Annotated in this window: 107 protein-coding genes and 3 tRNA genes (2 of these 110 cut by a window edge); 65 read left to right on the top strand and 45 right to left on the bottom strand. The window is 57.6% G+C overall.

Features of this window, described 5'->3' with window-relative positions; genetic code table 11:
• From betC to AC2FJC_RS01105, 3 genes are all read left to right on the top strand, one after another.
• Nucleotides 1-1,427: the 3' portion of a choline-sulfatase gene (gene betC / locus AC2FJC_RS01115; protein ID WP_496738090.1), read on the top strand. 82 nt of this gene lie to the left of the window's left edge; the window shows 1,427 of its 1,509 coding nt (coding positions 83-1,509); its start codon lies off the left edge, out of view; it ends in the stop codon at nt 1,425-1,427.
• 73 nt (nt 1,428-1,500) lie between these two features.
• Nucleotides 1,501-3,159 (top strand): choline dehydrogenase, encoded by a 1,659-nt coding sequence (gene betA / locus AC2FJC_RS01110; RefSeq protein ID WP_496738089.1) that lies wholly within the window; start codon nt 1,501-1,503, stop codon nt 3,157-3,159.
• A 91-nt stretch (nt 3,160-3,250) separates the two neighbouring features.
• On the top strand, nt 3,251-3,490 hold the full coding sequence (locus AC2FJC_RS01105; protein ID WP_496724279.1) for an HP1242/YdcH family protein: 240 nt from the start codon (nt 3,251-3,253) through the stop codon (nt 3,488-3,490).
• A gap of 66 nt (nt 3,491-3,556) precedes the next feature.
• Here the strand turns inward: AC2FJC_RS01105 and AC2FJC_RS01100 are convergent, their stop codons facing one another.
• Both AC2FJC_RS01100 and AC2FJC_RS01095 read right to left on the bottom strand, forming a co-directional pair.
• A complete protein-coding gene (locus tag AC2FJC_RS01100) occupies nt 3,557-4,957 on the bottom strand; it encodes a helix-turn-helix domain-containing protein (protein WP_496738088.1) in 1,401 nt (466 codons plus the stop codon).
• Between the two features lie 65 nt (nt 4,958-5,022).
• The gene (locus tag AC2FJC_RS01095) at nt 5,023-6,228 is read right to left on the bottom strand and encodes a multidrug effflux MFS transporter (protein ID WP_496738087.1); all 1,206 of its coding nucleotides are present in this window, start codon (nt 6,226-6,228) and stop codon (nt 5,023-5,025) included.
• A 183-nt stretch (nt 6,229-6,411) separates the two neighbouring features.
• Here AC2FJC_RS01095 and AC2FJC_RS01090 point away from each other — a divergent pair, with 183 nt between their 5' ends.
• The 3 genes from AC2FJC_RS01090 to AC2FJC_RS01080 all read left to right on the top strand — a co-directional run bounded on the left by AC2FJC_RS01090 (nt 6,412) and on the right by AC2FJC_RS01080 (nt 9,030).
• The gene (locus tag AC2FJC_RS01090; protein ID WP_496738086.1) at nt 6,412-7,944 is read left to right on the top strand and encodes an acyl-CoA carboxylase subunit beta; all 1,533 of its coding nucleotides are present in this window, start codon (nt 6,412-6,414) and stop codon (nt 7,942-7,944) included.
• 218 nt (nt 7,945-8,162) lie between these two features.
• Entirely contained in the window at nt 8,163-8,540 is a 378-nt protein-coding gene (locus tag AC2FJC_RS01085; RefSeq protein WP_496738085.1) for a DUF6497 family protein, read from the top strand.
• Between the two features lie 136 nt (nt 8,541-8,676).
• A complete protein-coding gene (locus AC2FJC_RS01080) occupies nt 8,677-9,030 on the top strand; it encodes a hypothetical protein (protein ID WP_058276835.1) in 354 nt (117 codons plus the stop codon).
• Between the two features lie 86 nt (nt 9,031-9,116).
• On the opposite strand, the gene AC2FJC_RS01075 is transcribed toward AC2FJC_RS01080, so the two are convergent.
• Entirely contained in the window at nt 9,117-10,274 is a 1,158-nt protein-coding gene (locus AC2FJC_RS01075; protein ID WP_496738084.1) for a DcaP family trimeric outer membrane transporter, read from the bottom strand.
• 650 nt (nt 10,275-10,924) lie between these two features.
• Here AC2FJC_RS01075 and AC2FJC_RS01070 point away from each other — a divergent pair.
• Together AC2FJC_RS01070 and AC2FJC_RS01065 are read left to right on the top strand one after the other, a co-directional pair.
• The gene (locus AC2FJC_RS01070) at nt 10,925-11,128 is read left to right on the top strand and encodes a hypothetical protein (RefSeq protein WP_058275656.1); all 204 of its coding nucleotides are present in this window, start codon (nt 10,925-10,927) and stop codon (nt 11,126-11,128) included.
• Nucleotides 11,129-11,245: 117 nt separating this feature from the next.
• Complete coding sequence (locus tag AC2FJC_RS01065) at nt 11,246-13,291, top strand: ATP-binding protein (protein ID WP_496738083.1); 2,046 nt, start codon at nt 11,246-11,248, stop codon at nt 13,289-13,291.
• A gap of 76 nt (nt 13,292-13,367) precedes the next feature.
• Here the strand turns inward: AC2FJC_RS01065 and AC2FJC_RS01060 are convergent, their stop codons facing one another.
• Nucleotides 13,368-13,814, bottom strand: coding sequence for a DUF4174 domain-containing protein (locus AC2FJC_RS01060; protein ID WP_058275658.1), 447 nt, complete (start codon nt 13,812-13,814; stop codon nt 13,368-13,370).
• Between the two features lie 168 nt (nt 13,815-13,982).
• Between AC2FJC_RS01060 and scpA the strand changes: the two genes are divergently transcribed.
• From scpA to AC2FJC_RS01030, 6 genes are all read left to right on the top strand, one after another.
• Complete coding sequence (scpA, locus tag AC2FJC_RS01055; RefSeq protein ID WP_496738082.1) at nt 13,983-16,109, top strand: methylmalonyl-CoA mutase; 2,127 nt, start codon at nt 13,983-13,985, stop codon at nt 16,107-16,109.
• 104 nt (nt 16,110-16,213) lie between these two features.
• Entirely contained in the window at nt 16,214-16,816 is a 603-nt protein-coding gene (locus AC2FJC_RS01050; protein ID WP_496738081.1) for a VOC family protein, read from the top strand.
• On the top strand, nt 16,813-17,337 hold the full coding sequence (locus AC2FJC_RS01045) for a GNAT family N-acetyltransferase (RefSeq protein WP_496738080.1): 525 nt from the start codon (nt 16,813-16,815) through the stop codon (nt 17,335-17,337). The genes AC2FJC_RS01050 and AC2FJC_RS01045 overlap by 4 nt, the downstream gene beginning before the upstream one ends.
• A 9-nt stretch (nt 17,338-17,346) precedes the next feature.
• A complete protein-coding gene (locus AC2FJC_RS01040; RefSeq protein ID WP_058275662.1) occupies nt 17,347-18,027 on the top strand; it encodes a molecular chaperone DjiA in 681 nt (226 codons plus the stop codon).
• 3 nt (nt 18,028-18,030) lie between these two features.
• Entirely contained in the window at nt 18,031-19,026 is a 996-nt protein-coding gene (locus AC2FJC_RS01035) for an endonuclease/exonuclease/phosphatase family protein (protein WP_496738079.1), read from the top strand.
• Nucleotides 19,027-19,063: 37 nt separating this feature from the next.
• Entirely contained in the window at nt 19,064-19,438 is a 375-nt protein-coding gene (locus tag AC2FJC_RS01030; protein WP_496738078.1) for a hypothetical protein, read from the top strand.
• Between the two features lie 3 nt (nt 19,439-19,441).
• On the opposite strand, the gene AC2FJC_RS01025 is transcribed toward AC2FJC_RS01030, so the two are convergent.
• The 5 genes from AC2FJC_RS01025 to AC2FJC_RS01005 form a co-directional block, all read right to left on the bottom strand.
• Nucleotides 19,442-20,986 carry a Ppx/GppA family phosphatase gene (locus AC2FJC_RS01025; protein WP_496738077.1) on the bottom strand — a complete coding sequence of 515 codons (1,545 nt, stop codon included), beginning with the start codon at nt 20,984-20,986 and terminating at the stop codon, nt 19,442-19,444.
• 49 nt (nt 20,987-21,035) lie between these two features.
• On the bottom strand, nt 21,036-21,725 hold the full coding sequence (locus AC2FJC_RS01020) for an HdaA/DnaA family protein (RefSeq protein ID WP_496738076.1): 690 nt from the start codon (nt 21,723-21,725) through the stop codon (nt 21,036-21,038).
• A 1-nt stretch (nt 21,726) separates the two neighbouring features.
• On the bottom strand, nt 21,727-22,800 hold the full coding sequence (locus AC2FJC_RS01015) for an AI-2E family transporter (protein WP_058276846.1): 1,074 nt from the start codon (nt 22,798-22,800) through the stop codon (nt 21,727-21,729).
• Between the two features lie 90 nt (nt 22,801-22,890).
• On the bottom strand, nt 22,891-23,865 hold the full coding sequence (locus AC2FJC_RS01010) for an isopenicillin N synthase family dioxygenase (RefSeq protein ID WP_496738075.1): 975 nt from the start codon (nt 23,863-23,865) through the stop codon (nt 22,891-22,893).
• Nucleotides 23,865-25,229 carry an FAD-dependent oxidoreductase gene (locus tag AC2FJC_RS01005; RefSeq protein ID WP_496738074.1) on the bottom strand — a complete coding sequence of 455 codons (1,365 nt, stop codon included), beginning with the start codon at nt 25,227-25,229 and terminating at the stop codon, nt 23,865-23,867. Before AC2FJC_RS01005 ends, AC2FJC_RS01010 begins: the two co-directional genes overlap by 1 nt.
• 168 nt (nt 25,230-25,397) lie before the next feature.
• On the opposite strand from AC2FJC_RS01005, the gene proS reads away from it, so the two are divergent.
• Together proS and AC2FJC_RS00995 are read left to right on the top strand one after the other, a co-directional pair.
• On the top strand, nt 25,398-26,738 hold the full coding sequence (gene proS / locus AC2FJC_RS01000) for a proline--tRNA ligase (protein WP_496738073.1): 1,341 nt from the start codon (nt 25,398-25,400) through the stop codon (nt 26,736-26,738).
• A complete protein-coding gene (locus tag AC2FJC_RS00995; RefSeq protein WP_496738072.1) occupies nt 26,722-27,615 on the top strand; it encodes a glycosyltransferase family 2 protein in 894 nt (297 codons plus the stop codon). Before proS ends, AC2FJC_RS00995 begins: the two co-directional genes overlap by 17 nt.
• Nucleotides 27,616-27,620: 5 nt before the next feature.
• Here AC2FJC_RS00995 and AC2FJC_RS00990 read toward each other — a convergent pair whose 3' ends face one another.
• Nucleotides 27,621-27,971 (bottom strand): hypothetical protein, encoded by a 351-nt coding sequence (locus AC2FJC_RS00990; protein ID WP_496738071.1) that lies wholly within the window; start codon nt 27,969-27,971, stop codon nt 27,621-27,623.
• 337 nt (nt 27,972-28,308) lie between these two features.
• Here AC2FJC_RS00990 and AC2FJC_RS00985 point away from each other — a divergent pair, with 337 nt between their 5' ends.
• The 3 genes from AC2FJC_RS00985 (at nt 28,309) to AC2FJC_RS00975 (ending at nt 31,334) form a co-directional block, all read left to right on the top strand.
• The gene (locus AC2FJC_RS00985; RefSeq protein ID WP_496738070.1) at nt 28,309-29,295 is read left to right on the top strand and encodes a DUF6492 family protein; all 987 of its coding nucleotides are present in this window, start codon (nt 28,309-28,311) and stop codon (nt 29,293-29,295) included.
• Between the two features lie 64 nt (nt 29,296-29,359).
• Nucleotides 29,360-30,655 carry a lipoprotein-releasing ABC transporter permease subunit gene (locus AC2FJC_RS00980; RefSeq protein WP_496738069.1) on the top strand — a complete coding sequence of 432 codons (1,296 nt, stop codon included), beginning with the start codon at nt 29,360-29,362 and terminating at the stop codon, nt 30,653-30,655.
• Nucleotides 30,648-31,334 carry an ABC transporter ATP-binding protein gene (locus AC2FJC_RS00975; RefSeq protein ID WP_496738068.1) on the top strand — a complete coding sequence of 229 codons (687 nt, stop codon included), beginning with the start codon at nt 30,648-30,650 and terminating at the stop codon, nt 31,332-31,334. The genes AC2FJC_RS00980 and AC2FJC_RS00975 overlap by 8 nt, the downstream gene beginning before the upstream one ends.
• On the opposite strand, the gene AC2FJC_RS00970 is transcribed toward AC2FJC_RS00975, so the two are convergent.
• On the bottom strand, nt 31,318-31,755 hold the full coding sequence (locus tag AC2FJC_RS00970; protein WP_496738067.1) for a DMT family transporter: 438 nt from the start codon (nt 31,753-31,755) through the stop codon (nt 31,318-31,320). The two genes, AC2FJC_RS00975 and AC2FJC_RS00970, sit on opposite strands and share 17 nt — an antisense overlap.
• A gap of 92 nt (nt 31,756-31,847) precedes the next feature.
• On the opposite strand from AC2FJC_RS00970, the gene AC2FJC_RS00965 reads away from it, so the two are divergent.
• Complete coding sequence (locus AC2FJC_RS00965) at nt 31,848-32,246, top strand: c-type cytochrome (protein ID WP_496738066.1); 399 nt, start codon at nt 31,848-31,850, stop codon at nt 32,244-32,246.
• 3 nt (nt 32,247-32,249) lie between these two features.
• Here the strand turns inward: AC2FJC_RS00965 and AC2FJC_RS00960 are convergent, their stop codons facing one another.
• Nucleotides 32,250-32,942 carry a hypothetical protein gene (locus AC2FJC_RS00960; protein WP_496734097.1) on the bottom strand — a complete coding sequence of 231 codons (693 nt, stop codon included), beginning with the start codon at nt 32,940-32,942 and terminating at the stop codon, nt 32,250-32,252.
• Nucleotides 32,943-32,983: 41 nt separating this feature from the next.
• Nucleotides 32,984-33,646, bottom strand: a complete 663-nt coding sequence (locus AC2FJC_RS00955) for a DNA-3-methyladenine glycosylase I (RefSeq protein WP_496734099.1) — start codon at nt 33,644-33,646, stop codon at nt 32,984-32,986.
• A 415-nt stretch (nt 33,647-34,061) separates the two neighbouring features.
• On the opposite strand from AC2FJC_RS00955, the gene AC2FJC_RS00950 reads away from it, so the two are divergent.
• From AC2FJC_RS00950 to AC2FJC_RS00920, 7 genes are all read left to right on the top strand, one after another.
• The gene (locus AC2FJC_RS00950) at nt 34,062-35,012 is read left to right on the top strand and encodes an ABC transporter substrate-binding protein (RefSeq protein ID WP_058275748.1); all 951 of its coding nucleotides are present in this window, start codon (nt 34,062-34,064) and stop codon (nt 35,010-35,012) included.
• A gap of 10 nt (nt 35,013-35,022) precedes the next feature.
• Complete coding sequence (locus AC2FJC_RS00945) at nt 35,023-36,072, top strand: quaternary amine ABC transporter ATP-binding protein (RefSeq protein ID WP_496724332.1); 1,050 nt, start codon at nt 35,023-35,025, stop codon at nt 36,070-36,072.
• Nucleotides 36,069-38,135, top strand: coding sequence for an ABC transporter permease (locus AC2FJC_RS00940; RefSeq protein ID WP_496738065.1), 2,067 nt, complete (start codon nt 36,069-36,071; stop codon nt 38,133-38,135). Before AC2FJC_RS00945 ends, AC2FJC_RS00940 begins: the two co-directional genes overlap by 4 nt.
• 108 nt (nt 38,136-38,243) lie before the next feature.
• Complete coding sequence (locus tag AC2FJC_RS00935; protein WP_496738064.1) at nt 38,244-38,909, top strand: NnrU family protein; 666 nt, start codon at nt 38,244-38,246, stop codon at nt 38,907-38,909.
• 72 nt (nt 38,910-38,981) lie between these two features.
• A complete protein-coding gene (locus tag AC2FJC_RS00930) occupies nt 38,982-39,503 on the top strand; it encodes a DUF2478 domain-containing protein (RefSeq protein WP_058276861.1) in 522 nt (173 codons plus the stop codon).
• An 86-nt stretch (nt 39,504-39,589) separates the two neighbouring features.
• Complete coding sequence (locus AC2FJC_RS00925; RefSeq protein ID WP_496738063.1) at nt 39,590-40,837, top strand: D-arabinono-1,4-lactone oxidase; 1,248 nt, start codon at nt 39,590-39,592, stop codon at nt 40,835-40,837.
• Nucleotides 40,834-41,955, top strand: a complete 1,122-nt coding sequence (locus tag AC2FJC_RS00920) for an alanine racemase (RefSeq protein ID WP_496738062.1) — start codon at nt 40,834-40,836, stop codon at nt 41,953-41,955. Before AC2FJC_RS00925 ends, AC2FJC_RS00920 begins: the two co-directional genes overlap by 4 nt.
• A 7-nt stretch (nt 41,956-41,962) precedes the next feature.
• Here AC2FJC_RS00920 and AC2FJC_RS00915 read toward each other — a convergent pair whose 3' ends face one another.
• Together AC2FJC_RS00915 and AC2FJC_RS00910 are read right to left on the bottom strand one after the other, a co-directional pair.
• Nucleotides 41,963-43,444, bottom strand: a complete 1,482-nt coding sequence (locus AC2FJC_RS00915; protein WP_496738061.1) for a hypothetical protein — start codon at nt 43,442-43,444, stop codon at nt 41,963-41,965.
• A 227-nt stretch (nt 43,445-43,671) separates the two neighbouring features.
• Nucleotides 43,672-43,755: transfer RNA gene (locus AC2FJC_RS00910), tRNA-Tyr, on the bottom strand.
• A 116-nt stretch (nt 43,756-43,871) separates the two neighbouring features.
• Between AC2FJC_RS00910 and rlmB the strand changes: the two genes are divergently transcribed.
• From rlmB to AC2FJC_RS00890, 4 genes are all read left to right on the top strand, one after another.
• Nucleotides 43,872-44,645 (top strand): 23S rRNA (guanosine(2251)-2'-O)-methyltransferase RlmB, encoded by a 774-nt coding sequence (rlmB, locus tag AC2FJC_RS00905; protein WP_496738060.1) that lies wholly within the window; start codon nt 43,872-43,874, stop codon nt 44,643-44,645.
• Complete coding sequence (locus tag AC2FJC_RS00900) at nt 44,626-44,940, top strand: hypothetical protein (RefSeq protein WP_496738328.1); 315 nt, start codon at nt 44,626-44,628, stop codon at nt 44,938-44,940. Before rlmB ends, AC2FJC_RS00900 begins: the two co-directional genes overlap by 20 nt.
• Before the next feature lie 104 nt (nt 44,941-45,044).
• A complete protein-coding gene (locus tag AC2FJC_RS00895; protein WP_496724343.1) occupies nt 45,045-45,497 on the top strand; it encodes a YHS domain-containing (seleno)protein in 453 nt (150 codons plus the stop codon).
• Between the two features lie 198 nt (nt 45,498-45,695).
• The gene (locus AC2FJC_RS00890) at nt 45,696-46,166 is read left to right on the top strand and encodes a CoA-binding protein (RefSeq protein WP_496738059.1); all 471 of its coding nucleotides are present in this window, start codon (nt 45,696-45,698) and stop codon (nt 46,164-46,166) included.
• Nucleotides 46,167-46,169: 3 nt separating this feature from the next.
• On the opposite strand, the gene AC2FJC_RS00885 is transcribed toward AC2FJC_RS00890, so the two are convergent.
• The 4 genes from AC2FJC_RS00885 to AC2FJC_RS00870 form a co-directional block, all read right to left on the bottom strand.
• Nucleotides 46,170-46,745, bottom strand: coding sequence for a hypothetical protein (locus AC2FJC_RS00885; RefSeq protein ID WP_496724347.1), 576 nt, complete (start codon nt 46,743-46,745; stop codon nt 46,170-46,172).
• Between the two features lie 72 nt (nt 46,746-46,817).
• Complete coding sequence (locus AC2FJC_RS00880; RefSeq protein WP_496738058.1) at nt 46,818-47,135, bottom strand: phosphoribosyl-ATP diphosphatase; 318 nt, start codon at nt 47,133-47,135, stop codon at nt 46,818-46,820.
• Nucleotides 47,132-47,893: an imidazole glycerol phosphate synthase subunit HisF gene (gene hisF / locus AC2FJC_RS00875; protein WP_496738057.1), complete on the bottom strand. Its 762-nt coding sequence runs from the start codon at nt 47,891-47,893 to the stop codon at nt 47,132-47,134. The genes AC2FJC_RS00880 and hisF overlap by 4 nt, the downstream gene beginning before the upstream one ends.
• Nucleotides 47,894-48,046: 153 nt before the next feature.
• On the bottom strand, nt 48,047-50,263 hold the full coding sequence (locus AC2FJC_RS00870; RefSeq protein WP_496738056.1) for a spermidine synthase: 2,217 nt from the start codon (nt 50,261-50,263) through the stop codon (nt 48,047-48,049).
• A 243-nt stretch (nt 50,264-50,506) separates the two neighbouring features.
• Between AC2FJC_RS00870 and AC2FJC_RS00865 the strand changes: the two genes are divergently transcribed.
• Complete coding sequence (locus tag AC2FJC_RS00865) at nt 50,507-50,953, top strand: DUF302 domain-containing protein (protein WP_496724353.1); 447 nt, start codon at nt 50,507-50,509, stop codon at nt 50,951-50,953.
• Here the strand turns inward: AC2FJC_RS00865 and hisA are convergent, their stop codons facing one another.
• Nucleotides 50,954-51,673 carry a 1-(5-phosphoribosyl)-5-[(5-phosphoribosylamino)methylideneamino]imidazole-4-carboxamide isomerase gene (hisA, locus tag AC2FJC_RS00860; RefSeq protein WP_496724355.1) on the bottom strand — a complete coding sequence of 240 codons (720 nt, stop codon included), beginning with the start codon at nt 51,671-51,673 and terminating at the stop codon, nt 50,954-50,956. It abuts the gene before it with no gap.
• A 134-nt stretch (nt 51,674-51,807) separates the two neighbouring features.
• Between hisA and AC2FJC_RS00855 the strand changes: the two genes are divergently transcribed.
• Nucleotides 51,808-52,209: a DUF2147 domain-containing protein gene (locus AC2FJC_RS00855; protein ID WP_496720577.1), complete on the top strand. Its 402-nt coding sequence runs from the start codon at nt 51,808-51,810 to the stop codon at nt 52,207-52,209.
• A gap of 4 nt (nt 52,210-52,213) precedes the next feature.
• Here AC2FJC_RS00855 and hisH read toward each other — a convergent pair whose 3' ends face one another.
• The gene (gene hisH, locus AC2FJC_RS00850) at nt 52,214-52,852 is read right to left on the bottom strand and encodes an imidazole glycerol phosphate synthase subunit HisH (RefSeq protein WP_496738055.1); all 639 of its coding nucleotides are present in this window, start codon (nt 52,850-52,852) and stop codon (nt 52,214-52,216) included.
• The gene (hisB, locus tag AC2FJC_RS00845; RefSeq protein ID WP_496738054.1) at nt 52,853-53,440 is read right to left on the bottom strand and encodes an imidazoleglycerol-phosphate dehydratase HisB; all 588 of its coding nucleotides are present in this window, start codon (nt 53,438-53,440) and stop codon (nt 52,853-52,855) included.
• Between the two features lie 153 nt (nt 53,441-53,593).
• Here hisB and AC2FJC_RS00840 point away from each other — a divergent pair, with 153 nt between their 5' ends.
• Nucleotides 53,594-53,833, top strand: coding sequence for an Lrp/AsnC ligand binding domain-containing protein (locus AC2FJC_RS00840; protein ID WP_496738053.1), 240 nt, complete (start codon nt 53,594-53,596; stop codon nt 53,831-53,833).
• A 1-nt stretch (nt 53,834) separates the two neighbouring features.
• Here AC2FJC_RS00840 and AC2FJC_RS00835 read toward each other — a convergent pair whose 3' ends face one another.
• The 4 genes from AC2FJC_RS00835 to AC2FJC_RS00820 all read right to left on the bottom strand — a co-directional run bounded on the left by AC2FJC_RS00835 (nt 53,835) and on the right by AC2FJC_RS00820 (nt 55,629).
• On the bottom strand, nt 53,835-54,437 hold the full coding sequence (locus AC2FJC_RS00835; protein ID WP_496738052.1) for a hypothetical protein: 603 nt from the start codon (nt 54,435-54,437) through the stop codon (nt 53,835-53,837).
• 55 nt (nt 54,438-54,492) lie between these two features.
• Nucleotides 54,493-55,359: a GNAT family N-acetyltransferase gene (locus tag AC2FJC_RS00830; protein ID WP_496738051.1), complete on the bottom strand. Its 867-nt coding sequence runs from the start codon at nt 55,357-55,359 to the stop codon at nt 54,493-54,495.
• Between the two features lie 85 nt (nt 55,360-55,444).
• Nucleotides 55,445-55,519: transfer RNA gene (locus tag AC2FJC_RS00825), tRNA-Gly, on the bottom strand.
• 35 nt (nt 55,520-55,554) lie between these two features.
• A tRNA-Gly gene (locus AC2FJC_RS00820) sits at nt 55,555-55,629 on the bottom strand.
• A gap of 149 nt (nt 55,630-55,778) precedes the next feature.
• On the opposite strand from AC2FJC_RS00820, the gene AC2FJC_RS00815 reads away from it, so the two are divergent.
• A complete protein-coding gene (locus AC2FJC_RS00815; protein ID WP_496738050.1) occupies nt 55,779-55,931 on the top strand; it encodes a hypothetical protein in 153 nt (50 codons plus the stop codon).
• Between the two features lie 15 nt (nt 55,932-55,946).
• On the opposite strand, the gene AC2FJC_RS00810 is transcribed toward AC2FJC_RS00815, so the two are convergent.
• From AC2FJC_RS00810 to AC2FJC_RS00795, 4 genes are all read right to left on the bottom strand, one after another.
• Nucleotides 55,947-56,330 carry an MAPEG family protein gene (locus tag AC2FJC_RS00810; RefSeq protein ID WP_496724367.1) on the bottom strand — a complete coding sequence of 128 codons (384 nt, stop codon included), beginning with the start codon at nt 56,328-56,330 and terminating at the stop codon, nt 55,947-55,949.
• 76 nt (nt 56,331-56,406) lie between these two features.
• Nucleotides 56,407-59,844 (bottom strand): pyruvate carboxylase, encoded by a 3,438-nt coding sequence (locus AC2FJC_RS00805; protein ID WP_496738049.1) that lies wholly within the window; start codon nt 59,842-59,844, stop codon nt 56,407-56,409.
• A 124-nt stretch (nt 59,845-59,968) separates the two neighbouring features.
• On the bottom strand, nt 59,969-61,126 hold the full coding sequence (locus AC2FJC_RS00800) for an alpha-hydroxy acid oxidase (protein WP_496738048.1): 1,158 nt from the start codon (nt 61,124-61,126) through the stop codon (nt 59,969-59,971).
• Between the two features lie 39 nt (nt 61,127-61,165).
• Nucleotides 61,166-62,950: a sensor domain-containing diguanylate cyclase gene (locus AC2FJC_RS00795; protein WP_496738047.1), complete on the bottom strand. Its 1,785-nt coding sequence runs from the start codon at nt 62,948-62,950 to the stop codon at nt 61,166-61,168.
• A gap of 181 nt (nt 62,951-63,131) precedes the next feature.
• Here AC2FJC_RS00795 and AC2FJC_RS00790 point away from each other — a divergent pair, with 181 nt between their 5' ends.
• Nucleotides 63,132-65,627, top strand: a complete 2,496-nt coding sequence (locus AC2FJC_RS00790; protein WP_496738046.1) for an ATP-dependent helicase — start codon at nt 63,132-63,134, stop codon at nt 65,625-65,627.
• A gap of 3 nt (nt 65,628-65,630) precedes the next feature.
• On the opposite strand, the gene AC2FJC_RS00785 is transcribed toward AC2FJC_RS00790, so the two are convergent.
• The gene (locus AC2FJC_RS00785; protein ID WP_496738045.1) at nt 65,631-65,921 is read right to left on the bottom strand and encodes a DUF1330 domain-containing protein; all 291 of its coding nucleotides are present in this window, start codon (nt 65,919-65,921) and stop codon (nt 65,631-65,633) included.
• A 374-nt stretch (nt 65,922-66,295) separates the two neighbouring features.
• Nucleotides 66,296-66,520, bottom strand: coding sequence for a DUF1127 domain-containing protein (locus tag AC2FJC_RS00780; RefSeq protein ID WP_108859440.1), 225 nt, complete (start codon nt 66,518-66,520; stop codon nt 66,296-66,298).
• 908 nt (nt 66,521-67,428) lie between these two features.
• On the opposite strand from AC2FJC_RS00780, the gene mraZ reads away from it, so the two are divergent.
• The 9 genes from mraZ (at nt 67,429) to AC2FJC_RS00735 (ending at nt 77,121) form a co-directional block, all read left to right on the top strand.
• Complete coding sequence (gene mraZ, locus AC2FJC_RS00775) at nt 67,429-67,932, top strand: division/cell wall cluster transcriptional repressor MraZ (protein WP_496724377.1); 504 nt, start codon at nt 67,429-67,431, stop codon at nt 67,930-67,932.
• Nucleotides 67,933-67,936: 4 nt separating this feature from the next.
• Complete coding sequence (gene rsmH, locus AC2FJC_RS00770; RefSeq protein ID WP_496738044.1) at nt 67,937-68,929, top strand: 16S rRNA (cytosine(1402)-N(4))-methyltransferase RsmH; 993 nt, start codon at nt 67,937-67,939, stop codon at nt 68,927-68,929.
• Nucleotides 68,926-69,294 carry a cell division protein FtsL gene (gene ftsL, locus AC2FJC_RS00765; RefSeq protein ID WP_496738043.1) on the top strand — a complete coding sequence of 123 codons (369 nt, stop codon included), beginning with the start codon at nt 68,926-68,928 and terminating at the stop codon, nt 69,292-69,294. The genes rsmH and ftsL overlap by 4 nt, the downstream gene beginning before the upstream one ends.
• Nucleotides 69,291-71,078, top strand: a complete 1,788-nt coding sequence (locus tag AC2FJC_RS00760; RefSeq protein ID WP_496738042.1) for a peptidoglycan D,D-transpeptidase FtsI family protein — start codon at nt 69,291-69,293, stop codon at nt 71,076-71,078. Before ftsL ends, AC2FJC_RS00760 begins: the two co-directional genes overlap by 4 nt.
• Nucleotides 71,079-71,099: 21 nt before the next feature.
• Nucleotides 71,100-72,581 carry a UDP-N-acetylmuramoyl-L-alanyl-D-glutamate--2,6-diaminopimelate ligase gene (locus tag AC2FJC_RS00755; protein WP_496738041.1) on the top strand — a complete coding sequence of 494 codons (1,482 nt, stop codon included), beginning with the start codon at nt 71,100-71,102 and terminating at the stop codon, nt 72,579-72,581.
• Nucleotides 72,578-73,969 carry a UDP-N-acetylmuramoyl-tripeptide--D-alanyl-D-alanine ligase gene (locus tag AC2FJC_RS00750; RefSeq protein ID WP_282119128.1) on the top strand — a complete coding sequence of 464 codons (1,392 nt, stop codon included), beginning with the start codon at nt 72,578-72,580 and terminating at the stop codon, nt 73,967-73,969. The genes AC2FJC_RS00755 and AC2FJC_RS00750 overlap by 4 nt, the downstream gene beginning before the upstream one ends.
• A gap of 39 nt (nt 73,970-74,008) precedes the next feature.
• A complete protein-coding gene (mraY, locus tag AC2FJC_RS00745) occupies nt 74,009-75,091 on the top strand; it encodes a phospho-N-acetylmuramoyl-pentapeptide-transferase (RefSeq protein WP_108859445.1) in 1,083 nt (360 codons plus the stop codon).
• A gap of 149 nt (nt 75,092-75,240) precedes the next feature.
• Nucleotides 75,241-76,641, top strand: coding sequence for a UDP-N-acetylmuramoyl-L-alanine--D-glutamate ligase (murD, locus tag AC2FJC_RS00740; protein WP_496738040.1), 1,401 nt, complete (start codon nt 75,241-75,243; stop codon nt 76,639-76,641).
• A gap of 105 nt (nt 76,642-76,746) precedes the next feature.
• Nucleotides 76,747-77,121 (top strand): glycine zipper family protein, encoded by a 375-nt coding sequence (locus AC2FJC_RS00735; RefSeq protein WP_233493524.1) that lies wholly within the window; start codon nt 76,747-76,749, stop codon nt 77,119-77,121.
• On the opposite strand, the gene AC2FJC_RS00730 is transcribed toward AC2FJC_RS00735, so the two are convergent.
• Nucleotides 77,118-78,299 carry a BaiN/RdsA family NAD(P)/FAD-dependent oxidoreductase gene (locus AC2FJC_RS00730; RefSeq protein WP_496738327.1) on the bottom strand — a complete coding sequence of 394 codons (1,182 nt, stop codon included), beginning with the start codon at nt 78,297-78,299 and terminating at the stop codon, nt 77,118-77,120. The two genes, AC2FJC_RS00735 and AC2FJC_RS00730, sit on opposite strands and share 4 nt — an antisense overlap.
• Nucleotides 78,300-78,551: 252 nt before the next feature.
• Between AC2FJC_RS00730 and AC2FJC_RS00725 the strand changes: the two genes are divergently transcribed.
• The 16 genes from AC2FJC_RS00725 to AC2FJC_RS00650 all read left to right on the top strand — a co-directional run bounded on the left by AC2FJC_RS00725 (nt 78,552) and on the right by AC2FJC_RS00650 (nt 96,149).
• Nucleotides 78,552-79,181, top strand: a complete 630-nt coding sequence (locus AC2FJC_RS00725; protein WP_496738039.1) for a hypothetical protein — start codon at nt 78,552-78,554, stop codon at nt 79,179-79,181.
• A gap of 137 nt (nt 79,182-79,318) precedes the next feature.
• Nucleotides 79,319-80,482: a putative lipid II flippase FtsW gene (gene ftsW / locus AC2FJC_RS00720; RefSeq protein WP_058279575.1), complete on the top strand. Its 1,164-nt coding sequence runs from the start codon at nt 79,319-79,321 to the stop codon at nt 80,480-80,482.
• The gene (locus AC2FJC_RS00715; RefSeq protein ID WP_496738038.1) at nt 80,482-81,579 is read left to right on the top strand and encodes a UDP-N-acetylglucosamine--N-acetylmuramyl-(pentapeptide) pyrophosphoryl-undecaprenol N-acetylglucosamine transferase; all 1,098 of its coding nucleotides are present in this window, start codon (nt 80,482-80,484) and stop codon (nt 81,577-81,579) included. Before ftsW ends, AC2FJC_RS00715 begins: the two co-directional genes overlap by 1 nt.
• Nucleotides 81,576-82,985, top strand: a complete 1,410-nt coding sequence (gene murC, locus AC2FJC_RS00710; RefSeq protein WP_496738037.1) for a UDP-N-acetylmuramate--L-alanine ligase — start codon at nt 81,576-81,578, stop codon at nt 82,983-82,985. The genes AC2FJC_RS00715 and murC overlap by 4 nt, the downstream gene beginning before the upstream one ends.
• Nucleotides 82,986-83,061: 76 nt before the next feature.
• Nucleotides 83,062-83,310, top strand: coding sequence for a DUF2484 family protein (locus tag AC2FJC_RS00705; RefSeq protein WP_496724398.1), 249 nt, complete (start codon nt 83,062-83,064; stop codon nt 83,308-83,310).
• Complete coding sequence (locus AC2FJC_RS00700; RefSeq protein WP_496724400.1) at nt 83,307-83,555, top strand: DUF2484 family protein; 249 nt, start codon at nt 83,307-83,309, stop codon at nt 83,553-83,555. The genes AC2FJC_RS00705 and AC2FJC_RS00700 overlap by 4 nt, the downstream gene beginning before the upstream one ends.
• 368 nt (nt 83,556-83,923) lie before the next feature.
• On the top strand, nt 83,924-84,853 hold the full coding sequence (gene murB / locus AC2FJC_RS00695) for a UDP-N-acetylmuramate dehydrogenase (protein ID WP_496738326.1): 930 nt from the start codon (nt 83,924-83,926) through the stop codon (nt 84,851-84,853).
• A 144-nt stretch (nt 84,854-84,997) separates the two neighbouring features.
• Entirely contained in the window at nt 84,998-85,879 is an 882-nt protein-coding gene (locus tag AC2FJC_RS00690; RefSeq protein WP_496738036.1) for a D-alanine--D-alanine ligase, read from the top strand.
• Nucleotides 85,867-86,862, top strand: a complete 996-nt coding sequence (locus AC2FJC_RS00685; protein WP_496738035.1) for a cell division protein FtsQ/DivIB — start codon at nt 85,867-85,869, stop codon at nt 86,860-86,862. Before AC2FJC_RS00690 ends, AC2FJC_RS00685 begins: the two co-directional genes overlap by 13 nt.
• Nucleotides 86,863-86,870: 8 nt before the next feature.
• The gene (ftsA, locus tag AC2FJC_RS00680) at nt 86,871-88,205 is read left to right on the top strand and encodes a cell division protein FtsA (RefSeq protein WP_058279582.1); all 1,335 of its coding nucleotides are present in this window, start codon (nt 86,871-86,873) and stop codon (nt 88,203-88,205) included.
• Nucleotides 88,192-88,605, top strand: coding sequence for a hypothetical protein (locus AC2FJC_RS00675; protein WP_496695898.1), 414 nt, complete (start codon nt 88,192-88,194; stop codon nt 88,603-88,605). Before ftsA ends, AC2FJC_RS00675 begins: the two co-directional genes overlap by 14 nt.
• Before the next feature lie 349 nt (nt 88,606-88,954).
• Complete coding sequence (gene ftsZ / locus AC2FJC_RS00670) at nt 88,955-90,574, top strand: cell division protein FtsZ (RefSeq protein ID WP_496738034.1); 1,620 nt, start codon at nt 88,955-88,957, stop codon at nt 90,572-90,574.
• 213 nt (nt 90,575-90,787) lie between these two features.
• Entirely contained in the window at nt 90,788-91,708 is a 921-nt protein-coding gene (gene lpxC / locus AC2FJC_RS00665) for a UDP-3-O-acyl-N-acetylglucosamine deacetylase (protein WP_108859456.1), read from the top strand.
• Between the two features lie 127 nt (nt 91,709-91,835).
• Nucleotides 91,836-92,678: an outer membrane protein assembly factor BamD gene (locus AC2FJC_RS00660; protein WP_496724414.1), complete on the top strand. Its 843-nt coding sequence runs from the start codon at nt 91,836-91,838 to the stop codon at nt 92,676-92,678.
• A gap of 35 nt (nt 92,679-92,713) precedes the next feature.
• Entirely contained in the window at nt 92,714-94,363 is a 1,650-nt protein-coding gene (recN, locus tag AC2FJC_RS00655; protein ID WP_496738033.1) for a DNA repair protein RecN, read from the top strand.
• A gap of 100 nt (nt 94,364-94,463) precedes the next feature.
• On the top strand, nt 94,464-96,149 hold the full coding sequence (locus AC2FJC_RS00650) for a chloride channel protein (protein WP_282119140.1): 1,686 nt from the start codon (nt 94,464-94,466) through the stop codon (nt 96,147-96,149).
• On the opposite strand, the gene AC2FJC_RS00645 is transcribed toward AC2FJC_RS00650, so the two are convergent.
• The 5 genes from AC2FJC_RS00645 to cobS form a co-directional block, all read right to left on the bottom strand.
• Entirely contained in the window at nt 96,146-97,513 is a 1,368-nt protein-coding gene (locus AC2FJC_RS00645) for a DUF3179 domain-containing protein (RefSeq protein ID WP_496738032.1), read from the bottom strand. The two genes, AC2FJC_RS00650 and AC2FJC_RS00645, sit on opposite strands and share 4 nt — an antisense overlap.
• Nucleotides 97,514-97,909: 396 nt before the next feature.
• Nucleotides 97,910-98,251, bottom strand: coding sequence for a DUF427 domain-containing protein (locus tag AC2FJC_RS00640; protein ID WP_058274347.1), 342 nt, complete (start codon nt 98,249-98,251; stop codon nt 97,910-97,912).
• Between the two features lie 65 nt (nt 98,252-98,316).
• A complete protein-coding gene (locus AC2FJC_RS00635) occupies nt 98,317-100,107 on the bottom strand; it encodes an aminopeptidase P family protein (RefSeq protein WP_496738031.1) in 1,791 nt (596 codons plus the stop codon).
• A 74-nt stretch (nt 100,108-100,181) separates the two neighbouring features.
• Nucleotides 100,182-102,059 carry a cobaltochelatase subunit CobT gene (gene cobT / locus AC2FJC_RS00630; protein WP_496738030.1) on the bottom strand — a complete coding sequence of 626 codons (1,878 nt, stop codon included), beginning with the start codon at nt 102,057-102,059 and terminating at the stop codon, nt 100,182-100,184.
• A 180-nt stretch (nt 102,060-102,239) separates the two neighbouring features.
• On the bottom strand, nt 102,240-103,226 hold the full coding sequence (gene cobS / locus AC2FJC_RS00625) for a cobaltochelatase subunit CobS (protein ID WP_058274350.1): 987 nt from the start codon (nt 103,224-103,226) through the stop codon (nt 102,240-102,242).
• A 320-nt stretch (nt 103,227-103,546) separates the two neighbouring features.
• Here cobS and AC2FJC_RS00620 point away from each other — a divergent pair, with 320 nt between their 5' ends.
• Nucleotides 103,547-104,455 carry a Hint domain-containing protein gene (locus AC2FJC_RS00620; protein ID WP_496738029.1) on the top strand — a complete coding sequence of 303 codons (909 nt, stop codon included), beginning with the start codon at nt 103,547-103,549 and terminating at the stop codon, nt 104,453-104,455.
• 5 nt (nt 104,456-104,460) lie between these two features.
• Here AC2FJC_RS00620 and AC2FJC_RS00615 read toward each other — a convergent pair whose 3' ends face one another.
• Nucleotides 104,461-105,087, bottom strand: coding sequence for a J domain-containing protein (locus tag AC2FJC_RS00615; RefSeq protein ID WP_058274352.1), 627 nt, complete (start codon nt 105,085-105,087; stop codon nt 104,461-104,463).
• A 108-nt stretch (nt 105,088-105,195) separates the two neighbouring features.
• Between AC2FJC_RS00615 and AC2FJC_RS00610 the strand changes: the two genes are divergently transcribed.
• Nucleotides 105,196-105,450 (top strand): BolA family protein, encoded by a 255-nt coding sequence (locus AC2FJC_RS00610; protein ID WP_058279592.1) that lies wholly within the window; start codon nt 105,196-105,198, stop codon nt 105,448-105,450.
• Between the two features lie 20 nt (nt 105,451-105,470).
• Here the strand turns inward: AC2FJC_RS00610 and AC2FJC_RS00605 are convergent, their stop codons facing one another.
• Nucleotides 105,471-106,007 carry a winged helix-turn-helix transcriptional regulator gene (locus AC2FJC_RS00605; protein ID WP_496738028.1) on the bottom strand — a complete coding sequence of 179 codons (537 nt, stop codon included), beginning with the start codon at nt 106,005-106,007 and terminating at the stop codon, nt 105,471-105,473.
• Nucleotides 106,008-106,047: 40 nt separating this feature from the next.
• On the opposite strand from AC2FJC_RS00605, the gene AC2FJC_RS00600 reads away from it, so the two are divergent.
• On the top strand, nt 106,048-106,437 hold the full coding sequence (locus AC2FJC_RS00600) for a VOC family protein (protein ID WP_058274355.1): 390 nt from the start codon (nt 106,048-106,050) through the stop codon (nt 106,435-106,437).
• 37 nt (nt 106,438-106,474) lie between these two features.
• On the opposite strand, the gene AC2FJC_RS00595 is transcribed toward AC2FJC_RS00600, so the two are convergent.
• From AC2FJC_RS00595 to pepN, 5 genes are all read right to left on the bottom strand, one after another.
• A complete protein-coding gene (locus AC2FJC_RS00595; protein WP_496738027.1) occupies nt 106,475-106,885 on the bottom strand; it encodes a DUF4177 domain-containing protein in 411 nt (136 codons plus the stop codon).
• Between the two features lie 172 nt (nt 106,886-107,057).
• Entirely contained in the window at nt 107,058-108,569 is a 1,512-nt protein-coding gene (gene gatB, locus AC2FJC_RS00590; RefSeq protein WP_496738026.1) for an Asp-tRNA(Asn)/Glu-tRNA(Gln) amidotransferase subunit GatB, read from the bottom strand.
• 70 nt (nt 108,570-108,639) lie between these two features.
• Nucleotides 108,640-109,902 (bottom strand): hypothetical protein, encoded by a 1,263-nt coding sequence (locus AC2FJC_RS00585; protein ID WP_496738025.1) that lies wholly within the window; start codon nt 109,900-109,902, stop codon nt 108,640-108,642.
• Between the two features lie 130 nt (nt 109,903-110,032).
• Complete coding sequence (locus AC2FJC_RS00580) at nt 110,033-110,461, bottom strand: hypothetical protein (RefSeq protein ID WP_496738024.1); 429 nt, start codon at nt 110,459-110,461, stop codon at nt 110,033-110,035.
• A complete protein-coding gene (gene pepN / locus AC2FJC_RS00575) occupies nt 110,458-113,010 on the bottom strand; it encodes an aminopeptidase N (protein WP_496738023.1) in 2,553 nt (850 codons plus the stop codon). Before pepN ends, AC2FJC_RS00580 begins: the two co-directional genes overlap by 4 nt.
• Nucleotides 113,011-113,216: 206 nt before the next feature.
• Here pepN and AC2FJC_RS00570 point away from each other — a divergent pair, with 206 nt between their 5' ends.
• Nucleotides 113,217-114,173: the 5' end (the start) of a malate synthase G gene (locus AC2FJC_RS00570; protein ID WP_496738022.1), read on the top strand. Its footprint extends 1,176 nt past the window's final position; 957 of the gene's 2,133 nt are visible here — the first part of the coding sequence; the start codon lies at nt 113,217-113,219; its stop codon lies beyond the right edge, outside the window.

Raw genomic sequence — 114,173 nt, 5'->3', positions numbered from 1 at the left:
ACGCTCCGAACCTGAAGAAGCTGGCTGAACGGTCGACCCGGTTTGCCAACGCCTATACCGCGTCGCCTCTGTGCGCGCCGGGGCGGGCCAGCTTTATGTCCGGTCAGCTGCCTTCGCGCACGGGTGTTTATGACAACGCCGCAGAATTCCGCAGCGACATCCCGACCTATGCGCACCATCTGCGGCGCGCGGGCTATTACACCTGCCTGTCCGGTAAGATGCACTTTGTCGGCCCAGATCAGATGCACGGGTTTGAGGACCGCCTGACAACCGATATCTACCCGGCTGATTTTGGCTGGACGCCGGATTACCGCAAGCCCGGTGAACGGATTGACTGGTGGTACCACAATATGGGCTCGGTGACGGGCGCAGGCGTGGCCGAGATTTCCAACCAGATGGAGTATGACGACGAGGTCGCCTACAACGCCAAGGCCAAGCTCTATGATCTGGCGCGTGGCAAGGATGACCGCCCGTGGTGTGTGACCGTCAGCTTTACCCACCCGCATGATCCTTACGTGGCGCGCCGCAAGTATTGGGATCTGTACGAAGACTGTGAGCACCTGCAGCCCGAGATTGCGGACATTGGTTATGACAATCAGGATCCGCACTCAAAGCGTATCTTTGATGCCAATGATTGGCGCAGCTTCGACATCACAGAAGAAGACATCTGCAAGTCGCGCCGCGCGTACTTTTCCAATATCTCATATCTGGACGACAAGATCGGTGAAATCCTAGAGGTGCTGGAAACAACCCGGCAAGAGGCGATCATCATGTTTGTCTCGGATCACGGCGACATGCTGGGTGAACGGGGCCTGTGGTTCAAAATGAACTTCTACGAAGGGTCGGCACGCGTGCCGTTGATGATTGCCGCGCCGGATATGCCGGCAGGCCGTATCGACACATCGGTTTCGACAATCGACGTCACGCCAACCCTTGGTGCACTGGCGGGTGTAGATATGGCCGAGATCGCGCCGTGGACCGATGGCGAAGACCTTGTACCACTGGCCAATGGCACCGAACGGACTGCTCCGGTGAAGATGGAATACGCGGCCGAAGGCTCGTATGCGCCGCTGGTTTCGCTGCGCTATGGCAAGTGGAAATACAATCGCTGCGCATTGGACCCAGATCAGCTGTACGATCTTGAGGCCGATCCGCATGAGTTGGAAAACCTCGCGGAAAACCCCGAACACGCAGGCACGCTGGAAACTTTGCGCGCGAATTCTCAGGCGCGTTGGGACTTGGATAAATTCGACGCGGATGTCCGTGCCAGCCAGGCGCGCCGCTGGGTTGTTTACGAGGCGCTGCGGCAGGGCGGGTATTACCCATGGGATTACCAGCCACTGCAGAAGGCATCCGAGCGCTACATGCGCAATCACATGGATCTGAATGTCGTCGAGGAAAACGCCCGCTACCCGCGCGGCGAGTAACCTCTTCACCTTTTCGAAAATACGCCTGCCGGACGATCAGAAATTTGGTTCGGCGGGATATGGAGACCTGAAAATGGAAGCAGATTTCGTCATCGTTGGCGCAGGATCGGCAGGCTGCGCAATGGCGTATCGCCTGAGCGAGGCCGGAGCCTCGGTATTGGTGATCGAACACGGCGGGACTGATGCTGGCCCGTTCATCCAGATGCCAGCGGCATTGAGCTATCCGATGAACATGCCGATGTATGACTGGGGTTACCGGTCAGAGCCCGAGCCGCACCTGAATAACCGCGAACTGGCTTGTCCGCGCGGCAAGGTTATTGGTGGATCGTCATCGATCAACGGCATGGTTTACGTACGTGGCCACGCGCGTGATTTTGACACTTGGGCCGAGATGGGCGCCGATGGCTGGTCCTATGCGGATGTGCTGCCCTATTACAAACGCATGGAGACCTGGCATGACGGTGGACATGGTGGTGATCCGACATGGCGTGGCACCGATGGCCCGCTGCATGTTTCGCGCGGACCGCGTGAGAACCCTCTGTTTCAGGCTTTCGTCGATGCGGGACAGCAGGCGGGATACGAAGTTACCGGCGACTATAACGGTGAAAAGCAGGAAGGCTTCGGCCCGATGGAGCAAACCGTCTGGAAAGGACGGCGTTGGTCGGCGGCGAATGCGTATCTGAAACCCGCGCTCAAGCGCGATAACTGCGATATCGTGCGCGGACTGGCCTCAAAGGTGGTCATGGAAAACGGCCGCGCAATCGGGGTCGAATTGATCAGAGGTGGCAAGACTGAGGTCATCCGCGCCCGGCGCGAGGTGGTTCTTGCCGCGTCCTCCATCAACTCTCCCAAGCTGCTGATGCTGTCTGGCATCGGTCCGGCGGCGCACTTGGCTGAACACGGGATAGACGTTGTCGCAGATCGCCCGGGTGTGGGTGCGAACCTTCAGGACCATCTGGAGCTTTACATTCAGCAAGCGTCCTTGCAGCCGATCACGCTGTACAAACATTGGAACCTGATCAGCAAAGGTCTGATCGGGGCGCAGTGGCTGTTCACAAAGACCGGTCTGGGTGCATCCAACCAATTCGAAAGTGCGGCGTTTATTCGCTCCAAGCCGGGCGTAGAATATCCGGATATTCAATATCACTTCCTGCCAATTGCCGTTCGCTATGATGGCCAGGCCGCAGCCGAAGGTCATGGTTTCCAGGCGCATGTCGGGCCGATGCGCTCGCCGTCGCGCGGGGCGGTGACGCTGCGGTCGGCCAAGGTCGAAGACGCGCCGGTGATCCGCTTCAACTACATGAGCCATGAAGAGGATTGGGCGGATTTCCGCACCTGTATTCGCCTGACGCGTGAGATTTTCGGGCAGGATGCGTTCAAACCTTATTCGGGAAAAGAAATCCAGCCGGGTGCGGACGTGCAGTCTGACGAAGCGCTCAATGCCTTTATCGCGGAACATGCCGAAAGCGCGTATCACCCTTGTGGAACCTGCCGGATGGGTCGGGCAGATGACAAAAACGCTGTGGTCGATCCCGAGGGACGCGTTATTGGCGTGGACGGTCTGCGCGTTGCCGACAGTTCAATCTTCCCACAGATTACCAATGGCAATCTAAACGCGCCGTCTATCATGGTGGGTGAGAAGATGTCCGATCATCTGCTGGGTAAGGATGCCCTGCCAGCAGCCAATGACCAACCTTGGATTAATCCCCAATGGGCGGTTGCGCAGCGATGATCGAAAGCATGATTTGATCCGCGTCAAAGATTGACGGGGACCGGACGAATAGACTTGAATCGCAACAACATATTTTGAGGAGCGAACAGGAATGTCCCATACCCCGCACGAACTGGCCGAAGAGTTTCCGGACAAGGTTGAGCTGATGAGCCAGCTTAAGCAAACAGACGCTCATTTTTCACGGCTGGCGGACGAGTATCATGAGATCAACCGCGAGGTTCATCGTGCCGAAACCAATGTAGAACCGATGGATGATATCGCTGAGACAGATCTGCGTAAAAGACGTGCGGTTCTGAAAGACGAGATCTGGGCGATCTTGTCCAAGCCCTGAAAAACAGCGGGGGCTCTGCCCCCGTCGCGGCACGCCTTCCGCGGGATATTTTAGGTCAGGTGAAGATCAGGTGACTTCATAGGGCAAGGTGCCGCGGGTATGGGCGTCGATTGTCAGACGTCTTTCCAATGGCGGGACCGATCGCTGATGACAATTCGGCCGCTCGCAGATACGGCAGGATATGCCAATTGGCTCGTAAGCGCTGGCGTTGTTGAAATCCAGATTGTCGGCATAAACCAGCGCCTCGGCGTGGCGCACCTCGCAACCTAGTGCAATCGCATAACGGCGCACAGGTGCGCCGAATGAGCCGCCCGATTTCGACACGTCCCGAGCCAAAGATATATACTGAACACCATCGGGTGTTTCTGCCAGTTGTCGCAGGAAATGGCCGGGTGTTTCGAAAGCGCGGTGCACGTTCCATAGGGGGCAGGCGCCGCCGAACCGGGCAAATTGAAGGCGCGTGGCCGAGTGTCTTTTGGTGATCGTACCAGCCTGATCGACGCGCACGAAAAAAAACGGAATGCCTTTGGCGCCAGGGCGTTGCAGGGTCGAAAGCCTGTGCGCCACCTGTTCGATTGACGCGCCAAACCGGTTGCTAAGCAGTTCAAGATCGTGACGATATTCCTGAGCTGTGGCCAGAAATTTGGCATAAGGCATCAACGATGCGCCGGCGAAATAGTTTGCCAGCCCGATCTTGGCAATGGCACGGGCTTCGTCGCTGTGAAATTTGGCAAAATCCAGCGTTGCTTCAAGAAGTTTATCCTGGCTGATCAGTGCAACCTGCAACAACAACTGAAACACCTGAGTTTGTGGTGCGGTTCTGGACGAAAGCCGCAGTGTTTTGTTCTCTGCGTCGTACTTTCGGGTTTCATCGATGTCCGGGAATTGTACCCGAATGCCGCGCTCGGCGAGGCTGTCCAGGGCTGCCGCACGTATGCCGCCTGCATCCCCGGCGCGCCCGGCAAATCGTTCAGCCGCGCGGTCCACCGCGTCGATGTAGTTGTCGCAATAGTGGAAGAAGTCCCGCACTTCCTCCCATGGGCTAGCCTGGATTTGTGCGTCTTCGCGCCCCAATGCTTCGTCAAGGGAGGCCAGGCGTTCATGCGTCTGACGATAGGTGCGGTGCAGGGCAATGAAGGCCCGTGCCAGAGCAGGTGCGTTTGAAGCCGTGAGGCGGAGATCGGCGAGCGGTGGAACAGCGTCGTCAAAGACCGGATCGGCCAATGCTTCGCGCATGTCCGAGACCAGACGCTCACTGTCGCCGGTGCTCAACTCGGTGACATCCATTCCGAATTCTTGCGCCAGCGCCAGAACGACCGTAGTCGAAATCGGACGGTTGTTGTTCTCCATCTGGTTCAGATAGGGCAGGGAAACACCCAGTTTAGCGGCAAATTCCTTTTGGGTAAGTGACAAGCGCGTACGCATTTCACGCAGCTTTGCACCTGCATAAAGTTTCTGAGTCGCCATGTTGAGCCTTTGCAACTTTCCTAAATCGGTAAGCTAACTTTGCAAACCGTCATAGGCAAGCCGTGTCAAAGGCCTAGTTGCCGTTCGCGTCGAATGACAGACAAAATTGCGCAGACCGCCAGGACCGAGGTTGTCAGCATTAGCCAGAGCAAGGGCATTGCACCGGTTTCGTGCGTTAGCAAAGCTCCTGCAAGGGCGCTGAGGCCCGCGCCGCCGCCCAGCATGATCGCTCCACTCAGTCCGGATGCTGTGGCGGCCAGATGCGGTCGCACCGAAAGCGCGCCGGATGTCGCGTTGGGAATCGTCATGCCGTTTCCAATGCCGACGAAGGTCATGAATCCAAAAAAGCTGAGCGCTGTTCCGAAGCCGGCCAGAAACAAGATGGCGGACATTGCAACGCCTGCTGCGTTCAGCCAGCAGCCCCAAAGTACCATTCGATTGACGCCGAAGTGAACGGAATAGCGACCGCTGAAGAAGTTACCAAAAAAGTACCCTACGGCTGGGGCGCCAAAGTAGATGCCGACCTCGGCGGCGCTGAGGCCGAAGAGTTCGGTGCCTATAAAAGGAGCGCCGCCCAGATAGGCAAAGAAGGCACCAGACGACAGCGCGGATGATAGCGAATAACCCCAAAATCGCGGGGAACCCAGTAGTTCGGGGTATTCCCGAAATTGTTGAACCAGTGTTTTGCCACTCTTGGCTGAGGTTTCGCCAAAATCTAAGTAAGTTAGCACCAGCGTCATTACGCCAAGAACGAAGGGCAGCCAGAAGTTGGCTTTCCAGCCAAAGCTCTCCTCCAACAGGCCCCCGATCGCGGGTCCGATCATGGGGACAATGGCCATGCCCATCGTTACATAACCGATCATCGACGCCGCCTGGTCCTGATCATATAGGTCCCGAACCGCCGCACGGCTAAGAACCATGCCGACCACGATGATTGCCTGACACATTCTGAAAACAAGAAAAACCTGGACGTTGGGTGCATAGATGCAGCCCAACGTAGCCACTAAAAAAAGGACCAACCCCCAAAGTAGAACGGGACGGCGCCCCGCCTTGTCGGCAATTGGTCCGATCAGGATCTGAAGCACCGCATTGACCAGCAGGTACAGGGCAATCGACAGTTGCATGACCTTGTAGTCGGCCTGAAAGTGCAGTGCCATATTGGGCAGGCTCGGCAAAAACAGATTGAGGCTGAGCGCGGACAATCCGGACAGCAAAACCAGAGTGGTAATTTTAGGAGGCGAGCGATGCGCCGACGAAGAACTAAACTGCATAGTTCACGTGTATAGTCACCACGGATCAGAATGCCATCCATCACGCGTTTTGTGAGTGAAAATTAGCAAATTTACAATATTCACCAAGATGATTGGATAAGATTTGCAAATTTGCCGAAAGATACTTTGGTCTCGCGGCATCTGCGTATAGTGTCCGGCCAGATTTTACAGGGGATCATCGTTATGAAAGACATCCTTTCCGAACTTGAAGACCGTCGCGACAACGCGCGGCTGGGTGGTGGACAAAAGCGCATCGACGCACAGCACTCGCGCGGCAAACTGACTGCGCGGGAACGGGTCGAACTGTTGCTGGATGAAGGCAGCTTTGAAGAATTTGACATGTTTGTCAGCCATCGGTGTACCGATTTCGGGATGGAGAAGCAAAGGCCAGCGGGTGACGGTGTCGTTACTGGCTGGGGTACGATCAATGGTCGCATGGTTTATGTGTTCAGCCAGGACTTTACAGTCTTTGGCGGCTCACTTTCGGAAACCCATGCTCAGAAGATCTGCAAGATCATGGATATGGCCGTTCAGAACGGTGCACCGGTGATCGGCATCAACGACTCGGGCGGAGCGCGAATTCAGGAAGGCGTGGCGTCGCTGGCTGGTTATGCCGAGGTGTTCCAGCGCAACATCATGGCGTCAGGCGTGGTTCCGCAGATCAGCGTGATCATGGGGCCCTGTGCTGGCGGCGCAGTCTACAGCCCGGCGATGACCGACTTTATCTTCATGGTCAAAGACACCTCGTACATGTTTGTGACCGGCCCCGACGTGGTCAAGACGGTCACAAACGAAGTCGTTACCGCCGAGGAACTTGGTGGGGCGTCGACCCATACCAAGAAATCCTCAGTTGCTGACGGAGCGTTTGAGAACGACGTTGAAGCACTGGCCGAGGTGCGCCGTTTGGTTGATTTCCTGCCGCTCAACAACCGCGAAAAACCGCCAGTGCGCCCGTTCTTTGACGAACCCGACCGTCTGGAAACCTCGCTGGATACATTGATCCCCGACAACCCTAATACGCCGTACGACATGAAGGAACTCATCACCAAAGTGGCGGATGAGGGCGATTTCTACGAAATTCAGGAGGATTTTGCCAAAAACATCATCACCGGGTTCATCCGGCTTGAAGGACAGACAGTGGGCGTTGTAGCCAATCAGCCGATGATTCTGGCGGGTTGTCTGGACATCGACAGCTCGCGCAAGGCCGCGCGGTTTGTGCGGTTCTGCGATTGCTTCGAAATTCCGATCCTGACGCTGGTAGATGTGCCTGGATTCCTGCCGGGGACGTCGCAGGAATATGGCGGAGTGATCAAGCACGGCGCCAAGCTGTTGTTTGCCTACGGTGAAGCCACGGTGCCAAAAGTTACCGTCATCACCCGTAAGGCTTATGGTGGTGCCTATGACGTTATGGCGTCCAAGCACCTGCGCGGTGACTTCAACTATGCGTGGCCTACAGCCGAAATCGCGGTGATGGGCGCAAAGGGCGCGACCGAGATCATTCACCGTGCCGATCTGGGCGATGACGAGAAAATTGTACAGCACACGCAGGACTACGAGGACAGGTTTGCGAACCCGTTTGTCGCGGCCGAGCGTGGCTTTATCGATGAGGTGATCATGCCGCAATCGACCCGCCGTCGCGTTTCGCGGGCCTTTGCCAGCTTGCGGAACAAGCAGCTGAAGAACCCGTGGAAAAAGCACGATAACATTCCCCTTTAAGGGAATATGCCAAGAAATCTTCCCGGCCGGAACGGTTTAGGCGGCGTCTCGGACAACCGGTCAGGGCAGATTACTTGGGTGCAAAATTGACTTTGAGGCCACAACTGCTAATGAGTTGCCCAATCAGACATAGAACAGCGCGGGCCGAAAGCCAGGCGCGCGCGATCCCGGAGAGAGGAGCTCGCCTGAGGCGGGTCCGGGATCGCGCCTTAGCTGTTGTGCTGTCTGTTTTTGCGACCCCCGTTCTGGCTGATATCGAAAACCTGTTGCCGGTCCCGTCCGGACAGCCAGTGCATCTGAGCGACGTTCTGCTGGACAACAACCCCGGTGAGCTTTGGGTGCGGTTTCGCTTTATTGCGCCCAAGATCGGTTCGGACATTGGCCGGATCGGGTACGATGTCGCCTCGGTCGACATGGAACATCTGTGCCAGACGCTGGCGGTTGCCTATGTGGCCAAATACGAACTGGACGCCGCCCGGGTGGTCATTTCCCTGTCTGACCGGCCCATCGAATTCGGCCGTACATCCCCTGATGCCACGCAGTTCTTTGAAGCCTACCGACTGGAACAGTCCCGGTGTATCTGGGAGGGGCTTTGACCATGAATCGCGCTATTCATCCCGTCAGGGCATTTCTGAACAGTTACGCGGCTTTGGAGGTGCGCACCATGACATCATCCTGTGACGGATGTGAATATCTGATCCCCATGACCCCTTATGCAACTGAGGTGGAACCATGCTGAAACATCGCGGATTTCCCGGGCGCCTGCCGGGTACTGACTTTCAGTTCATCATTCGTCGGGCCAATCCCAAAGGCGTGACGCCCCTGACCCGCCGCGAGCGGTTTCGAGATCGTAAACCCGCGGATAAGCGCGCGGATGCAGCCTTTATGGAAGCCCTGTGGGCGCATTTTGGCGACCAACCGTTTGAGCGGGGCAATTTGGATGCCGGTCGTCTTTGCTGGCTTTTCGAACGCGAGGTCATTCCGGCCGAAGATCCGTTTGATCCGGCTAGTTATGATGCGCTTTTGGTAATTGATCCGAATGTGGGCCGGATTTCCTTCCCCGAAATTTTCGACGGGGTGCGCTGATCGTGCAAACCGCTGTCGCACATACCTTCGTGGTGCCGTCAGAGCCCGGAACCCTGCCCACATCGGGGCAGGGCCGGAATGTGCGGTCAGAAGTTCAACTGGGCTGCCAGTTGAATGCGATTGCTGTCAAATGTGCGCCCGGTCGGTGCGTCGTTTCGTTCGCCGTAGAAAAATTCGGCGCTAAGGGTCAGATTGTCGGTCGCCTTGTAGAAGGCGTTCACGTGGATCGTTTCAACTTCGGTAAAGGACAGGGTCCCGGTCGAGGTCGGCAGATCATAGTTTTCTTGCCCGTAGGCGATGCCGACATTCCATTTGGGGCTCAGTTCCTGGCGGAATTCCACAGTGAATCCGTCCACGTCGTTGGCCTGTCCGTTGACGATGGCGTCACCGGCAGCGATCAGGTAGGGGCCCAAAGCCTCGCCGTCGACATAGTTGACCTGAAACAGACCGCCTTGCCAGGGCCGGATGCCAGCCGAGAGGGTATAGCCGGTCTGATCCACTTCGACCGCGCCGGATTGCGCCTTACCATACAAAGCCGAGGCGCGGGCCAGGTAGGTACCGTTGTTGTATTCGATGGAGCCGGTCAGGACGGGATCATTCGAATCCGAGCCGCCAACGTTCTCCTCGATCGCCACCGCAAAGGTTGTGTCAGAACCCAGCGTGTTCGTATAGCGCACTTGAGGAACGCGGGCGAAAGGAATGCCAACGGGGCCGTTGAATTCGACGGTTGTCGGGTAGGTGTCGAGCGGCTGGAAGTTGGTCCAGAATTGACCGATCAACCAATTGTCACCGATGCGGATATTGGCGTGGCGCAGGCGCAGTTCAGCAGGCCCATCCGTCCCGCCGGAAAACAGGTCCAGTTCCAGCTGGCCCGCAATATCGCCGATGGCAGACGGCGTATTGGTCCGAAGCCCGATGCGCGATTGGCGCACGGTGGCCCCAAAGGTGCCGCTGGTGGCGTTTGCTGGCTCGCCAATTCGGGTCGCATCGGCAAGGTCGCCCAGTTCAAAGTCGGTGTCGTAGAAGAAATCAGCCTTAACGTACCCATAAACATCAAGCGTGGTGTTTCCGATTCGAAGATCGCCAGTGCCAGCGCCGGGTTTTGCGGCCTCGAGGGCCTCGACGCGGGCACGCAGGGCATCAAGTTCCGTTTGCGTCTGGGCGTCTTGGGCGAAAGCAGCCGCGCCGGATATGCCAAGCGCGGATACGGCAAGCAGCAACGCCGTTTTTCTCTTTGCAATCATGTGGATGTTTCCTTGTGTGCGAGTGTGCACGGGTACCGTTCCACGCAAGAGAACTTGAGGGAAATCACGAGAACGGGATGGAAAGCGCCTAGTTTCTCAAGGAAACGTGCAAAACTTCCGAACCGTTTTCACCCTATGGTGAACAGATCGGTTAACCCTTTGCGTTTGAGAAGAGAATTTCTAACGACCTTTTCCGCAACCCGTGATGTTGCAGGTGCAGAAACGGATCAATTGCTGAGGAAAAGTAACAGCAACGTGACGGCATTGGCCTCGCGTTTCTCACCTAAAACTGCACCTGATCTCGGCACGAATCTGCGCGCAGGTTCGCCCAATGGGCGATTTCCAGCCGGAATCCTGACCGGAAACAATACGTTGTTTACGCATTTAATTGTGCCAAGCAACCTGACCAAGCCGTGCGGCTCTACTTTGCCTGCGTCGCACAAGCACCTACTATTCCGTACCCCTTCCTTCCGCGGGCAGGCTTGTGATGTTCACAAAGTCCTGCCCGCGTTTTTCTTTGCGCATGATCCAAGCGTAAAGCGGCACAAATTTGCGCAAATCTCCGTTCAGGACTGCCTGTTATTGAATAACAAGGTCGAAATCGGACATCTGCCCCGGAACGCATCAAGAATTCCAAAGGGGCAGATATCATGCGAATCTCGAAACTCGTTCTTGCAATGGCGACCTGCGCAGGCCTTGCCGCCTGTGGTGACACGACGGGCGAACAGGCGCTGCTTGGCGGCGGCGCAGGCGCCGTCGGGGCGGCTGTTGTCAGCGCCGACCCGCTGTTCGGCGCGGTTGTCGGCGCGGCGGGCAACGTCCTGTACTGCAAGACACAAAACAACTGTAGGTAATACCGGGTTTTTCGGGGCGCGCGTCGCCCCGACCGTAATCGCGCATCACGCCGCCGTGGGGAACGTTCCCTGCGGCGGCGTTTTGCGTTCTCAGAACATCAAGACAAAGGACGTTCCATGTTTAACAAGATCCTGATCGCCAACCGGGGCGAGATCGCCTGCCGGGTCATCAAGACAGCCCGCAAGATGGGTATCGGCACCGTTGCCATCTATTCGGATGCAGACAAGAACGCCTTGCATGTGTCGATGGCGGATGAATCGGTGCATATCGGCCCGCCGCCTGCGAACCAGTCCTATATCGTGATCGACAAGGTCATGGATGCCATTCGCCAGAGTGGGGCCCAGGCGGTGCATCCTGGTTATGGCTTCCTGTCGGAAAACTCGAAATTCGCCGAGGCGCTTGAGGCTGAAGGCGTTGCATTTGTTGGTCCACCGGTTCGGGCAATCGAAAGCATGGGCGACAAGATCACCTCGAAGAAGATCGCGCAAGAAGCCGGTGTTTCCACTGTTCCCGGTTACATGGGGCTGATCGAAGACGCAGAAGAGGCCGTCAAGATTTCCAACGAAGTCGGCTATCCGGTCATGATCAAGGCCAGTGCCGGCGGCGGCGGCAAGGGCATGCGGATCGCGTGGAATGACGAAGAAGCGCGCGAGGGGTTCCAGTCGTCCAAAAACGAGGCGGCAAACTCGTTCGGTGATGACCGTATCTTTATTGAAAAATTCGTGACCCAGCCGCGTCACATCGAGATTCAGGTTCTATTCGACAGCCACGGCAACGGGATTTATCTGGGCGAGCGTGAATGCTCGATCCAGCGTCGGAACCAGAAAGTGGTCGAAGAAGCACCGTCACCTTTCCTTGACGAAGCGACCCGTAAGGCGATGGGCGAACAGGCCGTGGCACTGGCCAAGGCCGTGGACTATGCCAGCGCCGGTACGGTTGAATTCATCGTCGATGGCGAAAAGAACTTCTACTTCTTGGAAATGAACACGCGTCTGCAGGTGGAACACCCGGTCACCGAACTGATCACCGGTGTCGATCTGGTTGAGCAGATGATCCGAGTGGCGGCGGGTGAAAAGCTGTCGATCACACAGGACGACGTGACCCTGACCGGCTGGGCCATCGAAAACCGTCTGTATGCCGAAGATCCGTATCGTGGCTTCCTACCGTCGATTGGTCGTCTGACCCGCTATCGCCCGCCGCAAGAGATTGCCTCTGGTCCGTTGTTGGTGAACGATAAATGGCAAGGTGAAGCGCCCGAAGGTGAAGCTGCCGTGCGGAACGATACCGGCGTTTATGAAGGCGGCGAGATCAGCATGTACTATGACCCGATGATCGCCAAGCTGTGCACATGGGCTCCGACGCGGGAACAGGCGATCGAGGCGATGCGCGTAGCGCTGGACAGCTTTGAGGTCGAAGGCATTGGCCACAACTTGCCATTCCTGTCGGCTGTGATGGACCATCCGAAATTCGTCAGCGGAGACATGACCACGGCCTTTATCGCCGAGGAGTATCCGGAAGGGTTCGAAGGCGTTGAACTGCCCGAGGCAGACTTGCGCCGGATCGCGGCGTCCTGTGCCGCGATGCACCGCGTGGCCGAGATTCGCCGCACCCGCGTTTCTGGCCGGATGGACAATCACGAGCGCAAGGTCGGCTCTGATTGGGTCGTCACACTGCAAGGGCAGGGATATGCAGTTGAGATTGATGCGGATCGCGATGGGTCAACCGTGACGTTCTCGGACGGTACCACCATGCGGGTCACTTCGGACTGGACGCCGGGCGATCACTTGGCGGTGCTGGACGTCGATGGCAGCCCGCTGGTTCTGAAAGTCGGAAAAATCTCGGGCGGGTTCCGTATTCGCAACCGGGGCGCAGACCTCAAGGTCCATGTCCGCACGACGCGTCAGGCCGAACTGGCCCGTATGATGCCCGAAAAGCTGCCGCCGGATACTTCGAAAATGCTGCTGTGCCCGATGCCCGGCCTGATCGTGAAGATCGATGTCGAAGTGGGGCAGGAAGTGCAGGAAGGTCAGGCGCTGTGCACTGTTGAGGCGATGAAGATGGAAAACATCCTGCGCGCCGAGAAAAAAGGTGTCGTGTCCAAAGTCAACGCAGCCGCCGGCGACAACCTCGCCGTGGACGACGTGATCATCGAGTTCGAGTGATCATGATCGCGTTTTCCCCATATCTCCATGGTTTCCCGGCGGTTCGCGCCGGGAGCTTTGGGCGTGGCGAAAGCGCTCAACCGCCCTCGCGTCGTTCGCGGATTTCACGTTCGCGCAGGGGCGTTTTGTCGATGGAACGGCCGATTTCACGTGTGCTCCACGGCGAAGGTTTGCGCAGTTTGACCACGCCGTCCTTGTCGACGAACACCATCTGGAAGCCGCGCGGGCGCAATTGTGACCGGATCGGAGATCGGGCGGACGGATCGGTATCGGTCAGCACGACCACATCCCGGTCGCGCATGGCTTCTTCGCCTTCCAGAAGCATGTCGATTTGCTGCCGGAAACGCGGGTCGGCTGGGGTATCGGCAAAGACAACGATGGGCCGGTTGACCCATAAGTATTCGCTCAGCTCGCTATCACCAGCGGGGCGGACAAAATCTTCATCGGCGGGCGCAGACCCATCTGCCGCCATAGCGACCAGCGGGAATAGTGCCGAGAAAACAAGGGCAAGCGTTCGTGTCATAGGGCCTCCTGTTCGTTTGAATATAGCCTCTGCGCCGGTGAATGCGACCGGCGAAATGCACGAAGGCTTCAAAATAACGCGTTTACACCTGCCGCGACGCGCGGCACCGAACGTTAAAACGCGCAGGCCAAGCCTGTTCGCGACCCGAATTGAGAAAAGGAATACGCAATGACCGATACGAAAGACTGGCAGGCGCTGGCCGAGAAAGAGCTGCGCGGACGCCCGTTGGACGACCTGACCAAAGAGACTTTGGAAGGTATCGACGTCAAACCTCTTTACACGCAGGAAGACACCGCTGAGCTGCCGCATATGGGGTCGCTGCCTGGGTTCGGTCCTTTTACGCGCGGTGTGAAGGCGACCATGTATGCGGGCCGCCCTTGGACGATCCGCCAATATGCAGGCTTCTCGACCGCCGAAGAATCAAACGCGTTCTATCGCCGCAATCTGGCGGCCGGTCAGCAGGGTGTGTCGGTCGCTTTCGATCTGGCGACGCACCGCGGCTATGACAGTGACCATCCGCGCGTTGTCGGTGACGTGGGCAAGGCCGGTGTGGCAATCGACAGCGTCGAGGACATGAAGATCCTGTTCGACGGTATTCCGTTGGACAAGGTTTCGGTCTCGATGACCATGAACGGCGCGGTGGTTCCAATTCTGGCCAGTTTCATCGTTGCAGGCGAAGAGCAGGGGCACGACAAATCCGTCCTGTCCGGCACCATTCAGAATGACATTCTGAAAGAGTTCATGGTGCGCAACACTTACATCTACCCGCCTGAGCCTTCGATGAAGATCATCTCGGACATCATTGAGTTCACGTCGAACGAGATGCCGAAATTCAATTCGATCTCGATCTCTGGCTACCACATGCAAGAGGCTGGGGCGAACCTTGTGCAAGAGCTGGCCTATACGCTGGCTGACGGTCGGGAATACGTCCGTGCCGCCACGCAGGCTGGCATGGATGTCGACAAGTTCGCTGGGCGTTTGTCCTTCTTCTTTGCTATCGGCATGAATTTCTTTATGGAAATCGCCAAACTGCGCGCCGCGCGTACGCTGTGGCACCGGGTGATGACGGATTTTGGTGCGAAATCCGAACGCTCCAAAATGCTGCGGACTCATTGCCAGACTTCGGGCGTGTCGCTGCAGGAACAGGACCCGTATAACAACGTGATCCGTACCGCCTATGAAGCGATGAGCGCGGTTCTAGGCGGCACGCAGTCGCTGCACACCAATGCTCTGGACGAGGCGATTGCGCTGCCCACTGATTTCTCGGCCCGAATCGCGCGGAACACGCAGCTGGTTCTGCAAGAGGAAACCGGTGTGACCGATGTGGTCGATCCGCTAGCCGGTTCGTATTACATCGAAAGCCTGACCAACGAGTTGATCGAAAAAGCCTGGGCCTTGATGGAAGAGGTCGAGGAAATGGGCGGCATGACCAAGGCCGTTGCCAGCGGTATGCCCAAGCTGCGCATCGAGGAAAGCGCCGCCCGCCGTCAGGCCATGATTGACCGCGGTGATGAGGTCATCGTCGGTGTCAATAAGTACCGCAAGGAACAGGAAGACCCGATCGACATTCTGGATGTCGACAACGTCGCCGTGCGCGAAGCTCAGGTCGCGCGATTGGATCGTATCCGCGCCACCCGCGACGAGGCCGCCTGTCAAGCGGCGCTGGACGCGCTGACCAAGACCGCCAGTGAAGGTGGAAATCTGCTGGCCGCCGCCGTCGAGGCCGCCCGCGCCCGTGCATCCGTAGGAGAGATCAGCATGGCAATGGAAAAGGAATTCGGCCGCCACCGCGCCGAAGTGAAAACGCTGGCCGGTGTCTATGGCGCAGCCTACGAAGGCGACGAAGGCTTTGCCGCGATCCAGAAGTCCATCGAAGAATTTGCCGAGGCCGAAGGCCGCCGTCCACGCCTGCTTGTGGTCAAGATGGGGCAAGACGGGCATGACCGCGGTGCTAAGGTGATCGCAACCGCCTTTGCGGATATCGGTTTTGACGTGGATGTAGGTCCGCTGTTCCAAACCCCAGCTGAGGCCGCGCAGGACGCCGTGGACAATGACGTGCACGTCATCGGTATTTCGTCGCAGGCAGCGGGGCACAAAACATTGGCGCCGCAGTTGGTAGAAGAGCTGAAGAAAGCCGGTGCCGAGGACATTCTTGTAATCTGCGGCGGGGTGATCCCGCAGCAGGATTATCAATTCCTATATGATCACGGCGTCAAAGCGATCTTTGGCCCGGGCACCAACATCCCCGAAGCCGCTCAGGACATCCTGCGCCTGATCGGTGAAGCGAAAGGCTGAGGCTTTCAAAGATTTTCGTCGAAAAATCTTGTGATCCACCGCCTTTAAGGAAAACATGCGACCAGATCCGATAGGGTTTGGTCGTTTTTCATAGGAGGCGCTGCGTGTTACTGGATCATCTGGCGGTTGCGGGCGAAACGCTCGAAGAAGCGTCTGCCCATGTCGAACAGGCATTGGGAGTACCGCTGCAGGAAGGCGGCAAGCATGAAAGATTCGGCACATATAACCGCCTGTTAGGATTGCGAGACGGCTTTTATCTTGAGGCCATCGCGATTGACCCACAGGCACCGAATCCGCAAAGAACCAGATGGTTCGATCTGGACCGGTTCAAGGGTGCGCCGCGCCTTACCAACTGGATATGCCGGGTGCCGGACATTTCAGCCTCGTTGACCGTGTTTCCGGATGGGGTGGGCCACCCGATCGACCTGGCCCGCGGGGCGTTACGCTGGCAAATGGCGGTTCCGCCAAACGGGCGTCTGCCCTTCGACAATCTGTTCCCGGCGCTTATTCAATGGCACGGAGATTTGCATCCGGCAAATATGCTGCAGGATAGCGGCTGCCGTTTGCGTCGGTTGGTGGTTTTTCACCCGGACGCGCTGGAGCTTGCCAGGCTGCTAGGCGAAATGGACGCTGTGGTTTTCGACACTGGCCCGGCCGCATTGCGGGCAGAGTTCGAAACTCCGCATGGGAAACGCGTTTTGGAATGAAAATCAGACAAGCCAAAGCCGCGGACGCCAAAGAGATAGCTGCGATCACCAACGCAATCATCCGCGACACGCTGGTAACATTCACAACCGACGAACGCAGTGCAGGCAGCATTGCACGTGACATCGAAGCGCGCGGTCCGGCCTATCTTGTGGCAGAACAGGACGACCAGATTCTTGGGTTTGCCACCTATGGTCCGTTTCGATCCGGTCCGGGATACGCGCAGTGCCGAGAGCTAACGATCCAACTGGCCACTGATGCGCGTGAACAAGGTACGGGGCGCGTTTTGATGCGGGCGCTTGAGGCCGCCGCCCGGGCAGAGGGAACTCATGCACTGGTGGCGGGGATTTCTTCGGCAAATCCGGGGGCAGTATCTTTTCACGCGGCCGTGGGCTTTGTCGAGGTCGGGCGCATGCCCGAGGTTGGGTTCAAGTGGGGGAAACGTCTGGACCTTGTGCTGATGCAGAAAATTCTTGCCGCAGACGGTTTGGTTGCACCTGACAGTCCCGATTTGGGACGCTAGGGTGCGCTCATGTCGATCTGGATCCGTATATCCGATGCGCTAAGCGCGCTTGCCCAGGGTGAAAGCCTTACCGCAGTCTTTGAAAAGCTGCGCTCGCCGCCCGAACGGTCGGTGGCCTTCACCATCGCTGTGATCGCATTGGGTGCGAAAATGGCCAAGGCGGATGGGCAGGTGACGCGAGATGAGGTCACGGCGTTTCGCGACGTGTTCCAGATTGCCCGCGATGATGAGGAAGGCGCGGCACGCGTGTTCAACATGGCCCGCACGGATGTTGCAGGCTATCAGGATTATGCCCGCAAGATCGCGCGCATGTTTTCTGAGGACAGCACCACGCTGTGCGATTTGATGGAGGGGCTGTTCCACATCGCCATGGCGGACGGGTTCTATCACCCCAACGAAAACGAGTTTCTGGAAGAGGTCAGCCATATTTTCGGCCAGACCGATGCGCAGTTCATGGCCTTGCGTGCCCGTTTTGTGCCTGATGCGCCCAATGATCCTTACACGGTTCTTGGGGTGCCACGGGACATGCCGTTACCCGATATTCGCAAGGTTTGGCGGCAACTTGTGCGCGAAACACATCCCGATGCGATGTTGGCACGTGGAGTTCCCGAAGAGGCCGTACGTTTGGCAGAAAAGAAGATGATCGACATCAACCGCGCCTGGGACGAAATCAACGGCGCGCAGGCCTGAGGCATGCGCCTCGCGACTTATAACATCGAGTGGTTCGCCAATCTGTTTGATCGTCATGACGAACTGATCACCGATGACAGTTGGTCAGGTCGCCATGATGTCACCAAGGCGCAGCAGATCGAGGCTATCGCCAAGGTTCTGACAGCGATCGATGCGGATGCTGTGCTGGTTGTCGAAGCACCAAACACAGGGAAATCTCAGAACACGGTCCGCGCACTGCAAAACTTTGCCGAGGCTTTCGATCTGCGCACCAGCGAAGCCGTGATGGGATTTGCCAACGATACACATCAAGAACTGGCTTTGTTGTATGACCCGCGCGTTCTGACGGTGCGACATGATCCAAAAGACGGAGGGCAACGGGCTCCGCGTTTCGATCACGTGTTTCACATCGACCTCGATATCGACGCAACCGAGGATCAGGTGCAGTTTTCCAAACCGCCTATGGAATTGGCAGTTGAAACCAAGGCAGGCGAACGGTTCCGTCTTATTGGCGCGCATCTGAAGTCAAAGGCGCCTCATGGGGCGGAAACCCGCGATGCGGCGATCCGCATCTCGATCGCCAATCGTCGGAAACAGCTGGCTCAGGCGATCTGGCTGGGCAGGCGGATCAAGGCGCATCTGGCGGCTGATGAACAGGTGATCTTAATGGGCGATCTGAACGATGGTCCGGGGCTGGACGAATTCGAAAACCTGTTTGGTCGCTCATCGGTTGAAATCCTGCTGCAATCGGGGGTGTTTGATCCCCACGCGGATACGGCCTTCAGGTCAGAACCGGGTGAACGCCCGTCGACCGCGCGTTTTTATCGGCCCCAAGATCGCGGGTATCTTGAGGCGTTGCTGGACTATATTATGATCAGCGATGGGTTAAAGGATCGTCGCCCGGACTGGCGCATATGGCATCCGTTTCGCGATCCGGCTTGCCGTGATGCGCAGGATCTACATGCAGCGTTGCTAACCGCGTCTGACCATTTCCCTGTCACTCTGGATATCGAGCTGTGATCTTTCAACCGCGTTTCAGTTGCCCTATATTTTCGATATGAAACGTTTCATTCCAATCTGCGCGCTGACCGTCACTTTTGCCCTTCCGGCCTCTGCCGAGGAAGAGGGGAACAAATCCCTGATGGAGCAGGGGGCAGAGCTGTTCTTTGAAGGCTTGCGCCAGGAGATGGAGCCTGCATTGGATGAACTGCTGGGCCTGGCCGAACAGTTTGGCCCTGCAATGCAGTCATTTATTGCGGAAATGGGGCCCGCCTTGGCCGAGCTGGCAGATGAGATTGAGGATTGGAGCGCCTATGAAGCACCCGAGATCCTGCCTAACGGCGATATAATTATCCGCAAAAAGCCGCCGCAGGACCCAGAGATACAGCCAGAGATCCCTGAAGGCCCGCCCGAGGGCGAAACCGAGATTTGATATCTAGCCCCGGATGATGACGCGGGTTTCGGATTTCAAAGCGTTCCCGAGTGATTTTAGCCGCGCCTCGGCCACTTCGTTGAACAGGGGGCGTGCTGCAGTTGGCAAGAACAGGTCCAGTTGTTGCTTCTTGGGGTAAAATTTTAAAGTCGCCATCGGCGCATCGTTCTGCATCCACAGCATAGCACCAAACCGCATGGCCTTTCCCAAAATCTCGGCCTGTTTTTGATCTTTCTCGTCTAGGAGTTCGTACAATGCGGTGAAGCGGTTGCCCTCGCGTTTGTTGCGATACCGGTGTTGTAGAGCCAGCCCGATATAGACTCGTTCTGAGTGCTTCAAGCCGCCCAGATTGGCTCGTGTGACGTAGTCGAAACAGACCTCGGCGCGATAGTCAGGATGTGCGCGCCAGCTGACGTCGTGCAACAGACAGGCCGCCTTTATCAGGCGGATGCGCGCGGGTGGGGCTGATTTGAACAGCGGCATCACGAAATCGAGCAGATGTTTTCCGAAACCGGGCAGGCGGGCGTCCTTGGCTTCGGAAAAACGGCTCGCCTCGATCAACGGATCGCGGTCCCGCAGGTTTTGTGGCATCTGCTCGTAAAGCAGACCCTCGCGGATACCATAGCTGGAAATGGCGATATCCTTGGGTTTGAACGTGCGAATCAAGCGTGCCAGCACATCCATCGCATAGGGGATCAGCGCCATCCGTGATCCCGACACACCGGCTTTGCTGCGCAGCTTTTCCGGGTCACCTTTTTCGATGAATTTAATGGTCTCGCGCACCTGCTTGGTGGTCATGCGATATTCATGCAGCACGTTCAGGGGATAACCCCGGCGCAGCATGTCCAGACGCGCAAATGCTCGCCAGCTTCCGCCCACAAGGAACAGGCGATCGCGTTGCGGCCCCATCTGGTCGCGCAGATCCTCCATCGTGGATTTGATGTGCGCCTTGCGTGCACGCCGGCCACCTTTGATGTCCCGCAGTTTCAGCGGCCCCAGCGCTGAGGTCAGGCACCGGCCGACACCGCCGTCTCCTATCTCGGCCAATTCCATCGAGGACCCGCCGATGTCACAGATCAGGCCATATGCGCCGGGCCATCCAAGCAGGACACCCTGCGCGGACAGGCGAGCCTCTTCATCGCCGTTAATGACCGATACGGTCAGGCCGGTTTCGGCTTTGACCTCGGCACAAAACTCGGGGCCATCCTCGGCCTCGCGCACGGCTGCGGTGGCGACGACATGCAGGCCGGGCAGGCCAAGGTCATCGGAGAGTTGGGCAAACCGGCCCAAAGCGGCCAGGGCGCGTTTGCGGCCCGTCGGGTTGAGCCGCCCTGTGTCCGAAAGGCCCGCGCCGAGCTCGCACATCACTTTCTCATTGTAGAAATAAGCCGGTGAGCGCGCGGCACCGTCAAAAATCACCATCCGGACTGAGTTTGATCCGACGTCAACCACGCCCACGCGTGACAGAGCTCGGGCTTGGGGGTCATCAAAGAGGGGTTTTCCGAACGGACCCCAGTCAGGGATTTCGGTAACGACAGTCTGATCCATGTCTCTTCCAGATATTCCGCGTGCAGAATGCGAGATGACCCGGCGTGGGTCAATTCCCAGATTGGATATCATCCAAATCTGCGCTCAAAACACGCACCGCCAAGGCGCGGGTAATGTCGCGCTTTTCCGATAGCGCAAGCTGGTCCAGTTGCGCCACGACACTGGCGGCAGTTTCAAAGCGCCGGTCCATATGTTTGACCAAATAGGCGATGACCTCAGGGCTGGGGTTCAATTGCCGGTCCACGAACAGCTTGGCCAGAACCGCGCCCAGCAATGCATCATCCGGAGGATCCAGTGCCACGTGATGCGCGCCCTCGATCCGGCTTTGGAGATCGGGCAACGGAAGTTGCCAGAAATTAGGGGCAAGCCGTCCAGTCATAAGAAGGGCGTTGCCTTCGGCCAACACAAGATTGTGCAAGTGAAACAGTGTTTTCTGTTGTTTTAAGTCGTCCGCGATCATCGGGACGTCTTCAACCGCGACAGGCGCGCGTGCCAGATCCGGCACGTCTTCGTGACGCACATCCGCGGCCTGAATGATCCGACCACCGGTTTCCGCCGCCCAGACATGTGCCAGATGGGTTTTACCTGCGCCCGCAGGGCCGCTCAGAACCAGTTTGTTGCCCGGCCAGGACGTGGCCGAGATCATTGCAACCGCCAGTGCATTCGCGGGAGAGACGAAAAAATCCTCACGCCCCAGCGCAGTTTTCGCCGGAAGATCAAAGCTTAGCTGAAGGGCCATATTACAGGTCTTCCTGATCCGCGCTTTCGAGGCCGGTATACAGGCGGCTGCCCAAATAGACCGATGTTGCATACCGCGCCAGCACTCCCAGCGCTGCGGCAACGGGCACCGCGATCAGCATCCCGACAAAGCCGAACAAGGCACCGAAAACTGACAGAGCCAGCAGCAACCATACTGGGTGCAAACCCACTGAGCTACCTACCAGCTTTGGCGTCAGGAAATTGCCTTCGGTTACCTGACCCAGCGCAAAGATCCCGGCAACCAGACCGATCTGCGCCCAATCCCCCCAGAACTGGAACAGCGCCAAACCAATTGCCAGCGTGCCGCCGATCAGGGCGCCGAGGTAGGGAATGAATGTGACCAGACCCGCGATGAAACCGACGATCAGTCCGAACTGCAGGCCGACCGCCATCAGTGCCACGGCGTAATAGGTGCCAAGGATCAGGCAGACCGTGCCCATGCCGCGCACGAATGAGGCCAGAACCGCGTCAATTTCACCGGCCAGTCGTTTGATCGTCGGGGCGTGATCGCGGGGCAGTAGATCACCGATCCGGGCGATCATGCGGTCCCAGTCCAACAGCATGTAGACGGCCACAACCGGAACAATGACCAACAGAACGACGACGTTGATCGCCGAACCCAATGAGGCAGCGACGGATTGCAAGACATCGCCTGTTTTGGATTTCAGCGTTTCACCCAGTGAGACGAGGAATTGGTGCGAATTGGATTCGCGGTCCAGAAGGGACGGGAACTGTTGTTCGATGAAGCTGCGCAGCTGTTGGAACAGGCTTGGCATAACTTCGACCAACTCGATCAACTGGGTAATCAGCGCGGGAACAACCATCAGGATTGCCAGAGCAAAGCCCAGAATGCCAACAACTGTGATGATCGCAGTGGCTGCCATGCGCGACAGGCCCAGATTTTCAAGACGATCTGCAATCGGGTCAAGGAAATAGGCGATTGCACCGCCAATCACAAAGGGTAGCAAAACGTCTCCAAGTGCCCATAGGCAAAGCACAAAAATGGCAGCCGCGACGCCCCAATACCTGAGTTGATCCTTTACCGGCAAGGCCATGCTTGTCCCCTTGTTTTTGGCTCTTACCGGTGTTCTTGGCTTAACCGGTCCCGCGATGCAAGCGGTTCATGCCTTGGGGATTTCCAGGAATTATGAGTCCAGCGTTCCGAGCTCGGGCGTATCAGCCGTGGCGGTTTCATCGGGCCAGTTTGTGCGCCATATTTCTGCGGACCAATGCCCGCAGTGAACCGCAGGGCGATCAAAGCCGGGCAGCGGCGATAACAGTAGCTCGACGATCACGTCGTGACGCGGAACCGCGAAATAAGGGAAGGAATAGCGTTCTTTGCCAGATTTGTTGACCACCCGATGCGGCGTTGATTTCAACCGTCCACCCGACCACAGCTCAAGCATGTCGCCGATATTCACGATAAACCCGCCGGGTGGGCAATCCGGGGTGATCCATCCGCCATCGCGGGTCTGCACTTCTAGCCCGCCAACGGGGTCGGGGGCGATAATCGTCAGGGCATCCGTGTCCTTGTGGGGATGAATGCCAAAGCCTTCCTCATCCGGTGCCTGCGGCGGATAGTGCAACAGCGTCATGTTTGTCATGGGGGTGGCAAAGGCCTCTTTCAGGACGTTGGGCTTCAAACTCAGCCCAATTTCAAGCGCGCCCAGCAGCAGTTCGGCCACGTGGTCCAGTTGCGACCAATACTCCAATATCACTTCCCGCGCGCCCGGTACCTCCGCTGGCCAGAGGTTCGGGCCATAAAGCGCACAGTCATCACGAACCGGGTGGTCCTCGGAAACTTCGAAATGAAGCTTGTAACCTTCGTATTTGTCCGCCTTGCCCGAGCCATCATTGGGCGTGAAGAAACCCATGGGGATATATCCGCGATAATTGTTGCGGGTGATGGCCTGATCCCACTTGCTCTGTTCATCGATGTCAAAGATCGCGCGCGTCTTGGCACGGACCTGATTAACGGTGTCAGGCGAAACCCCAGTGCCTGTGATGGAGAGAAAGCCGATGTCAGTGCAGGCGTTCAATATCCGCTGAACGGTTGCGTCATGGTCCGGATGGGCCGTGTCTTGCAGCGGAGAGATGTCGATCGTGGGGATTGACTGCATCAGTGAACCCTCACGCCCTGCCGGTCCAGTTCCGCGTGAACAGGGGCAAGGTTCATCGCGTGTAGGTCCTGGTTGCCTTTCAGCGACAGGGCCGCGGCAATTCCTGCACCCTGTCCCATGACCGCGCAACAGGCCATGTTGCGCGTTGCGGCGTGGGCCACCTTGTCCGCACCGTGTGAACGGCCCGCGACCAGCAGGCCTTTGATGCCCTTGGGCAGCATCGAGCGATAGGGCACTTGCATATACCGCCCCGTGGTCGGCAGGATCAGTATGCCATAGCCGTCGATGAATTCGGGATAGATACCGATTGTATCCTCGAACCGGCCCTGATGGCGGGCGTCATCTTCAGTCATGTTATAGACCGCGTCGATCTTCCGCGTGTCGCGAATGCCGATGGTCATCCCAAAGTTTCGCAGCCGTGCGTTTTCACAACCGGGCATGAACCGGCGCAGCGCCTCAATGGCAAGCATCGACTGGCGGCGGCCCTCAATCTCGCCACGTGTCAAACTGTCGGGGTCGGTCCCGTCGATCTCGGCCAGGTGGATGAGGTTCATATAGGTCAGCTCACCCGTGTCATGCATTGCACCCCAGGTGCCCGCGATAGTGTTCAGATGCGGGGGGATAAGCCCTTGATCGATGGCTTGCTGGAATGGTTTGTGAACGAAGGGCGAAAACATGTCGTCTTCTTTGCCGCTCGTCTCGATATTCCACTCACCGCCGCCGCCCCAGTCCTTGTAGGTCTGGGGATCTGCCTTGACGCCCTCCATAAAGGCGCGTTTGTCGACCCCGGCCAGATGGAACATGACCGAAGCGGCCATCATGTCTTCGCGGGCGGTCTTGTGCGTCGGCGCGCCTGCGCGGTGGGCAACATCGGCGTCGCCGGTGGCGTCGATCACAACCTTTGCCAGGATCGCCTCGCGCCCCGCTTTGGATTCAGTAATGATGCCGGTGATCCGGTCACCTTCCATGATCGGAGCGACGAATTGCCGGTGCAGCATCGGATGAACGCCTGCCTCTTCAACCAGCTTGTCGGCCACTAGCTTAAAACCTTCGCTATCCAACTCATAGCTCAGCGACTGGCTTTCGGGCACCGCGGCGCCCATGTCCTTAGCACGGGTCTCGAACTCCATGCCGATTCCGCCAGCTTCGACCGTCTGTTCATGGCGATACCAGGCGAAGCCCTCAACGCCCACGGCGGTGATGTTGCCACCCATACAGCCAAAGCGGTCGACCAACGACACCTCAACACCGGCGCGCGCCGCAGCCAGCGCGGCGGCTAGTCCGGCTGGGCCTGATCCAACAACAAGAACGTCCGTTTGGTGTACCACGGGAATCTTACGAGCGGGTTCCTGAATTGTCTGCATAGGCGCCTCATGGGATTCACTTTCCCGCTACAATTGAAAACCCTGACTGGCGGGTCAATCAAAAAACCGACTGGCCCGAGGTCGCAAATTAACCAATGCATGATTGCCCCCGGCGGGGCTTTGGCATAAGCAACTTTGAAGTCCAAATTCACCTTCAAAGGTTCACCAATGCGCCTCAGCCGTTACTTTCTGCCCGTTCTCAAGGAAAACCCCTCCGAGGCCCAGATCGTCAGCCACCGGCTGATGCTGCGCGCCGGGATGATCAAGCAAGCTGCTGCCGGAATTTATTCGTGGTTGCCGCTGGGTTTCAAAGTGCTGCGTAAGCTGGAAAACATCATCCATGAAGAGCAGGCACGCGCTGGCCACATCGCGATCCAGATGCCCATCATCCAGTCGGCGGATCTGTGGCGCGAATCCGGGCGGTATGATGACTACGGTCAGGAAATGCTGCGCATGAAAGACCGGCATGACCGGGATATGCTATTCACGCCGACTGCCGAAGAGCTGGTCACTGACATCTTCCGCGGTCATGTGAGCAGCTACAAAGACCTGCCGCTGACGCTGTACCAAATCCAGTGGAAGTTCCGCGATGAGATCCGCCCGCGCTTTGGCGTGATGCGTGGACGCGAGTTCTACATGAAGGACGGTTATAATTTCGACCTGACCAAAGAGGATTCGCTGCACGCCTACAACCGCCATCTGGTCACCTATCTGCGCACCTATGAGCGCATGGGACTGCAAGCCATCCCGATGCGCGCCGATTCCGGCCCCATCGGTGGCGACAACACGCACGAGTTCCTCGTTCTGGCCGACACCGGTGAATCTGAGGTGTTCTATGACAGTGCAGTCACCGATCTGACTTTTGGTGATCGTCAAATCGACTACGACAGCCGCGAGCAGTGCCAGGCGATCCTCGAAGAGTTCACCTCGAAATACGCGCGCACGGATGAAACCCATGACGAGGCGCTGTTCAACCAAGTCCCTGAAGAGCGTCGCCGCGTGGCGCGCGGGATCGAGGTTGGTCAGATCTTCTACTTCGGCACCAAGTACTCCGAAGCCATGGGTGCAACTGTACAAAGCCCCGATGGCAAACCCGTTCCGGTTCATATGGGCAGCCACGGTATTGGCGTCAGCCGCCTGATCGGAGCGATCATTGAAGCTAGCCATGACGACAAGGGCATCATCTGGCCCGAAGGCGTGACGCCGTTCCATTGCGGTATCGTCAACCTTAAACAGGGTGATGACGAGGCCGACGCCGCCTGTAACAAGATCTACGGCGCGCTGACTGCGCTGGGCCTCGACCCATTGTATGATGACCGTAAGGAACGGGCAGGGGGCAAGTTCGCCACCATGGACCTGATCGGTCTGCCCTGGCGCATCACCGTTGGCCCGCGCGGTCTGAAAAACGGAGTGGTTGAATTGACCTGTCGCCGTACCGGTGAAAGCGAAGAGATGTCCCCCGAAGCCGCCGTCACTAAGATCGCCGAGATCTATGAGCGCATCGCCTGATACCCAAGACGCGCCGCTGATCTCGGTCATTACCGCGACCTATGACCTGCTGTCGCAAGGGCGGCAGGACAGTTTTGGCGAGGTGATCGAGTGCATGGTCCGTCAGAACTGCGACCGGGCTGAGCATATCATTCAGGATGGGGCGTCGAGTGATGGCACGGTCGAGTTTCTACAGAACCTGACTGCGGACAAGGCCCGTACCCGGCTGATTAGCGAACCGGATACCGGTTTGTATGACGCGATGAACAAGGGCGCGCAGGCCGCGCGAGGGGAATATCTGTTGTTCCTAAACTCGGATGACTCGCTGGCGTCCGACGACATTTTGAACATTGTCGCTGGTCGGCTTGAGGCGACACAGCCGGATTTCCTGTTCGGTTCGACCCTGCGCCGGTTCGAGGATGGATCAGAAAGCCGAGAGAAACGGATGTCGCTGACAGCGATTCTGCAGCGGATGCCGTTCTGCCATAACTCGGTGTTGCTGAAGCGGGATGTGTTTTTGGCGCTGGGCGGACATGACACTCAGTTTAGCGTCGCGGCCGATTACGATCTGATGTTGCGCCTTTTGACCGAAGGGTATCAGGGCGAGCGCATTGAAGATCCGATATCCATGTTCTGGCGTAGGGGCGCCACGAGCGACGATGCCGCAACAGCGGAAGACTACGCCCGTGTCTGGATGAATTACTATGGCGGGTACAGGTCGACCGATGGTCTGACACAGTCCGATTTCGTTCGGTATTACCAACGCGGTCACATGCCCGTGGCACTGATCCTTGAGCGACTGCTAAAGCCCGGCACGTCGGATGCCATCAAAGCCGCCGCGCGCCACAGTCTGTGGAAGACGACGCGCCGATCCGTTCAGTTCTGGCGCAGCTTTTAGGCGCGTCAGGCTGTCGGTCGGGCGGTCAGAACATCTCCGTCTGCCTCATGGCCCCGTGCGACAACGACTGGACGGCCCAGCCGTCGCACCAGATCCCTGAACTCAAGGCCCAGAAAACGCAGACCGCAAATCCGGTCTCCGGTGGTTTGATCGGTTAGGCACATCCGTCCATCCCGGAAGACCAGGCAATACCCCTTGTCGTTTAGGATGTCGGTCAAACCAGCCCAGCTTGCCGCGCTGGCAAAGATCGGAAGGATCGTTGCACGCAGTAGAACTGCGGATTCACAATCCAGTTCGGTTGATGTTTGTCGGACCGAAAATGCGTCCGGTTGTTCAGTTTCAATTCGAATACTCATGAGCGACCCCCGCTCTGTAAAATGAATTCCCCCATAGTCAGGGTGACAAAGTTTCCAAAAATAAGCAAAACGCGAAATAAAATTGCGCTAATAATGTTGCATTTTGAGGTCAGTTTGCCTCGCCATGCTCACATTAACTTCATACCTGAAACAATACCGGGCTGTATGTGAAGAGCGTCACAACCGGCGGTATATTTTAATGGCGGATGATCTCCTTTAGTTCGAGTGTCCGTTTGACCGGTGGCGTTGCTGATTCGCAATTTCGGGGCTTTGAGAGCGAATTTGACCGCGCCGAAATTGCTGATAAACCGGGCAAAACGATGAAAGGGCCCGCGCTGTGCTGAGTTTCGCGACCGTCGTGTATTCCAAGGACTTTCCCCTGCTTGAACTTCAGGCGCTGTCTTTTGCCCGTTTTGTCGATCAAGACATGGTTTCGTCGATTCACGTGATCATGAATGACTGCGACGAAGATACGCTCAGGGCAAAAATCGAACCCCTTTTGGCTTCATACGGCCCACTGCGATCCAAGGTTCAGGTCCTGGGCGGCGATGACCTTTTGTTGCAGCCCGGTCAGTACGCGCGGCGATCCTTGTCGGATCGGATCATGATCGAAAATCGGTTTCGTATTCCCGGCATTCGCAGGCAGGGGTGGCGCGGGTCCAACGGGTATCGCAGTCAGCAAGTTCTGAAGCTGGGTGCCGCGCGCGTTGCGGCGTCTGAGAACATGGTTATCCTGGACACCAAGAACGTCTTTCTGCGTAGCTTTGATCCGGCTGAGTTCTTTTCTGACAACGGTGCTGCGCGTATCGCTTTCATCGACGTCCAAAGCGATTACCATCGCAATTGGCTGATCGAGAGCCTTGATGCTCTGGGCGCGTCAGGTACCGACCTCAACGGGTTAAGGACCACGACATTTGCGACCCCTTTCGCGCTGCGCCGATCTTTGGCCTTGGCGCTGTTGGACGAGATCAACGATCGGTATGGCTCGGTGCAGGCGCTGTTCGGATCGCGCAGGCGACCGTCCGAGTTCATGTTGCTGAATGCGTTCTGCCTCAAATCGCCGGATGGCTATGCACCGTTGTTCGAGGACCACGCGCAATGCAACATCGGGCTTTGGCCGACCTATTCGCCCGAGGAAATGGCATCGCAGTTGGCGATGCTGGATGATCCCGCTGCATTGACGTTGGGTCTGCATAACCGCGCCTTGTCGCTGTTGCCCGGCGATCTGCGGGATCGTGTGTTTTCCGAGTTGGAAAACAGGGGTATTTGTACCCGACCGCGCGCCGAAGAGGTGTTAAACTGCGCGGCAACGCTGACCGGCTGACAACCGGCTTGACCATCCGGTGAAATGCCGAAAGGGTCGCGACAACAAAATAACCGGAGCAGGCATGGCCAGAACACCCCCGCCCTTTGCCCCATTTGAGTGGAAAATCGCGTGGCGTTACCTGCGCGCGCGCCGTGCCGAAGGTGGCGTGAGCGTCATGACGTGGATTTCCCTGATCGGGATCACGCTGGCCGTCTTTGCCCTGATTGCCACTCTGGCCGTCCGTTCTGGATTTCGGTCTGAGTTTGTCGGCACAATTCTGGGCGCAAACGCCCATGTGACTGTGTACTCCGCCGGAGAGTTTGATGCGCAGGGCCGCGTGGACCGCACGATCGCGGAATATGAAGAGATGACCAGCCGGATCGCGCAGGTTCCGGGCGTGGAACGCGCGGCTCCGCTGGTCAAAGGACAGGTCCTGATTACCAATCGCGACCGCAGCAGCGGGGTCGAGGTCTTTGGTATCCGCCCTGACGACCTGCGCGATCTGCCCGGCGTCGCGCAAAGCGAACAGGCCGTAGGTGATCTGACCCAGTTTCAAGACGGTAAGGATGTGATTGCCATTGGGTCCGGTGTGGCGCGCAGCATCGGAGCGACGGTTGGTGACACGGTCAAACTGACCTCACCCAATGGGGTGAAAACCGCCTTTGGGACGTCTCCACGTGTGAACGCTTATCAGGTGGTCTATGTGTTCTCGGCCGGGCGGTATGACATCGACCGCACCCGCGTTTACATGCCGTTCACGCAAGCTCAGAGCTTTTTCAACCGTGACGGTGTGGCCGACGAGATCGAAGTGATGGTCGAACGGCCCGAGGAAATGACCCCGGTTCTGATCCCCATCCTCGAGGCCGCAGGCGGGCGCAGCCAGATCTGGACGTGGCAGGATGCTTCGGGCGGCTTTCTGCGTGCGCTCGAGGTTGAGGACAATGTGATGTTCATCATCCTGTCGATCCTCGTCTTGATCGCGGCAATGAATATCGTGTCGGGCCTGATCATGCTGGTGAAAAACAAGGGGCGCGATATTGGTATCCTGCGCACCATTGGCCTGAGCGAAGGGTCGATCCTGCGGGTCTTTTTTATCTGTGGTGCGTTCACTGGCATCATCGGCACCGTTATGGGGGTGATCCTCGGTTGCCTGTTTGCCATCTATATCGACCCGATATTCTCCTTCGTGAACTACGTCATGGGTGGCGGCGTCTGGGATCCGTCCATTCGCGGCATCTATTCCCTACCCGCCGAGTTGCACCTTTCAGACGTTCTCAAGGCGATTGGGCTATCGTTGGGGCTGTCGTTCATTGTCACCTATTTCCCGGCCCGCCGCGCGGCGCGGCTGAACCCGGTTGAGGCGCTGCGCTATGAATGACCTGACAATGCGGCTGAACGGTCTGACCAAAACCTATCTCAAGGGCACTCCGGGCGAGGTTCAGGTGTTGCGCGGTGTCGATCTGGAACTGCGTGCTGGCGAAGCCGTGGCGATGGTCGCGCCATCCGGGGCAGGCAAATCGACACTGTTGCACATTGCCGGACTACTGGACAAACCAGATGAAGGAACGGTCGAGATCGCGGGCCAGAATGTAGCTGGCAGGGGGGATCGAACCCGTACAGCGCTTAGACGACAGGACGTTGGGTTCGTGTACCAGTTCCATCATTTGTTGCCCGAGTTTACCGCGCTGGAAAACATCACCCTGCCGCAACTGGCGAATGGCGTATCCGAGAAGGCTGCACAGGACAGGGCGATGACGTTGCTGGACCGCGTCGGCGTTGCAGCGCGTGCCAAACACCGCCCCGCCGCCCTGTCAGGGGGCGAGCAGCAGCGTGTTGCGTTTTGTCGGGCCTTGGCAAACAAGCCACGCGTTTTGCTGGCGGATGAACCGACCGGTAACCTGGATCCCGAAACCTCGGATCAGGTATTTGGTGCTCTGATGTCGTTGGTCCGGGACGAAGACCTTTCGGCGTTGATTGCGACACATAACATGGATCTGGCCGCGCGGATGGACCGAAAGCTGCGGCTGGAGGCGGGTGTTCTTAAGGCAGTTGAGTGATGGCGACACCGGCCGCCATCACGGCTATGCCCCCGGCCCGAATCCACGTCAGCGGCGTGACCTGAGCGCCAAACAGGCCAAAATGGTCGATGGCCGCCGTGCTGATCAACTGCCCCAGCAGAACAAAGAACACTGCGTTGCCGACTCCAAAATGGGGGGCAACATGCGTGATCGACAAAACATAAAACGCAATCAAAACACCGGCCAGCAACAGGTGCTTCGGGGCTTGAGCCACCTTGGATAGCGCTTCCATTCCCGGGAACAGCAGCATGACCAGGGCTGACGCCAGGAACGCGATGGCAAACAGGACAACGGCGGCGGTTGTTGGTGATCCGATCAGCTTGCCCAAAGCGGCGTTCAAAGCCGCCAGAATCGGAACCCCGATCCCAGCCGCCAGCATAATGGCTGCGTATTGTGTCATTGCCCGTATCCTCCCGCTTCGTTGATCTGGATCATTGCGCCAAGCCGCCCAGCGGGCAAGCCTGCAAATGTCAATCGTGACAGGAGGATGCGATGATCAGACCGATGTTCAGGGCCGTTTGTGCGAGTGTTGCTGTGTTGGCGTCTCAGGCTATGGCGCAGAACGTTGAAACCGGTGCCGAACTCTATCAGCATTATTGCGCGACTTGTCATGGGATCGATGCGACCGGGCAGGGGCCAATGGCTGGTGTTTTGGTGATCCAGCCGACTGATCTGACACAGCTGGCATCCGGGGATGGAATGTTCCCAACAGCCCGCGTTGTGGCGCGTATCGACGGGCGTGATCCCTTGGTAAGTCATGGCAGCCCGATGCCGGTTTACGGTCCCTATTTCGACGGGCAGGATACCACGATGAAAACCCCAGACGGTCAGCCTATCCTGACCAGTCAGCCGATTGTGGATCTGGTGGCATATCTGGAGACGCTGCAATAAGGCTTAGCCTTCGCGGCAAATCCCTTCGACCTTCGCTCCGCTCCATGGAATTACAACGGCACGCTCGCGCTGCGCGCCAGGCAGCGGTGACAAGTCGAAATGCGCGCCCAACATGTCATGCAAGCGCTGGGTCCGCGGTGCAGTAGGGTCCAATGAGCGGCAGCAGACGTATTCCTCGACGATCGCCCCCTGTTGTTCGAATCCATAGGATAGAAAATCCGGCGATGTCTGCAGGTCGAACAAGTACGGGTCCTTGCTTCCGCCATGTTCGGCGGCCGCACGCAGGGGGTGGTAACCAGTGGACTGGCGGTTCTGCCATTGCCAGACGTGGGTCAGCTCGTGTGCAAGCAACATCCCGGCAATCAAGTCCATCTGTTCCGGGAAGTCGGACATATAGTCCTCAAGGTACCAGTCCTTGTTAAAATAGACCTTGTTGAACAACGCAACAGCGGCGGGTTTCGCCGTGACGACACCTTCTTCGGTTGGTGGCAGGATACGTTCCCGACAGGCCAAGCGCGGCCGGTCTTTGCGGTAAAACGTGATCGGCGTTACCGGCGCACCTTCGACAAGTCGCACGCGATCCAAATCCAGCGTGTCGCCTTGAACGGCACTTGCAAATGCGCGTTCCTGATCCGTCAAAGGGCGACCACAGGCAGCAAGCAAAATTAATAGCGTCATCAAAATACGAAAGGCCATAATCAAAGCCTAATGCGAAGTGCCCGCGCTGCAACCCGTTTTCACAGGCTCATTGCCAAAACCCTGCTGATTTCGGTCAGCGATCGGCCGGATTGTTTCATCCATGTATTAAAGGCCTCTTGCACCGCAGCCATCGCCTTTTTTGATGTTGGGGCCTTGTCGACCACGCCTTCGGCAATCAATCGCGCGGTGACGTCTTGCGAGAGGATAAAGCTGTCGCGCCCTGCAAATCGCATGGCGTATTGGGCCGAAGCCCCGCCCAGACGCGACCCTCGCTTGCCCAGCATCGCTAGCAGCCCGGCAAAGTCGTCCGATGGCCAACCCCCAAGAACCTGACCCGCACCGCCTTCGTCACGAAGCTCCAGCAAAAATGCGGCATTGTCACGAACGGTCGCGATCTTGGTTCCGTTGCGCACAATGCGGGTATCCTGTAGCAAGGCGTCGAATTTCTCATCGTCCATGAAGGCGCAGCGTCCGACATCGAAACCGTCAAATGCGATTTCAAACCCGTCCCACTTGTTTTCGATGACCTTCCAGTTGAACCCCGCCTGAAAGATGGATTTGGTGATAATCGAAAGCCAGCGATCTTCCGGCATCTCAGCAAGCTCGGCCAGACTTTTGGGTTTGCTCAACTTTTCATTCAACGCATCCGGGCCACCATGGCGATTGGCAGCCATTACAAAAATTTCATCGAAATGATGCATAAATCATGTCCTCCACCGATAAAGTTGCTTGTTGATCGCTTCGTTGCAAGGTCTCAAAGAGAGTGAGTTTTTGGACATTTGGTGCGTCTGAGATCAAAAAATGCAAAAAAATTGAACATCGGGAAAAGAAATACTCGACAAAACAGGGGATTCGGGTTTGTGATTGACTCGTCAATCAAAGACATGCGCCAAATATTTGTGTTAAGCAAAAACGCGCGCGATCAGTACAACGCAGCGGGTGGGGACTTGCAGCTTAGTACAAGGCGAAAAATTCCGCCTTTGTTCAAAGAGTTCACTTCCCTTTTGCGGCTAATTTTGTGCATGTTGCGACATGGTATTGTCGTCTGTTCAACCTTCCGGCGCGCACCTGTGCGCTGAGGTGGACGAAAAACAAAAAAAGACAGGGAGAATGTCGATGAAAAAACTCAGTGTCAGCCTGTTGGCTATGATGGTAGCCGGTTCCGCTTACGCCGCCGATATGGGGGCCGTGGACGAGCCGATCAAACTGGCGATCAACGAATGGACCGGTCAGCACGTAACGACCCAAGTAGCGGGCGAGATGCTGAAAGCCGCTGGTTACAACGTCGAATACGTGACCGCCGGAATGATGAACCAGTTCCAGGCAATCGCGGATGGCGACATCACTGCGACGCTGGAAATCTGGTCGTCCAACGTCTCGGACGAATATGCCAAGAAAATTGACGAAGGCACCGTCGTCGAGATCGGCGATCTGGGTCTGGATGCCAAGGAAGGCATCGCTTATCCGGCACACGTGGCCGATCTGTGCCCCGGTCTGCCGGCATGGGAAGCGCTGAAGGATTGCGCGCAGGTCTTCGCGACCGCTGAAACTCTGCCCGGTGGTCGTCTGGTCGACTATCCTGCTGATTGGGGTACGCCCGGCGCCGACCGTATGACCGGTCTTGAACTGCCGTTCAAAGCTGTGCCTGCCGGTTCCGAAGGTGCCCTGATCGCAGAATTGCGCGCCTCGACCGAGCGCAAGTCGCCGCTGCTGATCACTTTCTGGCAGCCGCATTGGGCGATGTCGGCCTATGACGTTCAGTTCGTTGAATTACCTGCCGGTGAAGAAGCCTGCTTTAACGATCCGGCATGGGGCCCGAACCCGAATGCTGTGAATGACTGCGATTTCTCGCCCTCGCGCATCTTCAAAGCCAGCTGGAACGGGATGGAAGAAAAATGGCCTGCGGCCTATGAAATCCTGTCCAACTATCAATTGGCGGTCGAGGACCAGCAGCCGATGATGGGCGCGATCGACGTTGACGGCGGTAAAGTCGAAGAAGTTGTCGCCGAATGGATGGCTGCGAACGAAGACAAATGGCGTCCGGTTGTTGACGCGGCAACGCAGTGAGTTCGCATAAGTGACTGACGCGAATACGCCAGCCATTACCTGCCAGAATCTCTGGCAGGTTTTTGGTCAAGGCGCAGACAAAGCCCTGACCGACGCGCTGTCTCGGTCAGGGAATGATGCAGACCAAGCCGCCGCCGATCTGCGCGAACACGGGTTCATCCCGGCCGTTCAGGACGCAAATTTTGAAGTCAAAGAGGGCGAGCTGTTCGTCATCATGGGCCTGTCTGGGTCGGGCAAGTCCACACTGATCCGCTGTATCTCGCAATTGCTGCCGGGCACGGGGGGCGAAATCCGTGTCGACGGCGAAAACGTCATCGGTGCGTCGAAGAAAGCGCTGACCGAATTGCGGCGCAAGAAGTTGGGCATGGTGTTCCAGCATTTTGGCCTGTTTCCACACATGACCGTTGCGGACAACGTGGCCTATCCACTGCGCGTATCGGGCGTCGGCAAAAAGGAACGAATGGCTCGCGCGCAAGAGGTCATCACTTTGGTCGGGCTGGAGGGCCGCGAGGACAGCTACCCGCGTCAGCTTTCCGGTGGTCAGCGTCAGCGCGTGGGAATTGCACGGTCTTTGGCGGTGAACCCGGACATCTGGTTTCTGGACGAGCCGTTCTCGGCCCTTGATCCACTGATCCGCCGACAGCTGCAGGACGAATTCCTGCGCATTCAGGCGACGCTGAAGAAATCCATCGTGTTTATTACTCACGATATCCAAGAAGCACTGAAACTGGCCGACCGCATCGCCATCATGCGCGATGGCAAGATCGTCCAGATCGGAACGCCGACGGATATCGTATTGCGCCCCGTAGATGATTACGTGCGCGAATTCTCGAAAGACGTGGCCAAGGGTCAGCACGCCAAGGTTGCCTCGGTCATGCGGGACGAGTCTGAACGTGGCCCGGATGATCCTGGCCTGACAACCTCGATGACCCTGGACGCCGCGTTGGCGCATTGCATGGAGCTTTATGAGCCCGTTCCTGTGCGCGATGAAAATGGCAATATTGTTGGCACGGTTCATCCTTCTGATCTTGCCGCCGCCCTTCAGGTGGATGAGACATGACTGCCGTTTCAGACATCCCCAGCAACAGCGCGATCCAATTGACGGTTGGCGCGAAGGCGGCATTAATCACAGTCGTCGTGGGCGCGGTTTGCCTTGCGTTGGAGGGTCTTGCGCCTTGGCTGGTCAAGTGGCCCACCGCCTGGGAATTGCCCGCGACTGAGTGGGTTGGCGCGTTTTTGGACTGGTTTCTGAACGGCATCAAACCAGCGATGCGGTTGTTTTCCGATTTGATGGCATATCCCATGAACGGGGCCAATTTCGTATTAGGTAATACACCGTGGCCGATTCTGATTGGTCTGGTGACGGCGCTGGGTTGGTTTCTGGGCGGTTTGCCGATGGCGGCGCTGGGATTCTTTGGCCTGAGTTTTGTGCTGGCCTCAGGCTACTGGGCCGAGAGTATGAATACGCTGGCGCTGGTTGCCGTTTCTGTGCCCGTCGCGTTAGTCGTCGGCGGTGCCATCGGCATCCTTGCCAATGAGGTGCCGCGCGTCAGGTCCTTTGTTCAGGCGGTTTTGGACGTGATGCAAACGGTTCCGACATTTGCCTATTTGACCCCGCTATTGCTGCTATTCGGCTTTGGCCCGGTTGTGGGTCTGATTGCCTCGGCCATCTACGCGGCACCGCCAATGGCGCGTAACGTGATGCTGGGTCTGGAACGGGTCGAACCCGAGATCAAAGAGGCTGCCATCATGTCTGGCGGCACGCGGTTTCAGCAGCTGTTGCAAGTCGAAATTCCGGCTGCCGCGACGCAGATCATGGTCGGCGTAAACCAATGTCTGATGGCCGCCTTGTCGATGGTCATCATCGCCGCCGTTATCGGCGGGTTCAACGACATCGGTTGGGAAGTCCTTCTGACCATGCGCAAGGCGCAGTTTGGCGAGTCGCTGATGGCTGGCCTGGTCATTGTGGTCTTTGCCGTAGTGATCGACCGGATGAGCGGCACGCTGGCCACCGAGCGTAAACGTTATGACCAACGCGTCGTCTGGGCAGTTCTGGGCTTTACGGTCCTGTTTACCGCCGCCTTTTGGGCATGGCTGCCGAACCCCTCCGAGTTGACCCTGCTGGACCCGATGGCTGAGGCTGTCGATAGCGGCCTGACCGCGTTCACGCAAACGAACGGTCCTTGGCTGGATGCGCTCAAGAACAACTCGCTGTTCTATGTTCTGTTGCCGCTGCGGATCGGTCTGGATCAGGCTGTTCTGCCATTCACCTGGGGTTTCCAGTGGACGGCTGGCATGAGCTTCGGCCTTTTCGCCGTCGGCGCGGCGATCGCCGCACTGATGGCATGGCGCGGTCACCTGACGGGCGGTTTGATCGTGCTGATCCTGATCGGAATGTTGGAAACTGGTATTGCAAACCTGCCATGGCCTTTCGTTCTGACCGGCGCTGCCGCGCTCAGCTATGTCGCGGGCGGCTGGCGTCTAGCGGCGCTTTCGGTGGGTTTGTTATGCACCATCCTCGTGTCCGGACTGTGGGAACGCGCCTTGCTGTCGCTTTACCTCAGTGGGGCTGCGGTGTTTTCCTGCGCCGTCGCAGGGGGCTTGATCGGCCTGGCCAGCGCGGTATGGGCGCCGGTCTGGAAGGTCGTTCGTCCAATTTGCGACATGCTGCAGACGATCCCGCTATTCGTCTTCCTGATCCCGGTGCTGATGGTGTTCCAGATTGGCGAGTTCTCGGCCTTTCTGGCGATCTGTGCTTACGCCATCGTTCCGATGATCCGCTACACGCGTCACGGGCTGGTCAACACTCCGGAAGAGATGATGGAGGCCGCGATCTCAAGCGGTGCGACCGAGTGGCAGATCATGCGGGATGTGCGCGCGCCATATGCTGCGCCGACGATCCTGCTGGGGCTGAACCAGACCATCCTTTATGCCTTTGCAATGCTGGTGATCGCTGCGCTGATCGGGACCACCGGTCTGGGACAGTCGATCTATCTGGCGCTAGGTCAGGCGGATGTGGGTCTGGGCATCTCGGCCGGTGCCGCTATGGCGATTCTAGCGCTTGTTGCCGATCGTATCGTGCAGGGTTTTGCCGAAGAACGGCGCAAAGCGTTGGGACTGTAAAATGGGGCAGGGGCGGCGCGTCCGCCCCTTCTACCCCGCGTTTGATCTTGGACAAAGACCGGACAGCCTTCGGGGCGTAGACCGCGCGTAACACGTTCGGAGAATACTATGACCAGTTGGGCCTTCTTTCTTGCAGCACTGATCACCTTTCTTCTCAGCCACGCCATCCCGGTGAGGCCGGGTGTTCGCAGTCGACTGATCGAAACACTAGGGCGCAAGGGTTATTTTGCGGCATATTCCGCACTTTCCCTTCTGGTGCTGGCATGGCTGATCGTCGCCGCAGCGCAAGCGCCATATGTTGAGTTCATCCCGCCGCTTGTCATCTTTCGCTGGGCGCCACTCTTGGTGATGCCAATCGTGTGCTGGCTGGCTGTCGCGGGCATATCGATCCAAAACCCGTTCTCATTTGGCGGGATGGGGCATCGTACATTCGATCCCGAAAAACCGGGCATCCTGCGGTCCACGCGCCACCCTGTTCTTGCGGCTTTGATGCTGTGGGCGGGGGCGCATCTGCTGGCCAATGGCAGTCTGTCACACGTGATCCTGTTCGGGCTTTTTGCAGGCTTTTCGGCATTCGGCATGGTTCTGATCGACCGCCGGAAACAACGCGAATTGGGTATAGAATGGATCCGGCTGTCTCGTAATACAGCCCGCCTGTCGCTGCGCGCACCGCGTCCCTGGCCGCGCCCTTGGGTCTGGCTGGTTGCAATTGCGATCTTCATGGCATTGCTTCATTTGCACGCGCCTGTGATCGGATTATCGCCATTACCGTGATCCAAGAGAGTGGTCGCGCAGGACCTTGCGTGCTATCTGGAACGTTACAAATCTGTACTAAGGGGTCCTTGGATGCATCTGGCCTATGTTACTACCACCGACCGCGGCGCAACCGACCGCCTGTTAAGTGCGGTTGCCGAACACCTGCTCGCCAAAGGCGCGAGCCTTGCGGGTGTGGTTCAAACCAACACCGAATGCGCGGATAGCAGCAAATGTGACATGGATGTTCGCGTTCTGCCCGAGGGTGAGACGATCCGTATCTCGCAATCCCTTGGTGAGCAGTCACGTGGTTGTCGTCTGGATCCTGCCGCGCTGGAACAGGCCGTCGGATATGTGACCTCTTCGCTGGCCGACGCGCCGCAATTGCTGATCATCAACAAGTTCGGCAAACATGAGGCGGATGGGCGCGGTTTCCGCCCCGTAATTGCCGAAGCTTTGGCGTTGGATGTTCCCGTTCTTGTTGGTGTGAATGGTCTGAACAAGGAAAAATTCGACGCGTTCACAGGTGGTGCTGCCGAACAGATCGCACCTGATCTTGAAAGCATCATTGCATGGTTCGACCGTGTTACTGCGCAACGTGAGGCCGCGGCCTGACAAAGCTCCCGTTGGGTAAGCTTCTGTTTTCCTGACTTGTTTCGTGTCGCATGTGCTGCAATCCTCTCCCTCGGAGGAGACAGTGCATGTGGACCAACTGGGCCGGAAACCAGCGCACGGATACGCCAATAGCGCGCCCGACGTCGATTGCTGAACTGCAAAATGAGATCGCGCGACCCCAAAGCCTGCGGGTCTTGGGTGCGGGGCATTCCTTTACGCCAATCGTAGCCGGTGGTGACCGGATCGTGGACTTGTCTGATTTGGATCTGCCAACGCTTGGCGATGCCCGGCAGGATCGGGTGTGGGTCAACGCCAATGCGCGGTTGCGGGATCTGTCACCGGCGCTGGCGGACAAAGGACTGGCATTTCGAAACCTTGGGGACATCAACACCCAATCGCTGGCGGGTGCGGCGTCGACTGCGACGCATGGGACCGGGCGGGACTTGCCGTGCCTTGCGGCAGAAATCACTGCAGCCCGGATGATCGGAGCAAGAGGAGATGTCCTGACCACGGATGATATCCCGCTTGAGATGGTACAGGTCAGTTTGGGGATGCTAGGCGTTCTGACCGAAGCGCAGATTTCGGTCGTGCCAAAGTACAACTTACGTCGGCAGGTCCAGCTTGCCTCGGTCAAGGATAGTCTGGCCACGATGCACCAGAAATGGGCAGAGAACCGGAATTTCGAATTCTTCTGCATCCCGTTTACCGGAAAGACTGTCGAACTTCGTCATGCCATCACAGATGCAGCCGAAAGCAAAGCACCGCGCGATTTGGATATGATCGCTGTAAAGGTACTGAAACTTGCGCGCAGCGCGGGACGGATCAGCGAAGGGTTGCGCAGTGCAATGCTCAAAGTGCTGACGATGGCGCAGTCGGACGAGGATTATGTTGGCGAAAGCTGGCGGGTTTTATGTAGCGACCGGCATATTCGTTTCAAGGAAATGGAATACCATCTGCCGCCAGATGTGGCTGGGGATGTTCTGCAAGAGGTTCTGACGCGCCTACATCGCCACCACAAGGACATCTACTTTCCGATCGAAGTGCGCCAGACTGCTGGTGACACGGCCTGTCTGTCTCCGTTCCAGGGTGGGCCGCGCATTTCCATCGCTATTCACGCCGACGCAGCCGAGGATCATAAACGGTATTTCGAAGCCATTGAGCCGCTATTTGTCGAAGCAGGGGGCCGCCCTCATTGGGGTAAGATGCACAATTTGGCTTACAAAGACCTGTCCGCAATGTATCCGGATTTTGATCGGTTTTGTGCGCTGCGCGAACGGCTCGATCCACAGGGTAAGTTTTTGACCTCCGCGCTTGCTCCGTTGTTTCGACCATGAATGCAGCAGCCCTGAAAGCTCTGTCAGATGTTCTGCGATCGCACGGGGTCGACAAGCCGGTCGTCGTAGTGGACCTGGACTTGTTGGACGCCAATTGTGTTGTCGCCGACAGGGTTGCTGATGTTGGACTGGCCCGCAGGCTGGTCGCCAAGTCTCTGCCCTGTCTGCCTTTGTTGGATTTCATTCGCGAGCGCATATCGACCTCTGGCCTGATGACGTTTTCCGAACCGATGTTGCAGGCGCTTTTGACGGCCGAGCCCGATACGGACCATCTGATTGGAAAGCCCTTGCCTGTCAGTTCTGCTGCAAGGCTTCTGTCCACCAATCCCGATGCGGCAAGGCGCGTTCAATGGTTGATCGACACTCCAGCTCGGCTTGAGGAATATCTGGCGTTGGCTTCAAATCGCCAGACGTCACTGCGTTTGTCTTTGGAACTGGATATCGGCCTGCACCGTGGCGGGCTAAATTCTCAGAATGTCGCAGAACTTGCCCAACAAATAATGGCGCACCCTTACGGGCAGATTGCCGGGGTGATGGGGTACGAGGCGCATTTGGCGAAAATGCCGGGCGTTTTGCGCAACCGCGCGGCGCGGGCCAGCGCAGATGCGTTCAACACAGCCGTCGCCGCTTTGCCGCATGACGAAGATGAGTTGTGTCTGAACACAGGTGGCAGCCTGACCTTTCAATCCTACCTTGCCGAGGGGTCCGCGAATGAGGTCGCATTCGGCTCGGTCCTGGTAAAGCCCGGCGATTTTGACCACGCCACGACGCAGGCGTTTGCACCAGCCGCGTTCATTGCGACACCAGTTCTTAAAGCAATGCCGGGTAACGCATTGCCGGGTCTGGAGTTTTTGCCGCGACAAAAAACGGATATAGCGATCTTTGGCGGCCACTTCCTTGCCCAGCCGGTATTCCCAGCAGGGTTTGGCTACTCAGCGGTCTTTGGCCGTTCAAGCAATCAGGAAGTGTGGACTGGCCCGCGAACGGCAGACGTGTCGCCGGGCGACATCGCCTTGCTGCGCCCTGCTCAAAGCGAGGCTGTACTGAATCAGTTCGGCACCATGCTTGCCATCCGAGGCGGGCAGGTGGTTGGTGAATGGCCATGCCTGCCCAACTAGGCGTCGGTTAATCTGCAAACAGGGCTTCGGCGGCACGGCGCGCCTCGGGGTCGCGCTTGATCTCTTGGTTGTAAGGAAGCTCGGCCAGTTCGGGCACCGACTGACGCAGGATCGCCGCGTTTAGCTCTCCGTTCCGGCGCAGGGCAGGAGTAATGCCCATACTGCGCGAGATCAGATATCTGTCATTGAACGGATTGAGCGTAAAGTGACGCGGCATCCCGTTCAGCCCGGCACCCATTGTGTTTGGAAGGATGTTCTCAAGAAATGATAGGTCAAACGCGTAGCGGTGCGTTTCCGGTGGCAGTGTGTCAAGCCAAGTCATCACCTCACGTTGCCAATAGACAGCGGGTGGAATGCCTTCAGGCGCCCTTAAGCGCAGGCGCCGCACCAGATGTGGAAATCGAAACGCATCCTGCCCTTTCCACTGATTTGCACGGTTCATGTCCATGACATTTCCACGCATAGAAATCTCGGCATCAGGCAGGAATTCGTGTGCCGCCAGTTCACGATACCCCATAGTCGACGTATGTCCGCCCGTACGAAGCCCGAACAGCTTTTCCTCGAGGCTCAGTTCATCCGACGGGCCGTGTTCTTCAGCCAGCTTCATGCCATCAATCCGTTCGGGCTCAAAACCAAGCTTCTGTCCAATTTTCTGGGCAAGCAGACAATCCAGCGATGACAGATAGTTAATCCGGTGAGTATAAAACGCACTGACATGTCCAAGGTGGTCCTTGGCTGACGCGACCAGTGCCCGGCTGTCATACCCACCAGTAATCGGAATGGCGGACCGGAAAGATCGCGCAAGCGCACCAACTGTCGCCCCGAGACGTGTCACTATTTCTGATGCATCAGTGTCAATATCCGCAACTGCGGTAAACGGCGCGTCCGATCGGGGCCAATGGCGGTATTGCTGATACCGGTCAAGGGTCAGAGAGTGATTTGGCCGCGCCAGCCGCAAATCGCGATCACCAGTGATGCCCAGTGAAAAGTTGGTTGCCCCAGACATGACGTCCTCGACCCGGATATAGCGACTTGGCTCAATGGGTCGGTCCAGCGCCATGAAAGGTGATGAGCCGATAAGGCCGGTCTTTGGATCATAGAAACAGGACAATTCCAGGGTAGGATCGAAGTACAGCCTTTGCTCGCGTCCAAGCCTGCCGAATATGACAAAGCGCCCGGCCAGGTTTTCAAGCCAGTGTTCCAGATCGCGCCAAGTCGGACTGGTACCAAGATCGACCAGTGTATCGTCTGCTATTACCGTTCCGGTGTCGACCGCGATCCCCAGAATCAACAGCTGTAGGTTGGCGTTGGCGCAATCGGGTTGCGCAACGTTTAGCCGAGGACTGTGATGAATTTTGAACGGGGTGAACTCAACTGTATTCCAACCTTCGGGCGCTGCCACAGTGTCCGATCTGACCGCGTATTGATGGGGAAAAACATCATCGAACGGAATGCCAATATCCTGCGCTTCACGTATTGCCTGTAGCATTTATTCTCCACATCGGATTGATCCGCAAAGCCCTGACTTCGCTGGGTATCCGGCTGTTCGTTGTTTGCGATCAGATTAACCTGAGGCGATTTGCACTTCCAGTGACAAGACCGCTGATCCGTTGCGTAGCGTTCTGCCAATGTCAACAATTTGCAACAGAGCCTCGCAATCGAAGGCCAGTGCAAACGAAAAAGCTTGGATCGAGGGATCTCTATGTGATTGGAAAGTGGTGGGCGACCCTGGAATCGAACCAGGCGTGCGTCTCCGCGAGGGAGTTACAGTCCCCTGCCACACCTTGCGGCCTGTCGCCCACTGTCAGGCGTTGCACCTGACGTGGAGGCGTGATTACTAGCGCCTTGAAGAAGCGTCAACAGGAAAATTTGGCTTTGACGCAGGAAACCGAATTCCCGGCCCGGAGGCCCAAGAAATGAAGAAACCCAAGTGGGTCGTTGAAAAGGAACAGGCGCGCAAAGCTGCGGCGTCTGAAACCGTTTGGCTGTTCGGTTTGCATGCCGTTCGGGATGCTTTGATGAACCCGAACCGGCAGAAACTGAAACTGATTGTGACGCGGAACGCACGGGATAAACTGGCAGAAGCGATTGAATTTGCAGGGATTGAGGCCGAAATGGTCGATCCGCGAAAATTCACCGCGCCCATTGATCCCGGTTCAGTCCATCAGGGGGCTGCACTTGAGGTCAAGCCGCTGGATTGGGGCGGGCTGGCTGAAAATTGCATTGGGCGTGAGCATCCCAGGGTCATTTTATTGGACCGTGTTACCGACCCGCACAATGTTGGGGCGATTCTGCGCTCGGCCGAAGTGCTTGGAGCCAGTGCCGTGATCGGTACGCGGCACCATTCGGCGCCGGAGACGGGCGCGCTGGCCAAAACCGCGAGTGGAGCACTGGAGCGTCAGCCCTATCTGCGCGTGCGCAATCTGGCGGATACTATTGTCGAGCTGCAGAACATGGGCTTTCAGGTATTGGGTCTGGACGGTGAGGCTGAACAAACCATCGAGACGGCGTTGGGCGGCAAACTGGACCAACCTGTCGCGTTGGTGCTGGGGGCCGAAGGACCCGGCCTGCGGCAAAAGACCAAGGAAACTGTCAATCAAATGGTGAAAATCGACGCAGCCGGTGGGTTTGGGTCTCTCAACGTCTCAAATGCTGCCGCAATTGCCTTATATGCTTCAAGGCATCGATAGACAGGAGAGAGCCATTACCAGCCCGACCAAAATCGCCACCTGCTGTTATTGCGGAACGCGCGCTGCGTTGGTTCTGAAAGGGAAGCAACGCCACGAACTCAGCTGCTCTAGCTGTGGGGCCCCTTTGCATGACCTCAAGATGGTTCCCAAGCGCAAGCTGAGCAATGACAAGCCAAAGCGCGACAGCTACAAAACCGCTACCGCATACAAGTCCAAAAAGAAAAAGAAGAAAAAGGGGGTTTTTGCGCGCGTCATTGATGAAGCATGGGATGTGGTTGAGGATATCTTTGACTGACGCGGGATAAAGAGACACGAGCGTTCACAACCGCGTTAATAGGGGTGTTTCGCGCGACAAAAGATTGCATTTTGATACCCTGAATTTGTAATCCTGAGCATGTGATGCCAATCAAACGTTTCATACTTGGCGCGATAGCCGCCGTTGCCCTTCTTCCTGCCGCTCATGCACAGGACATGCCCGTCTTCTATGAGGCGGACGGTGCCGTCATGGCCGGCTACGACCCTGTCTCATATTTTCTTGAGGAAACGCCGGTACGGGGTTTGCCAGAGTATTCTGTGATCTGGAAAGGGGCTGAATGGCATTTCGCCTCGGCCGAGAATCGCGATCTGTTTGAAAGCAATCCCCGCGCCTTTTCCCCTCAGTTCGGGGGCTACTGCGCCTATGCTATGGCGCAAGGTATATTAAAAAGCACCGATCCGATGCTTTGGGACATGGTGGAAGGCCGGCTGTATCTGACCCACTCGCCTGAGATTGAGCAGCTCTGGCGCGGAGATCGTGCAGAATACATTCACATGGCCGAGAAAAACTGGCCTGTGGTGCTGTATCAAGACTAGGCGAATTTCCGCTTTCTTCGGCCTGTCATCACAAAAATGCGACGCCCCTCTTTTTTTCTCTGAACTTATGCCTAAATGTCACAGTGACCGCGGAACGGAACTGCCGCGGGTCATTTCACTGTCCCTCGTTCCAACAACTGGCGCTCAGGTTTGACCTGAGCGCTTTTTTCTTTGCTGCGCCAAGTCTAGGGTGGCCGCATGGCGAATTACACAGACCCATTCCTGAAAGACATCCTGCGTCGAACCAAGGTGATTGCCGTGGTGGGTGTTTCGATGAACCCGGTGCGGCCCAGCTATTATGTCGCCCGGTATCTTTCACTTAAGGGATACACAGTGATCCCGGTGAACCCGGGCCATGCCGGGAAGTTTCTTTTTGGCCAGACCGTCCGCGCGTCACTGTCTGACATTACTCAGCCGGTGGATATGGTTGACATCTTTCGCCGGTCCGAGGCCGTTCCGCCAATAGTCGACGAAGCCTTGTCTTCTTTTCCCGACCTGCGCACGATCTGGATGCAGATCGGCGTTGAACATCCCGAAGCCGCCGCCAAAGCACAGGCGCGGGGCATTGACGTTGTAATGAATCGTTGCCCGAAGATCGAATATCAGCGTCTGTTTGGCGAGCTGCGCATGGGTGGATTCGCGACCGGAGTGATTTCTTCCCGGTTGTGAATGCTAGCCGCCGACATAGGGCAGCAAGTCCCCGTATTGTTCCTGGCGGCGCTTTTCCAGAACAACGCTGCGCGGCACCCATTCATACTTGGTGTCTTCCACCAAGGGCGACCAGAACAGAACACCGCCGTACCGCCATGGGTCCAGCACGACGCCGTCATACATCGTCTCACCCTTGCGGCTTATGATGGCCGTGCTGTGGTCGATTCTGAACTGGTTGTCCGCATTTGCTATCGCACGGTGCAATTCCAAGGTTTGGAAGTTCTCTTGCTTCAGCCGACGTTCGATATCCTCGGCCCAATGCCAGCACAGCCCACGCGGGCGTAGACCCTTGTTGACCTTGGCATTGTGGATCAGCGGCGGGTCGGTGATTTCGTATTCCTGAACCAGCTGCGCGGTATATGAATAGGCGATGCGGGCCGCGCGATCGGCTTCTTCTGGGTCGATGTCGGGACCAAGGCTGCGGATTTCCGTTGCCAGTCTTTGAACTTCATCACCGGTCGTGCGCGGCGGGGCCGAACACGCGGTAATCATCACAAGCGAAAGCAAAGCCATTACACTGGCCAGAGCCTTGGTCATTCCCGCGTTCCTCGGTCGGTCCCACACTGATCCCTGACTATACAGGGCAGGGCGGCAGGACGGAACCCGCGCTTAGGTCTTTGGGCGCGATGCCTTTTCGGTGATGCCGCTTGTGCCCTGGCGGCGGGCCAACTCGGTCAATACGTCATCCAGCGCCACGTCCCGCGCGGCCAGCATGACCAGCAGGTGATAGAGGACATCCGCAGCCTCAGCGGTCAGCTTGTCTTTGTCACCCTTGACGGCTTCGATGATGGCCTCAACAGCCTCTTCCCCGAATTTCTCGGCACATTTCTCAGGCCCCTTAGCCAGTAGCTTTGCGGTCCAGCTGGAGTCGGGCTCGGCCCCCTTGCGGGTCTCAATCGTCGCGGCCAGATCGTGCAGGATGTTCATGTCAGCCTCATGGGGATGCCAGCAGCAGCCATGTGTTCCTTGGCCTCGCGGATGGTGTATTCGCCAAAGTGGAAGATTGAGGCCGCCAGTACGGCACTGGCCCCGCCCTCTGTCACACCTTCGACCAGATGATCCAGGTTGCCTACGCCGCCCGAGGCAATCACCGGCACGTCCACCGCGTCTGAGATCGCGCGGGTCAGGGGCAGATTGAACCCGGCTTTGGTGCCGTCGCGGTCCATCGAGGTCAACAGAATCTCGCCGGCCCCTTTGGCGACAACGGTTTTGGCGAACTCAATTGCGTCGATGCCGGTCGGTTTGCGACCCCCATGGGTGAAAATCTCCCATTTGCCCGGGCGGACGGTTTTGGCGTCGATGGCGCAGACAATACACTGGCTACCGAATTGATCCGCAGCTTCGGCGATGACATCGGGGTTGGCGACAGCGGCCGAGTTGAAGCTGACCTTGTCGGCACCAGCCAACAGCAGCGCCCGAACGTCGTCTTTGGTACGAACGCCTCCACCGACGGTCAGCGGAACAAAACACTGTTCAGCTGTGCGCTGAACCACATCGAACATGGTGCCGCGGTTTTCGTGGGTGGCGTGAATGTCCAGAAAACAGATCTCATCCGCGCCTGCTGCGTCATAGGCTTTAGCCGACTCTACAGGATCGCCCGCGTCACGCAGGCCAACGAAATTGACACCTTTGACAACACGGCCATCAGCGACATCCAGACAGGGAATGATACGGTTTTTCAGCATACCGGCGTCCTTTGTTGGCGCACCTGTATCGGCAAAACCCCGCCTTTTCCAGTGCCGTAAAGGCACCTTGAGGAAAACGGCGGGGTCATTTGAACCTTAAAAGCGAAATTTCCGCCGGTTGGGAGAAAACGCTGTCTCACATTAGTGCGTTTGCTACTTGTCTTTGAGCAATATGAGCGCGGACAGCAAGTTTGCCTTATCGTCCGTCCACGGCTCACCCCCATCAGAAACCACGGACTGCCATTTTCCATTTTGGACAAAACCGTCGACTCTTCTCTGATCTGGGCTGACAATCACCACTTGGGAATCCGATGCGCCTAGTTCGTTTGCGCCCGGCTCAACCCGATGGAACTGTTTGGCCGCGTGGAACCCAAGTTTGTCTGCAATACGCGAAAGCGGGTCGACCAGATCGTAGTACCGGTTGCTGATGTGAAAGACCAATATTCCGTCATCAGCCAGTCGCTCTGTATACATCCGCACCGCTTCTTCAGTGATCAGATGCACAGGAATAGCATCAGAGCTGTATGCGTCCAGGACGAGAATATCGAAGGAATAATCTGTGTGCGCCAGGACAATGCGTGCGTCACCAAGGTGTGTTGGCGAATCTGGTGCGCATTCCGAGATGTAGGTGAAAAGGGATGGGTTGCGCGCCACTTGGTCAACCATGGCGTCGATTTCAAAGAATGCCCATTTCTGAGATGGAAGCTTGTAGCAGGACAGAGCACCAACTCCGAGGCCGACAATACCGATGCTGTCGGCTTCTCGTCCGAATTCAGATGTTATGACCTGAGCCATTGGCCCTTTGGGATAGTAGTAAGACTTCGGCGTAGGTTTTTGACCAATTTCTGATTCCAACTGCAAACCGTGCAGTGTGGTCCCGTTTTGATACATTCTGAGGCCCGCAATTGAGAAAACCCTGTGCGTTCCAAAGAAGCTTCGATCTTGAAGCAACGAGTCCTTTTGTGGCCAAAGTACCGGCAGCATAAGTGCCGCGATAATCGCTATGATACGCGCAGGTTGATTACGGAACAGGATCAGTGCACCCAACAGGATCGCGGTTGCGACAACCGCGCGCAAGGCTCCATCTCCAAGAGGGTTTATTCCATCGATCATGCCGAAGCACAAAAGGATCGGGTAGCTGATAATCAGGCCAAATGCCAGATTCCTGGGCGTAACTGCGCCTTTCCCGATCAAGAGCAACCCGCCAGCCAAAATAAGCGTCATTTGCGCCTCGACTTCTAGGGCAAATGCAAAAGGTGCAATGATGGAATTGAACAATCCGCCAAAAGCACCGCCTATCGACAGTGCGATGTAGAACACTGTCAATTGCTCTGCCGGCGGTCTCATTTCATAAAGCAACCTATGTGCATACAAGGCGATTACAAATAGAATGGGAACGTACAACAAAAAGACGATGGGGTTTGTGTGATGGTCGATCAGGTTGGAAAGTAGGACGACACCAATCGCCAGCGCCAAAATCATCGGGATGTGTAAGGATTTGACACTAAGCCAATTCAGTTTCGCAAAGGCGAATATGAAGGAAAGAAGGTAGGTCGCAAGGGGCACAACCCAGATAAGCGGGATTGAACCCAGATCCGTACTGGCTTTCGTGGTAAAGGAAAGCATCAGGGATGAGGGTACGAAAGCGATCACAATCCAGGTTGCAATCTGCTTCATCTTTGGGGTGCTCTTCGCGACATCAGCTGCGATCGGCGCAAGGTCGCTGCTCGACCCGCGTAGCGCAATAAGGCCACTTACCGCCATCAACCCACCGAAAATGACAAAACCGACGGACCAAATTTTGCTGGTCGCACTGGCACCCAGAAGAGGGTCTGCCAGCAAAGGAAAAGCCAAAAGAGCCAGCAGTGATCCCACATTACTGGCGCTGTACAGGAAATAGGGGTCGTCTGCCGAAGGCCCGCCGGACCGTGAGTACCACGCCTGAAGCAATGGCGCATTCGCAGAAAGAACGGCAAATGGCAGGCCGACACCCAGGGCAAACAACTTAAGGGTTTGCAGTGCGGTCGAGCTGGATGCGTCATAGCTCCAGCCCTCGTTTATTGAGAGGGGCAGATACGTCAGCGCAGCCGTCCAAAGTACCAGGTGAGTAACAAGCTGCCAGCGCAGAGGTATCCATTTCGTCAGCACATGGGCGTAAATGTAGCCCAAGATTAAAACCATCTGGAAGAACAGCATCGCGGTCGTCCAAACCGCAGGAGCGCCACCGATTTGCGGTAGGACCAGCTTGGCAAACAGGGGCTGGACAAAAAACAGAAGAGATGCGCTGACAAAAATTGTGACGCAAAAACTGAATATGATCGCAATTCTGAACCAAGAATTGTTCGAATATTCTGTGCTCGTAATACTCACGGTGGCAAACCCTGCTCGAGTTATTTTTCAAACTGCTACAGGCGAAATAAGACCAAGTTTGGGCCAAGCTTGGTAAAATATCTGTCAGAATGGGCTATTGTTCTCAAATGCGGGACGGTCTGCGCAGGTTGCTAAGCTGTGAGATTCGGGGGCGCGGCAAGGCTTCGCCGATGCTGGAGATGTGATTGCAAGTTCGCGAAAAGCTGAGACAATTTGGATGAAATTTACAAAAGGAAACCCGATATGCGAAATCTGATACTGGCAACAATTTTGACTTTTGGAGGGGCGATGTCTGCCATGGCTGACGACATCATCAAGGTAAATTCGAACAAATCGGTGCAAGAGGCGATGGACGCCCTGGAAGCTGCCGTTGGTAACGCGGGCGCGACCGTCTTTGCCCGCGTCGATCACGCAGCGGGTGCGGAAAAGGTTGGCTTAACCATTCCCGCCAATCAGGTTCTGATCTTTGGCAACCCGGCACTGGGTACACCCGCGATGCAGATTGATCCACGTGCCGGGCTTTTCCTGCCGCTCAAAGTGCAGGCATACGAAGACGAGACCGGGCAGGTCTGGCTGGCCTATGAGGACCCGAAAGAGACGATGGATGAGCTAGACGAAGTCGAGAAATCACCTGTCATCGAAAAGATGCGCGGTGCGCTTGCCAAGCTGACTTCGGTTGCGGCCGAGTGATCAGCTTAAGGCGCGAATGGCCTCGGAAAGGTCAATCGCGCCATCGTAAAGCGCCCGGCCCGAGATCGCGCCGTCCAATGCCACGCCGCAATCACGCAGGGCGATCAGATCATCCAGCGAACTGACCCCACCCGAGGCGATGACCGGGATTGAAACCGCGCGGGCCAAATCTGCCGTAGCCCGGATGTTCGGCCCCTGCATCGCCCCGTCGCGATTAATGTCTGTATAGATGATGGCCGCAACGCCTGCGTCCTCGAAACTGCGGGCCAGATCGGTGATCTTCACGTTGGTCTCTTCGGCCCAGCCCTTAGTGGCCACCATGCCGTCGCGCGCATCGATGCCGACAGCAACTTTGCCCGGAAACTCCTTGGCAGCTTCACGCACCAGATCGGGGTTTTCGACCGCCACGGTGCCCAGAATCACGCGCGCCAGACCTTTGTCGATCCATGTCTCGATCGTGGACATGTCGCGAATGCCACCGCCCAACTGCGCGGGCACGTTGCATTCTCTCAGGATCGCTTCAACCGGGGCGGCGTTGACCGGTTCACCCGCGAAAGCGCCGTTCAGATCGACGAGGTGCAGCCATTCACAGCCTGCCTCCACAAAAGCCCGTGCCTGCGCTGCAGGGTCGTCGTTGAACACGGTTGCCTTATCCATTTCACCACGCAGCAGGCGTACGGCCTGTCCGTCTTTGAGGTCGATGGCGGGGTAGAGGATCATGTCAGGCGGCCCTATATCTGAACTGTTCGCGCGGGATATCGCACATGCAGGGCAGGGGATGCAACGCGACGCCAAGTCAATCTTGCTGGAATTGCCCAGCCGGGCCAGACTGAGCGGAATTAAGGGAGGAAATCATGAAGACATTCACACTTGCAGCCGGGTTTGCGGTATTGGCCAGCGCTGCTTTTGCAGCCGATCCGGTTGACGGGCTTTGGAAGACTCAGCCCGGGGATACCGGAGGGTATCTACACGTTTCGATTTCGGAATGCGGCAGCGCGATTTGTGGCACCATCGACACCGCCTTTGACAAAGACGGCAATGAGCAGCTGGAGTATGAAAACCTCGGCAAGCAGATCATCTGGGATATGGTGCCCGATGGCGGCGGCAGCTATAGCGGCGGCAAGATCTGGGCCCCGGACCGGGACAAGACCTACAGCTCGAAAATGACGCTGGACAGCCAGAACAAGCTGACCGTCAAAGGCTGTGCTGTAGGCGGTCTCGTGTGTCGCGGGCAGGACTGGACGCGGGTTCAGTAACCGCTCAGGGCGTCCAGGTCAGGAAGTTCCCGATCATCCGCAGGCCAACATCCTGACTTTTCTCAGGGTGAAACTGCATCCCAACCATTGTGTCGCGGCCGATCACGGCCGTGACCTCCTGCCCATATTCCACATAAGCCAAACGCTGCGCCGGATCGGTGACCCGGAAATGGTAGGAGTGCACGAAATAGGCGTGATCGCCTGACTGCACTCCAGCAAAGACCGGGTGGTCGCTTTCCAAAACCAGATCGTTCCAGCCCATATGGGGCACTTTCAGCGCGCTGTCCGATGGTTCGATCCGCACCACATCGCCTGCAACCCAGCCCAGACCGTCGGTCTCGGAGTATTCATGGCCTTTAGAGGCCATCAGTTGCATGCCGACGCAGATGCCCAGAAATGGGCGACCTTTCTGCTCGACTGCCTCGACCATCGCGTCGTAGATGCCTTTGTGGCCGCGCAGCTCAGCCGCGCAGGCAGGAAAAGCGCCGTCACCGGGCAAAACCAGTCGGTCGGCCCGCGCAACGACGTCGGCGTCTGAGGTCACGACAACCTCACCCGCGTCCATCTCGCGCGCCATGCGCTGAAACGCCTTTTCGGCCGAATGCAGGTTGCCGCTTTCGTAGTCGATAATGGCGGTTAGCATTTACAGCGCGCCCTTGGTCGACGGAATCGCATCAGCTTTGCGCGGGTCTGTCTCAACGGCCAGACGCAATGCGCGCGCGACGGCCTTGAAGGCAGCCTCGGCAATGTGGTGGCTGTTGAATCCGTGCACTTGGTCAATGTGCAAGGTGATGCCGCCATGGGTGCTGAGTGCCTGAAAGAACTCGCGCACCAGTTCGGTGTCGAAATTGCCGATCTTTGGGGTCGGAAGGTCCACGTTCCAGATCAGGAACGGACGGCCCGATAAATCCAGCGCGCAGCGTACTTGCGCGTCATCCATGGGCAAGTGGCACTCGCCATAGCGACGGATGCCTTTCTTGTCGCCCAAGGCCTGCGTCAACGCCTGGCCCAGTGCAATACCGGTATCTTCGACAGTGTGGTGGTCGTCGATATGATAATCGCCCTTGGCGCTGATCGTCATGTCGATCAGCGAATGGCGCGCAAGTTGGTCCAGCATGTGATCGAAGAACCCGACGCCGGTCTGATTGTCATAGGTGCCGGTGCCGTCAAGATTGACCTCGACCGAAATCTCGGTCTCGGCGGTTTGACGGCTGATCTTTGCGCTGCGCATGGGCGAATTCCTTTTGCTACAGGCGCGCTTATAGACGGGGATTGGTCGGCTTATCCAGACCAAGCGTTGCTTTCACTGCAATCTGTTGCAGGGGATTGCGCCCGGTGACGTGCCATGCCAGCCTGCCGGAAACTCAACCAACAGGTCCAAATCATGTCCACCTGCGTTTTCATTCAAATCCGCTGCACACCCGGCACCACCTACAAAGTCGCCGAAGAGATCGCGCTGCGCGAGCTTCACTCCGAGCTTTACTCGACCAGCGGCGAATATGACCTGCTGCTCAAGCTCTACATTCCCGAACCCGACGATGTCGGTCATTTCATCAATGAAAACCTGCTTGTGATCCCGAATATCGAGCGATCGCTGACCACTATGACCTTCAAGGCGTTCTGAGTCAGGCCGAAACGTCGGACACCGAACCTTGCGGCGCGGCACATGCCAAAATCGCGCCGTTACGCGCCTGCTGATCAGTTGTTCCTGCCCGGAGCAACTGATGTACACCGAACAATACCATCAGCGGAACACCAAGCGTGACCAGATAGTTGTCTCCGGCCACTTGCGACCAAACCAGACCGATTGTGCAGACAATCAGCAAAACGGCAGAGTGTGTGTTTCTCTGTTTCGCGCCGTTGGTCTGATAGTTCAGAAAACCGTTCGTTCTAAGAACCGTCAAAATGACACCCGTCAAAAACACGCTCATAAGAACGAGGGTCGCGATGTTCCCGGTCAAAATCGTCGCCGTGTCGCGATAGCCAAGCAAAATCAGGCATTCGATCAGTGGCGTGATCGCCACCATAAAGAGATTGATGCCAAGTAAAATTGGCTGTGGAGGCAGTGTTTTCCTGACATAGGTAACACAAACTGAGGCAGCCAGAACCGTGCCGACCCACCCAGCCAATCGCATATCATCCGTGGCCCGAAACAAAAGCATGAAAACCACGCCCGGCAGATTCTCAAACATCTCAAGCAGCAATCGCTTTTGGGTATCGCTGGGCATTCAGTAGATTTCCTTTTTGCAATTGCGCTTTTGGAATGTCGAGTGTGGGATGAAATTACCCCAATTCGAATGTAGTGATGCCGTAAATCCGGTCCAGATCAATGTCCGGTGCGTGGCTGGAATACATGCGGCCAGTTTCAAACACTTTGGTCAAACCCAACTGTTGCGCCATTGCCATAGCATGCGCGTTGGGGTTGGGCATGTCGATGAAGACCTCTGCATCCATCTGATCGGCGGGAAGTGTCGCCAGCAGCGACACCAAAAGGGCCTCTGCGATCTCGGGATTGTTCGCAAACAGGGGGCCCACCTTGTACCCGCTCAAACACCGCCGCAGGGTTGCATAGCCCTTGATCTGACCATCTTCTTCGAAGACGTGAGAGACGTGGCTGGGCGCGCCGAACCAAGCGTGAAGAAACGTGTCGCGCGGGGCAGGGAACAAGCCCCGGTCATACGTTTTCAGTTGATCCGTCAGGGCGCGTAGGGGTGTGATCTGATCGTGAAGGGACCGGCCCAATTGGTTTAGAATCTCACCGACCGTGCCCGAAAAACGATAATTGTCATAGGCCAGCTCGAACCCGAATTTGCGATAATTGTCTTGCTGTTCGACAACGCCATCCATGCCCATGTTCCGGTGCTGGCAATGCGCCTTGACCGCCTCGGCAACCTGTAACCCATATCCCGATCCGCGATACTCGGGTTGCACGATATAGAAGCCTAAAAACGAGTAGTTATCGTCGTAATTCACAGCGGACGCAGAGGCGATCATCTGCCCATCCAGAAATCCACCCTTGAATCCTTCTGGGTCCGAACTGCGGAAACAAACCGCATCGTGCAGGCCCGGGTTCCACCCCTCCTGACCGGCCCAGTCGACGGCGGTTTGAACTTCGTTTTCTGTCAAAGCGCGAATAACATATTCGGGCATCGGCGGACCTCTGTCGTGATTGCGTGCCATTCGAGAATGCCGCAACACCAGACAAAGAACCAGCATGTTCAGAGAGGTTTGTATCTGGAGCGGGCGAGGCGATTCGAACGCCCGACCCTAACCTTGGCAAGGTTATGCTCTACCCCTGAGCTACGCCCGCATCAGATACATATTTTCGACCTTTCGGTCTCTCAATGGAGCGGGCGAGGCGATTCGAACGCCCGACCCTAACCTTGGCAAGGTTATGCTCTACCCCTGAGCTACGCCCGCGCCGTTGAGTGAGGAGGGATGTATAAATTCCCAGGCATACCTGCAAGCGGAAAAAGCAAAAAAGAGGAAAATTCTTTGCGACGGAAGCCCGCCTCTTAACCGTTCAAGAACCAGAGCATCCAAGAATAAGAACGGTGGAGGTGACAATAATGGCGTATATTAAGGACCTGAAGATGGCGGCCCTGGCAGCGATGATTTTGCTGGCTACGGCGGTGTCTGGCAAAGGCGAGGATCGAAAGGGTGATGTCGAATCAATTTTTACGAAATCCCCTCGAATCGAAACGCGGATTTTGGCGGGGTAATCCCCGCCATCCCGATCACAGCGCCATCAAAAGGCTGGCTATCGCCGCAACCACAATCACGGCAAAGGTCAGCAACATGCCGATCTGGCGCAGAATCACAATCTGCGGTTTGCGGCCGAACCCATAGGCATGCAGTACGCGCCCGGCCAGAATGCCAAGGCCCAATAGATTGACCAGCCAGCCACCGGCGCCCTGCAGCTCGACCATGGCGATTAGTAACAGGGCAAACGGTGCATATTCGGCAAAGTTGGAATGCGTGCGCATCACTTTGAGCATGTCGGTGTTGCCACCATCGCCGTAAGAAATCTTGTCGCCGCGGCGCTGCAGGATGACCCGCACACTGAGCGCGACATAGAGAAGTGCCAGCAATGCGGCATAGACTGGGGTGATGGACAGCATGGTCTGCTCCTTTCAGGATCAAAAAAGGGCCGCCCGGTTCCCCGAACGGCCCTTGTTCCCGAAAAGGTTAGGTCGTTTATTCCAGTTCGACCAGTAGGTCCTTTGCGTCAATCTGGCTGCCCGGCTGAACGTGCACGGCCTTGACCGTCGCATCGCGCTCGGCGTGGATGCCGGTTTCCATCTTCATCGCTTCGATGGTCAGCAGCATGTCGCCTTCCTTGACCTCCTGGCCCGCGGTCACGGCAACGGTGGCCACCACGCCGGGCATCGGCGCGCCGATGTGGTTGGGGTTGCCCGCCTCGGCTTTGGGACGGGACTGCGTGGTTGAGGTCACCAGACGGTTTGGAACCCGGATCACGCGCGGTTGGCCGTTGAGCTCAAAGAACACTTTGACCTCGCCCTTTTCATCGGTCTCACCGATGGCCTGACAGCGGATTTCCAGCGTTTTGCCGGGGTCTATCTCAGCCGTGATCTCTTCGCCCGGTTCCATGCCATAGAAGAAGGTGCGCGTGGGAAGTGTGCGTACAGGTCCGTAAGCCCGGTGACGCCCCATGTAGTCAAGGAACACCTTGGGATACATCAGATAGCCGTTCAGATCCTCATCATCGACTTCTTTGCCCTCAAGCTGTTTGGACAAGTCCGCCCGGGTCGCCTCCAAGTCGACTGCTGGGACGTCTTTGCCGGGGCGATCGGTGTTAGGGGCTTCATCCTTGAGCACCTTCTTGACGATGGTGTCGGGGAAACCGCCCGGAGGTTGACCCAGATTGCCGCGCATCATGTCGACCACCGAGTCGGGGAAGGCCACATCTGTATTCGGGTCTTCGACCTGTTCACGGGTCATGTTCTGGCTGACCATCATCAGCGCCATGTCACCGACCACTTTGGATGACGGTGTCACTTTCACGATGTCGCCGAACATCCGGTTCACGTCGGCATACATCTGAGCGACCTCGTGCCAACGTTCTTCCAGCCCCAGCGAACGCGCCTGCGCCTTGAGGTTGGTGAACTGACCGCCGGGCATCTCGTGCAAGTAAACCTCAGAAGCCGGAGCCTGCAGACTGGATTCGAAGGCTGCGTACTGGCCGCGAACCGCTTCGAAATAGTCGCTGATTTCACGTATGGCCTTGATGTCCAAACCGGTATCGCGCTCAGTATGGCGCAGCGCTTCGACCACTGTGCCCAAAGTCGCCTGCGATGTGTTGCCACTAAAGCTGTCCATCGCGCAATCCACAGCGTCCACACCTGCCTCGGATGCGGCCAGAATAGTCGCGCTGGCGATACCGGCTGTGTCGTGTGTGTGGAAGTGGATCGGTAGCCCAACCTCCTCCTTCAGTGCACGGATCAAGATGCGCGCCGAGGCTGGTTTCAATAGCCCCGCCATGTCCTTGAGGCCAAGTATATGAGCACCCGCATCGCGCAGTTCTTTCGCCATGCCGACATAGTATTTCAGGTCATACTTGGCGCGATCCGGGTCCAGAATGTCACCGGTGTAACAGACGGTGCCCTCACAGATTTTGCCGTTCTCAACCACGGCGTCCATGGCCACGCGCATATTCTCAACCCAGTTTAACGAGTCGAACACACGGAACACGTCGATATTCTGCGACGCCTGACGAACGAATTCCCGCACCACGTTGTCGGGATAGTTGGTATATCCAACCCCATTTGCACCGCGCAGCAGCATCTGGGTCATCAGGTTCGGCATCGCCTCGCGCAGGTCGCGCAGACGCTGCCAAGGGCATTCTTGCAGGAACCGATAGGCCACGTCGAAAGTTGCACCGCCCCAGCATTCGACCGAGAACAACTGCGGCAGGTTAGCTGCATAGGTTGGCGCGACCTTGATCATGTCGATCGACCGCATCCGGGTCGCCAGCAAAGACTGGTGGCCGTCGCGCATGGTTGTGTCGGTGATCAGAAGCTGGCGCTGCGCCTTCATCCAATCAGCAACGGCTTGCGGGCCTTTTTGTTCCAGCAGGTTGCGTGCGCCCATCTGCGGTTCGGACTTCGGTGCCGGAGGCTTTGCGTCTTTAAGATCGGCGCGTGGTTCTGGGCGGTCCTTGGTCTCGGGGTGACCATTCACCGTGATGTCGGCGATATAGGTCAGAACCTTGGTGCCCCGGTCGCGGCGGCGCTTAAAGGAGAACAAGTCCGGCGTCGTATCGATGAATTTGGTCGTATACTTGTTCGACAGGAAAGTCGGGTGCTTCAGCAGGTTGATGACAAAGTCGATATTGGTGCTGACGCCGCGAATACGGAACTCGCGCAGGGCGCGGTCCATCCGGGCAATCGCCGCTTCGGGCGTTGGTGCCTTGGCGGTCACCTTGGTCAGCAGCGAGTCATAGTACCGCGTGATCACGCCGCCTGCATAAGCCGTACCACCGTCCAGACGGATGCCCATGCCGGTAGCCGAGCGATACGCAGTGATGCGGCCATAGTCGGGGATAAAGTTGTTTTGCGGATCTTCGGTAGTGATCCGGGTCTGCAACGCGTGGCCGGTCAGATGCACGTCTGCCTGGCTGGCAGCACCCGTGGCTTCGGCTAGGGTTTTGCCCTCGGCGATCAGGATCTGAGCCTGAACGATGTCGATACCGGTGACTTCTTCAGTAACCGTGTGTTCGACTTGCACGCGCGGATTCACTTCGATGAAGTAGAACTTGCCGGTTTCCATATCCATCAGGAATTCAACCGTGCCTGCGCATTCATAATTCACATGCGCGCAGATTTTGCGGCCCAGCTCACAGATCTCGGCGCGTTGATCTTCGTTTAAGTAAGGGGCAGGGGCGCGTTCGACAACTTTTTGGTTCCGGCGCTGGACCGAGCAGTCGCGTTCGTACAAGTGATAGATCTCACCATGCTTGTCGCCTAAGATCTGCACCTCGACATGGCGGGCGCGGATAATCATTTTCTCCAGATAGCCCTCGCCATTGCCGAACGCGGCTTCGGCTTCGCGACGGCCTTCCAGAACTTTCTCTTCCAGTTCATCTTCTGACAGGATCGGGCGCATGCCGCGTCCACCGCCGCCCCAGGAGGCTTTGAGCATCAGAGGATAGCCGATTTCCTTCGCTTCGGCGCGAATCGCATCCATGTCATCGCCCAGCACCTCGGTCGCCGGAATCACCGGCACACCTGCCGCGATGGCCACGCGGCGTGCGCTGGCCTTGTCGCCCAGTGCACGCATGGTTTCGGCTTTGGGACCGATGAAGGTGATGCCGTTCTGAACGCAGGCATCAACAAAGTCCGGGTTCTCGGACAGCAAGCCATAGCCGGGGTGGATCGCATCTGCTCCGCACTCTTTAGCGACGCGGATGATCTCATCGATGCTTAGGTAGGCGGCAACAGGCCCCATGCCTTCGCCGATGCGATAGGCCTCATCCGCCTTGAAGCGATGCAAGCCCAGCTTGTCCTCTTCGGCAAAGACGGCAACGGTGCGTTTGCCCATCTCATTGGCGGCGCGCATCACGCGGATGGCAATTTCGCCGCGGTTGGCGATCAGGATCTTGTTGAAATCAGTCATGTCGGGTCCCGGTCCTACTTGTTTGGCCGTGTTGATAGGCGGACAATACGCGTACGTATATCAGTCGTTCTGGGTAGAACCGGCATGTTAACGCTCGCAAACGCCCCCTGTTAGCGCTATCTTTCTAATAACGCTGCATCGCGGCATGAACAAGCGGTGTAGTGGGCGGAAGGTGATTCAGCGACTCGGCGCCCAATTGGCCCATGTTTGCGTGCATGTCCTGCCGCAAAATGTCGATGAGGTGGGCAGGGCCTTTGGCACCCAGGGCGGCGAGGGCATACATGAAGCCGCGCCCCATCATCACGAAATCGGCGCCAAGGGCCTTAGCACGCAATATGTCCAAACCACCTTCGACCCCACTGTCGAAGATCAGGGGCAAGTCCGTAGCCGCACGGATGGCGGGCAGGGCTTCGATGCTGGCCGGGGCACCATCAAATTGCCGACCGCCGTGATTCGAAAGCCAGAGAGCGTCCACTCCCGCTTGCTGCAACGGTTCGGCATCTTCAGGACGCTGGACGCCTTTCACGATCAGCGGGCCATCCCAGGCATCGCGCAGCCAGTGCACATATTCCATATCCGGGGACGTCCGCAGCAGGTACCCAACATGGGCTGTCGGGGGCAGGTTGCTGGAGTTGTCCGTATACTTGTCCAGTGTCCGCATCCGCGGCGGCCCGCTGCGCGCTATTCCAAGCGCCCATTCCGGCCGCATCGCGATCTGGGCCAGAAGGCGTGGCGTCAACCGCGGTGGATTGGTCAGACCCGAGCGTGTTTGGCGCTCGCGCCGGGATGCAACCGGGACGTCTGCCGTCATCACCAGCGTCGTAAAACCAGCGTTCCGAACCCGATCCAGCAAGTCCTTGCGAATGTCCGGGTCCTTTGGCGGATAAAGCTGAAACCACGCGTTGTCACCCAGATGCGGCGCGACGTCCTCGGGGCTTTGGCAGGCAACGTTGGATAGGGTAAAGGGCAGACCGGCGCTTGCGGCAGCGCGGGCAAGATGGGCTTCGGCATCAGGCCAAATCAGGCCTGCCATACCGATCGGGGCAACGCCGAACGGTAATGGGTAGGTCTGACCCAGGAACTCGGTCGAAGTGTCAAATTCCAATGGTCCGTGCAGGATAGACGGCAGGAAACCGACGCGGTCCAATCCATCGCGATTGCGGCGCAGCGTGGCTTCAACCCCGGTTCCGCTGTCCAGATACTCCCAGACAAAGTGAGGTATCCTGCGCTGGGCGCGGTGTTTCAGATCGGCGATGCCGGGAAAGCGACTATGAAGGTCCATGGGGATTGATCGGACCTAAGGTGCGATTCGGCAAGGATTTTAAGCCGTTGATTGCCCGCTAACGGCTTTTATTGGCTTTTTGAGCTTTGAAATCTGCCGTGTGCCATCCTCGCTGCCGGCGACCTGAACTTGATTGCGACCTTTATCCTTTGCCGTATACAGCGCATCATCGGCGGCGCGCATCAGATCCTGCGGCATGCTGCCGTGTGCCGGATAATGCGAAACCCCAACCGAGATCGTGATACGGGGCAGGGATTTCTCACCGTAGCGCACCGCGACGGCCTCGACCGCTTGCCGCAATTGTTCGGCGCGGGTGATTGCGTCGTCCAATGTATTGTCGGGCAGGATCAGCATGAATTCTTCGCCACCAATGCGACAGGCAACCTCGTCCCGGTCGCAGCCCTGTTCCAACGCTGCGCCAACTGCGCGCAACACCATGTCACCTGCATCATGCCCATGGGTGTCGTTGAATTTCTTGAAATGATCGACATCCACGGCAATCAGGCTGAGCGGCGCTCCGGTTTGCTGACTGCGATTGATGGATTTGCGCAGGGTTTCAAGCATATGCCGCCGGTTGAACAGCCCGGTCAACGGGTCCCGGACGGACTGGTCATGCAACTGATCGCGCATCCGTACATTGGCAATCGCCATGCTGATCTGTTCGGCGCTGAGCTGTGCCAGCTTTTTACTTGTATGAAACGCCTCATCTGTCCCCTCAAGGGCGCGGAGGTGCAGAAGGCCGACCGTTTCCCCATGCGCCAGTATCGGAAAGCAGAAATAGGGCCGTCCGTCATGTGGTTCGGCGTGTTCACAGACAAAGTCGATCTCGGACGCGCCGTATTCATAGGTTCGGCCACGCCGAAGCCCCCAACACCCTTCGGGATGGATGTGCGCCTTATGGGTCCCGCCATTCCAACTGGCACAGCCATCCAGGACGTCGCGCGAGTTGGAATACACGTAAACGCTGCCCTCAGCCTCGGGTAGGATATGGGTCATGAAGCGCGAGACCATATCGAACAGCTCGTCCAAGGACCGGCTGGATTGCAACCACTCGTTCAATTCGCCTAACAATCGTACTTCGCGGGCCAGGCGCAGCTGATCTTCCATCAGATCACGCTCTTTGGCGGATTGTTTTTGCAGGGCCCGCAGTTGCAAGCGGTTCGCCCGGTAGCTGGCAAAGGACACGGCAACAAGCGCAAGCAGGGCTATGCCACTCAGAACGGTCAAAGAAATCCTAAGCCGCGTGATGAACGTGGTGCGCAAATCGGAGATATCAGTAAAGAATTCGATGGCGCCGATGAAACGCCCATTCTTGGCCACCGGCATAAAGACTTCGGCAACATGGTGCTGCGTTGCGTTCAGGATATTGTCGGTATGCAGATCAAGCCCGTCGATCTCGGACAGTGGAACAACTTCCTGAATATAGTGAACCATTCCTCTGGCAACGTCGCTGCGAAAGAAATCACGGTTTTCAACACTGCCTACCTCTGTCGGACGAGTCGACCAGGTGACACGCCCATTCGAGTCGAGCAATTTGAAGCGGTAAACATCAGAAGCTTCGGGCATCGCGGCCAGAAATTCGGCGTCATGCGCATCAATCACGCCCGTCTTAAGCGCGGTCTCGGGGTACTCCAGATGCAAGACGACGCGGCGCTTCCACAGCTCGGCTTGCTTGAGAATGTCGACCTTTAGCATCCTGTCGACCAGCGGCGCAGGCAATTTGTAAATTCCCCAGCCGCATCCAATTGCCAGAGAAATCAGCAATATGCTGATACCGATCCATTTCAGCCGGTGATTTACGGCCCCCCGATTATCCTGAGTCATACCTTCGCGCTCCCACAGCAATTTACTGATCATCGCGGCGGGTGTTTTACAGATGGTTAATGAAATCGTTCTCAGTCCAAGTCGCTTGATTAGAATTGATCGTAACGGAATAACAAAATCTATGCGAACAAGGCGTGAACAAACCCTTTCCCTCGGCCAACATCCAGCGTAGTTTAGAAAGATGAGCAGTTTCGACGAAATGGACGCCTTTGAGGGCGCATCCCTGTCCGCGCGCGCTATGGCCGCGCGCCCCATGCCTTATCTGGATGAGCTGAACCCGGCGCAGCGCGACGCGGTCGAGCGGTTGGACGGTCCTGTCCTGATGCTGGCCGGTGCGGGCACGGGGAAGACCAAGGCGCTGACTGCGCGAATCGCGCATCTGCTCAGCACCGGGCGGGCGCGTCCGAATGAGATTTTGTCCGTGACCTTTACCAACAAGGCCGCGCGCGAGATGAAGAACCGTGTGGGCCGTTTGTTGGGGCAGCCTGCCGAGGGGATGCCGTGGCTCGGCACGTTCCACTCGATCTGCGTCAAGCTGCTGCGGCGGCACGCGGAGTTGGTCGATCTGAAATCGAATTTCACCATTTTGGACACGGACGATCAGTTGCGGCTGCTAAAGCAATTGATGATTGCGGAAAGCGTTGATGAGAAACGTCACCCTCCACGTTGGTTCGCAGGATTTATCGATAAATGTAAGAACAATGCTTGGACACCCGACAAAGTACCTGCTTCCGCTGAAGTTGAGCTCTGGTGCGAACGGCTTTTTTCTGAGGAACAAGTCGCATCAGCGGAAAAAGCATATGAGTTCAATCGGCGGAACCCTGAAAGTGGTGCAATAGGTCGCAACCTCATTACGGGGTCGGAATTGTACCAAAAGTACCAAACTCGTCTGCGAGAGCTGAACGCGGTGGATTTTGGCGACCTACTGTTGCACATGGTCACGATCTTCCAGACCCATCAGGATGTGTTGGAGCAATACCAACGCTGGTTCCGCTACATTCTCGTGGACGAATACCAGGATACCAACGTCGCCCAATATCTGTGGTTGAGGTTGCTGGCCGGGGCGCACAAGAACATTTGTTGCGTGGGGGATGACGATCAGTCAATTTATGGCTGGCGCGGGGCCGAAGTGGGCAACATCCTGCGGTTTGAAAAGGATTTCCCTGGCGCTTATGTCGTGCGGTTAGAGCAAAACTATCGCTCGACCCCCCATATCTTGGCGGCTGCGTCCAACGTCATCCGTGGCAATGAGAGTCGGCTGGGTAAGGAATTGTGGACCGATGCGCAGGACGGTGAAAAGGTCCGCCTGATCGGTCATTGGGATGGCGAGGAAGAGGCGCGCTGGATCGGTGAAGAGATCGACGCGATGCAGGGGGGAACGCGCGGTGCGCGACCCTTTAATCTGGATGAAATTGCGATTCTCGTGCGGGCCAGCCATCAAATGCGCGCGTTTGAGGACCGTTTTCTGACTATCGGTCTGCCCTACAAGGTCATAGGCGGCCCGCGATTCTATGAGCGGATGGAGATTCGTGACGCGATGGCCTATTTCCGCCTGGTGGTCAGCCCCGGCGACGATCTGGCATTCGAGCGGATCGTGAATACCCCGAAACGCGGGCTTGGTGACAAGGCGCAGCAGACGATTCAGATGACGGCGCGGGAAAATGGCGTGTCGCTGGTCGATGGCGCGCGGATTGCTGTCGACAATGGGTTGATCAAAGGCAAAGGCGGCAAAGCACTGCGCGAGCTTATCGACGGGTTGGCGCGCTGGAATGAAATGACACGCGGGCCGAGGATTGAGGTGGATGACGACTCGGTCGTAGATGACGAAGCAGCGCCGATGCGGTTTGGTGAGCCCGAGGTGTCACACATCGAGTTGGCGCAGATCATCCTGGACGAATCCGCCTATACGGCCCACTGGCAGAACGAGAAAACGCCTGAGGCTCCGGGGCGGTTGGAAAACCTCAAGGAATTGGTCAACCAACTGGATAATTTTGAGAATCTGCAAGGGTTTTTGGAACATGTCAGCCTGGTGATGGATAACGAGAAGGAATCGGACGGGGCAAAAGTCTCGATCATGACCCTGCACGCGGCAAAGGGGCTGGAGTTTCCGGCCGTGTTCCTGCCGGGGTGGGAGGACGGGCTGTTCCCGTCGCAAAGGTCGATGGACGAATCTGGGATCAAGGGACTCGAGGAAGAGCGGCGACTGGCCTATGTGGGCATCACCCGTGCAGAAGAGATCTGTACGATCTCATTTGCGGCCAATCGTCGGGTGTTTGGTCAATGGCAAAACGCGATGCCGTCGCGGTTCATTGACGAGTTGCCCGAAGATCATGTCGAAGTTCTGACACCGCCGGGGCTGTATGGGGGTGGTCAGCCGACTGCCGGTATCGAAACCCGTGCGGCCGAGGCCAATGTCTATAACTCCCCCGGTTGGCGGCGATTGCAGGCCCGGCAGGGGCAGTATGGAACGTCCCAACCCCGCGAAAGCCGCAATACGGTGATTGACGCGACTGCGGTCGCCAGTTTCACCCTTGGCGAGCGCGTGTTTCATCAGAAATTCGGCTATGGCGCGGTGATCGGCATCGAAGGCGACAAGGTTGAGGTCGATTTCGAAAAAGCTGGATTGAAAAAAGTGGTTTCCCGCTTTCTGTCCGCCAAGGATGATGTGCCGTTCTAAACGCTATAGCCCTTCAACCAGTACCATGTTCGCCGTCGCGGTTTTGTGCCGGATTTCCGCCAGCTTGATATAGTCTGGGTCGTCTTTCCACGCCTTGGCCGCAGCAAGCGATGGGAACTCCATCAACACAATTCCATCTTCGGGCCATACGCCCTCGACCAGTTCCACGGGCTTGGAGGATATCGTCAGCAGTCGACCTCCATGCCGATCAAAGATCGGTATGAAACCTTCAAGGTATTTCTGGTACCCGTCAGGGTCGTGAATGGAAATCTGGGCGATGAAATATGCGGCCATCGGAAACTCCTGAAATTCTGGTCAGGGCTTCAGTTTACATCTCGGTACGAAAAACAAAAACGGCGGTTCCCAGGGAGGAGGAGAGGGAACCGCCGTTCTTTTCAACATCAGGGCAGGGAGGAGGAGAGCCCCGATGTATCCGAACCCGGGTTTGATCCCGGTATGAGGAAGACGCGGCGACGTCAGGGAGGAGGAGAGACGTCGCCGCGCGCTTTCAACACCGGGAAAGGGAGGAGGAGTACCCGGTGTGTCTGCTTCCGGCGATCAGGGCCGGTATTAGGGGCGGCGACATCAGGGAGGAGGAGAGATGCCGCCGCTGAAATACAGGTCCAAAAGGGAGGAGGAAGGACCTGATCTCGGTGTTTCTGTGTCGCTTAACGTGCGACGTGTTCTTCGGCCGCTTGCTGAGCCAGGCGGCGGATCATCGAGCGGTGAAGCCCCAGATCAGCCAGTTCGCGGTTCGACAGATCAGACAGTTCGTGAACTGTCTGGCGATAGACGCGATATTGGATGAACCGGGTCTTTGCCGCCTCGAATAGCGAAGCCAGGCTAGTTGCCGGTGCGCCTTTGAGCGCGGTGTTATGTGTTGCTGCAGCCATTTGCTTTACTCGATGTATTCGTTGTTGCCGGTGTTGTCCGGCGCTTGCTTGAGACTGAAAATAAGCAAATGCTGCAATTGCACAATACCCGACAACGTCAATGCTGCTATGCAGCAAGTGCATAGATATCAACTGGTTGTCGATGGGGGTTGGGAAGGGCCAGTAAAATAAGGCCTTCAGCTGATGCTTCCCCAAAGGAAGGTTTCAACAAGATTTTCTGGATTTTCGTGTTTGCGCGTCTTTTGAGCGGAGTTTGTCAATTCTTGTGCGCTTTGTGTATTGGATGGGCCAGGCGCGCGGCGGCTGACATATTGATTTCGGTTCGTGGGAATTCATGGGCGTCAGCTGGAGCGGCGAAGAATCCACATGTGGTTGAGGTTTAAAGCTGGAGTGATTCGCTAATCAAGTGGCCCATTTTCGCTACGCTCATCATAAACCTTCACCCTTTGAAGAAATATCTGGGAAATTATGGGAATAGTTGGAGTGGGTTAAAAATTGGCTTATTTAGTGCAACCATTGCCGTAATTATCTACAATTGGTGTCCACAGGGTGGTTTTCTTTCTCAATCGCGTTGGCTAAACTGCGAGTCTGAACATAAGGTCTGCAAATTTTTTGTTGATTTCCATGAATTCCCATGTCATCCCTAATTCATCCGATGAGGACGAGGCACATGGGGCACCAAACGACCCCGAAACAACAAAAATCAGGTTTCATACAGGCATCTCGCTTTCATCAATCAAGAGATCCGGCGCGCGGGCGAGCAGACATCCCCCCAGGTGGCGCGCGCAGCTGGACATCCCGCACGGCGGGTCAATGCGGCGGGTTGATCAGTGGCAGCAGATCAACCCGCCGTTTTTCATCTTGGGGAGTGAATTTTAAGTGGGGCGCAAGCGGAAGGGACAGTCGTCTTGGCGCGCAGGTTTAGAGGTGAAAGCCACCATAAGGTGGACACGAAGGGCAGGGTATCGATCCCGGCCTCGTTTCGCCGTGTGCTTGAGGCCTCGGACCCGAACTGGCAGCCTGGTGACACTCCTGAGCTTGTAATTGTCTACGGCGACCACCGTCGCAAATTCCTGGAATGCTATACCATGCAGGCGATCGAAGAGGTCGATGCCAAGATCGACGCGCTGCCGCGCGGATCTATGCAGCGGAAGATGTTGCAGCGCATGTTCCACGGTCAATCCTTCCCGACCACAGTGGATGAAACCGGCCGACTGGTGCTGCCGGCAAAGCTGCGTAACAAGATTGGCCTTGAAGGTGAGGCATTCTTTATCGCCGCGGGTGACACGTTCCAGATTTGGAAGCCGGAAACTTACGAATCCGAAGAACTCGCTGCAGCCGAAGAGTGGTTGGACGAACAGCCCGAGGATTTCGATCCTTTGGAGTTCCTTGACGGCACCGGGGATGCGTAACGGCATGGCCGGCGCTGAAACCCCTTCCGACAAACCTCATATTCCCGTTCTACTGCGTCCATTGCTGGCTGCTGTGGCTCCCGTGTCGGGCGTCTGGCTGGATGGAACGTTTGGCGCAGGCGGATATACAAAGGGCCTGCTGGACGCCGGCGCAGAGAAAGTCATCGGCGTGGACCGTGATCCGTTGGCGTTTGAAATGGCGGCGGATTGGGTCGGAGATTATGGCGACCGGCTTGTGATGCAGCAAGGTGTATTCTCACGCATGGACGAATACGCACAGGATCTGGATGGTGTCGTTCTGGATCTGGGCGTGTCGTCGATGCAGCTGGATCTGGCGGAACGCGGCTTTTCTTTCATGAAAGACGGCCCGCTCGACATGCGAATGAGTCAGGAAGGCGAAAGCGCGGCTGATTTGGTCAACACCGCGACCGAGGAACAACTTGCCGATATCCTGTATCATTATGGCGAGGAACGTGCCAGCCGCCGCATTGCCAAGGCCATCGCCAAAGCGCGTGCGGAAGAGCCGATTACAACGACTCTGCGCCTCGTCCAGATCATCGAATCCTGTTTGCCGCGACCCAAGCCCGGGCAGTCCCACCCTGCAACGCGGAGTTTTCAGGGTCTGCGGATCGCAGTGAATGCTGAATATGAAGAGCTGTATCAAGGACTGATGGCTGCGGAACGTGCGTTGAAGCCGGGCGGGCAACTGGCAGTCGTAACGTTTCATTCGATCGAAGACCGGATGGTCAAACGGTTCTTTCAGTCTCGTGCGGGCAAGACGGGCCGGGCCAATCGCTATGCGCCCGAGATTGAACAGGAGCTGCCGCAGTTCACGCTCAAGACTCGTAAAGCCGTGGGGCCGGATGATCAGGAGCTGCAGGAAAATCCGCGTTCACGCTCGGCAAAGCTGCGCGTTGCAATTCGAACGGATGCGCCGTCGGGGGAAATTGATGCCCGCGCCGTTGGTATGCCGCAACTAGGGGGAAGAGCAAAATGAAGAGTGTTTTGTATGTGTTGACTGCTCTGTCCGTGTTTGGACTGGCGCTGTGGGCGTATCAGGAAAACTATCGCACGCAGCAGGTGGTGAAGGAAACGCAGAAGCTGCAGCGCGAAATTGGTATGGCGCAGGTGAAGCTGGCGGTTTTGAACGCCGAATGGGCCTATCTGAACCGCCCCGACAGGTTGCGTGAGCTTGCTGATCTGAACTTTGAACGGCTGGGCCTTTTGCCCCTGCGGGCCGAGCAGTTCGGTCGCGCCGATCAGATTGCCTTTGCGGAAGATCCTGACCTGCCGATCGTCGATCCGATCGAGCTTCAGGCCATCACAAACATTCAAGCGTTGGGTGAGGTGCAAATCCCATGACCCGAACGCCGCTGCGCCCCCTGGCTCGAATCCTCGACGCGCGCTCGCGGGGCGAGAATCCCAAAGCCATTGAGCGCGAAAATATCCGCAAGCGTCACGAAGACATGAAAGACCGCAGCCGCACCCGTGCAGAGGGCCGCTTGCTGGTGCTGGGTCTTTTCTTTTTCTGCGCCTTTTCAGTCGTGGGCGTCCGGATGGGCATGTTAGCCACGTCCGAAGCGCAAGAACCCGTGGCCTCGGCCCCTGGTGCAGCCATTGCGATGCAGCGGGCCAACATCGTAGACCGGGAAGGGCGCATTCTTGCGACCAATCTGGACACTTATTCGGTATATGCGCAGCCGCCGCTGATGATCGACCCGGTTGCTGCCGCTGATCAGCTTGTCGCGATCTTCCCCGATCTGGAAAAAGAACGCCTGGTCAAGGATTTCACTGGTAATCGCAAATTCCTGTGGATCAAAAAGCGTATCTCGCCCGAGCAGAAACAAGCCGTGCACGATATCGGTGACCCAGGCATTCTGTTCGGCCCGCGTGAGATGCGGTTGTACCCGAATGGCCGTCTGGCGGCGCATATCCTTGGCGGGTCAAGCTTTGGGCGCGAAGGTGTCAGTGCTGCCGAAGTGATCGGTGTGGCCGGTGTTGAAAAGCAATTCGACGACTACCTGCGTGATCCCGCGAATGGGACTAAGCCGCTGCAGCTCTCGCTGGACCTGACGGTTCAAGCCGCCGTTGAGCAGGTGCTGTTTGGCGGCATGAAGATTATGAACGCCAAGGGGGCGTCGGCGGTTCTGATGAACGCGCATACGGGCGAGGTGATCTCGGCGGCCTCGTTGCCGTCATTTGACCCCAATGACCGTCCGCGCCCGCCGACCTCGGGGTTCGATCCATCAGATAGCCCGCTGTTCAATCGCTATGTTCAGGGCGTTTACGAACTGGGGTCCGTGTTTAAGATATTCACCGCTGCGCAGGCGGTTCAGCTGGGTTTGGTGAATTCAAATACGATCATCGATACCTCAGGGCCAATGAAGATCGGCCGTTTCCCGATTGGTGAATTCAACGGCAAGAACTATGGCAAGATCAGCGTCGCGGATGTGATCGTCCACAGCTCGAACCGAGGCACCGGGCGGCTGGCGTTGCAGATCGGCGCGCAGCGCCAGCAGAATTTCCTGGAATCGCTTGGTATGTTCGATCCGACCCCGTTCGAAATCGTCGAAGCCAAGGGTGGTGAGCCGCTGAAGCCCAAGAAATGGGGCGAACTGAGCACGGTTACCATCTCGTATGGTCATGGCCTGTCGACCAGCCCGATGCATCTGGCTGCGGGCTACGCGGCGATTGCCAATGGCGGGCATTACGTCAGCCCGACCATCCTGCGCAAAAATGGGCCGCAATACGGTCCTCGGGTAATGTCCGACAACGCCGCGAAACAGGCGCAGAACATGTTGCGCCGGGTGGTAACAGATGGCACCGCCAGTTTTGGCGATGTGGCAGGCTATGATGTGGCCGGTAAGACCGGCACCGCGGATAAGCCCAAGCCGCGTGGTGGTTATTACGACGACAAGGTGATTGCGACCTTTGCGACGTTCTTTCCCGCCTATGACCCAAAATACGTCCTGATCGTAACGTTGGACGAACCATCCATCCTTGCTTATGGCGAAAAGCGCCGTACGGCAGGCTGGACAGCGGTTCCTGTAGCCGCAGAATTGATCGGGCGCATCGCGCCTTTGCTGGGCCTGCGTCCTCGGGTTGAGCCTGAGGCCGGCGCTGCTATAACGCTGACCTCAAATTAGGCTGTCCAAACGAGGTGGGTCATGGGCGCAAGGACAAAGAAACTCAGCCAACTGGCCCTGACCGCCCGAGGTGGCACCAATCCTAATATCACAGGGCTGGCGGTCGACAGCCGCGAAGTCAAAGACGGTTTCCTCTTTGCGGCACTTCCCGGTACACGTGTTCATGGCGGTGAGTTCATTCAATACGCTTTGCGTATGGGGGCCGCAGCCATCCTGACGGATGCCGAAGGGGCAGAGATCGCAGCCGAGGAACTGGCCGCATCAGATGCGGCGCTGATCGTGCTCGAGGACCCGCGTCAGGCGCTGGCCGGGTGCGCTGCGCTGTGGTTCGGAGCGCAGCCCAAGACCATCGTTGCGGTTACTGGCACCAATGGCAAAACCTCGGTCGCGACATTTGTTCGCCAGATATGGACCGAACTTGGTCACGCCGCGGTCAACCTTGGGACCACAGGGGTTGAGGGGGCGTGGACCGCACCACTAGCCCATACAACGCCCGAACCAATCACTTTGCATCGTTGCCTGTCCGAGGCTGCGGAGAACGGAGTGACTCATGCTGCGATGGAGGCATCCTCGCACGGATTGGAACAGCGCCGCTTGGACGGGGTACAGCTGGCTGCGGCGGGGTTCTCGAACTTCACTCAGGACCATCTGGACTACCACGAAACGTTTGAGGCGTATTTCAACGCTAAGGCAGGTCTGTTTGATCGGGTCCTGCCGCAAGACGGCACTGTTGTCGTCAACATGAGCGATCCCAAGGGCGCTCAGGTCCTCCGAATTGCCAAAGACCGGGGGCAGAAGGTTTTGACCGTTGGGCTTGGGGAAGCAGACCTGTGCCTGATGAATCAGCGGTTTGACGCAACAGGTCAGGACCTGCGGTTTTCTTGGCAGGGCAAGATCTTCCAAACTCGTTTGAATCTGATCGGCGGCTTTCAGGCCGAAAATATCTTGTTGGCCTGCGGTCTGGTTATTGCTGCAGGGGAAGAGCCTGAACACGTTTTCGAAACCCTGCCGCATCTCACTACGGTTCGCGGGCGCATGCAGCTGGCGGCGACACGAGAGAATGGGGCGGCGGTGTTTGTGGACTATGCGCATACACCCGACGCGGTGGCGACAGCCCTCAAGGCATTGCGCCCACACGTAATGGGCCGCCTTATCGCCATTGTTGGCGCGGGTGGTGATCGCGACGCGACCAAGCGCCCGCTGATGGGGCAAGCCGCCGCCAACCACGCAGATGTGGTTTTCGTCACCGACGACAACCCGCGCAGCGAAGATCCGGCCACCATACGCGCCGCCGTGATGGACGGGGCACCAGAGGCCACCGAGGTCGGCGATCGGGCCGAGGCCATCTTGCGCGGGATAGACGCGCTGCAACCCGGGGACGCGCTTTTGATTGCGGGCAAAGGGCATGAAACCGGTCAGATCGTTGGTGATCAGGTTCTGCCATTTGATGATGTCGAACAAGCCAGCATCAGTGTGGCCGCACTTGACGGGAGGGTGGCATGACATTGTGGACTGCAGCCGAGGCCTCCGAGGCAACCGGTGGACGCGTCACTTCGGATTGGGCGGTCAATGGTGTGTCAATCGACACGCGTACTATCCAGCCCGGTGATCTTTTCGTCGCACTCACAGCCGCGCGGGACGGGCATGAATTCGTGGCACAGGCTTTGGAAAAAGGCGCTGGGGCGGCCTTGGTGTCGCGTATTCCTGAGGGCGTAACCGAAGATGCGCCCTTGCTGATCGTCGAAGACGTGCAGTTGGGGCTTGAGGCGCTGGGGTGCGCGGGTCGTGACCGCTGCAATGCGCGGGTGCTCGGGGTGACCGGAAGCGTCGGCAAGACATCGACGAAGGAAATGCTGGCCACGATTTTGGAAACGCAGGGAAAAACTCATGCCAGCGTTGCCAGCTACAACAATCACTGGGGCGTGCCGCTTACCTTGGCGCGGATGCCGCGTGACACAGAATTCGCGGTGATCGAAATTGGTATGAACCACCCCGGAGAGATTTCTCCGCTGGCGCAGCAAGCCCGCCCGCATGTGGCGCTGGTCACGACCGTGGCGGCAGTGCACCTAGAAGCCTTTGAGTCGGTGGCCGGTATTGCGCATGAAAAGGCGGCAATTTTTGACGGCCTGATCGAGGGCGGCGCGGCCATCCTGAACGCGGATATCGAGCATGCGGACATCCTGCGCGACTGTGCGCGGGACTTGGGCGCGAAAACGGTGGATTTCGGCCGCAATGGCACCGACTACACATTGACCGATGTAACCCAAGAGGCTGACTCGGTTCATGCAAAGGCAACGGTCGCAGGACGCCAGTTTGCGTTTGACGTACAATCAGCGGGCACGCATTTCGCCATGAACGCCCTGGGGGCATTGGCTGCCTGTGTCGAATTGGGCATCGATCTGGATCAGGCGATTGCAGGTCTCGGCGGATGGTCGCCGGTCAAGGGTCGCGGGGTGCGCGAACAGATCGCGTTGACCGACGGTGGCCGGATCGAACTGCTGGATGACAGCTATAACGCTAACCCGACGTCGATGGAGGCCGCACTGGATGTTTTGGCCGCGGCGCAAGGGCATCGTCGTATCGCTTTTCTTGGGGATATGAAGGAGTTGGGGCAGGAAGAAACTGCTATGCATGCGGCGATGGCGGATGTTTCGGCTATGCAGCGCGTGGACAAAGTACATTGCGTCGGCCCGCTGATGAAGGCGCTGTACGATGCACTTCCGGCGGATAAACGCGGGCTTTGGTTCGAGACCAGCTCCGAGATGGCGGTTCAACTGCCCGAGCTTGTTCAGGCCGGTGATACTGTGTTGGCCAAGGGATCGCTGAGCATGGCATTGGCGCAGATTGTTGACGGTTTGCGTAAAATGGGGCAAGGGGGCGCGCTTGATTGATGATCGCGCCCGCCACCTCAGTGTGAGAAAGGTTTTGAAATGCTCTATTGGTTGACCGCCCTGTCGGACGGAGGGGATTTTTTTAACCTCTTCCGATACATCACGTTCCGCGCTGGCGGCGCCTTTTTGACTGCGTTGATCTTTGGTTTTCTTTTCGGGAAACCACTGATCAATGTGCTGCGCAAAAAACAGGGCAAAGGTCAACCTATTCGGGATGACGGCCCAGAGGGGCATTTTTCGAAGGCGGGCACACCAACAATGGGCGGGCTTTTGATCGTAGGCGCGCTGGTGACATCGACCCTGGTCTGGGCTCGGTGGGACAACCCTTACGTCTGGATGGTCTTATTTGTAACGCTGGCCTATGCGGCGATCGGGTTTGCAGATGACTATGCAAAGGTATCGAAGCAGAACACCAAGGGCGTTTCGGGCAAAATGCGTATGGCGCTAGGGGTGATAATCGCAGTTTTGGCCTCGGCCTGGGCTACGCTGCATCATCCCGAGGCGCTGCAAAACCAGCTGGCCTTGCCGATTTTCAAGGATACACTGATCAATCTAGGCATATTCTACATTCCCTTCTCGATCATCGTGATCGTTGGCGCGGCCAATGCGGTGAACCTGACCGATGGTCTGGATGGTCTGGCCATCATGCCGGCGATGATCGCGGCCTCGACGCTGGGGGTGATTGCCTACGCCGTGGGACGGGTCGACTTTACCGAATATCTGGACGTTCATTACGTGCCGGGAACCGGTGAGATTTTCATTTTTACCTCGGCTTTGTTTGGCGCGGGCCTTGGGTTCCTTTGGTACAACGCACCTCCGGCTGCGGTGTTCATGGGCGACACCGGGTCGCTTGCGTTGGGCGGTGCTTTGGGTGCCATTGCGGTGGCCACCAAGCACGAACTGGTGCTGGCAGTCGTCGGCGGTTTGTTCGTGGTCGAAGCGTTGAGCGTGATCATCCAGGTGCTGTACTTCAAACGCACCGGGCGGCGCGTGTTCCTGATGGCGCCGATCCATCATCACTACGAGAAAAAGGGCTGGGCAGAGCCGACGATCGTGATCCGGTTCTGGATCATCTCGCTGATCCTGGCGATGATCGGTCTGGCAACGCTGAAGATCCGTTAAAGCTCCCGCCAGGTTCAGCGGACCTGCGGTCCACCTGTCACCTGTTGGGCCCGGCTCGCGCTGACGCGCGAGCCTTTTGCCACCCTTGCCATCGGTGATTTCTTCTGTGCAGTGTGGCGGCCAAATTTACGTCAAAAAAGGTGGGCAGTATGATCCCGGTCAAAGGGTTTTCAGGGCAGAAGGTTGCGGTTCTGGGGCTTGGCCGGTCGGGGCTGGCCACGGCGCGTGCCCTGCAGGCAGGTAAAGCTGAGCCTGTGTGTTGGGATGACAATCCTGCTGCCCGGGAAGTGGCTGAGGCCGAAGGGTTCGTCTGTGCCGATCTGCGCCGTCATGGCGCTTTTGAAGACATCGCGGCGCTTATTGTCTCCCCCGGTATTCCTCATCTTTACCCAGAACCGAACCCGGTTGTTGCTGCGGCGCTTGAGGCCGGTGTCCCGGTCGACAACGACATCGGTCTGTTTTTCCGATCCTTTGCAGGGCCTGAGTGGAACAACTATGACACTCCGCCGCGTGTGATCGCAGTGACCGGGTCGAACGGAAAATCGACCACCGCAGCTCTGATCCATCACATTTTGACCGAGGCCGGGCGCGAGGCGCAGCTGGCGGGTAATATCGGACGTGGGGTGCTGGATATTGATCCGGGCGGCGACGGTTCGGTCATTGTGCTGGAGTTGTCCAGCTATCAAACAGAATTGGCCCGAGCCCTGACCCCGGACGTGGCCGTTTTCACCAACCTGTCGCCCGACCATCTTGACCGCCACGGCGGGATGGGGGGCTATTTTGCCGCCAAGCGTCGGTTGTTCGCCGAAGGTGGCCCGGATCGCGCCGTGATTGGCATTGACGAGAAAGAGGGCGCGTTTTTGGCCGGTCAACTGGCAGAGGGCCGCGCGGACGATCGGGTTATCCGGGTGTCGGTTGCGCGCAAACTGACGGGACCCGGATGGCAGGTGTTTGCCCGAAAAGGGTTCTTGTCGGAATACCGCAAGGGACGGCAAGCGGGTTCGATTGACCTGCGCGGAATCACAGGCCTTCCCGGCGCGCATAACCACCAAAACGCCTGTTCGGCTTATGCCGCCTGTCGCGCGCTTGGGCTGGCACCGCGCGTGATCGAAGACGCGCTGCACAGCTATCCGGGCCTGCCGCATCGCAGTCAGATCATCGCAGAGGTAGGCGGTATTACTTATGTGAATGACTCAAAAGCCACCAATGTGGACAGCGCTCTCAAGGCGTTGAGCGCTTTCAGGAAGGTCCGCTGGGTCTGTGGGGGGCTTGAGAAGGAAGGCGGTGTCGCCGCTCTGAACGCAGCCGCAGACCAGGTGGTCAAAGCTTATGTCATTGGTCGCGAGGCCGCGAATTTCGCCATGCAACTTAAGGCCGATGCGCTGGTTTGCACCACTATGTCCGAGGCTGTTGAGCAAGCCATGAAGGAGGCCCAACCCGGCGAGACCGTTCTGCTTGCACCAGCCGCGGCCAGTTTCGACCAATACGACAATTTCGAGCAGCGCGGAGAGGACTTCGTAGCGGAAGTCAGGCAAAGGCTTCCGGAATAGCCATTTGCAATAGACCGCCGGTTGGGCCAAGCTGCGATGCTATCAGCTTGACGCGCCATCATTATTGGTTTTGCTTGCCTGCAAATTCAACACGAGGTTATGACTATGCCATTTCGTAAGTTTTCTCTGATCCTGCCTGCCATTCTCGTTGCCGGTGCCTGCACCAACACAGGTGCCAATTATCAACCAATCGTCGACGGCCCGATCGGCCCGAACTACAACGTAGACCTTCAGCAGTGCCAACAACTGGCGGCATCACAAGCCAGCGTTGATGGCTCTACCGCAGGAAACGCAGCGATAGGCGCGGCAGGTGCGGCGGCTGTAACCGGGATTGTTCAGGACAGCAGCGACAATCTGGGCCGTGCGGCAGTTGCCGGTGCGCTTGTTGGCGCCGGCGCTGACGTGATCAACAAAAACCAGAACAAAGAAGTAATCGTGCGCAACTGTATGCGCGGACGTGGTTACAACGTCGTCGGCTAACTCTGCCCGGCGATTGCAATTCCTGCGGCGTGGCCCGAGGACCACGCCCATTGGAAGTTGTAACCGCCCAGCCAGCCGGTGACATCCACCGCTTCGCCAATCGCATAGAGGCCGGGGACATCCCTGGCCTCCATCGTTTTTGACGACAGGCTATCAGTGTCGATCCCGCCCAGCGTCACCTCGGCTGTACGATACCCTTCGGTGCCCGAGGGGGTAAGCTGCCAGTCGGACAGTGCTGCGATCAGGTCGGACAGTGCGGTGTCCGACTGATCGGCCAGATTGCCTGGCATAGGGATGTGATGGCTCAGGTACTCGACCAGACGCCCGGGCAGGTGGCGCGCCAGTTCCGTGGTCAGCGCCTTGCGTCCACCGCTTTGCCGCTGTTCCCGCAGCAAATCAAACAGTGGCAGGTCCGGGACCAGGTTTATCCGGATCGCCTCGCCCTCGCGCCAATAGGAAGACAATTGCAGAACCGATGGTCCGCTAAGCCCGCGATGGGTGAACAACAGGGCCTCGTCAAAGCTGGCCCGGTCATTCGACAGCCGCGCAGGCAAGGATACGCCAGACAGGTCTTTGAACCGACCGTCCGAGAACGTGAACGGAACGAGTGCCGCCCGCGTTTCTGTTATCCCCAGCCCGAATTGCCGCGCGATGTCATAGGCCATCCCGGTTGCGCCCATCTTGGGGATCGACTTGCCGCCAGTGGCGAGGACCAGATTGTTGCAGCTCAGACCGTGCCGCTGGCCTTCTCGTTCTACGTCCAGAATAAAACCGCTGTCGGTCTTGTGCAGATCTTTCACTTCGGTTCGAACCCACAGCTCGGCACCAGCACGCCCCATTTCGTCCAGCAGCATCTGGATGATTTGTTTTGATGATCCATCGCAGAACAACTGCCCCAGTGTTTTTTCATGCCATGCGATGTCATGTCGGCCGACCAGATCAACGAAATCCCACTGCGTGTACCGCGCCAACGCGGATTTGCAGAAATGCGGATTCTGCGACAGGAAGTTTCCCGGTCCTGCGTACATATTGGTGAAGTTGCAGCGCCCACCGCCCGAGATGCGGATTTTCTCACCCGGAGCCTTCGCGTGGTCGATCACCAGAACGCGCCCGCCGCAATTGGCGGCGCACATCATGCCGGCTGCACCGGCACCAAGGATGATCGTGTCATAGGTCATGCGCGGGTGGATGGCGTTGTTTGGACCGGATGGCAAGGGGTGGGTTTAAATCCGAGAAATCGAAGTGACTGCAAATCCAACCCCAGCAAAAGCGCGGGTTGAATTTTTAGGATGCTCGTGGAAACACTATCTAGATGACGAACGTTCGGTCCTGCGCCTAGCGCGCCAAATACAAGAAAAGAAACAGCTAAGCACATGAAATGTTACCGAGTTTGTGGCGGTTACGGGCCGACCTACAGTACGGTCGGCTGGATGGCTGAAAAAGACGGGCCATATATCCACAAGCGCAACAAGAACTGGGACAAATGGGCTCCGATGGAGGATTTGCAGTACCAAGTCGGGGGAAACACTTGGCAAGCAGCTGGCGCCCTGACGGACGAGACTGTCGAATGCCTAAAGGACTTCTGGATCGGTACAGGCAGCGAGGAGCCGCTGAGCGACAGCCACGTGATTGGCGCGCCGGACACGCAGCCTTGGATTGACACGGTGGTCGACCAAACTTTTGTCGACGCGATGTCAGCATTTGATGATCGGCTGTTCAGTTTCGTCCAGCACGAGAAGGTCTGGGACAGAGGACGCGATTGCCCACCTTGGGATGGGGCATTTTACATTGCGACGCTTTTACCGCTGCGCCCATCCTTTGATCTGCAACATTCAGACTTGTTACCCAGTACGGATGTGGCAGAACGGTATAAGGGCAGCTACGGTTCTTCTGGAGCAAGGCGCGCCGTGAAACTGAGTGCCACATTGGAAACTCCAATCTGGCGCGATGCCTATACGCGTGAAGTCATGTGTACAGAGGAAGCACGTGCTGCTTTGGAGGCTATTGGCATCACGGAATGGTGGTTTATGCCCCGTGACCTCATCGATGACCGACATTAAAACACTGCTGTTCAGAATTGGGCGTCAAAATGCTGAACAGCATGTCATCCTACTAGCCCAAACGCAAAAATGCCTGTAGACTCTCAGTCAGATCCTGAAAAACGGGACGTTAACGAGGCAGAAAGTGGCGGTATCTCATGACTGAGATGGTGTATGGCGCGGTCCAGGACCAGCGCGGAGAACCGATTCTTCCGAAATGGTGGCGGACGATTGATCGCTGGACGATGTCCTGCGTTCTGATCCTGTTTGTCATCGGATTGTTGCTGGGGCTGGCCTCATCACCACCGCTGGCAGGGCGCAACGGGTTTGATCCGTTCCACTATGTCGAACGGCAGGCGCTGTTCGGCGGACTGGCGCTGATTGCGATGCTGCTGACGTCGATGATGTCGCCGACACTGGTGCGCCGATTAGCAGTACTTGGGTTCCTTGCCTCGTTTGTGGCGCTGGCCTTTCTGCCCGTCTTCGGAACGGATTTCGGAAAAGGGGCGGTGCGCTGGTACTCGCTGGGCTTTGCATCTTTGCAGCCGTCGGAATTTCTGAAACCCGGATTTGTCGTCGTGGCCGCGTGGCTACTGGCTGCGTCGCAACAGATCAACGGCCCTCCGGGTCGGTTGTGGTCATTTGCGTTGTGCATTGCAATTGTGGCGATGCTGGTTTTGCAACCTGACTTCGGTCAGGCCTGCCTGATCCTGTTTGGATGGGGTGTGATGTACTTTGTGGCCGGCGCGCCGATGCTGCTGCTGGTTGGCATGGCAGGGGTCGTTGTCCTAGGTGGGATGTTCGCCTATTCGAATTCGGAACACTTTGCCCGCCGTATTGATGGCTTCCTGAACCAGGAGGTCGACCCGACCACTCAGCTTGGCTATGCCACCAACGCCATCCGCGAAGGCGGTCTGTTCGGTGTCGGCGTGGGTGAGGGACAGGTGAAGTGGTCCTTGCCCGATGCCCATACGGATTTCATCATCGCCGTTGCGGCCGAAGAATACGGGCTGATCCTGGTGCTGATCATCATCGCGCTGTATTCACTGATCGTTGTACGTTCGCTTCTGCGGCTGATGCGCGAGCGCGATATGTTCATCCGTCTGGCCGGGACCGGTCTGGCCTGCATGTTCGGCGTTCAGGCCATGATTAACATGGGTGTGGCTGTGCGCCTGCTGCCTGCCAAGGGCATGACGCTGCCCTTTGTCAGCTATGGTGGGTCGTCGCTGATTGCGGGCGGCATCGCTGTTGGTATGTTGCTGGCCTTCACCAGAAGCCGCCCACAGGGCGAACTTGGTGATATTCTGCGCGGAAGAGGATGATGGGGAAACCTTATCTGTTGATTGCGGCTGGCGGCACCGGGGGCCATATGTTCCCGGCGCAGGCGTTGGCCGAAGCGATGCTGAATAAAGGCTGGCGCGTGCGCCTGTCCACGGATGAGCGTGGCGCGCGCTACACAAGCGCCTTTCCGCAAACGGTCGAGATTGTCGAGGTTGCCTCTGCCACCTTCGCGCGCGGCGGACTGGCCGCTAAGGCATTGGTCGGCCCCAGGATTGCGGGCGGCGTCAGCAGCATGGCGTTCCAGATGATGCGGGACAAACCGGACGTTGTCGTGGGCTTTGGCGGATACCCGTCGATCCCGGCTTTGGGGGCCGCGACGATGCTGAAAGTTCCGCGCATGATCCACGAACAGAATGGGGTTCTGGGGCGCGTGAACCAATTGTTTGCCACGCGTGTTGCCAACGTCGCCTGTGGTGTCTGGCCAACCGATCTGCCCGAAGGGGCCAATGGAATCCACACCGGAAACCCGGTCCGCGCCGCCGTGCTTGAGCGCGAGGCCGCAGGTTACATCCCACCGGGCGACTATCCTATGTCTATTCTGGTTATGGGCGGCAGTCAGGGTGCGCGCATTCTCAGCGATATTGTCCCTGGCGCGATTGCTGCCTTGCCTGACGACTTGCGCAGCCATATCCGTGTTGCACATCAGGCCCGCGACGAGGATGGGGAACGTGTTACGGCGTTCTATGCCGAACATGGTATCCGGGCCGAGGTCAAACCTTTCTTTGACGACGTTCCGCGTCGCATGTCGGATGCACAACTTGTCATCAGCCGGTCCGGCGCATCCAGCGTGGCGGATATCTCGGTCATCGGACGTCCATCGATCCTGATCCCGTTCGCCGCAGCCGCAGGCGACCATCAAACTGCGAACGCGCGAGGATTGGTTCAGGCAGGCGGCGCGATCATGATCCCGGAAAACGCACTTGACGTTCCCGCGCTTGCAGAGCAAATCAGCGCCGTTCTTACCAACCCCGAAGCCGCCCAAAAGATGGCCCATGCCGCCCTCTCGACCGGTGCCCCCGACGCGACTGAACGTCTGACGGCCCTTGTCGAACAACTGGCGCAGAAGGAGACCACATGAATCCTGCAACCAAACTGCCGCAAGACGTAGGGTCGATTCACTTTGTGGGGATCGGCGGAATTGGGATGTCGGGCATTGCCGAGGTTTTGCTGAACCTCGGTTACCGCGTGCAGGGGTCCGACCTGAAGGCGTCCAAGATCACTGATCGTCTGGCGAGCCTTGGGGCTGAGATATTTGTCGGCCAGCGTGCCGAAAACCTTGAAAACGCGGCCGTTGTTGTGGTGTCGACCGCGATCAAGCCTGGCAACCCCGAGCTGGACGGCGCCCGGGCGCAAGGCCTGCCGGTTGTTCGTCGCGCCGACATGCTGGCCGAGCTGATGCGCCTGAAATCCAACATCGCCATTGCCGGAACCCACGGCAAGACCACCACGACCACCATGATGGCCGAGCTGATGGTGGCCGGCGATTTCGATCCGACCGTCATCAATGGCGGCATCATCCATGCCTACGGTTCGAACGCACGGATGGGGCAGGGTGAATGGATGGTGGTCGAGGCCGACGAATCCGACGGTTCGTTCAACCGACTGCCCGCGACCATTGCCATTGTTACGAATATCGACCCCGAGCATATGGAGCATTGGGGTGACTTCGACCAACTGCGCGACGGGTTCTACGAGTTCGTCTCGAACCTGCCATTCTACGGTCTGGCTGTGTGCTGCACGGACCATGCAGAGGTGCAGACGTTGGTTGGACGTATCACCGACCGCCGGGTCCGGACCTATGGGTTCAATGCGCAGGCTGATGTTCGTGCGTTGAACCTGACCTACAGGGGCGGCGTGGCGCATTTCGACATCCACCTTCAGTACGAAGATAAGATGATCGAGGGCTGCACATTGCCGATGCCCGGCGACCACAATGTCTCAAACGCGCTGTCTGCAGTGGCCGTCGCCCGCCATCTGGGTATGAAGGCCTCGGAAATCCGTGATGCGCTGGCTAATTTTGGCGGCGTCAACCGCCGCTTCACTAAGGTCGGCGAGGTCGATGGCGTCACCATTATCGACGATTACGGCCACCATCCGGTAGAGATTGCAGCCGTTCTTAAAGCTGCGCGCCAGGCCACCGATGGGCGCGTGATCGCCGTGCACCAACCGCACCGGTACTCGCGCCTGTCCAATCTGTTTGACGATTTCTGCACCTGCTTCAATGACGCGGACGTTGTCGCCATCGCTGATGTTTTCTCTGCCGGAGAGGACCCGATCGAAGGAGCCAGCCGAGATGATCTGGTGCAAGGCCTGATCCGTCACGGTCACCGCCACGCGCGTGCATTGCTGAACGAAAACGATCTGGAGCGCCTTGTGCGCGAACAGGCCCGCCCCGGCGACATGGTCGTCTGTCTCGGCGCTGGTACGATCAGCACTTGGGCCAACGGGCTGCCAGAAGGGCTGCGACAAAAACAAGCCGTTTGATGGAATGGACTCTCTAGCATTGCAACTTTAAAGTGTGATGTTGCAGTTGCAGCAAGGATCGTCCTCGGAGGGGCAGTTGGTATATTCGGTGCTTTTTGCTGGCTTGTGGGTTTTGGCCTCAACGATCGTCGCCATGCTGCCAATGCGCCTGCAATTTCCGCCGGGCATTGTGCTGTTCGTTTCCGCTCCTGCGCTGATCGTCTGGCTGGGTCATGACTTTGGCTGGTTTTTCTCGTTGCTGGCCTTTGCTGCCTTTGCATCCATGTTCCGCAATCCCATTCGCTATTACTGGCGCCGCTGGACCGGGCAGGAGGTCGAGGAGTGAACTGGTCGATCGCCCTTGCCGCTCTGTGGGGGATCGCCGCAAATGTGCTGGCGATGATCCCCAGCAAGGACAACCATTGGACCCGTGCTTATGTCCTGATCGCTGTGGGGATTCCAATACTGGGTTACGTCACTTTGCAGAACGGCCCGTGGATCGGGCTGATCGTTCTGGCGGCGGGTATGTCGGTACTGCGTTGGCCTGTGATCTATCTGGGGCGGTGGGTGCGGCGTATGGTCGGAGAATAGAATTGGACCCCAGAATATTCGCGTTTCTCTGCGGGCTTACCTTAGTTTCTGTTATGGTCGCGATGTATTCGCATCTACGTACGAAAGCAGGCAAACTTCGCGGCCCACTCATTTTGATTTTGTTTTTGATTGCGTCGGGACTTTACGGCTTTGTTACCCGTATACATTTCGAGCCAGTATCTATCGATAAACAAACCGCAACGATAGACGCTTGGATTGTGATCTACGTGCTAGCGGTCTCCATTCCGTTGATTGCCGCCTTATGCGTTGGGTTTGTCACCGGGGGGCTGCACCGCGTTCTGGCGCGGTGGAAGAACAATTCCAAGCAATTGGGTGACAAAACCGTTCAAGCAGATTACCAGAGCACCATGGATCAATTGCTTCCCAAGCCACGCGGCAAACTCTCGGAAAAACGGGCTCTTAATGACTTGACCTGGCTGCGTGTTGGCGGCCCGGCTGATTATTTGTTTCAACCTGCTGACACCGAGGATTTGCAGGAATTCCTCCGTGATCTGCCCGGCGACGTCTCGGTCTTTCCCATGGGTGTCGGGTCAAACCTGATCGTTCGCGATGGCGGTTTGCGCGCGGTTGTGATCCGATTGGGGCGCGGGTTCAATGCTACCTCGGTTGAGGGAAACATCGTCACCGCCGGAGCTGCCGCGTTGGATGCGCATGTGGCGCGCAAGGCAGCGGATGCGGGCGTGGACCTGACCTTTTTGCGCACTATTCCCGGCTCGATTGGCGGCGCGGTGCGGATGAACGCAGGGTGCTATGGCAGCTACACGGCGAACGTGCTGCGCAAGGCGACCATTGTTACCCGGCAGGGTGAGCTTGTGGAACTGACTCCGGAAGACCTGAATTTTCGTTATCGCCAGTCCGATCTGCCCGAAGGCGCGGTACTAATCTCGGCCACTTTCGAAGGTCCGTCCGGCGATCCGGAAGAGCTGCGCGCCCGGATGTCCGCGCAGTTGCAAAAACGCGACGAAACCCAGCCGACCAAAGACCGCAGCGCCGGGTCAACCTTCCGCAACCCAGCGGGGTTTTCCTCGACCGGGCGGGCAGATGATGTGCACGACCTCAAAGCGTGGAAGGTCATTGACGATGCGGGCATGCGCGGCGCGACGCGCGGCGGCGCACAGATGAGCGAAAAGCACTCGAACTTCCTGATCAATACGGGTGATGCCTCTGCCGCGGACCTCGAAGGTCTGGGCGAAGAGGTGCGAAAAAAGGTTTACGAAACAAGCGGCATCACGCTAGAGTGGGAAATCATGCGGGTCGGTGATCCGCTGACAGAATAAAGCCCTGACCGTCAGACCATAACAGGCAAATTAAGGCGACGGATCAAGGAGATAAACGCAGTACGGACCACCACATAAGGTCCGGGGACATTGAGGCGCACGTTGGGTATGTCGAGCAGGACAAGCCCCAAAGTGGCGGTATTGATGGGTGGACCCTCGAAGGAACGCGAGGTGTCTCTCAGCTCTGGGCGCGAATGCGCAGCCGCCCTTGTGGGAGAAGGCTTTGAAGTAGTCGAGCTGGACGCAGGTCCTGACCTCTATGCGCGCCTTTTGGAAATCAAACCAGACGTTGTGTTTAACGCCCTGCATGGCCGCTGGGGCGAGGATGGCTGCGTTCAGGGTCTGCTGGAATGGATGCGTATTCCGTACACGCACTCTGGAGTTCTGGCCTCGGCGTTGGCGATGGACAAACAGCGCAGCAAAGAGGTGTTTGAGGCCGAGGGCCTGCCCGTTGTTGCCAGTGTGATCGTACCCAAGGTCGAGGTGGTCAAGGCTCATGTGATGGAGCCCCCTTACGTGGCAAAGCCCAACAACGAAGGCTCCAGCGTTGGGATCTACATCGTGCATGAAGGGTCCAATGGCCCTCCGCAACTGTCGGATGAAATGCCCGATCAGGTGATGGTCGAGAAATACATTGCCGGGCGCGAGCTGACCGTGACGGTGATGAATGACAAGGCGCTGACCGTTACCGAGATTATGACCGATGGCGGTTGGTACGATTATGACGCCAAGTACAAGCCCGGCGGATCATGGCATGTTTTGCCCGCTGACGTTCCGGCCGAGATATTTGATCTGTGCATGGACTATGCATTGCGCGCTCATTCTGCGCTGGGATGCAAGGGCGTAAGCCGTACGGATTTCCGCTGGGATGACAGTATGGGTGCCGATGGGCTGTTCCTGCTCGAGACCAATACTCAGCCCGGCATGACGCCGACGTCGCTGGTGCCTGAACAGGCCGCGCATATGGGTATGAGTTTCGGGCAGCTCTGCGCCTGGATGGTGGAGGACGCATCATGCGACCGCTGAGAGCCACCCGAGCGCCTGTTGTGCACCGGCCCAAGCAATTGGCCGGCCCCGACGCCGATTTCGAATCCGGCGCACGTACTGGAGCCGAACCCAAATTGCGGCTGCGCGGGATGTTTGGCCGCAAGGGCGATCGCCTCGACCCCGCCCCGTCGCGCCTTAGCTACCGCCTGCAGCGCTGGATGCTGACGCGGGGCGTTCGGCGTAGCCTGAAATTTGGCCTGCCGGTGCTTGCGATCTGCGCCGCAGTTGGCATTTATTTCGGCTCGCAAGAGCGTCGCGATGCGGTGGTGGCCTATGTCATCGACATCAAAACCTCGATCCAGCAACGGCCAGAGTTCATGGTCAACCTAATGGCCATTGACGGGGCAGGGACCAACCTGTCCGAGGATATTCGTGAGGTCGTGCCGCTGGATTTCCCTGTCAGCTCATGGGATCTGGATGTTGAGCAAATCCGCGACACGATTACCGGGCTGAATCCGGTCAAATCCGCCACGGTACGGGTGCGACCGGGCGGCATTCTGCAGGTGGATGTGGTCGAGCGTCAGCCCGTCATCGTCTGGCGTACGCGCCGTGGGATCGAATTGCTGGATGAGACCGGCGCGCATGTGGAACGCATCGCGTCGCGCAAGGAGCACTCTAATTTACCTCTGATCGCGGGCAAAGGTGCAGACGGTCACGTGGGTGAGGCGCTTGAATTGCTGACAACCGCCCGCAGCCTGGGCGGCCGTGTGCGCGGGCTGGTCCGGATCGGTGAGCGTCGCTGGGACCTGGTTATGGACCGCGGCCAGCGCATCATGTTGCCGACCGAGCGCCCCGTACGCGCGTTGGAACGCGTTCTGGCCGTGAATGAGGTGCAGGACCTTTTGGAACGTGACGTGGCGGTAGTCGACATGCGCCTTGGGCAACGTCCGACAATAAGAATGACCAAAGCTGCCAGCGAAGACTGGTGGAATACAAAAGTGACAGTGGGTAGCGAGCAGTAACGACCATGATGACCGATCTTTATCAGTCCCAGCGCGCCATGCGGCAGATGCGCAGACAAGCCATGCAGCGCGGTGTTGTCGCCATTCTCGATGTTGGCAGCTCCAAGATTGCCTGTCTTGTACTGCGCTTTGACGGGACCGGCCGCCTGAGCGAGGACAACACCATCGGGTCGATGGCCGGGCAGACCGGCTTTCGAGTGATTGGTGCTGCGACCACACGGTCGCGGGGCGTTCAATTTGGCGAAGTCACCGCCATGCAGGAAACGGAACGGGCTATCCGGACCGCTTTGCAAGCGGCGCAAAAAATGGCTGATATCCGGGTCGATCATGTGATTGCCAGCTTCTCGGGTGCGAACCCGCGCTCTTACGGGTTAGATGCGCAGGTCGATCTTGAGGGGCAGGTCGTGACGGAGGCCGAAGTTGGCCGAGTACTGAACGCCTGTGACGTGCCGGACTACGGGGCAGGGCGCGAGGTGTTGCATGCCCAACCGGTCAACTTCGCTTTGGACAACCGCTCGGGACTGATCGACCCGCGCGGCCAAATGGGGCAGAGCCTTGCCGTCGACATGCACATGCTGACCGTCGACGCGACCGCGATCCAGAACATAGTGCGCTGTATCAAACGCTGTGATCTGGAATTGGCCGGAATTGCAAACTCGGCCTATGTGTCTGGTGTTTCCGCCTTGGTCGAGGATGAGCAGGAACTGGGCGCGGCCTGTATCGACATGGGTGGCGGCACGACCAGCGTTTCGATCTTTATGAAAAAGCACATGATCTATGCCGACTGCGTGCGCATGGGTGGCGATCACGTAACCTCGGACATTTCGATGGGGTTGGGTATTCCGGCCTCTGTGGCTGAGCGGATCAAAACCTTTAACGGCGGGGTTCACGCAACGGGCGCGGATGATCGGGACCTGATCGACATCGGTGGGGATACTGGCGACTGGGAACATGATCGCCGCACCGTCAGCCGTGCTGAACTGATCGGGATCATGCGCCCCCGCGTCGAGGAAATCCTTGAAGAAGTGCGCGTTCGTCTGGATGCGGCCGGGTTCGAGCATATGCCCAGCCAGCAGATTGTTCTGACCGGTGGTGGCAGTCAGATCATGGGTCTGGACGGCCTGGCGACCCGCATCCTTGGGCAGCGTGTCCGCCTTGGCCGGCCGCTGCGTGTGCATGGTCTACCGCAATCGGCGACCGGGCCGGGGTTCTCGTCCGCAGTGGGGCTCAGCCTGTTTGCAGCGCACCCGCAGGACGAATGGTGGGACTTTGAAATCCCTGTCGACACCTATGCCGCGCGCCCGTTCAAGCGGGCCGTGCGTTGGTTCCGTGACAATTGGTAAGCTAGGGGTCGCAGCGCTGCTGGCCCTGACACCGCTGACCGCTCAGGCGCAAACCCGGATCACCCCTGAGGCATTTCTGGATGCGGTTCTGGGCAAAACCGTCGACTTTCATGACTTTCGCAGCGGCGACCTTGTTGGCACCGAAGAATTTCTCAGCTCCACCGTTTCGGTTTGGCGCCGTGAAGGAAGAGGGTGCGTTTATGGGCATATCACAACGCCGAACGGCCAAATCTGTTTTCTCTATGATGATGCCGTCGAAGGGCCAGCGGTGTGTTGGTGGCCTTTCGAATATAAGGGCAAGTTGATGGTGCGACTGGCCACTTTTGCGGACAGCGAAATCCAGGAGGTGCGCAGCATCACCGAGGACGGTTTGAATTGTCCAAGTGCCCCGATCAGCTAAAGAAATGGGTTGCAGCTGACTCGTTTATCCCGCAAGATATCCACAAGGCCCGACAGAGGCCCGCGGCAGGACCTGAGCAGTTTTCCGCAGTTTGACAGTTTATGAGTCCCTTTGGTGATGCGTTGGTTGAGTGCCGCGCGCAAATCGCCTGTTTTGTGCTACATTGAGTTCTTTACGCAACATCTGGCGGTATTTGCGAAATACTGCCGGTCAGCGCCTTATTTCCTCCATATTTTGTGGAATTGCGCGATTTTTGGCGTGACGTTTGCCGTTTCAAACGGTAGGATTGCTAGTGGATAGGTAAGAAAAACACCGCTTTGGCGGGAACAAAAAAACAGGCGGACAGAGCATGACATTGAATCTTTCGATGCCCGGGCACGACGAACTGAAGCCTCGGATCACAGTATTTGGCGTTGGTGGTGCAGGCGGCAACGCTGTCAACAACATGATTGAGAAACAGCTGGACGGCGTCGATTTTGTGGTCGCCAACACCGATGCACAGGCACTGCAACAAAGCCAGTCCTCGGCACGGGTTCAACTGGGCGTGAAAGTCACCGAAGGTCTGGGGGCAGGGGCCCGTCCGACTGTGGGTGCGGCAGCAGCCGAAGAAAGCATTGAACAGATCGTTGATCACCTGGCCGGCGCGCATATGTGCTTTATCACCGCCGGAATGGGCGGTGGCACCGGTACAGGCGCGGCCCCGATCATCGCGCAAGCTGCACGGGAATTGGGCGTTCTGACTGTTGGTGTTGTGACCAAGCCCTTCCAGTTTGAGGGTGCCAAGCGGATGCGTCAGGCCGAAGACGGCGTTGAGATGCTGCAAAAGGTCGTCGACACTCTGATCATCATCCCGAACCAGAACCTGTTCCGTCTGGCCAACGAAAAGACCACCTTTACCGAGGCGTTCTCGATGGCGGACGATGTTCTCTATCAGGGCGTCAAAGGCGTGACCGATCTGATGGTCCGTCCGGGCCTGATCAACCTCGACTTTGCAGACGTTCGCGCCGTGATGGACGAGATGGGCAAAGCGATGATGGGAACGGGCGAGGCCACCGGCGAAGATCGCGCGGTTCAGGCTGCCGAGAAGGCGATCGCCAACCCGCTGCTGGACGAAATCAGCCTCAAGGGTGCCAAGGGTGTTCTGATCAACATCACCGGCTCGCACGACCTGACCCTGTTCGAACTGGACGAAGCCGCTAACCGCATCCGCGAAGAAGTGGACCCCGAGGCGAACATCATCGTTGGTTCGACTCTAGATACCGTGATGGAAGGCGGCATGCGCGTATCGGTTGTGGCGACCGGTATCGATGCCAGTGAAAAGCAGGAAGATGTCCCCGTCGCGCGCCGTTCAATGTCGGCACCGCTGACCCGCACCGTTTCGGCAGAAGAGTCGGTGCAGGAAGAGGCTCCGGTTGCTGCGGAAGTCGCTGAGCACGCGCCGCAACAAGATATTATCCGCGAACCCTCGCTGTTTGAAGCGCCGGAAGAGCCTGCACAGTCGCAGTTCCAGTCGCGCGCCCGGCAGGATGATGATGGTCTGCCTCCGCCGGCCTATCAGCCGCGCGTTGCCGAATTCGAGCCGACCCCCGAACCGGTTGAGCCTGCGTCCGAAAACTATGTCGCGCCGCAGCCTCAACCGGCAGCGGGAACACCGTCGCCCGAGGCGCTGCAGCGCTTGCAGGCCGCAGTCCAGAACGTTCCGCCGTCCGAGCGGAGCCCTTCGATGGCTCGCCCTGCGACCCCACAGCCGACCCCTGTGCCGGAGGAAGAAGCGCATGATCGTCCCCGCTTTGGCTTTAACCGGCTGATCGATCGGATGACCGGTCACGCGGCAGATACTCCGGCGCAACCACCGCGTCAGCAGCCCGTTATGCGCCAATCTGACGCTACGGCACCTGCAAGGGATGAGGTCGATCCCGAACAGGACCGGATCGAAATTCCCGCCTTTTTGCGGCGCCAGGCCAACTGATCGCGGTAACAAAATGAATGCAGAGGGTCGCCAAATGGCGGCCCTTTTCTTTTGTTTTACAGATGCTTAATGGGGTGTAAGCAGGGATTTGCCGATCTGTCACATACATGTTTCATTCGGTTGCAAAGAGTGAGTTGAGCCTTGACGCCGCCTTCCTTAACTGAGTGTCCAACACGGCCAACCGAGGCCGGACACCACTCTTCGAGGTTCACCTTGCAACATACGCTCAAATCTCCGGTCACGTTTACAGGCGTCGGACTGCATAGCGGTAAGCCTGCGACGATGGTCCTGAAACCGGCAGCCGCCGGTCACGGCATCTGGTTCAAACGGACGGATATTGAGCTGGGCAATGCCCTTGTCCCTGCGATCTATGACGTGGTCGAGCGTACCCCGCTGTGCACCCGCCTGATCAACGACGCGGGTGTGTCTGTGTCCACGGTCGAGCACATCATGGCCGCGTTGGCCGGTTGCGGAATACATAACGCGCTGATCGAGATTGATGGTCCCGAAGTTCCGATCATGGATGGGTCTTCGATTGATTTCGTTCGCGGTATCATGGCGAAGGGCGTGCGTCGCCAAGCCAGCCCGGTTCTGGCCTATGAGGTTCTTAAGCCGGTGACCGCTGTGCGCGAAGGTGCTAGCGCTTCGATTGCGCCTGCAAACGGTCTGATCATCGACTTTCATATCGACTTCGAAGACGGTGCCATTGGCAACCAGACCAAGACCTTGGATATGCGCAACGGTTCGTTCGCACGTGAGCTGTGTGACTGCCGGACGTTCTGCCGCCGTACTGATGTTGAGGCGATGCGCGAAAACGGGCTGGCTTTGGGCGGCACGCTGGAAAATGCCGTCGTTGTTCAGGGTGACGAAGTCCTTACGCCGGGTGGTTTCCGCCGCGCGGACGAGGCTGTGCGTCACAAGATGCTGGATGCCCTTGGTGACCTGTATTTGGCAGGCGGTCCGATCTTTGGTCACTTTACCGGTGACAAATCAGGCCATGCAATGACCAATACTCTGCTGCGCAAGCTGTTCGAGACGCCGGGTGCGGTCCGTCCGATCCTGTGCACGCCTGAACAGGCAGCCCGCCTTCCGGGGCAGGGCCTGGTCCGGGACGAAATCCCGGAAGTCGCCTGATTGGATCAACTCTTCCGACAATTCTGCGAACGGGCGCATAAGGCGTTTTGCACCGGAATTTTATGTGCTAGACCTTGGCATAAATCGGGGCTTAACCCCGTCAAGTAATACGACAAGGATAGGCGGAATGGTTGGCACCAAAGCGGCAGTCAGGTTCGCAAGCGCGATTCTTCTGACAGCAGTTTTGACGGCATGCGCTGGAAAAGGCGCAGACCGCAATCAGAACCTGGAAGGGTTCACTCCTGAACAGATATTCACGCGCGGCGAATATGAGCTGTCGCAGAATCGTTCGGATGATGCGGCGTGGTATTTTTCAGAAGTTGAACGTCTGTATCCGTATTCCGATTGGGCCAAGCGTGCGCTGATCATGCAGGCATTCTCATACCACTCGGACAAAAACTACGAAGAAAGCCGAGGCGCCGCACAACGGTACATCGACTTTTACCCGACGGACGAAGATGCGGCTTATGCCCAATATCTTCTGGCGCTCAGCTATTATGACCAGATTGACGAGGTCGGGCGCGATCAGGGCCTGACTTTTCAGGCGTTGCAATCGCTGCGCACCGTGATCGAGGTCTACCCGGATAGCGAATACGCGACCTCTGCGGTGCTGAAATTCGATCTGGCCTTTGACCACCTGGCTGGCAAAGAGATGGAAATTGGACGCTATTATCTGCGCCAGGACCATTATACTGCAGCCATCAACCGGTTCCGTGTGGTGGTTGAAGACTTCCAGACCACATCTCACACCGCCGAAGCTCTGTACCGCTTGATTGAAGCCTATCTGGCACTGGGTCTTGTGGATGAGGCACAATCGGCGGGGGCCATTCTGGGGTACAACTATCAGTCGTCCGAATGGTACGATGCGGGCTATTCGCTGCTGACGTCACGCGGATTGGATCTCAAGAGCCGTGGCAACAACTGGCTCAGCACGATCTACCGTCAGACCGTCAAAGGTGAGTGGTTGTAATCGCCATGGCCAATGGGGTGGGACGCTAAGACCCGATGCTGCGCGCCCTCGATATCCGTGACATGCTGATCATCGACCGGCTGGAACTGACGTTTCAGCCGGGCCTGAATGCGTTGACCGGTGAAACCGGTGCGGGCAAGTCGATTCTTCTGGATTCGCTGGGATTTGTTCTGGGCTGGCGTGGCCGGGCAGAACTGGTCCGTCAGGGCGCCGCTCAGGGTGAAGTCGTGGCCGAGTTCGAATTGAACGAAGATCACGCCGCACATGCAATTCTGGCCGAAGCGGGCCTGCCCGACGGAGAAGAGCTGATCCTGCGGCGGGTGAATACGGCCGAGGGGCGTAAGACCGCGTGGGTCAATGATCGTCGTTGTTCGGGCGAGGTGCTGCGGGCATTGTCCGAGACCCTGATCGAACTGCATGGTCAACACGATGATCGCGGCCTGTTGAACCCGCGAGGTCACCGGGCAATGCTGGATGATTACGCCGGAGCAGAATCCCAACTGGCAAAGGTGCGGTCGGCCTGGTCCGAGATGTCACGTGCGCGCAAAGCTCTTGCTCAAACGGAATCGACCCTTGCGGCGATGCGCGCGGAAGAGGAATTTCTGAGGCATTCGGTATCCGAGCTTGATCAGCTGGACCCGCAACCCGGTGAGGATGCAGAGCTCGACGCCCGCCGTCGCATGATGCAAGGGGCTGAGCGTATCCGCGATGATGTCGCTCGGGCTTTCTCTCTGCTTGGCGGGGACGGGGCTGAGGGCGCCATGGCAGACGCTGTGCGTTGGCTCGAAGGCGTCTCGGATAATGCCGGCGGCCAATTGGAGGCACCAATTGCGGCCCTGGGGCGCGCCCTGATCGAATTGGGTGAGGCGCAGGACGGTGTCGATGCTTGTCTGCAGAAATTGGATTTCAATCCGGCGGAATTGGAGCAGGCCGAAGAACGCCTGTTCGCCATCCGCGCATTGGCCCGCAAACATGATGTTGTGCCTGATGATTTGGGCACCTTTGCCGAAACATTGCGTGACCGTTTGAACCGGCTTGATGCGGGCGACGCGGATCTGGCCGATCAGAGGGCAGCGGTAGACGCCGCTCAGACCGCATATGACGACGCAGCGGCCAAGCTTAGTGCTGCGCGCCAGAAGGCAGCCGGGCAGCTGGATGCCGCCGTGATGACCGAACTCGCCCCGTTGAAGATGGAACGCGCTGTGTTCCAAACCGAAATCACGGTGGCAGACCCGGGCCCCGAGGGGATTGACGCTGTGGCGTTCACGGTTGCCACCAACCCCGGCGCGCCTTCGGGACCGCTGAACAAGATCGCCTCAGGCGGTGAACTCAGTCGTTTTCTTTTGGCGCTCAAGGTCTGTCTGGCCGGTGATGACAGCGCGCGCACGATGATTTTCGACGAAATCGACCGAGGTGTCGGCGGCGCGACCGCTGATGCTGTCGGGCGGCGCCTTGCGTCGTTAGCGCATGGCGGTCAGGTGCTGGTTGTGACCCACTCTCCGCAGGTGGCGGCCCGCGCGGCGCATCACTGGCGGGTTCAAAAACACGTCACCGAAGGGCAGACCCTGTCTACCGTTGTGCCGCTGGCCGAACCCGACCGCGTGGATGAAATTGCCCGTATGGTCGCAGGTGACACGATCACGGACGAAGCCCGCGCTGCCGCCCGAGCCCTTTTGCAGGCCTGAGGCAATTCTGCCGCTTTCGCGTGTTCAATCCGTCGCGATCCCACTTTTATAAGGGCGCTCCGTGGCTTACTAAGGGGAAAGACGTGATCCCCGAGGGCCAATGACCCAATCAACCCGCACTGTTCTGCGCAACCAGCTCAATCAGGCTTTGGCCGCGATCAAGGACGCTTGGCGGGTGATGCGACGGCGTGGGCCCAGCCAGATTCAATTCTGGTTCATCGCGCTGGCGATCGGGATTGCGGCAGGTTTCATGGCATTGGGGTTCCGCAAGGCAATCCGATCGCTGCAGGCTTATGTCTATGATACGGATGACATTTTGTTGCTGCACAGCCATGCGGAAAAGCTGCCTTGGTTTCTGATCCTGATCATTCCCATCATCGGCGGGCTAATCGTGGGCGTGATCCTGAACAAGTTCACCGACGACGGACGCGTGCGATCCGTCGCTGACGTCATCGAAGGGGCCGCGGTGACCGATGGTCGCGTGGAAAGCAAGGCGGGTATCGCGTCTTTCTTTGCCTCGCTCGTCACGCTCAGCACAGGCGGGTCCACGGGCCGAGAGGGGCCGGTCGTGCACATGGCTGGTGTGATCTCAACCTGGGTCAGCAACCGCATCCATGCTGATGGCATCACCGGGCGCGACCTGTTGGGATGCGCTGTCGCCGCCGCCGTCTCGGCCAGCTTTAACTCACCGATCGCAGGTGCACTGTTCGCGCTTGAGGTCGTACTGCGCCACTTTGCAGTGCATGCGTTTGCGCCCATCGTGATCGCTTCGGTTGCGGGGACGGTGATCAACCGGCTGGAATATGGCGACGTGACCGAGTTTGTTCTGGATACACCCGGTTCTCTGCAATTCTACGTGGAATTGCCTGCCTTTCTGTTACTTGGCCTAATCTGCGGGCTGGTTTCGCTTCTGCTCATGCGGTCGATCTTTTTTGCCGAAGATATCGGCAACCATATCCAGAACCGGCTTGCCTTGCCTGGCTGGCTGCGCCCAGCTGTTTCAGGCGCGATGTTGGGGCTGCTGGCGATCTGGTTCCCGCACATCATCGGCGTCGGGTATGAAACGACGATCCGCGCTTTGGCAGGTGACCTGACCCTGAGTTTTGCCATCCTGTTTGCCGTAATCAAGACGGTTGCCGTGGCGATCACCATGGGCGGACGTATGGGCGGCGGGGTGTTTTCCCCATCGCTGATGATTGGGGCGTTGACCGGACTGGCCTTCGGCCTGATCGCAACCGGGCTGCTGCCTGATGTTTCTGGCACCCATACGCTCTATGCCTTTGCCGGAATGGGGGCCGTTGCTGCCGCGGTTCTGGGCGCACCGATTTCGACCACGATGATTGTCTTTGAACTGACCGGAGACTGGCAGATCGGCCTGGCTGTGATGGTTTCGGTGTCGATGTCGACAGCGCTGGCCTCGCGTCTTGTGGATCGGTCCTTCTTCTTGACCCAGCTGGAACGTCGTAACGTGCATCTGGCCGCAGGGCCGCAAGCCTATCTGCTGGCGATGCTGCGAACCGGGGCGGTCATGCGCCCCTTGGGCGATTCGCGCTCGATCACGAAAGAACAGGCGGTCGAATTGATCGAACAAGGGCTATGTGTTCAAGCTAGCGCCACGCTAGAGGCCGCGATGCCTTATTTCGACAGGGATGACATCCCCTGTATTCCGGTGGTGATTGTCGAAGAGGACGGCAGTGAAAACCCGGTCGGAGCGCTTTACCACGTCGATGCACTGAAAGCGTATAATCGCGCCTTGGCTGCCACGGCGGCTGAAGAGCACTCTTAGCGTTTATACACGGTCGCGGTATCGCCTAGGTAGTTGTCCCAAGCAAACCAGTACGAAATATGGCCTGCGACCCGGGGCAATTCCGTGCCTCCCGGTCCAACCAGCGCCTCTTCGGTCATGGTCCACTTCTGACCCGTTTCATCCACCAATTCGCTGCCAGACGCAGCGAACTTGTGGGATGCGCGTTCATAAGCCCGCACTGCGCGCTTCTCGTCGTTTCCGATAAGCACCAGAGGCCGGTTGGCGATGGCGTCGTTGATTACCCGGCTCCTGCCGAACGCATCCAGGGGCCATGCTCGCGCCGCGCCGAATTGCCGGATGGCGAAAACATAGTCTTTCTGCCTGTGGCTGGACTGATCGACCAGCGCCGGGAACATCAATTCGGACGAAGCGAAATACTCCCGATACACGACACCCGACCCATAGTTCCGCCGGTGACCGGTGTTCATTGAAAGAACTTTCGTTTTGGGATGCGATGTTTTCCAACTTTGCCATGTGGTGATAACCACCGGGCGTTGTTTCAACTCGATACCGCTGCCGACAAGCGCGCCAACAACTGGCTTACCGGTATATTGGTTCCACAGGGAATGCGTCTGACGATCGAACATCAGTTTATTGGATCTGTACAGAAAACCGGATGAGCCGAAGATCAGCGGTTTGCTGCGACCCGGCACTTGCGTTTCAAACAGAATGCCTGAACCACACAGTGTGCAGTAGGCCAAGGCTACCGGAACCCCGCCAATCACCTCGTTGAACATTTCATGCCAGCCCATGATCCGCAGCGGGTAAGCCCGTTCGTCCCCGTTGATCGAAACGCCAAAGACCAGGTCATCGTCCTTAAGGTAATCTGCGCGCGCGGCAGGGATCAGCGCCGGATTGTCCAGCGATGGGATACCATCCTTGTTCACACCACCCCACGCGATCTCTTCAAGCCGGATCTTCATCTTGTCGCGCTGCAAGTACTTTGGCTTCAGGAAGACATCGAAATTCGTATCTATCCCCAAAAGAACCTCGCGCTTGAACGGGATGAGCGAGGGGTGCGGCACGATTTGCGGGTTCTTTTCCTGCCAGAGCATCCACTCAAACCAGTCTTGGCCGATACTCTCACCTGTCAGGGTCTGCATGACCTTCACGATGTCGCTGCTGCGACGTCTGGCGTATCGCATACCGGTCAGCAAAGCAGGCACCACATCCGGGTTGTCGCGTTGCACGAGAATGGCCATGCCTTGCTCAAACTCCGCGTTGCTTCCGAACAAGGTGGAACGCACAGCATCCAGCACGGGGTCTTGTTGCGCGGACAACGCGCTAGGCAACAAGAGCGTGGCCCCCAATGATCCTGCGAAACTGCGACGGGTAAGTGACATGGCATCCTCTGGGCGGTGTTTGATGGCATTGTGCACGCTTGATGCCTCAAATGCATGCAACAGCCCCGTGATTGGATCGTGATCAAGCCCTGTCAGTTGCGAGCGCGCCGTTGAGCTACCAGCGAAGATTATATGCCTGCATGTTTTCGTGAAATTTTCCGGTTAGTGGTATCCAAAAAATGTCACAGATATTTTTTGTCACGATGCCAAAAATGATAATTTTTGCTATGAGTTCGAAATTCTGGCCATGCCAAGGCGGCCCGGCCAGGGATTTCTTGGTCGCGTACGAACGGCAGCAGCCCACCTAAGGTCACTGGCATCCATGGCGCAGGCCTATGGGCGTTCGTGTCACGACATGGCCTCGACCGAGCGGGTCAGAAAGCCAACCTGAGGGATTTAGATCTGTTCGACCTTAACGGAATCGACGCGGTAAAACGCGACATAACCCTTGATCTCGGCCATTGCGGCGACCGGATCCTCATAGCTCCACGCTGCGTTTTCGGTCACCGATGATTTGTTGACGATTGAGAAATGCGTTGCATCGCCTTTGTGCGGGCAATGCGTGACCTTTTCTGTACGGTCCAGAAATGCCATTCCGATATCGGCACGAGGGAAATAGATCACCGGCTCCAGATCACCTTCCAGCAGCTCCAGCGCATTCATGCTCTCTCCGAGAACGGCGCCCCCGGAACGAACGCTCCATTTACCAGCTGCTTTGCGGATCGTTATGTCTGTCATCTCTGCTTCTTCCCTCGTCTTTAGTACGGATCACTCCTCTGCCCGGTTTATGTGACAGTCCAGTGTCAGATCGGCGCAGTTGCGGCATCCAACCACAGTTGAGCGTCGTCGCCCAGCCTTGGACGAACTTTTTCCGCAACGTCGCGGTGGTATGCGTTTAGCCACGCGCGTTCTTCTGTCGTAAGCATATCGACTACAATCAGCCGCCGGTCAATTGGAACGTATGTGAGCGTCCGCCAGTTCAGCATCGCACGCTCGGTGTCTGCCGTGGGCAAGGAAGGGGCATCTTGAACCACAACAAGGTTCTCGATGCGAATGCCGAATGCGCCTTCGCGATAATATCCCGGCTCGTTTGACAGGATCATCCCCGGCTCAAGCGGAACATGGCTGACCTTCGACAAGCGCTGCGGCCCTTCGTGGACGCTCAGGTATGCGCCGACCCCGTGGCCGACCCCGTGATTGAAATCCTGCCCCGCTGCCCACAAGGGCGCGCGTGCGATGCATTCGATGTCTCGTCCGGCCAGCCCGGCGGGCCAGCGCAGCATGGACAGATCGATCATCCCTTTCAGCACGCGGGTAAAGCAGGCTTTTTCCTCAACGCCCACTTCTCCGATTGCAATGGTGCGGGTGATGTCGGTTGTGCCATCCAGATATTGACCGCCGCTATCCAAAACCAACAAGTGACCATTCTCCAGCCGGCTGTCGGTTTCTTCGGTTACCCGGTAATGCATGATCGCACCGTTGGGACCGGTGCCCGCAATCGTGTCGAACGAGATATCCTGTAGCGCGTTATCCCGGCGGCGGTTTTCCTCAAGCTGCGTGACCACCTGTGTTTCCGCCACAGTGCCCGGGGTCTGTGCGTCCAACCAGCACAGGGTTTCAATAACAGCCACCGCGTCACGAAGATGCGCCTCGGCGCTGCCTGCGATTTCGGCGGCGTTCTTGCGAGCTTTGGGCAGGGCACAGGGATCACCTGCATCCATCATTTTGTCACCCAGCACATCCGCAACTGCCTGCGGCAGGGTTCCCAAATCGACTTGAACCGCGCCGCCCAAATCCGCGGCCGCATCCAGAAAAGACCGAGGGTCGTGAACCTGAATTTGGTCGCCCAGGTGATCTAACACCCCGGCAAGTTTTTGCGCCGCCTTGAACAGATCAACCCGTCCATCGACGTGTAGAATGGCAAACCCATGGGCTACCGGGTTATACCCGATATCTGATCCACGAATGTTAAGCAGCCACATGATCGAATCCGGTAATGTAATGATGGCCGCATCACACCCGTTCTGTTTTAGATCCTCCGCCACCCGCGCAATTTTGCTTGTGGCTGTTTCCCCTGCAAACTCAATCGGATGCGCCTTAACCGGGTTCATCGGGGCGTCCGGTTGATCCGACCAAGCCCTATCCACCAGATTGTCGCTACGAACAAGTTCGACGCCGCTTGCGTTCAACTCTTTCTTCAGACTGGTAATCTGCCCCGCTGCATGCAGCCAAGGATCAAAACCAACCTTGCCGCCGTCGGGCAGCTGTTCTTTAAGCCACGCGCCCAAACTGGTTTCAGGCCAGGGCACAGGCGTGAAATCCGCCGCAACCTGAGCCTTGACCTGTGTGCGATACCGGCCATCGATGAAAACGCCGGCAATATCGGACAACACTGCACAGAAACCGGCCGACCCGGTAAAACCCGTCAGCCATGCCAGACGTTCATCGCGTGGGGCCACATACTCGCCATGATGCGCATCTGCGCGCGGGATCAGGAAACCGTCCAACCCATCCTGTGCCATCTGGGATCGCAAAGAGGCTAGTCTGGGCGGTCCCTGTTCCGGACGTGCAGTGACTGCAAAGGACTGAAACATGTGACACCTCTCGTAAACGGGGGGCAGTCCCCCTCATTTTTTGAAAAATACTCCTGCCGGAGGCAGGGCCAGCGTCAGCTGGCCCTTTTCATCCCCATCACGCGTGCACGTGCCCGAGGATCGCTGTCGAACAATGCCGCCAACTGTTCAGTCATCGCACCTGCCAGCTGTTCGACATCCGTGATAGTTACCGCGCGGTCGTAGTATCGGGTCACGTCGTGGCCGATACCAATGGCCAAAAGCTCGACCATCTTGCGTTTTTCGACCATCCCGATCACGTCACGTAGGTGTTTTTCCAGATAATTGGCAGGGTTAACGCTGAGAGTTGAATCATCAACAGGCGCACCGTCCGAGATCACCATCAGGATCTTGCGCTGCTCGCGTCGCGCAAGCATCCGGCGATGCGCCCATTCCAGTGCTTCGCCATCGATGTTCTCTTTCAGCAGGCCTTCTTTCATCATCAAACCCAAGTTGGGTCGCGCTCGACGCCACGGGGCATCCGCACCTTTATAGATGATGTGGCGCAGATCGTTCAGACGCCCCGGCTGTTGCGGGCGACCGTCATTCAGCCATGCCTCACGTGCCTGGCCGCCTTTCCAAGCGCGCGTAGTAAAGCCAAGGATTTCGACCTTCACGTTGCAACGTTCCAGCGTCCGGGCCAGAACATCGGCACAGATCGCCGCGATCGAGATCGGGCGACCGCGCATCGAGCCCGAGTTATCCAGCAGCAGCGTCACCACTGTATCGCGGAACTCGGTGTCTTTCTCAACCTTGAAGCTTAGCGGCGTGGTCGGGTTGGCCACAACACGCGCCAGACGACCGGCATCCAGAATGCCTTCCTCACGGTCAAACTCCCAAGAACGGTTCTGTTGCGCCTGCAATCGGCGCTGCAGTTTGTTCGCCAGACGGCTGACGGCACCCTTAAGCGGCTCAAGCTGCTGATCCAGATAGGCGCGCAGCCGTTCTAATTCAGCAGGCTCGGCCAAATCCTCGGCTGCGATCTCTTCGTCATATGTGCCAAGGTAAACCTTGTAGTCCGGATCGGCCTCGGATGCAGGTGGCGGGGACGGCGGCTCCATCGGGGCCTCACCGTCAGGCATCTCGGCCTCATCGCCCATCTCATCTTCGGCCATCTCGTCCATCGAGACCTGGGCCTGAGATTGGTCCTGCTGCTCTTCCTGCGTTTGCTCGGGGGTCGCGTCGGCGTCCTGCTCGTCCTGATCATCCTGACCGGTGCTGTCGGGATCGGGTTGCTCCTCGGCGTCGTCCTCTGCCTGATCTTCCTGATCTTCGTCCAGCTCGTCCGGATCTTCGCCCAACTGGTCGCCATACCCTAGATCCTTGATCATCTGACGGGCAAACTTGGCAAACTCGGCCTGATCCGAGAGGATCTCCTGCAGGTTTTCCAGCGTGCCGCCAGCCTGCTCTTCGATGAAGCCGCGCCACAGGTTCATGATGTTCTCAGCCGCAGCCGGCAGGTCCCGCCCGGTCGCCAGATGGCGGATCAGATATCCTGCAGCAACCGATAGTGGTGCATCAGCGGGCTGCTTGCACTGGTCGTACCCACGGCGCAGCGCCTCATGCCCGATCTTGACATCGATGTTTGATGCGGTGCCGGGCATATCCCGCGCGCCCATCGCCTCACACCGGGCAACTTCCATGGCCTCATATAGATCCCGGGCCATATCACCCGGAGGCGCATAGCGATTATGGGTCGCATCGTCATGATATCGGCGCTGCAACGCCAAAGCATCCGCCGTGCCGCGCGCCAGCAAAACCTCTTCGCGAGTCATGCGCCGAGAAACCTGCGGCAAACGCATCGACTCGCCCGACAGACCCGAGGGGTCGACAGTATAGCTCACCGATAGTTCGGGATCATCGGCCATCACCTTGGTGGCTTCGGCCAAGGCCTTCTTGAACGGATCGGCGGGGTTGTCGTTTGGTTTAGACAATGAACGTACTCCAGATCATTGCTGCCAAGAAAAGCACTAAGAATTCCCAGCGCAGCCGTGTCAGGTGGACATGCTGCGGCGCCGTCATTTCTGAAGGCGCCGTCTTTTTCCAATCTACTTTGTCAAAAAGCCAAGCTGAATCAAGAACAACCCAGATAGATGCTATGACAAAGAAGATTATCACCCCAAACTCACGCTCGCCGCGCTTTCCGGCAGTTCCTCGTCGAAGCAACGCTGATAGAACTCGGCCACGGTCTGGCGTTCCAGCTCATCACATTTGTTCAAGAAGGACAGGCGGAAGGCGTAGCCGACGTCGCGGAAGATCTCGGCGTTTTGGGCCCAGTTGATCACGGTCCGGGGCGACATGACAGTCGACAGGTCGCCATTCATGAAGGCGGTCCGGGTCAGGTCGGCGACGGTGACCATTTGGCTGACGGTCTTGCGGCCCTTTTCGGTGTTGTAATGCGGCGCCTTGGACAGAACGATCATCGTCTCGGCATCGTGGCTAAGGTAGTTCAGCGTCGAGACCAGCGACCAACGGTCCATCTGTGCCTGGTTGATCTGCTGCGTTCCGTGATACAGGCCAGTTGTGTCGCCCAGACCGACCGTGTTCGCGGTGGCAAACAGGCGGAAGTTCGGGTTCGGCGTGATAATCTCGTTCTGGTCCAGCAAGGTCAGCTTACCGTCATGTTCCAGAACACGCTGGATCACGAACATCACGTCCGCACGACCTGCGTCGTATTCGTCGAAAACGATGGCAACGGGGTTGCGCAGCGCCCAGGGCAGGATGCCTTCGTGGAACTCGGTCACCTGTTTGCCATCACGCAGCTTGATCGCGTCCTTACCGATCAAGTCGATCCGGCTGATGTGGCTGTCGAGGTTCACACGGACGGCGGGCCAGTTCAGCCGGGCTGCGACCTGTTCAATATGGGTCGATTTGCCTGTGCCGTGATAGCCTTGGATCATCACACGACGATTGTGCGAGAAGCCTGCCAAAATGGCCAGCGTGGTTTCCGGGTCAAACTTGTAGGTAGGGTCGATCGCGGGTACGCGGTCACTGCGGTCAGCAAAGCCCTTGATCGCCATGTCGGTTTCAATACCGAACACGTCACGGACCGAAATTTCTTCGGTGGGTTTTGCGTTTACGTCGATCGATCCGTCAGCCATTCGCCTTGTCCTTATCCTTTGCCCCGCGTTGCCGGGTTTGAACTCGTGTGTGGTGCAACATATTGCGGGCAAGGGCAAGGGAAAGCCGTGCTGGTAGGTACTTAGGCGGATGTTTCTTTGAAACTGGCCTTATCGACGTTGCGTCCAATGGCTCGAGCTAATCTTTCAAATCTTGGACAGCTCGAATTTTGGGTCCAGAACGCCGCCACACAGTCCCGTGAAGCATTAACATTGCAATAATAATATATGATGAGTTAAATATGCATATATGATTGTGCAAAAGCGGTTCCCGGTTTTGTTTTTTATGAGTGTAGGTACAAATGTCGTTAGTAATCTCAGGTCCGACTTCTATCTCGATCCCCAGTGGGTCGACCTCGGTTATGGAGCAGTATACCACGACCAAAGCTGTGACTTGGAGCGTGACCGTAACTGGCGATGGTGGATTGGATCCATCAGACTACACTGTTTCGATTTCACCTAGTGGAGTTTTGACGGTTGAGCTAACTGAGGGGGCAGACATTCCCCCGAATACGCAACTCACGGTTCTAATACGCGCGACGACGGGGAACCCGGGAAATGGTAACAATGCCTCTCTCAGTGTGACAGTCGACCTTCCTGCCGGAACAGTGCCATGTTTCGTAAAGGGAACTTTGATTGAAACCGGGAAAGGTCCTTGCCCCGTCGAAGAACTATCGGTTGGGGACAAAGTTCGTGTTTCCAGCGGTGCGCTGTTGCCTATCCTTTGGATTGGCAAAAAGACCATGAGCGCAGAAGCGTTGCAGCGAAACCCGCGATTGCGCCCTGTTTGCATCCAGAAAGGGGCAATCGGAGACGGTTTGCCTGATCGTGATTTATACGTGTCCCCACAGCATAGGATTGTTCTCGAAGGGTGGCGCGCCGAATTGCTGTTTGGAGAGCCCAGAGTTTTTGCTGCGGCAATTCATTTGGTCAATGACAAAACAATTCGACAAGTGCGGCCCGATGAGGCCGTGACGTATTTCCACGTTGCCTGTGATCGCCATGCGATACTGATTTCGCATGGTTTGCCGACAGAAAGCTTGTTTCTGGGCGACATGGCGCTTTTGTCATTCGATCGCGAAGATGTCGAGGAGCTTGGTATGCTATTCCCGGATCGTTTCAGCCCTAAACCCACTTTGGAACAAACTCGCGTGCGGTGCCTAAAGCGCCCCGAAACAGAGGCGCTTTTGCGCATGTACGGTCGTCGATAAGCCGACTACCTAAAGTTCCGGCTGTCCTTGATCTGATCCCACGCCCAGACGACCTCTTGCAACTGCTCTTCCTGGGAACGGTCGCCGCCGTTCATGTCAGGGTGCAGCACCTTGATCAGCTTTTTGTACGCTTTGCGCACCTCGGCCTTGGTCCAGCTGTCGTTGGCTTCCAGAATTTCGATCGCGCGGCGTTCCGTGGGGGGCAGGCGACGACCGCCACCACCTGACGTGCGCCCTTTGTTTTGGGTGCTGTTTGCCCCAAGTACCTGATGCGGGTCTTCGATGCCCAGACGCGCCCATGCGCGCGCTTCGGGATCGCCCATTGGCTTTGTTTCGCGCTCCCACACTTTGTCCTTGGAGCGCTGGGCGTTCAGCTCGGCCTCGGTGGTGCCGTCAAAGAAGTTCCATTTGTTGTTGTATTCGCGAACGTGCTGCTGGCAGAACCAGAAAAAGTCGTCCAGAACGTCAGGGGCCTTGGGTGCACGGAACTTGCCCGGTTCTTCGCAACCTTCGTGATCGCAGATACGCGTCGAGGTTTCAGACGCGCCCGACATTCCGCGACGCCCGCGCGGGTTCTTTTTCTTCGAAGTGGATACGGACATATCAAATCCGAAGGGGTCTGACTTCACCATGTGCTCATCCTTAAGAACGCATCTTTTCGACTCGGAGGCAGCAGTTTAGTCTAAGCAGCCGAAAGTAGAAGAGGGGGGGCGGTAAAATTTTCGCCCGTGAGCAAAAAAATGACTGTTACCGACGAGATCCGAACCTGCCTGATGGCAGCCTTTGAACCGCGTGAGCTGGAAGTCGTGGATGACAGCGAAAGCCACCGAGGACACGCCGGGTTTCAAGAGGGCGGCGAAAGCCATTTCAACGTCCGTATTCGTGCCAGCGCTTTTCAGGGTCAATCCCGCGTCGCCCGCCACCGGGCCGTACATAAGGCACTGGGTGACATCGTGCCCCGCATTCATGCGCTGGCGCTGGATATTGATACCTGAACAGGCCCTTTGGTCGGTGCCTAGGCGACCAGAGAAATGGCCCTGTTAACCGCGATTCCCTGATTCACCGCGCGATAGGTGGGAAAAGGCAGCCGGTGCGTCGCATCAATGTCTCGCTGTATCCACTCTTGCTTTTCCAGGCGATGAAGCGACGTCGAAAGTGCGCGATCGGAAATCGTGATCAGACCGGATTTGAGGGTCGAGAACCGTTGGGGCCTGTCGGTCAACGCCAGAATAGGTGCCGTCCAACTGCGTCTGAGTAACGCGAAATCAGCGTCATCTGGCACGGCATTCACGATTCGGCTGGCGATTTCGGCCGCAGTTTCACCCGTTTGGGTCAATCGAAACTCGGGACGCAACGGATGACCGTGGCCGGGATTCCGTTCCAGAAAACCCAATTGAATCAAATGGTCAAGGCTTTGTGCAAAAGCGGTTCTGCCGGCGCTTGTCGCAGCCAGTAGCGGTGCCTGTCGTCCCGGCGTGCCTTCATGCATCAACGCCAGAATGTTCAGGGACCAGGCGCGGGATGTAAGCTTGACAAGAATCGTTATGTCCATAAAGTATAGTTACTTTAATTTTCGCCAAAAGGATAGTTCAATGCCACTCGTTTCACTGGAAAACACGATCACGCTCGCCATGTCCGTGCAAGACAGGCATGTCAGTGCCGAATGGTATCAGGCCAAGCTGGGGTTTGAGCTGATCCACCATATTGACGAGGCCGGTTGGAGCGAGATGAAGACCAAAACCGACGGTGTGACCTTGGGCCTGGGTGAACAGGCCGAGCCTGCGCCTGGCAATACGGTGCCGGTGTTCGGGGTGTCGGATATTGCGACGGCGCGTCAGGCGCTCGAATCCTCGGGCGTCAGGTTCGATGGGGCGACTGAAACGATCGAGGGCATGGTCAGCACCGCAACGTTCTACGACCCGGACGGAAATGCACTGATGCTGGCGCAGGATCTGAGCCAAGCAGCAAGCGCTGCCGAGTAAAATTCAGCTGCAGGCTATGAAAACCCGAGCAGACCGCTTAGGTCTGCTCTTTGTCCTTTTCGGACAGGTCTGTTGGCTTCAGGGTCAATGGCGGATCTTTGACCTCTTCTGAAATCGGTGCAGGGGCCTGCACTTCTTCTGGTCCAGGCACCGGCTGAGCCACGGGGGCATCGTCGCTGTCCTCAACCGCCTCACGCTCCGAAGAAAATTCAGCTGCAATCTCACGCCGAAACACCAGAACGTTGCGCCAGTTCACGGTGGAACTGGTCAGGCCAGCGCGTTCCTCGCTGGGCAGAAGTTCCGCACGCTGGTATTCCCAGCCATCCTGCCCCATCTGATTCAGGATCTGTTCGATCGACACTGCAAACCGCCCTTCGGCAGTTTTGACGCCCTTGGCCTTGGTGCCTTTCTGCGGGGCGGGGACAACTTTGTATTCGTAGCGCTGCATCAGATTTTCCTGGTTGCCGATCCCTGGCAATCTAACATGTTGTCGGGTTTCGAACAGTCATCATCGCCCATTGGGCAAATTCTGTTTTGTCTGTTGCGCCCCGCGCGCGGGGCCGGAGTGGTCCGCGCCAGATGCACGGACCACTCCGTTGCAGTTTCTTGAACCGAAAGGTTTACGAGCTCAGCTTTTTGCTGACCAACTCATTGACGGCTTTGGGGTTCGCCTTGCCGCCAGTTGCCTTCATGACCTGACCAACAAACCAGCCTGCCAGTTTGGGGTTCACCTTGGCTTTTTCGACCTGCGATGGGTTGGCCGCGATGATTTCGTCCAGCGCAGTTTCGATGGCACCGGTGTCGGTGACCTGTTTCATGCCGCGTTCTTCAACGATCTGTGCCGGGTCGCCGCCTTCGGTGTAGACAATCTCGAACAGATCCTTGGCGATCTTGCCAGAAATGGCGTCTGAGGCGATCAGATCGATGATCCCGCCCAACTGCGCAGGCGAAACCGGCGAGTCGGTGATGCTGTGGTCTTCTTTCTTCAGGCGACCAAACAGTTCGTTGATGACCCAGTTTGCGGCCAACTTGCCGTTGCGGCCTTTGGCGACCTCTTCGAAATAGGCAGCCGATTCCACCTCGGCTGTCAGAACAGATGCGTCATAATCCGTCAGGCCGAACTCGCTGATAAACCGCGCCTTCTTGTCGTCGGGCAGTTCGGGCAGTTTGGCGGCGATGTCGTCCACCCATGCCTGCTCAATCTCCAACGGCAGCAGATCTGGGTCAGGGAAGTAGCGATAGTCATGCGCCTCTTCCTTGGACCGCATCGACCGTGTTTCGCCCTTGTCCGGGTCATATAGCCGGGTTTCCTGATCGACCTTGCCGCCACCTTCAACGATGGCAATCTGACGACGCGCTTCGACTTCGATCGCTTGCTGAATAAAGCGCATCGAGTTCATATTCTTGATTTCGCAACGGGTGCCCAGATGCGAGAAGTCCTGCGTTTCCTGATACTTTTCATAGGCACCGGGTAGACAGATCGAAACATTGACGTCCGCCCGCAAGTTGCCGTTTTGCATGTTGCCATCGCAGGTGCCCAGATAACGCAGAATCTGGCGCATCTTGGCGATGTAGGCTGCCGCCTCTTCGGGGCCGCGAATATCGGGGCGGCTGACGATCTCCATCAGGCAAACACCGGTCCGGTTTAGGTCGACAAAGGACATATGCGGGTCCATGTCATGGATCGATTTGCCTGCGTCCTGTTCCATGTGGATGCGTTCAATCCGCACCATGCGTGCTGTGCCGTCGCCCATTTCCACCAGCACTTCACCTTCGCCCACGATGGGCTGGTACAGCTGAGAAATCTGGTAACCCTGCGGCAGGTCGGGATAGAAATAATTCTTGCGGTCAAAGGCCGATACCAGGTTGATATCCGCCTTCAGGCCCAGACCGGTTCGTACCGCCTGTTCAACACAATATTCATTGATCACCGGCAGCATTCCCGGCATCGCGGCGTCCACGAATGCAACATTCGAGTTCGGCTCAGCCCCGAATTGGGTCGATGCGCCCGAGAACAGCTTGGCATTGGACGAGACCTGCGCATGCACCTCCATCCCGATGACCAGTTCCCAATCGTGCTTGGCCCCGGCAATGGTTTTGGGTTTGGGCATTTCGTATGTCAGGTCGAGCATGGCGCGCCTCATTTCCGCAGAAGTCTAAGCCTGCGTATTAGGCCCGGCACGGCCTAGGGGCAAGGGGGAATCAGTGCCCGGATAGGCGCAAACCCGTCGGAGTAAAGGTCACATCCAATCCGCTGCGCAGCTCATCACGGAACAGATCGCCAATTGCACGCAGAGCATCGCGTTGCCCGCGGGCCGCAAACCGTTCAGGTGAATTGATCCGAACACTGTTGTTGAACCCATTTGCTGCATGGGCCCAAATCAACGGGTGCAATTCGGTCAGGTGGTCGCGGATCAGCCAGTTTGCAGCCTGGTGTATCTGGCTGCGCACCAGATCAGCCTTGTCGCACTGGCCAGCGCCGTTCTGGATCGTGATGGCACAGTATGCCGACAGCATGTTGACGGTTTGCTGGTCAGGGCGAAGGCGCAGAATATCGTGCATGCCTTCCAGGAAGAAATCGACATCCAGACGCGCGCAGGCCTCTTCGTCCAGAGCAATTGCATCGAACTGAACCCAAGTATAGCCTCCGGCCCCCCAGATGTCCCGGGTCTGGGCCGCCATACGAAGCGCCTGGACCTCAAGCTCGCCATAGCTTCCGAACCAGCGCGGCAGCAGGTGAGTGCCCATCGCGCGCATGTGTCGATGGTTCATCGGGTCGAGCTTGATCAACCGCTCGTATTCATCCGCTACCCGTGTGTTTGCTCTACGCTGACCCGCCAAAATTGCGCAGCCAGCCGAGGCGACAATGGGGCTCTCCGCTGCGGCCTCGCGACAATCGGGAAGGATTGCAGCTGCCCGATCGAAATGGGCGGCGCAGCGGGATTGGTGCAGCGAGGGAAGGGTTGCTTCGTTCGTTGTCCCGCGCCATGCCCATGCCATGTCAATGTGGGCCAAAGCGACAACCAAGGCGATCATCGGGTCGCCCGAGTGCGCGCGCATCTCGTCTTCCAATTCGGAAATGCCGTTCATGACATCAAATTCTGATAGCGCTTTGGCGTCAGACAGCGCGTGCTCTGCGGCCAGAACCACATCGGCTCGTGCCCCAAACGCCAGCAATTCGGCGACGGGCATTCCGTCGGGTGCAGTGTCCCGTGCGTCGTCTGCTTTGCGCATCAGGTCGGACAATTCTGCCCAGCGATCCTGCCTGGCCAGGAAACGGCCTTTTTCTATCGAGCTGCGCCCAATCTCATCCTGGGCCTGAACATCAGCCAATGGTATGTTCAGTTGCCCTTGGTCCGGCAACACGGGCGAAACAGCCGGGTCAGCGAAATACGCGCCGGATGCAGCGGGATGAGTAGTAGAAGATCGGGAACGGGACCAACGGTCCCTCAAAAACCAGAACATGGCGGCACTCGAAACAAACAAACCAGAAACTTGAGGGTAAGAGCTTTGCCGCAATCGGTGTCAAATTCAAGGTCTTTGAAGGGGACTGGTTAATATTTGCCTCTAATTTTTCAAAAATGAACCTATTGTTTCAAAATGCGACGAAGTGATGACGTTCAATTCGAAAACCAGCCTGTTGCAGGACCTGTTCGAAGTCCCTGTGATGCGGAGACGACTCATCAGGCAGCCGAATCCGTTTGCCGGATGTCAGAACCAGTGAAACGCGCACCGAGAAATCCCAGCGCGTGTCGAAGCGGAAATAATCAATGTCCGAACGATCAATTTCGGCCTCTCGGGTGCCGGTAAACCAGCGCAGTTTGTTCTGATCAAGAACCAGCCCTGCGCTGGTGTTCTGTGTGATATCCCAAATAGCCGGTAACGTAGGCAACGCCAACAGCGCCATCAGCCACCATGCCGCGTCGAACAGGATCACAAGTGCCAGCAAGGCCGCATAAACGCAGATCAGGACACCGACAGTGCGCGGTGCCCGGTTCTGACGTGTAAACTTGAATTCTGTCATGCGTTGAGAATGCGCGAAACCATTTCGGTCGTGTCGCGCGACAGGTCGGGCGTTTCTGCGATGCGGATAAGCTGTGCGCGGATCAGGTCCTGACGGTCCGCGTCATAGCGTTTCCAGGTCTGGAAGGCCGAACACATCCGCGCCGTGGTCTGCGGGTTGACAGGGTCCAGTTTGATCAGCCAGTCGGCCAGCAACGCATAACCCGCACCATCTGCGCGGTGGAAACCGGCGTGGTTCATCGCCAGCGCACCCATCACCGCCCGGAAACGATTGGGGTTTTTCCAGTTGAAATCGGCGTGCTCGGTCAGGGTGCGGGCGATGTCTGCCGTGGCCGCCGGCGAGGCCATCCCGACCTGAAGGGCAAACCATTTGTCCATCACCAAGCGGTCGTGCTGCCATTGTTCGTAGAATGCAGAAAGCTCGGCCTCGCCTTTGCTTGCGCGCAGCAGGCAGGACAGCGCGCTTAGCTGCTGCGTCATGTTGCCAGCCGCCGCGTATTGCTCGGCTGCCATTGCCGCACCATCAAGCCGTGACGTCAGGGCCAGTGCGGCATTGCCAAGCGAACGTTTGCCGGCTTGATCTGCATCGGGACTGTATGGTGCCTCGATTAAGGTTTCGCTGTGCAAGCGCGGCAGCAAGTCCTGAACGTGCTGCGCGGTTGCCTGCCGCAGTGTTTCTACCGCTGTCCAGATCGCCATCGGGTCAGGTGTTTCACCCCGGTCGAACAACGCAGCGGCCAGTTCGGATTGGGAAGGCAGACCCAGCATCAGGGCGCGATACGCCGGGTCCAATTCGCCGTCGCGCAGAACGGCCAGCACCCCGTCCAAGTAATCCGCACCCGGCGTTGCGTCTTCGAGGATCATGCGCAACAGCGTGTCCTGCGCCAATGACCGTCCCGCCTGCCACCGATTGAAAGGATCAGTGTCGTGGGCCAGAAGGAAGGCGCGTTCGGCATCGGTGTGATCGTGCTCAAGGATCACAGGGGCCGAGAAATCTCGCAGGATCGAGGCCATAGGTTTTGCCGCCAGCCCAGTGAATTGGAAGCTTTGTTCCGCCTCAGTCAGTTCCAGAACTTCGGTCGCGCGTACTTCGTCACCATTTTGTCCAAGCAAACCCACCGCGACAGGGATCACTTGCGGCAGCTTTTCGGACTGCCCAGGTGTTTCTTCGGTGTGCTGCGCCAATGTCAGCGTATATGTGCCGTCATTCCAATCTTCGCTCACTGTCACGCGCGGCGTGCCGGATTGGCTGTACCAGCGCTTGAACTGGCTCAGATCGCGGTCGGTGGTGTCCTCAAACACCTTGATCCAGTCTTCAATGGTGCAGGCTTGCCCATCGTGACGATCGAAATACAAATCCAAAGCCTTGGAGTAGGCCTCATCACCAACCAGACGTTTCAGCATACCGATGATCTCGGCACCTTTTTCGTAGACGGTCGCGGTGTAGAAGTTGTTGATTTCCTGAAAACTCTCAGGCCGGACTGGATGCGACAAGGGCCCGTTATCTTCGGGGAATTGCCGCGCGCGCAGGTCGATGGCGTCCTCAATCCGCTTTACCGGGGCCGAGCGAATGTCCGAGGTAAACTGCGCATCCCGGAAAACGGTCAGCCCTTCTTTCAGGCACAGTTGGAACCAGTCGCGGCAGGTGATCCGGTTGCCGGTCCAATTGTGGAAATACTCATGCGCGATGATCGCTTCGATCCGTTCAAAATTGGCATCGGTCGAGGTTTCGGGGCTGGCCAGAACAGCGGATGAGTTGAAGATATTCAACCCCTTGTTCTCCATCGCGCCCATGTTGAAATCGTCCACGGCAACGATGTTGAAAACGTCCAGATCGTATTCCCGACCATAGACGTCTTCGTCCCATTTCATGGACTTCCTCAGGGCTTCCATACCGAAATCGCATTTACCTTCATCGCCGGGACGGACCCAGAGGTTCAGCTCCACATCGCGACCCGACATGGTGGTGAACTGGCCGGGATGGGCGATCAACTCGCCCGCGACCAGCGCGAACAGGTAAGCGGGTTTGGGCCACGGGTCGGTCCATTCTGCCCAACCTTCGCCTTTGCCCGAAGGGTTGCCGTTGGACAGCAAAACAGGCAGATCACCATTGATGCGCACAGTGAAGGTGGACATCACATCAGGGCGGTCAGGGTAGAAGGTGATCTTGCGGAAACCTTCGGCCTCGCACTGAGTGCAGTACATGCCGTTCGACATATATAGGCCTTCGAGCGCCGTGTTATTGCCGGGATCGATCTCAACCTCGGCCTCCCAGATAAATGGCGCGTCGGGGGCGGCAACGGTCAGGCCCCTGTCGGTAATCTCGGGAGTGATATCCGCACCGTCGATGGATGCGCGGATCAGCTTGAGGTCTTCGCCGTGCAGGAAGAACGTCTTGTCGCTGGCCTCCGGGTTCGGGCGAAATGCGATGCGAGAGGTGACGCGGGTTGCGTGAGCGGCCAGATCGAACGTCAGGTGCACGCTGTCCACCAGATAACCAAAGGGTGTGTAGTCTTTTAGATAGATCGTCGTTGGGGCAGCGTCGCGCATCAGGGGCCTCGCGTGATTTTGTGTTTGCGCGAACGTATGGGCTGTGGCGGTTGGCTGCAAGCGGTGCGATCCGCGCGTCGGAATGTCCCGAAAATTGATTTTGGTAAGTCTTTTTGACCGCGACGCTGCGGCGCACGTTGCCTATCGGAAACTTTCGTCCTAAATGCTGACGGCATACAGTCGTGCACATTCCCGGGAGAAACAAAATGAGCAGCAGACAGGCGCGCAGCGGATTGCAGGTGGATACGGTTCTGGCCGAGTTCATCGAATGCCAAGCCCTGCCGGGAACCGGTGTCACAGCAGATGCCTTCTGGGATGGTCTGGCGCGCATGGTCGCCGAGCTTGGCCCCAAGAACCGCGCCTTTCTGGCCAAGCGGCAGGACATTCAGGGCAAGGTCGATGCATGGCATCTTGAGCGCCAAGGGCAGGACCACGACGCCGAGGCCTATCAGGCTTTCCTGCACGAGATCGGCTATCTGGTTGAGGAAGGTGCGGATTTCCAGATTGAAACCGCCAATGTCGACCCCGAGATCGCCTCGATCCCCGGACCGCAGCTTGTTGTTCCGATTACCAATGCGCGATTTGCACTGAACGCAGCCAATGCACGTTGGGGCAGTCTGTATGACGCGCTTTATGGAACGGACGCTATGGGTGATTTGCCTGCGGCTGGCGACTACGACGCGGCGCGCGGCGCGCGGGTGATTGCCTGGGCAAAGGGGTTTCTGGATGACGCCGTTCCATTGGCAAATGGCTCGTGGGCGAATGCGCCTGAACTGCGGGTTGAAGAGGGGGCATTGGTGCCCGCACTGACGGACGCTTCGCGATTTGTTGGCTATGGCGGTTCGACTGAGAACCCCGATTTTGTGCTGCTGAAAAACAACGGTCTGCACATCAAGATCGTGATCGACCCGTCCAGCAACATCGGGGCGGCGGATCCTGCTGGCATTTCCGATGTTTATCTGGAATCCGCCCTGTCCACGATCATGGATTGCGAGGACTCGGTTGCGTGTGTCGATGCCGAGGACAAGGTTGTTGCCTATGGCAATTGGCTGGGTCTGATGAAGGGCGACCTGACAGAAGAGGTCGCGAAAGGTGGCAAGATCTTTACCCGTAAACTGGCCCAGGACCTGAGCTTTACTGCAGCATCCGGTGGGGCAGCCAGC

This window comes from Ruegeria sp. CDSB117 (genome assembly GCF_059611005.1).
The sequence above is the reverse complement of the archived record's forward strand: the minus strand, read 5'-3'. Positions and strand labels throughout refer to the sequence as shown.

Coding starts and splice junctions, on each gene's coding strand:
- betA (WP_496738089.1), top strand. CDS start 1,501: ATGGAAGCAGATTTCGTCATCGTTGGCGCAGGATCGGCAGGCTGCGCA.
- AC2FJC_RS01105 (WP_496724279.1), top strand. CDS start 3,251: ATGTCCCATACCCCGCACGAACTGGCCGAAGAGTTTCCGGACAAGGTT.
- AC2FJC_RS01100 (WP_496738088.1), bottom strand. CDS start 4,957: ATGGCGACTCAGAAACTTTATGCAGGTGCAAAGCTGCGTGAAATGCGT.
- AC2FJC_RS01095 (WP_496738087.1), bottom strand. CDS start 6,228: ATGCAGTTTAGTTCTTCGTCGGCGCATCGCTCGCCTCCTAAAATTACC.
- AC2FJC_RS01090 (WP_496738086.1), top strand. CDS start 6,412: ATGAAAGACATCCTTTCCGAACTTGAAGACCGTCGCGACAACGCGCGG.
- AC2FJC_RS01080 (WP_058276835.1), top strand. CDS start 8,677: ATGCTGAAACATCGCGGATTTCCCGGGCGCCTGCCGGGTACTGACTTT.
- AC2FJC_RS01075 (WP_496738084.1), bottom strand. CDS start 10,274: ATGATTGCAAAGAGAAAAACGGCGTTGCTGCTTGCCGTATCCGCGCTT.
- AC2FJC_RS01070 (WP_058275656.1), top strand. CDS start 10,925: ATGCGAATCTCGAAACTCGTTCTTGCAATGGCGACCTGCGCAGGCCTT.
- AC2FJC_RS01065 (WP_496738083.1), top strand. CDS start 11,246: ATGTTTAACAAGATCCTGATCGCCAACCGGGGCGAGATCGCCTGCCGG.
- AC2FJC_RS01060 (WP_058275658.1), bottom strand. CDS start 13,814: ATGACACGAACGCTTGCCCTTGTTTTCTCGGCACTATTCCCGCTGGTC.
- scpA (WP_496738082.1), top strand. CDS start 13,983: ATGACCGATACGAAAGACTGGCAGGCGCTGGCCGAGAAAGAGCTGCGC.
- AC2FJC_RS01045 (WP_496738080.1), top strand. CDS start 16,813: ATGAAAATCAGACAAGCCAAAGCCGCGGACGCCAAAGAGATAGCTGCG.
- AC2FJC_RS01040 (WP_058275662.1), top strand. CDS start 17,347: ATGTCGATCTGGATCCGTATATCCGATGCGCTAAGCGCGCTTGCCCAG.
- AC2FJC_RS01035 (WP_496738079.1), top strand. CDS start 18,031: ATGCGCCTCGCGACTTATAACATCGAGTGGTTCGCCAATCTGTTTGAT.
- AC2FJC_RS01030 (WP_496738078.1), top strand. CDS start 19,064: ATGAAACGTTTCATTCCAATCTGCGCGCTGACCGTCACTTTTGCCCTT.
- AC2FJC_RS01025 (WP_496738077.1), bottom strand. CDS start 20,986: ATGGATCAGACTGTCGTTACCGAAATCCCTGACTGGGGTCCGTTCGGA.
- AC2FJC_RS01020 (WP_496738076.1), bottom strand. CDS start 21,725: ATGGCCCTTCAGCTAAGCTTTGATCTTCCGGCGAAAACTGCGCTGGGG.
- AC2FJC_RS01015 (WP_058276846.1), bottom strand. CDS start 22,800: ATGGCCTTGCCGGTAAAGGATCAACTCAGGTATTGGGGCGTCGCGGCT.
- AC2FJC_RS01010 (WP_496738075.1), bottom strand. CDS start 23,865: ATGCAGTCAATCCCCACGATCGACATCTCTCCGCTGCAAGACACGGCC.
- AC2FJC_RS01005 (WP_496738074.1), bottom strand. CDS start 25,229: ATGCAGACAATTCAGGAACCCGCTCGTAAGATTCCCGTGGTACACCAA.
- proS (WP_496738073.1), top strand. CDS start 25,398: ATGCGCCTCAGCCGTTACTTTCTGCCCGTTCTCAAGGAAAACCCCTCC.
- AC2FJC_RS00995 (WP_496738072.1), top strand. CDS start 26,722: ATGAGCGCATCGCCTGATACCCAAGACGCGCCGCTGATCTCGGTCATT.
- AC2FJC_RS00990 (WP_496738071.1), bottom strand. CDS start 27,971: ATGAGTATTCGAATTGAAACTGAACAACCGGACGCATTTTCGGTCCGA.
- AC2FJC_RS00980 (WP_496738069.1), top strand. CDS start 29,360: ATGGCCAGAACACCCCCGCCCTTTGCCCCATTTGAGTGGAAAATCGCG.
- AC2FJC_RS00975 (WP_496738068.1), top strand. CDS start 30,648: ATGAATGACCTGACAATGCGGCTGAACGGTCTGACCAAAACCTATCTC.
- AC2FJC_RS00970 (WP_496738067.1), bottom strand. CDS start 31,755: ATGACACAATACGCAGCCATTATGCTGGCGGCTGGGATCGGGGTTCCG.
- AC2FJC_RS00965 (WP_496738066.1), top strand. CDS start 31,848: ATGATCAGACCGATGTTCAGGGCCGTTTGTGCGAGTGTTGCTGTGTTG.
- AC2FJC_RS00960 (WP_496734097.1), bottom strand. CDS start 32,942: ATGGCCTTTCGTATTTTGATGACGCTATTAATTTTGCTTGCTGCCTGT.
- AC2FJC_RS00955 (WP_496734099.1), bottom strand. CDS start 33,646: ATGCATCATTTCGATGAAATTTTTGTAATGGCTGCCAATCGCCATGGT.
- AC2FJC_RS00950 (WP_058275748.1), top strand. CDS start 34,062: ATGAAAAAACTCAGTGTCAGCCTGTTGGCTATGATGGTAGCCGGTTCC.
- AC2FJC_RS00940 (WP_496738065.1), top strand. CDS start 36,069: ATGACTGCCGTTTCAGACATCCCCAGCAACAGCGCGATCCAATTGACG.
- AC2FJC_RS00935 (WP_496738064.1), top strand. CDS start 38,244: ATGACCAGTTGGGCCTTCTTTCTTGCAGCACTGATCACCTTTCTTCTC.
- AC2FJC_RS00930 (WP_058276861.1), top strand. CDS start 38,982: ATGCATCTGGCCTATGTTACTACCACCGACCGCGGCGCAACCGACCGC.
- AC2FJC_RS00925 (WP_496738063.1), top strand. CDS start 39,590: ATGTGGACCAACTGGGCCGGAAACCAGCGCACGGATACGCCAATAGCG.
- AC2FJC_RS00920 (WP_496738062.1), top strand. CDS start 40,834: ATGAATGCAGCAGCCCTGAAAGCTCTGTCAGATGTTCTGCGATCGCAC.
- AC2FJC_RS00915 (WP_496738061.1), bottom strand. CDS start 43,444: ATGCTACAGGCAATACGTGAAGCGCAGGATATTGGCATTCCGTTCGAT.
- rlmB (WP_496738060.1), top strand. CDS start 43,872: ATGAAGAAACCCAAGTGGGTCGTTGAAAAGGAACAGGCGCGCAAAGCT.
- AC2FJC_RS00900 (WP_496738328.1), top strand. CDS start 44,626: ATGCTTCAAGGCATCGATAGACAGGAGAGAGCCATTACCAGCCCGACC.
- AC2FJC_RS00895 (WP_496724343.1), top strand. CDS start 45,045: ATGCCAATCAAACGTTTCATACTTGGCGCGATAGCCGCCGTTGCCCTT.
- AC2FJC_RS00890 (WP_496738059.1), top strand. CDS start 45,696: ATGGCGAATTACACAGACCCATTCCTGAAAGACATCCTGCGTCGAACC.
- AC2FJC_RS00885 (WP_496724347.1), bottom strand. CDS start 46,745: ATGACCAAGGCTCTGGCCAGTGTAATGGCTTTGCTTTCGCTTGTGATG.
- AC2FJC_RS00880 (WP_496738058.1), bottom strand. CDS start 47,135: ATGAACATCCTGCACGATCTGGCCGCGACGATTGAGACCCGCAAGGGG.
- hisF (WP_496738057.1), bottom strand. CDS start 47,893: ATGCTGAAAAACCGTATCATTCCCTGTCTGGATGTCGCTGATGGCCGT.
- AC2FJC_RS00865 (WP_496724353.1), top strand. CDS start 50,507: ATGCGAAATCTGATACTGGCAACAATTTTGACTTTTGGAGGGGCGATG.
- hisA (WP_496724355.1), bottom strand. CDS start 51,673: ATGATCCTCTACCCCGCCATCGACCTCAAAGACGGACAGGCCGTACGC.
- AC2FJC_RS00855 (WP_496720577.1), top strand. CDS start 51,808: ATGAAGACATTCACACTTGCAGCCGGGTTTGCGGTATTGGCCAGCGCT.
- hisH (WP_496738055.1), bottom strand. CDS start 52,852: ATGCTAACCGCCATTATCGACTACGAAAGCGGCAACCTGCATTCGGCC.
- hisB (WP_496738054.1), bottom strand. CDS start 53,440: ATGCGCAGCGCAAAGATCAGCCGTCAAACCGCCGAGACCGAGATTTCG.
- AC2FJC_RS00840 (WP_496738053.1), top strand. CDS start 53,594: ATGTCCACCTGCGTTTTCATTCAAATCCGCTGCACACCCGGCACCACC.
- AC2FJC_RS00835 (WP_496738052.1), bottom strand. CDS start 54,437: ATGCCCAGCGATACCCAAAAGCGATTGCTGCTTGAGATGTTTGAGAAT.
- AC2FJC_RS00830 (WP_496738051.1), bottom strand. CDS start 55,359: ATGCCCGAATATGTTATTCGCGCTTTGACAGAAAACGAAGTTCAAACC.
- AC2FJC_RS00815 (WP_496738050.1), top strand. CDS start 55,779: ATGGCGTATATTAAGGACCTGAAGATGGCGGCCCTGGCAGCGATGATT.
- AC2FJC_RS00810 (WP_496724367.1), bottom strand. CDS start 56,330: ATGCTGTCCATCACCCCAGTCTATGCCGCATTGCTGGCACTTCTCTAT.
- AC2FJC_RS00805 (WP_496738049.1), bottom strand. CDS start 59,844: ATGACTGATTTCAACAAGATCCTGATCGCCAACCGCGGCGAAATTGCC.
- AC2FJC_RS00800 (WP_496738048.1), bottom strand. CDS start 61,126: ATGGACCTTCATAGTCGCTTTCCCGGCATCGCCGATCTGAAACACCGC.
- AC2FJC_RS00795 (WP_496738047.1), bottom strand. CDS start 62,950: ATGACTCAGGATAATCGGGGGGCCGTAAATCACCGGCTGAAATGGATC.
- AC2FJC_RS00790 (WP_496738046.1), top strand. CDS start 63,132: ATGAGCAGTTTCGACGAAATGGACGCCTTTGAGGGCGCATCCCTGTCC.
- AC2FJC_RS00785 (WP_496738045.1), bottom strand. CDS start 65,921: ATGGCCGCATATTTCATCGCCCAGATTTCCATTCACGACCCTGACGGG.
- AC2FJC_RS00780 (WP_108859440.1), bottom strand. CDS start 66,520: ATGGCTGCAGCAACACATAACACCGCGCTCAAAGGCGCACCGGCAACT.
- rsmH (WP_496738044.1), top strand. CDS start 67,937: ATGGCCGGCGCTGAAACCCCTTCCGACAAACCTCATATTCCCGTTCTA.
- ftsL (WP_496738043.1), top strand. CDS start 68,926: ATGAAGAGTGTTTTGTATGTGTTGACTGCTCTGTCCGTGTTTGGACTG.
- AC2FJC_RS00760 (WP_496738042.1), top strand. CDS start 69,291: ATGACCCGAACGCCGCTGCGCCCCCTGGCTCGAATCCTCGACGCGCGC.
- AC2FJC_RS00755 (WP_496738041.1), top strand. CDS start 71,100: ATGGGCGCAAGGACAAAGAAACTCAGCCAACTGGCCCTGACCGCCCGA.
- AC2FJC_RS00750 (WP_282119128.1), top strand. CDS start 72,578: ATGACATTGTGGACTGCAGCCGAGGCCTCCGAGGCAACCGGTGGACGC.
- mraY (WP_108859445.1), top strand. CDS start 74,009: ATGCTCTATTGGTTGACCGCCCTGTCGGACGGAGGGGATTTTTTTAAC.
- murD (WP_496738040.1), top strand. CDS start 75,241: ATGATCCCGGTCAAAGGGTTTTCAGGGCAGAAGGTTGCGGTTCTGGGG.
- AC2FJC_RS00735 (WP_233493524.1), top strand. CDS start 76,747: ATGCCATTTCGTAAGTTTTCTCTGATCCTGCCTGCCATTCTCGTTGCC.
- AC2FJC_RS00730 (WP_496738327.1), bottom strand. CDS start 78,299: ATGACCTATGACACGATCATCCTTGGTGCCGGTGCAGCCGGCATGATG.
- AC2FJC_RS00725 (WP_496738039.1), top strand. CDS start 78,552: ATGGCTGAAAAAGACGGGCCATATATCCACAAGCGCAACAAGAACTGG.
- ftsW (WP_058279575.1), top strand. CDS start 79,319: ATGACTGAGATGGTGTATGGCGCGGTCCAGGACCAGCGCGGAGAACCG.
- AC2FJC_RS00715 (WP_496738038.1), top strand. CDS start 80,482: ATGGGGAAACCTTATCTGTTGATTGCGGCTGGCGGCACCGGGGGCCAT.
- murC (WP_496738037.1), top strand. CDS start 81,576: ATGAATCCTGCAACCAAACTGCCGCAAGACGTAGGGTCGATTCACTTT.
- murB (WP_496738326.1), top strand. CDS start 83,924: ATGGATCAATTGCTTCCCAAGCCACGCGGCAAACTCTCGGAAAAACGG.
- AC2FJC_RS00690 (WP_496738036.1), top strand. CDS start 84,998: ATGGGTGGACCCTCGAAGGAACGCGAGGTGTCTCTCAGCTCTGGGCGC.
- AC2FJC_RS00685 (WP_496738035.1), top strand. CDS start 85,867: ATGCGACCGCTGAGAGCCACCCGAGCGCCTGTTGTGCACCGGCCCAAG.
- ftsA (WP_058279582.1), top strand. CDS start 86,871: ATGACCGATCTTTATCAGTCCCAGCGCGCCATGCGGCAGATGCGCAGA.
- ftsZ (WP_496738034.1), top strand. CDS start 88,955: ATGACATTGAATCTTTCGATGCCCGGGCACGACGAACTGAAGCCTCGG.
- AC2FJC_RS00660 (WP_496724414.1), top strand. CDS start 91,836: ATGGTTGGCACCAAAGCGGCAGTCAGGTTCGCAAGCGCGATTCTTCTG.
- recN (WP_496738033.1), top strand. CDS start 92,714: ATGCTGCGCGCCCTCGATATCCGTGACATGCTGATCATCGACCGGCTG.
- AC2FJC_RS00650 (WP_282119140.1), top strand. CDS start 94,464: ATGACCCAATCAACCCGCACTGTTCTGCGCAACCAGCTCAATCAGGCT.
- AC2FJC_RS00645 (WP_496738032.1), bottom strand. CDS start 97,513: ATGTCACTTACCCGTCGCAGTTTCGCAGGATCATTGGGGGCCACGCTC.
- AC2FJC_RS00640 (WP_058274347.1), bottom strand. CDS start 98,251: ATGACAGACATAACGATCCGCAAAGCAGCTGGTAAATGGAGCGTTCGT.
- AC2FJC_RS00635 (WP_496738031.1), bottom strand. CDS start 100,107: ATGTTTCAGTCCTTTGCAGTCACTGCACGTCCGGAACAGGGACCGCCC.
- cobS (WP_058274350.1), bottom strand. CDS start 103,226: ATGGCTGACGGATCGATCGACGTAAACGCAAAACCCACCGAAGAAATT.
- AC2FJC_RS00620 (WP_496738029.1), top strand. CDS start 103,547: ATGTCGTTAGTAATCTCAGGTCCGACTTCTATCTCGATCCCCAGTGGG.
- AC2FJC_RS00615 (WP_058274352.1), bottom strand. CDS start 105,087: ATGGTGAAGTCAGACCCCTTCGGATTTGATATGTCCGTATCCACTTCG.
- AC2FJC_RS00610 (WP_058279592.1), top strand. CDS start 105,196: ATGACTGTTACCGACGAGATCCGAACCTGCCTGATGGCAGCCTTTGAA.
- AC2FJC_RS00605 (WP_496738028.1), bottom strand. CDS start 106,007: ATGGACATAACGATTCTTGTCAAGCTTACATCCCGCGCCTGGTCCCTG.
- AC2FJC_RS00600 (WP_058274355.1), top strand. CDS start 106,048: ATGCCACTCGTTTCACTGGAAAACACGATCACGCTCGCCATGTCCGTG.
- AC2FJC_RS00595 (WP_496738027.1), bottom strand. CDS start 106,885: ATGCAGCGCTACGAATACAAAGTTGTCCCCGCCCCGCAGAAAGGCACC.
- gatB (WP_496738026.1), bottom strand. CDS start 108,569: ATGCTCGACCTGACATACGAAATGCCCAAACCCAAAACCATTGCCGGG.
- AC2FJC_RS00585 (WP_496738025.1), bottom strand. CDS start 109,902: ATGTTCTGGTTTTTGAGGGACCGTTGGTCCCGTTCCCGATCTTCTACT.
- AC2FJC_RS00580 (WP_496738024.1), bottom strand. CDS start 110,461: ATGACAGAATTCAAGTTTACACGTCAGAACCGGGCACCGCGCACTGTC.
- pepN (WP_496738023.1), bottom strand. CDS start 113,010: ATGCGCGACGCTGCCCCAACGACGATCTATCTAAAAGACTACACACCC.